This window comes from Desulfobacterales bacterium (assembly GCA_030066985.1).
In the GTDB taxonomy this organism is placed as follows: Bacteria; Desulfobacterota; Desulfobacteria; order Desulfobacterales; family JAHEIW01; genus JAHEIW01.
In genome coordinates this window covers 1-89,625 of sequence record JASJAN010000014.1, presented here as the reverse complement: position 1 = coordinate 89,625, position 89,625 = coordinate 1, and the positions used below count along the sequence as shown (strand labels likewise).

Here is an 89,625-nt window from a genome sequence, read left to right as displayed (position 1 = left end):
AATTTATACGAATTAAGTGCACGCTATTGGGACAAATTGTGTTCATAAACGGACATAAGTTTGAGCAAACGAATTGGCAAAAAGCAGGCAAAAATGAATTGGCACTTTTGTGTTTTAGGTTTTTAAATAAGTCAATTGACAAGAAATTTTAAACGTCATGAATATTTTGACATTGTTGATGGGATGTATGATGTTAATTTGAAATGCAAAATTTAGAAGGAGTTTAATTTTGGAAAGAAGTAATGATTACAAAAAATTGGCCGGCAGTTATTTTAATTTTCTGGCCGAGCGCTTTCCAGTGATGTGCGCCAGTGATGAATTTGATTTTTTGCCTAGAGCTGAAAATGCCGCACGACATTACGACAGACTCGATCATATTGAAGCAGACGCGATTGAAGAATCCATCGCGACGTTAGAAGGTTATCAGCAGCAATTTAAAGAGATGAATGACGAGAGGGGAGATCTCGAGCGTTTCATCGATCTTAAAATGCTGCAGGCCAATGCAGCCGGTATTCTAATCGAACTGGCTACCAAACGTTCTTGGCGGTATAATCCATTGCTGTATTTAAAGATTGGCTTTATCGGCTTGGACCATGCGTTGAATAAGCCAGCTGAAACCTCACAAGAAGTCGCCGATAGATCCTTATCGAGACTCTCATCTATACCGCATATTCTCAAACAGGGTGCCGAAAATATTCGATCAGTGCCGGAAACATACTATCAAGCGTCTTTGCGGATGACGCAAGATTGTAAGCAATACCTGGTCGAAGTTGCAAAGACACTGTCAAGGCGATTTGCCGCTCATCAAAATCGGATATCCAGGTTTATCGATTGTGTCGAAGAAAGCCTAAAAAAATTTCACCAGTTTTTAGCTTCCCATTCTCCCGAGCCCGATCGCCAATTTGCCGTTTCGACTTTAGAGACGACTCTAAGAAAACACTTTTTATCAGCCCATTCGCCTATGGACATCTATGCTATTGCCATTGAAGAATGGCATCAGATTTTAGATCAACTGCAACATCTGCAATCCCAAATAGATGAGACCAAAACCTGGGATCAGCTTTATCATGAATTCGAACCGTATCAAGTCGCTGAATCAGAAATTGTGGCCCTGTATGAAGATGAGATTCAGCGGTTGCGGGATTTTTTCAGTCAAAACGGTTTCAGTGCTGAATTGTTAAATGCCCCCGTCAAGATTAGATACACCCCCACGTATCTAAAGTCCGTTCGGAGCTCGGCTTCTTTTGCAGCTGCATTTAGTCAAGATCCACTGGAAGAGAGCTATTTTTATATTTCGACGAATTTTCCACAACATAACAGTCAAGAAACCGACCAGCATCTGCAAAGGCGTTTGAACCGTGAGTACAAAATGTTGACGGCGCATGAGACCATTCCCGGGCATCATTTTCTGGATTCATTTCGCCGCAAGCTCAGCAATCCCATTCGCCGGCAGATCGAGTCACCTCTGTTTTATGAAGGCTGGGCCTCTTATGCAGAATCAATGCTAGTTGAGTACGATTACTTAAATGATCCTACAGAAAGGCTCGTCAGTTTGAAGCGAGAATTATGGCGGGCGGCACGTTGTCAAATCGATGTGGGATTTACCGTCGGAAAACTTTCCGAACAAGCGGCTATAGATCTGCTGACTACCTGTGGATTTGATCCAGCAGAAGCAGCAAGACAACTGGACCGCTTTCGCTTAAATCCAGGGTATCAATTATGTTATGGCTATGGCAGTCATCAATTCAAACAGTTGAAGCAACAATACGGGCATCTTTCCAAAAGTAGGAATTTCTACCGGTTTCTTTTGGAAGGCGGTGAGCTTCCATTTCATTTGATTGACCGGCGATTCGAAAAACAGCATCAAAGGGAATAAATGTTGGAAGATTTTAAAGGCTTTCATTCAGAGTGGAATCTAGTCAGTCCGGGGGGGTGGGATTATCAGCGTCTGACTCAAATTATTGGCCGTGCAGTTTGGTTGAAACTGAATGCGATTCGCCCCTCTAAGGTGAATTTGGATTTTAATCATCCATTGTTTTACCCTGTGGATGGCTTTGCAATGATGCTGGCTGATGCCCATCGGACTCGCGCAGGACGAAATCCCGGCCTGATTGCCATTGTTGCCGAAAAGGAAACACTGGATGATGTGATAGAAAATCGTAACTTGGCCCGTCGTCTCAATGAAATCGATGGCATTACTGGTCAATTAATGGCTCCCGAAGAGCTTGAAATTAAAAACGGGCGAGTTTGCTGGCAGAATAAACCGGTTTCGATTGTCTTTATGGATTTCAGTACAGACGTCCTGCTGAAAATCCATCGCAAATCCAACTTGGATCCACTTCTCCAGGCAATCAAGGAGCACCGCGTCATCAATCCCCGTGGTATTGAACCGCTAAATGTGAAAAGCGTTTTTGAAGCCATTAGCGGTTATTGGCATGATCAATTTGATCCGGAGATTGTGAGGCGAACGCCCTGGACCCGGCAATTTTTTGAGCGCCGGACCGAGGGGCCCGATGGCAACAAAATCGATGATCTTATCGAATGGACACGGAACAATTGGCGCAAATTGGTGCTTAAACCGGAAACTGGATATTCAGGTAAGGGAGTAAGGGTCGGTCACACGAATGACAGTCTGGATGAAGCCGATGATGCCATTCATCAAGCTTTGTCTAAAGGCAATTATATTGTTCAAGAAAAAATTCCGTTAGCGCTCTGGGCGGAAGAAATGCCGGTACTGGAAGGTGAGAATATTTTTCTTAAACTATTCCAGACCGATTTCCGTTGCATGATCGGGCAAAAGGGCCCGCTGGGGTTTATGGCCCGATACGGCGGCGTTCCAACCAATGTTGGCAGCGGGGGCGGCTTGCAGCCCCTGGCTGTCCTCAGTTCGGATATGAATATCAGAGAAGCGGTCGACCGCATCAATGACTTTATCATGGGCATCAACCCGGCAGATGTCCTGGAAATTCTTGAAGAACAGGATAAACTGAGCATGGGCAGTCATTTTACCTATGTGCTGGGCCCCGTTAAAATCGCTATCAGGCCACGGATCATCAAGCCCATACAGATCAAAGCTTTGAAAACTTATGCCATTAAATTGTGGTTGGATTGTCTTACCCTGGAAAAATTGTGGCTGGCCGGTGAGTTGGCTGATTTGGTTAATCTTGAAGGTAAAGCACTTGAAATGGCTCACCTGCAACCATGGAGTGGGACGCCGGCGATCATCGCATCTGACGGTTTATTCAGTTTCGGGGCTGAACCTCGTCCATCATAGGATCGAAAGTCCAGTCATTTTGCCAAACGAATATATTTTTCTGCAAAAACAATCGTAATCAACCTAAATAATCACGACTTCGATACAATAAGGACTCACTTTTACTCATATCTAAGTGCATCTACCGGGTTCGCCCGCGCGACGCGAATGTAATGATAGCCGGCAGCTAAGAAAGCGATTAACAGTGCCGCTAGTGCTGTAACAAAAAATATCAGGATATTGATAGTTGAACGATAAGCAAAATTTTGGATCCACACGTGGATGAAGGCCAATGCAAGCGGTATCGCTAAAATGGAAGCCAGAAGCATCAGATACAATATCTCTTTGAATAACATTAAAATGATCCTGGTGGCCGATGCACCATGGATTTTTCGAATAGCGACTTCTTTGATTCTGCGGGAAGTGTTAAATGAAGAAAGGCCTATTAGTCCCAGGCATGAAATGACCACGCACATGAATGAAAAAATATTTATGAGCTGATTTTGCTTTCGATCGGCATCATAGAACCGGTCAAATTCTTCATCGAGGAAGGAATACTCAAAAGGGTAGCCGGGGTGTATCTGCTGCCATTTTTCCTGCAGGATCTCCAGGGCCTGTATCACACGATCTGCTTTAACGCGCACAATCATACTACCGCCGATTTTTTGCTGCAAGCTGAACCACATCGGTTCGATTTTATGATGAAGGGAATAAAAATTAAAATTTTTGACGACTCCGACAACGATACCCTTAAATCCGGGTTCATCCGGCAGTCCTCTTGTTAGACGCTTGCCAAGAGGGTTTTCCCACCCCATATATTCAACGAATTTTTCATTAACAATAACTGCATATTTCTTATCAGACGGCCGGTTTTCGTCAAAGTCCCGGCCTTTTAACAGCTCTATCCCCAGCGTTTCGAGAAAATCATAGTTCACCAAAAACCGATAAAAATTGTGTTCTTCCATGCCATTTTTACCCTCAACACTAATCAGGCCTGTCCAGGCCTGGCCGGGTCGGGTATGAGCGGTGGTCACCGCAGCAATATCTGGATAACGACGCAATTCTTTCACTATGGCAGGTATGTTTTCAAATTTTGCATCGTCAGGAAGCTTGATGGAGACCACGTTTTCCTTGTTAAAGCCCATTTGGCGGTTGCGCATGTAATCGATCTGGTCATTCATAAATAGTGCGAAGGCGGCCACAGCGATAGAAATGATAAATTGAAAAGTTACCAGCGACCGGCGGATCAGAGATTCGCTGTTTGTGTATTTGAGTGTGCCAACTAACGTTTTGACCGGCAGAACGGAAGAAAAATAAAGCGCCGGATAAAGACCTGAAAAAAGACCGACAAAAAGCCACAATAACAGAATGCCGTACAGGAAAAAGGGATTGTTCAATAGGGTCAATTTTAAAGAACCATTCAAAACTTGTTTGATAAATGGCGTAAACAAAATCAACTCAACCAAAGCGACTGCAATCAGCAACGCAATCAATGTGGCCATCAGCGATTCCGCCAGCAGTTGAAAAACAAGATGTCGTCTGCCAGCGCCGAGGATTTTTTTTATGCCGATCTCTCTGGCCCTGACAAAGGCCCGGGCGGTTGCCAAATTAATATAATTAATGCAGGCTAAAATCAGGATAAAAATGCCGATCGTGAAAAAAGCATATAAATAAGACTTATTGCCTGTTGGGTAATCAAATCTTAGCTTCGGACCATAGTGGATATCCGCAAGTTTCAGGAAAATTGGATCATAGGTTTGATGGTATCTTTTTTCTTCCTCGGCGATGTATCTCTTGCGGAAAGATTTGAATTTTTCCATGAAATTTTGAAGGGAAAAACCCTCATCAACAAGTAAAAATGTGAAGCAATCCGCTTCCATGAGGGGCAGGTTGTCAAAGTCCACTTTCGGAGCAATGACGGATAAGCTGGACATGGCGACCATGGCATTTAACCGCATGTGTGAGTTGGAAGGCATATCTTCAACCACGCCAGTGACTTCACAATCATATTTATTAACTAACTGAATGATTCTGCCGATCGGAATTTGATCACCAAAATATTTGCGGGCAAGGGTTTCAGTCAATACGAGGTTGCCCGGCTCTTTCAGGCAGGTGGCCGGATCACCGTATATAAACTTAAAAGAAAAAATTCGAAATACACTCGGATCGGCTAAAGCAATATTATCTTCGAAAAAAGCTTTTTCCTGGTATTTGAACAAAACATCGGAATACGGCTTTATCCTGGCATAATCCTTAATTTGCGGATACTCATCCTTTAAGCGCTTACCGATCGACCAGGAAGACTGGGCATATTTTTCAGATTGGTCATCCATGGTGATTTTGATGCCCAATCGATAAATTCGATCTGCATGTTCATGGTACAGATCGTAGGTCAGCTCATTCTGTAAATACACCATGATAATAATGCAGCAAGCAATACCGGTGGACAAACCCAGCGTATTAATGATGCTGTGCAGCTTATCTCTGCGCAGTAGCCTGAGTGCGAAAATGATGAAGTTCGAAAACATAGTTTATAAAGCTATATAGGTTAGCGTGTTTTGTGCTGCGGCTTGATTGTTGTCGGTCTCAGTCTGCTGACTTCTAGCGACCTTGCAGTCTGAAACGCGAAACCTGGTACCTGCAACTCGCAATGCACAATCTGGCACCGTTAACTCACAATCGCTGAGATTGGGCGCATATGTTTGTCATATTGTTCTTTCAAGTTTTCAGTAACGACATGGCCGTCAAACAGATGAATCACTCGATTGGCATAATCCGCATAGACGGATGAGTGTGTGACCATTACGACAGTGGTGCCTTTTTCATTTAAATCGACCAGCAATCTCATGATGTCGTCACCATGGGTGGAATCCAAATTGCCGGTGGGTTCATCCGCCAGGATGATTTTTGGATCAGTGATCAGGGCTCTGGCCACCGCTGCGCGTTGCTGCTGCCCCCCGGATATCTGCTGTGGGAAATGGTTTTTACGGGGAATGAGTTCAAGCTGTTGCAACATCTCATGAACGACCCTTTTGCGCTCTGCTGTAGAGACGCCCAAATACAACAGCGGTAATTCAATGTTTTCAAAAACGGTGAGCTCGTCAATGAGGTTAAAGCTCTGGAAAACGAAACCAATGTTGCCTTTGCGCAGATTGGCCCGTTTTTTTTCGGAATATTTTGAGACTTCTTCACCCATAAAATAATATTCACCGTTTGTGGGATTATCGAGCATCCCAGCGATGTGAAGCAAAGTCGATTTCCCGCAACCCGATGGTCCCATAACGGCCACAAATTCACCTTCCTGCACCTCCAGATTGACGTTGTTCAATGCGGTGGTTTCCACTTCTACCGTGGTGAATATTTTTGTTAGATTTTTTGTCTGAAGCATAATACCTCCCGATTTATTCGATTGGAATGAATACAGTAGTCATATTTGAGCAAGGGATGTGCCAGAATATATACAGGGTGATAAACCTGAAAGGCTAAGTTGGAAATTATTGAATTATTTATAAATCTATTAATTAGGCGCTATGGGAAAGATGTAATTCCGGAAGCCGAATTATTATTTTTAATATTAAGTGTTCGATTTTAGTACATGAGGTGTACGAATACGGACAGTTGTGATATTAGAGAAATGAGAACATACAGGTGTAAGATTTACTCGTCCGATAAATTGAAACTGAAAATACAAAATAATTACAAATAACTACAAACCACAATTATCGCCTGGAGTTATAAAAAATAGGACTTTGATATAGTTGGAATGAATTTAGCACTTAAAGTCACAAGAAACATGTGCTCGCATTTTGGACCTTCAACCATCAACACAGGATAATTTAGATGGCCAAAAATATTGGCAAAATTCTGATCGTAGATGATAATGAAGATTTGCTGCTGGCGGCCCGTTTATTCCTCAAACAACATTTTTCATTGGTCCACACCGAAAAAGATCCAGAAAACATTCCCTCATTAATGAAAAATGAAAATTACGATGTCATTCTGCTGGACATGAACTTCACCATGGACGCCACCAGCGGGGTTGAAGGGTTTATGTGGCTGGACAAGATTTTACAAATAGACCCGTCAGCAGCCGTCATATTGATCACCGCTTTCGGTGACGTTGAGATGGCCGTAAAAGCCGTTAAAGCGGGTGCGATCGATTTTGTGCTCAAACCCTGGCAGAATGAAAAACTGCTGGCCACTTTATCATCCGCTTTAAATCTACGGTTCTCAAAGCTTGAGGTTGATCGATTACGTTCCCAACAACGTCAACTGAGGGCCGATATCGATCAACGCTACCTTGATATGATCGGTGCCAGCACAGTAATGCAACACGTCTTTGCCAACATTGAAAAAGTGGCTGCAACCGACACGAATATATTGATTCTCGGTGAGAATGGCACTGGTAAGGAATTGGTGGCCAGAGCGCTACACCGCCGATCTCAGCGTGCTGATGAGGTATTTATCAGTGTGGATATGGGCGCGATTGCCGAAAGTTTGTTTGAAAGTGAATTGTTCGGGCATATGAAAGGCGCTTTTACCGATGCCAAGGAAGACCGCCCCGGACGCTTTGAGCTGGCTTCCGGAGGGACCTTGTTTCTAGATGAAATCGGAAATCTGTCGATGGCCATGCAGGCCAAATTGTTAAATGTTCTCGAAGCTCGTAAAGTGACCCGATTGGGATCCAATGTTGCCCGGGATATCGATATCCGCCTCATATGCGCAACGAATATGCCCATTTATGATATGGTGGCCAAAAATGAATTCCGACAGGATCTACTGTACCGCATAAACACAGTTGAAATCCAGTTGCCGCCTTTGCGGGATCGAGAGGAAGACATTCCATTGTTGGTCAGTCACTTTTTGGGCAAATTCTCTAACAAATATCAAAAAGGCATCAAAGGCGTTAGCTCGGCCGCATTAAAAAAATTAGAGCGATATCAATGGCCGGGAAATATTCGAGAATTAATCCACACTTTGGAGCGGGCGGTTATACTGGCGGAAAGCCAATTGTTACAACCCTCCGACTTTTTATTTCCCGAAATGGATAAAGAGATTGAAGGGGTTATTTTAGACAACTATAATCTTGAATCGGTTGAAAAAGCCGTGATCCGAAAAGCGCTAAAAAAGCATAGCGGCAACGTCTCCCATGCAGCCAAGGAGCTGGGGTTGACAAGGACGTCGTTGTACAGGCGGATGGAAAAATACGGCCTCTAAAACTGGTTTTAAAACCCATCTAATGCCCGAATGCTAAGTTTCCCCGATAAATCGGGATCACCGTCTATTTTTATGAAGATTAAGGTGTGCGTAAAGCTGACTCAAAATGCTCGAATACTGACGTGTATGCTCCACTTTTGAGTCGGCTTTCGCCTGTCTTCGGGCATGATCTGAGATTTTAAAATCAGCTTTAAATTCAATATTAAAAAAGCGATTTTATGAGACGATTTGAGGCAAATTGTATCATTCGGGTGGTGTTACTGGTAAGCTGCATTTGCCTGCTGGCCTATCTCTTATTCAGAACCGAATTTATTGCCGCGAGTATCTTTATCGGTCTGATGATCGCTTATCAGGTTTATTCTCTGATCCGATATCTCACCAAAACCAACCGTGATTTAAATCGTTTTTTACTCTCTATCAAGCATTCTGACTTCTCACAGTCCTTTGCCACTTCGGTTGAAGGCTCAGGGTTTGAAGAGTTGAATACGGCCTTTAGCGAAGTGACCAAAGAATTTCAGAAAGCAAAAATTGAAAAAGAGGAGCATTTTAGATTTCTGCAAACCATTATCGATCATGTCGGGATTGCTTTGATTGCCTTTAACCCGGATGGCCATGTGGAACTGATCAACAATGCCGCTAAAAAACTGTTAAAAATTCAACGTCTGCACAATATAGACGATCTTGAACAAATCAGCACCGGACTGGCGGGGAAGCTCGGCAATATTTCACCTGGAGATAAGGATCTGGTCAAGTTAAAGCAGGGCGATGATTTGTTGCAGCTCTCCATTTATGCAACCGGATTTATTTTACGGCAGCAACAACTCATTTTAGTGGCCATGCAAAATATCCAGAGTGAGCTTGAAGAAAAGGAAATGATCTCCTGGCAAAACCTGATTCGGGTTCTCACCCATGAGATCATGAACTCCATCACACCGATTGCTTCATTGGCTTCAACTGCCACCGATTTACTGAAAGACGATAAAGAATGCAAAGTGCCTCAAGAGCTCAATGAAGTCATTTCTGATGTGGGTCAAGCGGTTAAGACCATCGAAAAGCGCAGTAAAGGTCTGATCACCTTTATTGATAACTACCGCAAGCTAACCCGCATTCCCCAACCGGATTTTAAGATCGTACAGGTTAGAGATCTTTTTGAACGGGTTGAAAACTTGCTGGGCGATCAAATCGAAAAAAACGCAATCCAGTTTAAGAGCGAGATCGATCCTGAAAGCCTGAGCTTAACGGCAGATCCGACCTTAATTGAGCAAGTTCTCATTAACCTTTGCAAGAATTCCGTTGAAGCTGTACATGGCGTATCGCATCCCAAAATTAAATTAAAGGCCGGTTCAGATGGCCTGGGGAATCCGGTAATAAAAGTCATTGATAACGGCAAAGGTATTGCCGCAGAAGTTGCCGAAAGAATATTCATACCTTTTTTTACCACCAAACCAGAGGGCTCCGGTATCGGTTTAAGCTTATCCCGGCAGATCCTTCGACTGCACAAGGCGACCATTGGTGTTACGTCAGCACCAAATCAGAAGACGGTCTTTAAGTTGCAATTTTGAAACTAACGTGTCCGCTAAAGCGCTGCCCCTAACAGAGAGGATGGGTGTGCCATCATATGTGGTTGGGTATTCAAAAAAGACCGGATTCTAAACCTCGCGTACCAAGTCATGTGCGGTTCATACTTTGTATCGCGCTACTTTTTACGATCATTGCATGCACGACGCAGCGTCGGGTCATCAAAAACGATACCTTAGATGATTGGGACGGCCGTCGAATGCAGTATAAAAATCTGTTTTCACCCAAGTACCGCTTAGGAGAGGAAACAGCGTATGACCGCATTGATTTTTTAAAACCCCACGAGCGAAAACCTTACAAATATCGATTGCTCTCGGACCCCAGAGGCGGTGACATCGACCGTACCCTGGGCTATAATCCATCTGATTACACGGTTGAGCCGGATGTCAATAGACTGAAAAAGCCGACTCACGACGTGCAAATCACCTGGCTGCGGCATGCATCTTTTTTGGTCCAGCTCGGCGGAAAGTACCAGATCCTGATTGATCCCTTCCTCGAAGAGTTTGACGGATTGGCCGGCCGACTCGGAAAATTTAGCGAAATCGGAAAACTATATGCTGAATCGCCGCTTGCCACCGAAGACATTCCATTTTTTGGCGAATCTAACAATTCCATAGTAGACCGGACGCTTGTCGTTGCGATTTCCCATGATCACCTTGACCATTTGAACTTTAATACCCTTAAGAAATTGCCTACAAAAACCATTTATTATGTTCCCCATGGGGTTGAAAATGAATTTCCAAGGCAATATCTTGATGTCGTCGGAATGGATTGGTATACCTGGGATACGATCGGCGATCTGACCCTCCATTTTCTGCCGGCCAATCACGGCTCAGGCCGTTCCATGTATGAACGGAATCAAACTCTGTGGGGGGGCTGGCTTTTTCAATGGCGCGGTTATCGCATTTATTTTGCCGGTGACAGCGGCTACAGCGCTGTTTTTAAAGATATCAAAAACAAGTTGGGTGCGGTTGATATCTGTCTGATGCCAATTGCCTCATGGTACTGGCGGCACAGGCATTTTACCCCCGAGGACGCGATTCAAGCTGCGCAGGATATAGAATGCAAGCTATTCATTCCTTGGGGATGGGGCACCTGGATCATCAGTATGGAACACATTCTGGAGCCCCCGCGTCGCCTGCAATATGCTTGGGACCAGATCGAGCCTCCAAATATGAGGCTGCAGATGCTTAAAATGGGAGAAACTTATTCAATCGGGTTGCTCGATTAGAACCCATGTGTTATCTGTAACAGATTAAAATGATTCGCAATTAAGACCATTCCGATTGTTGGCATTAAATTTACTATGGAATGCATATGACCCGGCTAATAACACTCATCGTCATGTTGATAAATATGGCCTTTATTTGCGGGTGCAGCATCATCATCGGCGCCATAGCGGCTTCCCAAGATGAACCCACTTCTCTTGTCGTGACGATCGAATCAGACCCCCCAGGTGCGGAGATTTATATAAACAAAAAAAAGGTTGGAACCGCTCCAATCAAGGTAACCATTGAAGGATTGGCCAAAGAACACAGAATAGTGTTTATCAAAAACGGTTATCAGACCAGAATTGAAAGGGTATCGATCACTCCTGATCGTCAGTTAGACAAAAAAAACCTATCTGTGATACGCTCCGACGGCACATCCTTTGAGGTTGGAGACCAGACCCTGAATGTCATTCTACAGAAAGAAGAAATCTTTCCCTGATCAAGTGAGCTTATTCAGGAATTAACACCAGATCCAGCCGGCCTTTCTTTGAACCCGATGCGGGATAATGCTGGGTTGTAAGTGTTTTGAAGCCTTTAGCGCTCACACGCATGTGAATATGCGGCGGACGACTGAAGTATGATGGCGGCAGATGGCTTTCAAAAGTGTATTCGCCCGCTGCATTGGGAATGACGGTGGCGCGATAATCATCTTTATAATCCCCCTTCGGACCTGCCATCCACAGTTCAATATATGCCTGCGGGATTGGGGCACAATCCTTTGTCGACATGACCGCGCCACTTAATTCATATCCTTTGCCGACACTTTCCCGTAAGGGTGCTTTGGGTTTATAAAAAGGCCCCAGGGCATCCGGTGGCGTGGGGGCGCATCCGATACTGTATTTTTTTTGCTGGGCAACCATATGGGAATCCTCCGCAAATACGGAATGTATACATAGGATCGGTAGACCTATCACTATAAAAAGCAAAATGAGACTTCTTGCCCGGGCTGATGGGTACCGACACTTACTGGCAGACGATTTTTTCATTTGATTATCCAGTTCTGTGTTTGCTGAATGATATCGATCATTGACCACTCAATAATAATAGTAAGTCGTGTTGCTGAGGATTCAATTGATGACCGCCTGGTATTCTTCCAGGGGCAGGGATAGGGGAGAGTTATCCACAACCGGATGTTTGACATCTGGCATGGCACCGTACAAGTAGCGAATGGATGCTTGTTCGGTAAACGCGTACTGGGTGACAATTCGAATCGTTTGGGAATCATGACGATAAACATTTTGAATGGGCATCGGGTTGTCATTAACAATGATTTCCCATCCGCTGATTCCAGTAACCGGTAAAAAATCATTGCCGCCACGGTGCTGGATGATAATTTCAATCGTGCGCTCATCGAGACGACGGGCATAAATGACTTTTGGGCCCCGATGGTATTTTTCCTGGTCCAGCACGTAAAGGGCTGTTTGCGCCACTCTGTTGCCTAATGCAATATAGGCTTTTGGTTTGAGATGCTGTCGACCGTGGTTTTTTAGATCAAGGGTTGTGGCTGCTAGGTAGCAATCGATAACGTTATCCGCGACCTGTTTTTGTGCATTGCGAATGTCCTGATGAGGTTTATCTTTACCGCCGGGACGCTTGATCATTCCGACCAACAGAAATGGCAAATGCTCGCGGTTGGAGCCGTTGTTAATATCCTCTCTGACCTGATTTTCGATAAAATGGGTGAGGACCTCGACATATTCTTTCTGGGTGACGGTACCCCGGGCGGCGTCGGCTTCACCCTGGATCCAGATGATAAATTCCAAGGCCCCGCCGGCGGCGGATACGGCGCTGACAAAACGGCTATAGATTGAATCCGGCGCCGTGTCGCCCCAATAGCCCGCGCCCCAGTCAGCTTCTTTTCGCAATCCCGAGCCATTGACGGCAAAATCAAGCAACCCGACCGGAATCCCCAGGCGCTCGATGATGCGGTTTCCAAAAGCGATGGCGGCATTTCCTTTTACACCCAAAGGAGACCAATCCCTGTTGTTGTATTTGCGCAGCAGTGAGTGTGCTTTTAAATTTTTGCCAGTGTGAAACCATTCCTTCATATTCGACTGCCCGAGACAACCGATGAGAATTCCGATGCCCCAACGGTGTTGGCCGTTATCAAAAACCGTATGATCACGGCTGCTGCGGACCTGCAGGTTATACCAGCCCCCTTGGGGTACCTTTGTGAGTTGGCCCACAAAAATGCCGTTTTCAGGTGAAGAATCGATAACGGTCCAGGTAACAATCTCTGCGAGCGTATCGCTGCGAACGACTCTGGCCTCAATCGTGTCCAAAACCCCGTTGTAGGTGCCGGAAATGACAATATCGGCACTGTCCCCTTGACGCTGGAAAATGCGTCCTTCAGAAAAATCAGTTAATCTGATCGCAGGCGCGGTTGGAACCGCAACCGGCAGACGCTTGGGTTTCAGATTTTGACCTTCTTTTTCAATAGCACTAATGGTCGTGTCTTCAATTTTGCTTTGAGCAGGCGCTGCGGATGGTTTCACCGAATTTGAATCGCGCTCTTTTTCTTCAGGAATAGGAATTTGATCAGTATGATCATTTTTACTTATGACCATTTGATGGCCGACTTCTGCAGGTAGGTGGGGCTTGTCAATGGTGTTCTTGGCATGCGATTTCGTTTTGGAAATATCAGCGTCCTGCTCGATAGTGGCCTTGCTTTTCTCTGCATCAGGATTTTTTAACTCGGCTTTTGGTTTTGCTGGTATTTCGGTTATCAGAGTTTGGGTTTTTTCGGGCACAACTGGCTGGGGCCGGTCGTTGAAACTGAGTATCTCAGCAGACTGAATCAGCAATACACCGGGTTTGCTGCCCGGTGTGATTTTCAGCGATAACCGTGGCTGAAACGGAAGCGGAAAATACAGTTCAGTGAGCCCTTTTTTTAATGTCTTGTTCGTTACCAGCAGGGGGTGGGTGTTATATTCGATTTTGAGATTATCCGCGTGGGGTGCGCTAACGCGAAGTTTCAATATACGGAATTCATGAGGATCAGATCCCACAATGGGCTCAAGGATCAGACGGGATGCTTCACCCACCGATTTTATCTCGAGACCTTCTGACTGTTTTTTGAAAGAGATCTTCTCCAGCGGTTTGAATGTCTCCAAGTCGACAGGGTCGTATGTCGAAATCCGGATGTGCCCGCCAAATGTTGCAAAGATCCAGTCAACCTCCAGGTGCAGCGATGCCAGCTTGGATTCAGCTTTTTCGAGCACAATTATATCGGCGGTATGCCAATTTTTCACATGTTGTCTGGATGGAAAGCTATCGGCATCAATTGCTGTCAGTTGGCTCAGCATTTGGGACAGATAGGGAACGAGGGTGTTTAAATAACCATCACCGTACACAATCGCGATAGGACCATCAGGTTGTCCTGTAGATGTCAACTGGATGGGCGTATCATTTGAGATTCTCGTATTCAAACCCAGCATCCATTTGGCAAGATCAACCTGTTTTTCTGGATCTTTTTGTGTCAAATCAACACTTCGATTGTCGTCATCGGTTTGTCGGATCTTATCGGCAATGGCTTCAGCCGCAACTTTAGCACCCAGCGTATTCCAGTAGGCACTGGTGGGATCGTAGAGCCAGCGATCACCGGTTTTGGCATTCCGCATGCGTTCGTCTAATCTGATAAAACCGTTTAGCGGATGACGCTTAAAGCTTTCCAGGAGCAGATCATAATGGCTATGACGACATATTTTGTCTGAGGGAATAAAACCCAAAAACTCGGGATAAATCGTTGATTTGTTCGGTGCGACTGCAAACAGAAAATGACGATCTGCGGATGCGAAGATCCGCTCGGTGGCGTGAAGCGATAGGGTCAGTTGTTCGATTAGCGCAGCGTCGTCACACGCCTCTTTTTGAGCATCGACAATAGATTGCCGGCTGTAGAGCCATCCCCGGCTGCCGACGTGCACAGTCGCGGTGTCCGTCATGCCGAATAAATGATAATCCAGCCATCTTTTAGCTAAAATCAGTGGATCGCGTAACGAAAAACTGTCGTTAAAATACTGGTCGAAAGATCGATAGACATCATTTTCGAGCAACGTACGACCATCAAAGCGAGGCGGCTTAAGACCGATACGTTTCACATCGAAATCCAAATCCAGCCGCATCAGCCATGCTGCTGCAGGTGATAGCAGTATTAAAACAAATATGATGGAAAAAAGCTTTTTCATGACGCGATTAAAACCGGTAGTAAATGAAAGGACTGCTGGCGCCGCCGATTATCATTGCGGCGCAATAGGGCAGCAGCAGCAGGATCATGATGACCCCTGCCACAACCGGAACCGGATCTTTCTTTTCTAAAATGGTTTTGATGATCGATACATCGGCGGGCAGGAAAAATACCGACAGCGCCGACAACATGAATAAGATATTGCGATAATTCAATGCCCGATAAAGCTCATAGGAAATGGGCAAATCGCTGAAAGTGAACATCGCGCTTAAAAATTCAATGGCCTGGGACAAATTTTGAGATCGAAACAGCACCCAACCGACCATTACAATTAAAAGGGTGACAAGGCGACGGATAAACCTGTATCGAGCGTGCGATAGGTCGCGCAGACCGCACAGACGTTCAATGACCAGAAATCCCCCGTGGTAAATTCCCCAAAGCAAAAAGGTCCAATTGGCACCATGCCACAGACCGCACAGCAAAAAAACGATGGTCAAATTCAGGCAGGTTCGAGGTGTTCCCTTGCGATTGCCGCCCAGAGGTATATACAGGTAATCTTTGAACCATCGACTAAGGGTGATATGCCAGCGTCTCCAAAAATCAGTAATACTTACGGCGGAGTAGGGGCGATTGAAATTTTCGGGAATGCTAAAACCAAACAGCATTCCCAAACCAATGGCCATATCCGAATAGGCTGAAAAATCGAAATAAATTTGAAGCGTATAGCCCAGTGCGCCCAGCCAGGCGATTTTGGTATCCAGCATTTCCGGTTTAAGGCTAAATACCGCATCCGTGATCTGGCCTAAGGAGTTGGCAATGAGGACTTTTTTGGCCAGTCCCCAGCAAAACCGAATAATGCCGTTATAGAAACTGTCCCATGATTCCTGTCGCCCTTTTAGCTGATCTCTGATCGTGCTGAAACGCACGATTGGTCCGGCAATCAACTGCGGAAACATGGCAATATAGAGCGCAAAGTCCACTAGGTTGCTTAGCGCTGGGCATTTTCCGCGATACACATCGATAATATAACTGATCTTTTGGAAGGTAAAAAAGGAGATGCCAATCGGTAAAGCAACGGCCTGCCATTCAATTGGCGGATGCTGCCATATTCCCAACATGTGGTTGAGTTCTCCCACAAAGAAATTGGCATATTTAAAGTAAGCCAACAGCCCCAAGTTCACCATCAGCGACATACTTAGCCACAGTCGCTTGTGGGCATGCCGGCGTTCAATAAGCTGCCCGAGCACGAAGTCCGCCAGAGTCGACAAGATTAAGATGAGGAGGAAACCGGCGGCGCCGTATAGGTAAAAGAGGTAGCTAAAGCACAACAGTACGGTGTTACGCAGCCGTTTGGGCGCAATCAGTTGTTGCCCGAAATAAACAAGAATGACCGCAGGCAGGAAGCCAAAAAGAAAAATTGTAGTTGAAAATACCATTTATAAATGTACCGAAGGGTTCCGAACCGTTTGCTATGCAAGGCGGCCAATGACACTCGATTGTAGTTTGTCAACGGCTGACTTTATAACAACGGTCTTAGTTGTCGGCTAAATCACCTGACATATGAAATAGTAACCCAAATTGCACGCAGAATCAAAATTGTTTAACAACGTCCGGGGATTTATCTAATGATGGCATCGGAGTGTCAGGGTGGGCTTAGGGAAAAGACATGTTCTGTGCCATCTCGGCCTTTGATCGGAATGCTGCCAAGATCTTGCAATCTGAAATCGTCACCAATCAGTTCAGCCGTTTGGGAGCAGATGACAATTTTATCAGGTACATCTTTGTTGGCGATGCCGGATAAACGAAATGCCAGATTGGTGCAGTCGCCGACCACAGCCAGATCGGCTGAACGCGATCCAAAATGTGACAGTGTCACTTTGCCGGTCGTGATACCCCAACCCATTTCCAGTTCTGCGGCAGCGGCATTTTTGCCGGACAGTTGTGACCGAATGCCATGGATGGCCTGACTTTGTTGTATGGCCGCCTGACAGGCCAAAACAGCCTGCTGGCGCATCGGCTCAACATGATGATCCCAGAAAGCATAAACAGCGTCACCGGCGTAATCCTTAATGGTGCCTTTGTGCGCAACGACAATTTGACTAAACGCTTCAAAGATTTCCTTCATCAGCGCATACACATCTGCTGAAGCTTGGGTTTGGGAAAACGTAGAAAATTCGCGAACATCAGCGACGACGTTGGTCACCACCACCTCAGCGGGTGTTACCACCGTACCTTCGGTCAATATGGCCCTTTCTTGGGTTACGGAGTCAGTCGCGAGGGAATATACCTTTATAGAGACGCCACCCACGCTGATCGTATCTTCATCGGCCAGATCGCTGGTTGCGCCAGCAGCCAGTCGAATACCGTTGACCCAGGTGCCGTTTTTGCTCATGTCTTTGATTTTTAGTGATTTTGCGCGACGAATAATGACGGCATGGTCTCTGGATACCTGGGCATTGCACACCAGTATTCTTTTTTGAGGATCGATACCTTTACAGCTTCGCCCAATAAAAATCCTATCAACGATTTCAAGACGTTGGACCTGCTGGTTTTCGTCAAGCCATTCTAAATAAGGATTTGACATATTTTGGCCTGCTTGGGTGTTGATCTGGGGGCCACTTCAAAAGACGTTAAGGGACAGCGACCAGCACAACGGTAATGTTGTCTAAACCGCCAGCCGCCTTGGCAGTTTCAATCAGGCTATCCGTCTTGTGGTTGATATCAGTATCGGTGCACAGAATTTCCTGAATCTGATCGTCTGCTACCATATCGGTCAAGCCATCTGAACACAGGAGATAAAGGTCGGCAGGATGTATTTTTCCTTTTAGCAGATCAATGGTCATCTCTTCTTTTATGCCGACGGCTCGAAAGATGACATGACGCATGGGATGATTTCTGATGTCTTCTTCAGATATCAAACCCTCTCGAAGTTGTTGTTGGACAAGGGTATGGTCTTCGGTAAGCTGCTCAAGTTCGCCGTTTCTAAGACGATAGGTGCGGCTATCACCGATATGGCCCAGAATAAAATCGTTATCAAAAAATGCCAGAAGTTCTGCAGTGCAACCCATCCCTTTGTGGTCAGGATTTGCAATGATGTGCTCTATCATTTTCTCATTGGCAGTACTGTAGGCTTTTTGTACCCCATACAAAGTGTCTTTTTCAGAGCGGTTGCGATGACCAGAAAAAGTGTCGAGAGCCGCTTGAGCAAAAATTTCACTGGCCACCTCGCCGGCGGCGGCACCGCCCATTCCATCCGCAGCCAGGCAGAAATCTAGCTCGGGGCTCACCAGGAAAACATCTTCATTATTCTGGCGTCGCAATCCAATATCTGTTTTTCCGGTAAATAATTTTTCGGCCATACGGGAGTGCTTCCGACTCTGTTCAGTTTTTAATTAAAATTAACGAGCTCAGCTATTTATATCGGCGATATTCAACGCAATCATTAGAAGGTTTTGAAGTCGTTTATCTGTTGTTAAGAAATTGTTTCATAAAATTGGATAGATCGGAGGTACCATAAGCTGAATTCTGCTGCTTTTTAAAGGATAGCAAATCAGCATGTATCTCCTCAGCACTTTGATACCTTAAGTCCTTTTGTTTTTCCAGACATCCCATTACAATGCGGTTTAATTCTGGTGGGATATCAGATAGAACATTGCTCAAAGGCTCTATGTCCAACACCGGAATCGTGCGAATAGCATCAACTTCATTGGCAAACTCGTAAACCCTTTTGCCGGTAAGCGTTTCATAGAAGACAAGTCCCAGAGCGTAAATATCGGCCTGATGGTCAATGTGTTCACCCAGGGCTTGTTCCGGTGATAAATAAACCAGCTTGCCTTTGACGACACCCGCTTGCGTTAAACTCGGCTCTGATCTGGCCTTTGAGATACCGAAATCACTGATTTTAACCTCTCCCTGATATGATATCAGCAGATTTTGGGGACTGATGTCGCGATGAACGATTTTAAAAGGCTCTCCGGTGGTATCGTCTTTTTTGTTATGGGAATAATCCAGCCCTTTGCATACTTGCGACATGATAAAAACGGCTATTTCCACTGGCAACCCGTGGCCAAATTCTTTGATCACTTCTCCCAGGTTTTTTCCATCAATAAATTCCATGGCAATAAAATACGCGTTTTCTATGTTGCCGTAGTCAAATATCTGGACGACATTGGGATGCTGTAATAGGGCGGCCACGCGGGCTTCCCGGGTGAACATCCTAATAAAATTTTGATTTCCCGCCAGGTGGGGTAAAATGCGTTTGATCGCAACTTTGCGGCGAAAGCCGTCTTCACGTTCATAATCCGCCAGGAACAATTCGGCCATCCCGCCACGGGCAACTTTTTGATGCAGCACGTAGGGGCCAATGCGGTCCATTTTTGCGATATTTTCTTGCATTTTTAGCGCCCGGGCTTTGGCGCTGCGATCCAATACTACCAGAGCCGCGGCCAACAGGATGATGGTCGTCAAAACGGCGGCAAAATAAGTGAAACGCAATTGATTGAGGTCACTATGCAGATGCGCCGTGGAACGCACAATACCCACTTTGCCGATTTCAACATCTGAAAAATTGATGATTTTAAAGAAACCAACAACAGGGGTTTTGTCCGTCAGCTTTCCAGAAACGATCTGGATGCCGTTTTGCGAATCGATAGATGTTTCTTCAAGCAACGGTTCGAATTTTCGATTCATCAATTCTGCATTGGTATGAGCCATTATAATGCCTTTGTGGTCCAAGATAACGGCGAATTTTAAATCTTTAATGTCGGCAAATTCCTTAACGGCAATATTGAGCGATAAAATATCTTTTTCCAGTACGAAAGGCCCGCTTTTTGATTCAAGGCTGTGGGTCTGCGCCATTCCTTGCTGGAAAAATGCTTCGGTTTTGCGTTCAAATGCAAAATGATAAACCAAATAAGCGGCAATATTGACCAGGAGCCAAACCGTCAGACAAATCGCGACCTGTTTGGGGTTGCGTTCAATGAATTTAAGCTGGGATATGCGCTTCATTCCTCTGGCAACCTTGGTAAAAGTGCTTGTTGAAATTTCTTTGACTTTAACCGCTGTCATGGTGGCTAATTCATTAACCAGCATGAAACACCTCCTTGCCGACCGCAGCGTGACACTAAACAGTCAGCTTTTTGATGATTTCGGTGCAGCGTATTATGATTCGGCGTCTGAGCCCGGATAAATCGACCGGATTTTCACGGTGCGGCTCGATCTTTTCAGGATTATCCTCAGCAGCACTTATGTTCGCTGTCGTTGTTTTGGATTCGCTCGTCAAAATTGGATCTATGTTTGAGATTTTGAAAACGGCTGCAGATAGCCGCTTGTGGCTCCCGCACAACGGACAGACAATAGAATTCTCCGTGGTGCCTGTTTCGATTTCAGGTGATGATACGCTGGATGGCAACACTTTCGTCAGCGATGACTTGATCGATGGGTAGCGGAACAGGACAACGATTCCTATCAGCAATAAACCGCTGATGATTGCAATGATGCCAAATATTTTTCGCGTTTGAATTGCATCGGGGGCTGATAAACCGATGAAAATTTCGCCAATTTTTGTGCCGCCGTAGGTAATATCTGAAACAAAATTGATGATTTTGGCAAGGCTGGTAAAGCCCCCTTCCTGAACGGAGACTTTTTCGGTTGAGCGTGTCGTTGTGGTCATGTCCGGCATCAGGTGACCCGTACCGGTAAAGGCCACAACTTTGTTGCGATGATCAACAACCGAGGCATAAAAAACACCCGGTCGACTGGCAGCTTCGGTTAATAATTTGTGGATTGACTGGGAATCTTTTTCCAAAAGCGGCAGGCTGACGAGATTTGCGAACTCATTGGTTAATTCAATGCCGGCGTCTTTGAGGCTGTCCTTGAGATGATTGACCCGCAAGCTTACAATCGAGTACACAATTAGCATGGCCAACCACCAGATGATCACCCCCAGAATCACATAACGCCAATTTAGTCGGTCACTGATTTGCCGGATGGAATCCATTTGGCGTTTCCTCCCCCCCAGATGGCCGCTCGTGCCGTTTTAGCCGTTATGTATAGATTGCGAGGATCATTCATAAAAGGGTGTGCAAGCGCATTGCCCTATTTAAATATTATGGTGCCAAATCATTGTCAAGCAAATTAACTGCTTTAAATTTTTACCATTTGAGCGCGCACGAGGTGCAGGCAACTTCTCTATTTCAACTTTGATGATCAATATGATAATATATTTGACAACCATACAAAAATTGGCCTAATGATCAAGAGCACCTCGCTTTGATATCAGGCAACCGTTCCGTAGACCGAAAGCTGAATAACCGTTAGGATATTGTATACTCAGTTTAGGTCTTGAAAGGTGGCTATGTTTTCTGATGTGATTATTCGATCTCGCAAGGACCGGGGTCATTATCCTTTCCAAGTTCTCATTATTTATGTGCTGGGATTGGTCTTGCTGTTTTTAAGCGCATGTGCGTCCACCCAAACCAAAGCAGACGCATCGCAGCCCCGTCTTTTTCGCTCAGATGACTATGTTATCTACCAGCTAAGGTCGAATCAGTCAGCGTCAGAACTGGCCGCTGAATTTCTGGGCGGTCCACAGCATGGCTGGATCATTGAAGAGGCCAATCCGGATATCCGTTTTCGTCGTGGCAATGCGGTTGTCATTCCTCTAAAGGATCGCAATCGGGCAGGGTTGCGAGCAGATGGGTTTCAAACCATCCCCATTTTGACCTATCACCGTTTCGCTGAGGAATGCAGCTCGCCATTGTGCATGCCGCGCAGCACCTTCGAACGCCAGATGCGTTATCTAAAAGATAACGGGTATCACGTGGTCACGGCTGAAGAACTTTTCGCTTTTCTCGATTATCGGCAAGGGCTCCCTCAAAAATCGGTGCTGATCACGATGGACGATGGCTATCGCTCCGTTTATACTATTGCCTATCCGATCTTACAAAAATACGGGTTTAAAGCGACAATTTTCATTTACACCAGCTTTGTTGGTGTACCCAAAACAGCCATTACTTGGGATCAGCTCAAAGAAATGAAGGCCAACGGGTTTACCATCGGTTCCCACACCATTTTTCACACCGATCTAACCCAACCAAAAGAAGATGAAACAGAGCAAGACCATGTGGCCAGAATCAAAGAAGAGCTATTCGGCTCCAAAAAAATCATCGATCGAAAATTGGGCCAAAATACTTTTTTGCTGGCATACCCTTTTGGTTATTATGATCAACGCGCGATTCAAATCGCCAGGCAAGCAGGCTATAAATATGCCATGTCGGTCAAAAGAGGGGGCAATCCATTTTTTGCCAATCCACTGGCGCTCAGAAGAGATCAAATACTGGAAAAGGACATGGAAACCTTTATATCCAGGCTCAAAACTTTCAATCCTCTTATTCTAAAGTGAGGAAACTATGAAAAAGTCCGCCGGAATTATTAGCGTTTTTCTTCTTATTATTCTGCTGGTCGGGTGCGCATCGATGGGTCGCAAATCCCCTGAGGCACTTGCCAAAGACTATACCGCCAAGGCACAGCAATTTGAAAAACAAGGGGATTTAGTTGAGGCCTTAAAGCAGTATAAGCTTGTGCTGACCGTCGACGCTGACAATCAACTGGCCCAGGAGAAAATTTCAGCCCTTGAACCCCAAATGCTCAAGCTGGCCGATAAACACTATAAAGAGGGATTGAAATATTATAACAGAGGTCAGTATGGACCAGCTCGCAAAGAATTTTTAACTGCCTTGCGCTATAATCCTGAGCACACCCGCGCCAAAACCAGACTGGCGGGTACCAGCAAAGATATGGCGCAGGTTAAACGATATATCGTGCACACCATTCAATCCGACGAGAGTCTCTCAACGCTGGCCGAAAAATATTATGGCGATTACCGTAAGTTTCACTTGATAGCAGATTACAATGAAATGGCGGATCCGACCCGTATTAGAGTTGGTCAAGATATCAAGATTCCGGTTATCGAAGGTATTCCCATAATGGCAGACCCGGGCGAAATTCAGGCAGAAGAGGGGGTGTCTGATGAAGAATTGCCCGGTGATATTATAACGGTCAAACGATATGTCCTTCATACCGTTCAGCCAGAGGAAAGCCTTTCCAAACTGGCCATGCAGTATTACGGGGATTACGGCCAATTTCCGGTGATTGCCCAATTTAATAATTTGGATGATGGCACCAGCGTAAGAGTTGGTCAGGAGTTAAAAATACCTGAGATCGAAGGTGTTCCCTTCCAGGTTGAAGGCAAGACGGTGGAAACTCATACGGCTAAGACCGCTAAAGTTGAGCCGGCAGCTGAAACTCCTGTGCCTGAACCGAAAGAAGAGCAAGTTAGCGTACCGGCAGTATCACCTGAGGATCAGCTGCTCAGCTATCGTGAGCTTGGTATCGAGCTGTATGAGAATAAAGAATATACCGCCGCCATTGCCGAATTTGATAAAGTGTTAAACGTCAACCCTGCCGATCAGACGGCTCGCAATTATATGTCCATGGCGTATCGCGAAAAAGGCCGCCAATCCTTTGAGAAAAAAGCTTACGCCAAAGCCGAGAAGGAGTTTGAGACCGCGTTGATTTACGACCAGAATTGTCCTGATTGTCAGACATACCTCAAGCAAATTCAAGAACAGAGCCGCGAGGGGCTGCGTCAAGACGCCATTGCATTATACGACAAGAAGAAATTCAAAGAGGCGATTGCCAAATTCGAAACAGTGGCCAAAAACAACCCGGACGACAAGAAAGTCCGCGAATACCTGTCAAAAGCACATTTTCAACAAGGTTTGCAGCAATTCGGCAAAGAGGATTATTTGACAGCCCGGAATGAATTCCAAACGGCGCTGCAATATGATCCTGACTGTGACCAGTGCCAGCAAAATATCCAAAAAAGTGAAGATACCTACAAGGAAGTTCATTATGAAAAAGGGCTGGCATACTTTGGGGATCAAAAATTAGCTGAAGCCATTCAGGAGTGGGAAGCGGTTTCCGCCATCGATCCTAACTACAAAGACGTCAACAAGAACCTTACCAAAGCCAAAACGCTTTACGAGCGACTGGAAAGCATCAAGCGCAGCAAAACACAGTAAGATACGCAATATTCAGAAGTCAGAGGTCAGAGGCCAGATGTCAGATGACGGAGATCAGAATAAATAAAACCTAATTATGCGTCCCAGTCATTTTTTTTGTCTTCTGTCCTCTGATACCTGAGACGGTATCTGCAATCTGACTGTTAAGCCAAAAACTGGAGTAAGGGCCACAAAAAACTACTTTTTGAAGACAGGTGCTCGCCGCTCCAAAAAGGCTGAAATGCCCTCTTTGGCCGCATCCGTACAAGCAATCTCACCAAAGCCTTTGTACCCAATTTCAAGGGCCTCATTGAAATTTTCAGCCGCAGCGCTCTCCTGAATCACCTTGACGGTCAACGATACCGCTTCTTTACTTAGCGTCTGTTTACCGGCTTTAGGCTCTGCGGGAATGTTGATGTCCGGGATGTCAACTTTGCCTTCCGGGATGGGGTTGACTTTATCCTGCAGGTCGTTGACAGTCTCCACCGCCGCTGAAATCAGTGACGGAACATCATCTACAATCTGGCTGACCATGTTAATCTCTGCGGCTTCTGCGGCCTTAAGTGGACGACCCAGGCAAATCATGTCATGAAACACCTCGGCGCCCTGCGGCCATTTACGATAGGGCACCACACAACCGCCAATACCCGGTAGAATCCCCAGTGTTATTTCAGGAAACTGAAAAGTGGCATTTTTAGTGGCCACAATATCATGACAGCGAATGGCCACCTCGAGACCACCGCCGAGAGCAAATCCGTTGACCGCGGCCACCACCGGCTTTTTCAATTGATCCATAAATACCTGCACATTGGCGCAATCACGGGCATATTGGGCTGAACGATCGGCATCGCCCAGCATTTCCGGAAATTTACCGATGTCAGCGCCGGCCGAAAAAGCAGCCGTTCCGTATCCAGTGATCACAAAACCTTTGACGGCCGGGTCGTCTTCAAATTCTTTTAGGACAGACAGGATTTCATCGGTCAATTCGTTGTTGAGGGCATTCATGGCCTGGGGACGACGGATGGTAATCACTTTGACCCCGTTAACATCATCGACCAGTACAAAGCGCTTAAAATCCTGATAGGCGGAATAGGCCTGCTGTGGCATCGGAAAACCCGGTCTATCCGACTGAAATTTTTCCATGATGCGCATGACCTCATTTTCCCCCAGATCCCGCATCAAATCCAACGGCCCCTGACGGAATCCCAGTGCCACCTGGCAGCCAAAATTCAGATCTTCCCTGGTTCCAATACCACGGTCGATAATATCAAAAGATTGGGAAAAAAGGATGCCCAGCAGGCGATCCCTGATGCTGGATTTCAGATTTTCGGGCACCTCCACCGGGGTGCCCGGGCGATGGGTGAGCCAGCGGTCCACTGAGGCCAAAATACCGGCCGGCAGGTAATGGGCGCCTTCTTCCATTTGCAGGCTGTTGGTCTCGATAATGATGGGATTGCCGTTGGCCAGGTTGAGCACGAAAAAGGGTCCGGCGAATACAAATTCTTCCGCCACTTTATCAATCTGGCTGGCCGTTGCGCTTTCCAACAAATAGGCGGATTCGTTGCACCAGTTGTCAAATATGCGGTCCAGGACGAAACAGATGGCATTATCGGTGATAATAGGGGCTTTGCCTGTTTTGGCAAAAAACCAGAACAGATAGTCCAGTGTTTCCTGACTGCCTTTTTCCCAAGCGATCACTTCAACCGGAAGACTGCGCCAGGCCGGAGCAAAAAAATGCGTAATGGATGTCCTTTCCGGTTTTTTCATATTCTGAAATATTCTGTCAGCCGGAATCGAGGAGGTGTTTGAGGTGATGATGGTGTCATCACTGACGATATTTTCCACGGTTCCAAATATTTTCTGTTTAAGCGGGATCGCCTCGGTGGCCGCTTCGATGACAAGCTGGCAGTTTTTGATCTGCTGGTAATCGGTTGTATAGACGATATTTTCACGAACGGCAGCTGCAAGCTCGGGCTTCATCTTTTTTTTCTCGATGGCTTTTTCTGTGTATCCCACAATCCTTTTTTCTGCCTGTTGAAGGGGTTTTTCAACCACATCCACTAAATACAGTTTGCAGTCCGGCATTGCACTTTTAAGATAATAGCCGATATCCGGGCCAATGGTTCCGGCACCGATCACCGCAATTTCGGTGGGTAACGGGCTGGCGGGTTCTATTAGTAAAGGGTTTAAGGCCGAGCGATAAAGATTTTTAGCAGCATCCATGGTGGACTTTCCTTTCTTATAATGGTTGAGCCCGTTACCGGTTGGCCCGTTGGCCGGTAAAAAATAGTATTAGGCAATTTCTGATTATTCGAGCTCAACCGGTTAACTTAAATGGTGATCTACTATTTTTAAGATAGCTTTCAAGATCAATATTTATTTTTTTTTTAAGTTTCTTAAAAAAATGAGCATTATAGGCACTTTAAGGATATTCGGAAAATCTGATAAATGCTCTGGATAAATAGCTTGACAGGTTTTTGTATACCGTATACAAAAGTGTGTCAAGCCACTAAATGTGCTCGTTTGCGAAAACATAGCGGCATCAATCATCACCCAAGCGTTTCACTTTTATTCCTGACCATAAGGTCTCAGTTACAGACGGGTTTTAGCGCTCTGCGAGATGATGCACATCCATTTTGCCATTTCATCCATATCCGCCAAACATATTTGTCAAAGACAAAGAAATTAAGTGCTGGGGGGACATATCATGAAAATATTGATTAGTGATAACCTCGGAGAAGCAGGCATTAAAATGTTTGAGTCCGAACCGGGATTTGAGGTGGATGTGAACACTGGTTTAGAACCGGACGCGCTCAAAGAGATCATCGGCGACTATGATGCGCTGGTGATTCGCAGTGCCACAAAGGTGACTGAAGATCTTCTCGGCGCTGCCAAGAATCTTAAAGTTATTGGGCGTGCCGGCATTGGTCTGGACAATGTGGATATCCCGGCCGCCACCAAACGGGGCACGCTGGTGATGAACACCCCGACAGGCAATGTGGTCACCACTGCCGAACATAGCATCGCCATGATGATGGCCTTAACCCGCAATATCCCCTGGGGGACCGCGACGCTCAAAGACGGAAAATGGGAAAAAAAGAAGCTTCAGGGGCGTGAAATATATCATAAAGTACTCGGGATCATCGGGTTTGGTAAAATTGGATCCATTGTGGCAGACCGTGCCCGGGGCTTAAAAATGAATGTGATCGTTCACGATCCGTATATCTCGGCCGAGCTGATTGAAAAAGCCGGTTTTGAGGCTGTCCCCCTTGAAGACTTATACGCGCGGTCCGACTATATTACGGTGCATGTGCCCAAACTCAAAGATACTGTCGGTTTACTTGATAAAAAAGCATTTGATCAAATGAAAGACGGAGTGATGATCATTAACTGCGCCCGCGGCGGCATTGTCTCTGAAGCCGATTTGAACGATGCCCTTAAAGAAGGCAAGGTGGCCGGCGCTGCGCTGGATGTATTTGAGACCGAGCCGCCGGGTGTTTGCCCGCTGTTTGAGATTGAGCGGGTTATTTGCACGCCGCACCTCGGGGCGTCGACCCTGGAAGCCCAGACCAATGTGGCCGTTATGGTGGCCGAACAAATCATCGCCTTTCTCAGGGATGGCACGGTGATCAATGCCGTCAATGTGCCGGCGGTCAGTGGTGATCTGCTCGAAAAATTAAATCCCTATTTAACCCTGGCGGATCGTATGGGCTGTTTGCAGGCCCAACTGTCCCAGGGTGCCATTAAAGAGGTGCTGATCGAATATGCCGGTGATTTTGAAGATCTGGACCTGTCACCGGTTACTACGGCGGTATTAAAGGGCTTAATGACACCCATGATCAAAGACGACGTTAATTTTGTGAATGCAAAACTGCTGGCCAAAGAGCGCGGTATTAAAGTTAAGGAATCCAAAATATCAGAATCTGAGGAGTATATTAACCTGATAACGGTCAGGGCCATATCGGATAAAGATGAGAACCTGGTGGCTGGGACGATTTTTGGCCGTAAAAATCCACGTGTTGTGCACATCAATAATTTCCGACTTGAACTGGAGCCGGTGGATCGGTTCATCTTAATCCACAATCATGATAAACCCGGTGCTATCGGCAGCATCGGGACCTTGCTGGGTGACCACAACATAAATATCAGCCGCATGCGGGTGGGTCAGGAAGCGGGCTCCGACAAAACCATGATTTTTTTGCGCACCGACACGCCCATCCCTGAGGATGTTATCGAAAAAATGAGAGCCTTGCCGCTGATGATCAGCGTGGCGGCGTTTGAGCTGTAGACGGGTGCCCTTCGACTCCGCTCAGGGTGATTCGTTTGCCGAACCACGAGTTGCGGGTTGCTGGAAACAATAGGTTTCAGGTGTCGGGTGTCAGGTTTCAGGCCTTCGGTGGCCTGTCTCGTGCCCTTGCTATTCAGGTGCAGTATCGGGCGCATGTTTTCACTTTTTTCAGATTTTATTCTGATGCTCCCTGACACCTGAACACTGACACCTGACACCTTGGATTTACTGGAAAGAAATCGGCAGCGTAGGGTTTAAAATGAAGACTAAATCGAGTTGAAGCGACATTAACTATTAAAGGAACCGAACAGTGAGCAAAAGAAAACTATTACTGGGTAATGAAGCCATAGCGCGCGGTCTGATTGAAAGCGGATGTGCCATTGCAACGTCATATCCTGGAACGCCGGCCTCGGAGATTCTGGCGGCGGTGGCCTTTTTTCAAAACCAGGAGTCGCTGTCCATGCATACGCAATGGGCTGTCAACGAAAAAATTGCCTTTGAAGTTGCGTATGCCGGCTGCCAAGCGGGTTTGCGAGCGGCAGTCAGTATGAAGCAGGTGGGTTTAAATGTTGCCTCCGACCCGTTGATGAGTGCCGCCTACCTGGGAACCAAGGGTGGATTCGTTCTCATCAGTGCCGATGATCCCGGACCCCATTCTTCACAAACCGAGCAGGACAGCCGGCTGATGGCCATGTTTGCCAAGATCCCGGTGCTGGACCCGGATTCTCCCCGCCAGGCCAAAGATATGATGGGGATGGCATATGCGCTGTCCGAAGCCCATAAGATTCCCGTAATGATTCGGCCAACAACCCGGGTGTGTCATTCCCGGCAGGATATCGCGCTGGGGAAAATTCCGAATATCAATTACGATGTTAAATTTGAAAAGAACCCGGCCCGTTGGGCGGCCACGCCCAAATTTCGCCTGCAACTGCACAAAGAACTCGAAGAGAAGCTGGCCGCGATTGCCAGATACCGGCCCACGGCCCCTAAAAAGCTGAACCGCACCGCCAAATCCAAGCGTGCAATTGTTGCATCCGGGGTGGCGGCAGCCCATACCAAGGATGTCTTAAAGGAACTGAAGATCTGGTCAAAGATTCCTTTTTATCAGGTGATTCAGCCGTTTCCTTTGCATACTAAATTTATTGATCAGATGATCGAAAAATACGAAGAGATCCTGGTCATCGAAGAGACCATGGGGGTCATCGAGATGCAACTGGCAGACCGCTATCGGATCAAAGGCAAGATGTCTGCCACGGTGCCCAAGGTCGGTGAGCTCAGTCCTGAAAAAATCGAGCAGATCGTCAGTGATTTTGTCGGGCTCAAATCCGAGGTCTTCTCGATTCAATCACCGCCCGGACGGCGACCGACCCTGTGCCCGGGGTGCCCGCATCGCGCCAGTTTCTTTGCCATTAAAAAAGCCGCTCCCCGGGGCATCTACACCAGTGATATCGGGTGCTATACCCTGGGGCTCAATATGGGGGCGGTGGATACGGTCCTTTGCATGGGGGCTGCCATCAGTCAGGCCGCCGGGTTTTACCATGCCTACAAGAATGAGAAAAAACGGCCGGATATCGTGGCCACCATCGGTGATTCGACCTTTTTCCACGCGGGGGTTCCGGCCCTAATTGATGCCGTCGTTCAGAAGGTGGGTTTTGTGCTGGTGATTTTAGACAACCGCACCACCGCCATGACCGGCAATCAACCCACGCCGGCCACCGGCCACGGGGCTTGCGGCGAGGAAACAGAGACCGTCGATATTCGCGCGCTGGTTGAGGGTTGCGGCGTTAAATACATCCGCGAGGCCAACCCGTACGAGCTTACAGATTTTATTGCGCTGCTAAAGGATGCCGTCAAATACAGCCGCGCCAAAGGCCCGGCGGTGGTGCTTTCAAAATATCCGTGCGTGCTTCATCGGGCGCGACAGGGCGGTTCCGGTGAGATCATTCCGGTGGAAGTCAGTGATGACTGCGACGGCTGTGGATATTGCATCAAGCATTTTGAATGCCCGGCCCTGATTTATCATGATGAAGATAAAGATGATAAGCATGTCACCATCGACCCGATTCTGTGCACCGAATGCGGTGTGTGCCTGAATGTCTGCCCCAAAGGCGCCTTTGTTCCTAAAAAGTAGGTTTGGCTACCTGCAGTTAGGGATAAAAGAAGGTTGTTTGACGATTGTAAATCTGGAAACAGTTACTCGTTATCTGTTATTTGTTTTTGGAAAGAAGTAATTGTCCTATCAAATATCTTTATCGATCAAAGAATAACCAATAATCATTAACTAATAACAACCGAAAGGTTTGAGATGAGCAAAGCCATCAAACAGCAAATCCTGATCAGCGGTGTTGGGGGGCAGGGGGTATTGTTTATAACCAGCCTGCTGGCCGAAGCTGCCATCAGTAAAGGACTTCCAGTGTTTACTTCTGAAACCCATGGGATGGCGCAGCGCGGCGGTACAGTGGTGTCGCATTTTAAGGTCGGTGATTTTTCAAGCCCTTTAATTCGGCCGTTTCAGGCAGACGGGTTGCTGGTTTTAAAAGACGAAAACATCGCCCAGCATGGTTCATTTTTAAAACCCGGCGGCTGGGCTGCGATCAACAGCAGCAATGATATGAAAATCAATAAAAAGATGGTCACCAGCACCGTGGATGCCGACCGGTTGGCTCAGGAAATCAAAAACCCTAAATCGCTCAATTTGATCGTGCTGGGTCTGGCATTGGCAATGGCCGGTAGGAAAAAACAAAATGGCATCAATCTGTTTTGCTCAATGGCAGACATCAAGAAGGTCTTGAAGAAAAGATTCGGTAGCCGCCAAAAAATACTGGATGCCTCGATTAAGGCGCTGGAAGCGGGGTATAAGGAGTTAAGAAAGTAAATTGGAGTGATGGAGTAATGGAGTGTTGGGAAAAGATATCATCCGATCGTACTTAAACATTACTCCAATACTCCGGTGCTCCAACACTCCAGTGCAATCTAAAAACCAGCTACATGTTGCAGGACGTTTGAACTTTAAAGCTTGCCCAGTACTTCCCTCGAAATAATTATCTTCTCAACCTCTTTTGTGCCTTCATAAATCTCCAACACCTTGGCGGCACGGTAAAAACGCTCGATATCATAGTCGTTAAAATAGCCGTAGCCGCCATGCAATTGCAGAGATTCGTCGACCACTTCAACGGCAACATGGCAGGCGTACATTTTGGCGATGGCGGTCAGCTTGGTGTCCGGTTTACCTTGATCGAGCAGCCAGGCGGATTTGTAGACCATGTTGCGGGCGGTTTCGACCTTGGTGGCCATGTCGGCAATTTTAAACTGAGTGGCTTGAAATGCCCCTAACGGGCGACCAAACTGCTGCCGGCCCTTGACGTGTTTGACTGCCATGTCCAGGGCTCCCTGGGCCAGCCCGACACCGTGGGCGGCCACATAGGCGCGGGAATGATCGAAGAATTTCATCAGCTGGATAAAACCGTTGCCTTCAGCACCGATCAGGTTTTCCTGGGGAACGCGGCAGTTGTTAAAATAAACCGCAGCTGTATCCGATGCCCGCAAACCCATTTTACCGTGCATGGGTTCGGCTTTATAACCTTTGCGATTGGTTTCCACCATAATAATGCTGTGCCGACCGGTTTTGGATTGCGCATCCGGATCGGTCAGACAGTAAGTCAGCATATGAGTCCCCACGGTCCCGTTGCCAATCATTACTTTGCTGCCGTTGATGATATAGTCATCACCGTCTTTGACAGCCGATGTGGTGGCTGCAGCGGTGTCACTGCCGGCATCGGGCTCGGTGATGGCAAAACCCAAAATACCGTCTGCTTTGAAAAGAGGGGGCAGGTATTTCTTTTTTTGCTCTTCGGTTCCAAAGAGCAGCAGCTCCTCGGCGCCGAAAGATATCGAGCACAACTGCTGGGCAATACCCGGATCCACCTTCCAGAATTCTTCGAGCACCAGCGCCTGTTCGAAAAACCCGAGGCCGGGACCACCGTATTCTTCGGGAATGAAAAGACCGATCAGGTCCAATTCGCGGGCTTTTTTTAGAATTTCAGCTGGAATGGTTTCATTGATGTCATGCTCAAGGGCAACGGCTGGAAACTCACCTTTCGCAAATTCCCGGGCCGCTTTTTGAATATACTGTTGTTCTCTGGTCAGATCAAAATCCATTTGTCTTCCTTTCTAATATCGGTACTATATTTTATCCAGTCAGGTTATACAATTTGGTTATCAACCCCAAACTGGAATGATGGAAAATTCGAGTAATGGGATATGAAATTCAGAGGCTCAAAAGAATCCCAACCATCCACTATTCCAATCTTCCAGTATTCCTGCCAGTATTGGTGCCTACGTCTAAAGCCGACATAAAATGTTGTTGCAATCCTGTTGGTTTCAAAGTGGGATGTTACCATGCCGCTTGTTCAGCCGGGGCCGCTCTTTGTTGCGCAACATTCTGAGGGCTTTAATCAGCTGGGGACGTGTTTCCTTGGGTTTGATAACACTGTCCACCAGCATATTGGAAGCCGCATGATAAGGGTTTGAATATTTGTAATCATATTCATCTATGCGCTGCTGCCGGAGGGCCTTTGGATCTTCAGCGGCCTGGATTTCCTTGCGAAAGATTAAATTGACGGCTGCGGTGGTATCCAGGACCACCAGTTGCGCGATGGGCCAGGCCAGCATGAGATCAACGCCCATGCCCACGCAGCACATTCCCATTACCGCGCCACCGTATTCTTTGCGCAAGGCCAGGGTGATTTTGGGTACAGTGGCTTCCGAGTAAGCGTAAAGCATTTTGGCGCCGTGTCGAATAATGCCGGCATGCTCCTGGGTCACACCCGGAAAATATCCGGGAACATCAACGAAATTGATCAAGGGAATATTGAAGGCATCGCAGAAGCGGATGAAGCGCGCGGCTTTGTCGGAGGCGTCCACATCCAGACAACCGGCTTTAAAGCGCGGCTGATTGGCGACGACGCCAACCGTATGACCATCCATGCGGGCAAAGCCGACGATGATATTGAGCGCGTAGCGGCGCAGGACTTCGAAAAAAGAGCCTTGATCCACCACCCGCTCGATGACCTGGTGCATGTCGTATGATTTTTTAAAGTCGGCCGGGACGATTTCTTTGAGTTTTTTATCGATGCGTTCCGGATCGTCGTCGGTTTTTACGACGGGCGGGTCTTCGCTGTTATTGGACGGCAGGTAGCTCAGCACTTTTTTGATGAAAGCGATGCATTCCTCATCGCTTTCAGCCACAAAGTGAGCCGTACCGGTAATTTCGCTATGCACCTTGGCTCCGCCGAGCTCCTCCAGGCTGATGTCTTCACCGGTGACGGATTTTATGATTCCCGGGCCGGTGATCACCATATGGCTTCTGCCTTTGACCATGACGATAAAATCTGTTAACGCCGGCGAGTATACCGCTACCCCTGCAGATGAGCCCATCATGCCGGTGATCTGGGGGATAAGGCCTGAAGCGGCGGTATTGCGGTAAAACATGCCGGCAACCCCTTTGGATGCAAAAAAGCCCTCGTGCAGGCGGCCGCCACCGGAATCGTTCAATGCCACCAGGGGCGCTTTGACTTTGATAGCCTCGTCCATGATGCGACAGATTTTTTGACCGTGAATGGTGCCCACTGATCCGCCCAGCACCGTCACATCCTGGGCATAGGCAAACACCAAACGGCCGTCGATGTTGCCATAACCGGTCACGACACCATCACCGGGTACCTTTTTTTCCTGCATACCAAAATCGATGGATTGGCTTTCAGCCAGTTTGTTGACCTCCATAAAGCTGCCCGGATCAAAGAGCAGGTCCAGACGCTCTCTGGCCGTTAATTTGCCGCGATCATGTTGGCGCTCGATGGATTTTTTGCCACCACCCATTTCAGCCTGTTGCTCTAAAGTCGCCAACCGCTCCAATTCACTTTGGTGTGTTTTGGCTTTCGTCATGGCTGCTGTTCCCTTTTATTGTGTTTGTGTATGTCGACCGGGATGTGATTGATCTTTGTATACTGTATACCAGATCAAGGTGTCAATTATTTCCTTTTGCAAAGAAAACCATCATGAGAGCAGGCAACACTCCCGCATCCGTTGAAAATCGCTGGTTCAAAATGGGTTGATTGTCGGTCAAGCATTCACTATAACCAGTGAGTCTTGCATCGATTTTTGTGATCGATATAGGTATTATCAGAGATTGGAGGTCATCTTTGATCCCTAAGATTCTATTAAAGGAGCAAAAAAAACAAATTTGTGTGCTGGCATTGAATCGGCCGGAAAAGAAAAACTCTCTGTCTCTTGAATTGGTAGAGCAGCTTGGCGCCACCCTGCAGGAAATGGCCGAAGATGACAGTGTGCGTGCGGTTATTTTACGCGGGGCAGGGGATAAGGCATTTTGTTCTGGATTTGATATCGGCGCGCTGCCAACGCAGGCCAAAGGAAATGCAGATCAGCGTCTGGCATCATTGGATCGGGTGGAATCACTGCTGCAATATTTGATTAATTTTCCATACCCGACCATTGCCATGCTCAATGGCTTTGCATTTGGTCTGGGATGCGAACTGGCGGTGTGCTGCGATATTCGCATCGGAGCCGAAGATATTCGCATGGGGATGCCGCCTGCTAAACTGGGCTTGGTATATCCCTGGCACGGTTTGCAGCGATTTATCCAGCGTGTCGGCCTGCAAAGCACCAAAGAAATTTTTTTTACCGGTCGCACTTACAGCGGCAGCCACCTCAAAACACTCGGGCTTGTTGATTATCTGGTTCCGCGGGATCAACTAGAAGCATTCACCTTTGATATGGCCCGGGAAATTGCGGATAATGCACCGCTGGCATTAAAAGGCATCAAAAGGGTCATCAATATATTATTGCAAACCAGCCGTTTGGATGAGGCGTCAGCGGCAGAAGCGCAAGCAATTTTTAAAACTGCTTTGACAAGCCAAGACCTGCAGGAAGGGCAGGTGGCCTTTTTGGAGAAACGCAAGCCGCACTTCAAAGGCAAATAGCAAGCGGTTGGCCCGTTGAGTCCGCCGCCGGCGGATTAAGCCCGTAATAAAAGAAGAGATCTGATTTTGTAACCGGCAAACGGGCTAACGGGTAACGGGCACAACCTATTAATATTTTATGTAACCCATTTGCGTTTTTCGGTTCTAAAATCAAAAAATTATGGGTTTGCGGGCCGAAGGTCCCCGTGAAACGGGGTCTAGCCTGTTGAGCCGGTTTAGCCTGGCAAAGAGGAAACGTTCTGTTTGTTTTAACGGGCAAACTGGACAACCGGTAACGGGCTCAACCAATGTGAAGGAGGTAATGAAGTATGGAGCCAATAAAGTACACCGCAGAAGATCTGTTCGAGTGGGTAACCACAGAAGGTGAAGAATTTTTGCTGCTGGATGTTCGCGTCACGGAACAGTTTGACAACTTTAAGGTCGAAGGGCCTTATCTTGGCGAGATGGTCAATGTTCCTTATGTGGAATTTGTCGAACATGAAGAAGAAAGTGTGGCCCAAGTGCCCCGGGTTGACAAAATCCGGATTGTGTGTGCCAAGGAAGGATCCGCCAAATTTGTCGGTGAAATCCTGATGAATCACGGATTTAAAGATGTCGGCTTTCTGGAAGGCGGCATCAAAAACTGGGGCAATATGCTGGCACCCAAATTAGTGGCTGCTGATGATAGGTACCAGCTTTTTCAGTTCATTCGCCCGGGCAAAGCCTCCTGCAGTTACGGTCTTATCTCCGGGGATGAAATGGTTTTGTTCGACCCCACGCGAAATATCGATTTTTATAATAGCTTTGCCGAACAACACGGCGCTACGATCACCAAAACCTTTGAAACCCATCTACAGGCCGATTACATATCCGGCAGCAAACAGATTGCCTCTGACAGCGGGGCGATTATTTTCGGGCATGAAAACGATTTTAAAGGTGCAGCTTTTCCGTACGAGAAGATCGAAGATGAGGCGATTTATCCCTTCTCAAAAGGCGGTCCTGAAATCAGGGCCCTGCATATGCCTGGCCACACCCCGGGAAGCACATCATATTTAATTGATAATAAGTATCTGATATCAGGCGATACGGTCTTCATCTTATCCATAGGGCGGCCCGACCTGGGGGGTAAAGCCGAAGAATGGTCAAAGCTCTTGTACAATACCCTTAAGACTAAAATCGAAAATTTGGATGATGAGGTCGTCATTTTACCCGGCCACTATATGGACTGGCGTGAAGCCAACCCAAATCAGATATTTTCAGATACCCTGGGCAATATAAAATTCAAAAATGCGGATATATACGGTATCTCCAGCGAAGATGCCTTTATCGGCTTTATTGAAAATAATATGCGAACCCAACCGGAGGTGTATGCTGAGATACGCAAAGTCAACGCCGGAATATTGGAGGTGGATGCCGAGCAACAGGAAATAATGGATCTGGGAAAAAATGAATGTGCCGCCAGTGCAATGAAGGCGACTTGATTACAGGTCAGCGTTACATCACTTCTCGGAAGAGGGCTGTTTAAAATAGAGCGAGTTTAAACAGCCCTCTTGTTTTTGGGGAACTCAACTCAAAAAGCAAATTGAAAGTTTCTAAAGTAAAAATTTAATATTTGAAATTTAAACAATTAATATAATGTTAAATAATTTTATTTTATTATTTTGGCAATATGCTCATTTAAGATTAATTTAATTGCGAATGCAGCGAAAGAAGGCTAAAGTAAAACCTATAATTTTCCGATACAGTTTTCGAGTCCCGTACTGATCAATGGTGGCGTATTTATTGGGTTGCAAAGGATATATGCTGGTATGAAAATATCGGAAACTGATTTTGAAAAATACAATGTCGTCATTCCCAAATTGTTTCAGCTGGTATTAAATCTGTCCGAAGAAAAACAAACGGCTCTGCTGAAATATGCTGAAGACTTGCTCACTGTCGAACGGCGGGCTTATATCCGAAAATCGTGCTCAATCACAGTTAGCTACGCAACTTATGATCGCTATTATACTGACACCATCAAAAACATCAGCCAAAGAGGTGTCTTTATCGAAACCCACCGTCCTTTATTTGTGGGCGAAGAAATCGCAATGTCGTTTTCGATAGCCGGGTTTGACAAGCCGCTTAAAGTGAAGGGCGAAATTGTTCAGGTCAATCGAAGCGGCATCGGGGTTGAATTCAAAGATATAAGCCCTTATATCGAAGAGATGCTGGCCACCCTGATTGACCGTATGAAAGAGGAGCCCTGCGAATAAGATCCTCGTCTAGGACGATATTTTATTCCCTACCATTCACGCATTAATGCTGTCATACCTGGCGCAGATCAATCGTCATAAAACAGACACAAAACGGTAAGTGTTCGAATTCTTTTATTTCTCCCTCAACAAAGCCCATTTTTTTATACCATTGCTTTAATTCTGTTTGCTGGTTGATGATACCGATGCTGATCTTTTCTATATTTAGTTTCCTGGCCTCTTGAAAAACATGTTCCACCAGTTGCTGGCCGTTTCCTTTATGTCTCTCAGAGGGTAAGACCGCCAGGCGTTCCAGGTAGCAAAGACCATGGCCAGCCATTTCGATGGCAGCACATCCCACTGATTTGTGCTCTTTTTCCAGAATGAAATAGCGCACGCCCCTGGAAAAGTCATTTTCAACCCACCCGTCAGTGCAGTTTGAAGGATGTTTGGGGCAGTTTGTCGCTGTCAGCTCGAATCGGTCGGCCACGTCGCGATACGCGTGTCGGATCAGACTGGATAATTCGGACGCATCGCTGGTCTGAGCTTCCCTGATAATCGGATACATTTTTACGTTAATGCTCCCTGAAAGCATCCAATGTAACGCTGATTTGATCCAGATGATCTTCCAGGTGCCGAAGATAGTCGGTCATCAGGTCAAAAAGCGTAACGCTGGTTTTTGGATCAACCTGCCAAACATGTGAAAGGGCGGCAGGGTCAACTAAGCGCATAAGATAGGCCAGTTGTTTGTTAAAATAACGCCACAGCTCCAACAATTGCGTCCAGGGTCGGTCCTGGTAGCCTTGGATTTTAACCCAATGGATGTTGTCCTGTCCGTAGTCGGGAAATATTAGCCGCTCGGTTAACTGCAGACGCACAAACCGCTGGTGATTGTTGGAAGCCGAATCAATCAGATGGCCAATGATTTCTTTGGTAGACCAGGCCTTTGCTGAAGGGCGAAACCTTAGCGCTTCTTCGGGGACATCACACCAGCGTTGAACCGCTGAATCCACGGCCTGCCCGATTTTACTGGCAACTTCATCCAAATTATCCATTTTCTGATTCATCTTTCCGATATCCTTCATTTTTGAGCCCGATCCGTGTCATAGATGCTGATCCAGCCGCGCTGGTTTTCGTAAATCACCTCAAACCATTTGACTTTAAACGTGCCGATAGCAAAAACATCTGTGCTCAGAATGGTAAAAACGCTTCCTTCGGGTATGCGGGTAAGGTGTTGATTGGGACCGCACGCTGGCTGAGGACAGAGCCGGGCTTCAATTCCCGGAGTCACAATGGTCACTGTATCACCCACATTGGTGTCGTCGGCACGGACATTCTTAAGCCAACCAGAACATAAAACGACAAGGATCAATACTGCTTGCGCAAAAATGAAAACAATGCGAACCGACATTCGGTTGGCTGTAAGTGTTCGCGTATCCATCATATTATTTCTCATGGGTTGGTATAAAATTTTTTTTTGCCAAAAGCTCAGCTCAGTGCAGTGCGCGACCGCACCCTAAATAGCGCTTTTGGTTTAGCATTACGCTTACCTGTGCTGCAAACGTTTCGCCGCTCATTGAATCCATGCACGGCTGGCCTTCGATAACAACTGTCAGGTTTTTCCCATCAGAATGGGTCTGGTATGTGGTCTTGCGTTTCTGTTGATCGATCATTGGTTGGGGTGCGGGGAATTCATCACGAGAGCTTCCATAGTCCGCGACAAAAAGGATGGACTCTTGATTTCGAATTTCCAGATACCAGCCGGGCTCATTGCCCACCGCTCGAAAAGAAACGCCGTTGAGCTTGGCATGTTCCCAGATCGCCTTGGCCCTATTATTTTTACAATTTCGATAAGTTGTATTGTTATTTTTAAGTAGCGCCGTATCGTTTTTGATCCAGAAGGTGGTCAACTTATCACTGAATTTCTCACCAGAAGCAGCGGGCACTTGAGGCAAGCTAAGGGTTGTTTGCGGTAAAAACAGCCAAGCTGTTTGATCCTCGATTCTGGCAACAAATGAGAAGGCAGGCTTGCACTCAAACACAAAGGTTTTTGGGTTTTTCGCGTCCGTTCTGGTTGGCTGCGCCTCATCGGTTTTTTGAGGAGGTGCCGCACTGAGGCAGCCCGATAAAAACAACACGATAATAGCGCTTATCTGTTTGTTGAACGAAATAGCGGGCATCGTTTTACCTTATCAAAAACAATTTAATTGCCAGAGCAGCACCCAGCCAACATCCGGAGATGACCACCGCCGGCATAGCGATTTTTGCCCACTGAGGCGGCAACCAGCGCCGCTGCAAAATCAAACCAACCGAGATGATATGCAAGGGTATGGGCAGGCTCAGGCTGAGTCCAACCAGCGTGTGCCACATTTTTCCCTGTGATTGCGGCCAAAACGAAGAAGCTATGGTGTTGTCCGCGGCACCGTAAATGGCCTTGGTCAACAAAAAAAAACCCACAACAATGGCGGCGTTGGCGATACATCTGAAAATCATTTTTTGCATATCGGGTTTTATTTAGGCTTTTCAGTGTCTCAAATCAACCCTTTGTGGGCCAGAAAATTTTATTGCGGCACAAAACACTTCTTGACATTTGTACTTTGTATACCGTATACAAAAACCTGTTGAATCCACACCTTAGGTCTCCGGAGACACCGGGACCATCGGCCTCACAAACACTGACCCCAACTTTGCTAATGGAGAGGACCATGGCTTCTTTCAATGACCTTACCGTGTTATCCCTTGAGCAGGCAACCGTTTTGCCTTATTTAACATATCGTTTGGCACAAGATGGGATGAATGTTATTCGATTGGAACACCCGGTATACGGTGATCCGAATCGGTTCATCGGCGAAAACGTTCTCAATGAAGAACGTATGAATGCCTATTTTTTGTGCATCAATGCCGGCAAAAAGGCGCTGACGTTAAATCTTGCTGAAGACGAGGGCCAAAAAATTTTTCATTCGTTGATCAAAGAACTCCAGGTGGACATTTTTGCCACCAATCAGCTGCCGAAAAACTACCATAAATTGGGTATTGATTATGACAGTCTTAAAGCATTGAAGCCGGATATCATCTGGCTGGGTGTGACCGGTTTTGGACCCGACAGCAATGAAGCGGCTTACGACCCCATATTGCAGGCACGCTCAGGTTTGATGGAACTGACCGGTGAGGCCGAAGGCGACCCCCAGGTTGTGGGTATACCCTTGCCGGACATGGGCACCAGTGAGCACGCTTATGGCTTGCTTATGAAAGCGCTTTACCAACGCCAAGTGACAGGTGAGGGCAGCTGCATCAACATGGCTATGTTTGAATCTTCTGTCTCATGGCTGACGGTACCCATTACCCTGACCGGCAGTTTTGACAAAAATATATCCAGACGGGGTAACACCCACGAATTTTTTGCGCCCGTATCTGTGTATCAGACTCAAAATGGTTTTGTCTATGTCGCCGTCGGCAACGATCGGCAGTGGAAAACCATCGTGTCTCAAGAAATGTTTAAAGCCCTGGATAAGCCGGAATATGAAAAAAATGCCGGCCGCATTAAGGATGTCAAACAACTCAATCAGGCCATAAACGAAATTACGCGCAAGCATACCTCTGAAGAATTGATTGAGCTATTTACCAGCCTTACGGTTCCGATCAGCAAAATAAAAACGGTTGCTGAAGTCATCCAAGATCCCCTGGTTGAAAAACGACTATTAAAAGCCCAGGACCCGGTTAGCGGTAAGCAGATAACACTGGCGCCACCGCCGAATATGACTGCATTTCTCGAAAATTCCGACCGTAAACTGTCGTTTCCGCCGCGATTTGGGGAGCAAAACAGCGCCATATACGGCCAAAAACTGGGCTATTCAGACGACGATCTTGTGCGTCTGAAAGAAAAGGGGATCATCTGATTTAAGAATCAAGGATTTGGCAAACAAGCAACACAAGATCCAAAAATATTAAGGTACGAAAGATGAAGAAAAGGGCAGAATTAAATAACCTTGATCTCGGGCCGCTACAGGCATTTCAGGAGCGCAAATCATTGGGTGAGCATGTTTTTGAAAGCCTGAAGCAAGCAATTGTCAGAGGCAAAATGTCGTCAGGCGAGTGGCTGGTGGAAAGCCATATCGCCGAAACGCTGGGTATCAGCCGCACCCCGGTGCGGGAAGCATTTCACAAGCTCGAGCGCGAAGGGTTCATTGAACGGCAGCCTCGGGGCGGGTTTACGGTCCTGGGTTTAAATCGTGAAGATATCGAGGAGACCTTTGGCATCCGCAGCGTACTCGAAGGTTATGCCGCTCATCTGGCAGCGATCAAGCATGAAGCTGAAGAATTGGAGATGCTGGAACAAAAAATTGCAGAATTTCAAAAAGCCCTGGACTGCAAGAAAATGAATCTGCTGCCGGCCATCAATACCGAATTTCACGATATGCTGTATGGGCTGAGCAAAAGCCCCAAGTTGATCAATATGATTAATGGGCTGCGAGACCAGATATACCGCTACCGGGAGATGATTCTGAAAGAAAGCAAATTCGCATCGACCAGTAATTTGGACCATAAAAAAATGCTGACCTTTATTCGCAAACGTGATGCGGAGGGTGCGGAGCGTTTGGTCAGAGAGCATATACTCAGAGGACAGGAAATGGTGTTGCAGGCCTATGACCGGCAACGATTGGATTAATGCGTGCCCCTTCGATTGGCGCGCACGGGAAACTTTTTTAAAGGGCAATGGATATGACCGCAAAAAAAACAAAGGTACTCATCGGAAAGCCTGGATTGGACGGACATGATCGTGGGGCCAAGGTGACGGCTTTGGCACTAAGAGATGCCGGCATGGAGGTTATTTATACTGGGCTGCATCAGACAGTTGAACAGATTGTCAGAGCAGCCGTGCAGGAAGCGGTTGATGTGGTTGGGTTGAGTATTATGTCCGGCGCGCACCTGCCGATCTGTCAGAAACTTCTGGAGTTGATGAAAGCAGAAGGAATTCAGGATATTCCGGTCGTTGTCGGCGGTGTCATTCCCAAACAGGATATACCCAAATTGAACGACTTGGGTATTGCCGGTGTTTTTCCGGGAGGAACACCTTTTGATCAGATCGTGGGTGGCATAAATCAAGTCATTAAATAAATTTAAAATGCCTAAAATGATCTAAAATGTCTAAAGTTAAAATATGGATCTTATCTGATTATATGTCCTTAAATTCAAGTATCACCAATTTTATATAAGACTTTGATTCCGTTTTTTATTTTAGGCATTTTAGACAATTTAAATTTTAGGCATTTTCTAAGGGAGTTGTTATGGGCGTTGCGAAATACATCAAAAACGAAAAAGATGCGATTAAAGAAGTCGTCTATCAGTCTGGCATTAAAGTAAAACCGGTTTACACCCCAAAAGATCTTGAAGACGTTGGATTTAATTATGACAACGATCTGGGGGATCCCGGTGAATATCCGTTTACCCGTAATTTGCACCCTCAGGGTTACCGGTCCCGGGCGTGGACGACCCGACAATACACCGGTTTTGGTACACCGCAGGAAACCAATGAGCGCTTCAAGCTGATGATCTCCCATGGTCAGACCGGTTTAAACGTTGCCTTTGATTTGCCCACCCAGATGGGATACGACTCGGACGATCCCAAGGCCCTGGGTGAGGTCGGTCGTGTTGGAATGGCCATTGATTCGCTGCGCGATTTTGAAATTGCTTTTGACGGCATACCGCTGGATCGTATCGGTTCAGGGTTGACCATCAATGCCGTGGCTTCCATTATGCTGGCCATGTATCAGGCCACCGCCGAAAAATTCGGCTACCCCAAAGAAAAAATTAGCGCCACACCTCAAAACGATATCCTCAAAGAAATGATCGGCCGGGGCGCCTGGATATTTCCTGTGGAGCAGGCCGTGCGTTTGGTGGGAGACAGCATCGAGTATTCGGTCAAGGAACTGCCGCGCTGTAATCCAGTCAGTATCTGTGGCTATCATATCCGTGAATCGGGTGCCAATCCAGCCCAGGAAATTGCCTGTGCATTTGAAATTGCCAAAGCGTATATTGAAAATGTGCAGTCCCGCGGTCTGGCTGTTGAGGATTTTGTGGGGCGGTTTTCATTTAACCTGAACGTGTTCGGCAATCTATGGGAGCAAATTGCCAAATTTCGGGCTGCCCGCAAGCTCTGGGCCAAGATGCTCAAAGAAGAATACAATGTGCAGGAAAAGAAAAAACTGTTTCTCAGAGGTCTTTTCGGCGGCGGCGGCAGCGGCCTGACCAAAGAGCAACCGGAAAATAATATCATGCGCGGTGCCTTTTACGCCCTGGGTGCTGCGCTCAGTGGTGCCCAGACCACCGCCCTGTGCTCCTTTGATGAGGCCTATACGATACCCACACCCCGGGCAGCTTTACTTTCGCTGAGGACCCTTGAAATTCTGATGGACGAAGTGGGTTTGCGCGATACCGTCGATCCGTTGGCAGGCTCTTATTTTATTGAAACTTTGACCAAACAGATGGAAGAAAAAATTTTAGATGAGATGCAGCAAATACAGGAGGTCGGCGGGATGGTGCACGCGGTGGCCACCGGTTTTATCCAGCGAAAAGTGGCCCAGCAGGCCTACGAGTATGAGAGCGGTATTCAAAAGGGAGAATACATTAAAGTCGGCGTCAACAAATATGCAGAAGGCAGTGAGGATCAAACCGATGTGGATCTGCACGAATACAGTGAGCAGTGGGCCGACACCCAGGTTGCCAGCCTCAAGGAGCTTCGCCGCACCCGAGATAACCGGGAAGTTCAGCGTTTGCTCAAGGAACTGGAAACGGCGGCGCGCAACGGTAAAAATGTGATGCCGTTGCTGGTTGCCTGCTGCCGGGCCTATGCCACCGTCGGAGAGATGGCCGGCGTGTTTCGTGACGTTTTTGGAGAATGGCAGGAACCATCTATATTTTAAAGGAGAAGTTGAGTGGGAAACGGCGCCTATCGACTAGGATGTGACATTGGCGGCACTTTTACTGATTTTGTGTTGGTCGATGATAAAAGCGGTGAGTTTCAGATCAATAAATGCCTGACAACACCTGCAGATCCATCTGATGCAGTGGAAGCGGGTATCCGGGGTTTACTGGAGCGTGTACCGGGATTTATGCCCCATGTTGATGAGATTATCCACGGTACCACCCTGGTAATTAATGCCATCATTGAGCGCAAAGGTGCTAAAACAGCCCTGTTGACCACCCAGGGATTCCGGGACATTTTAGAGCTCGGCCGCGAAATTCGATATGACGCCTATGATATATTTGCCGAATATCCGGAGCCGCTGGTGCCGCGCCCCTACCGCCGGGAGGTTTCCGAGCGCATTACAGCTGACGGCCGCGTTCTGGTAAAGCTCGATCCTGAAGAAGTCAGCGATCTCGTTTCTGAGCTGTGTGATGCCGGCATCGAATCGCTGGCGGTCTGTTTGATTAATTCTTATGAGAATCCGACCCACGAGATTCAGATCAAAGAAATTGTGACCCAAAAAGCGCCTGAATTATCGCTGTCAACTTCTTGCGAGGTGTTGCCGCAGATCCGGGAATATGAGCGAACATGTACCACTGCCACCAATGCCTATGTCAAGCCCATTACAGCAAACTATCTGGCCAAGTTGTCTGCACGATTAGAAGCGCTCGGCTTTAAAGGCAAATTGTTTATCATGCTATCCAGCGGCGGCATTACCTCGGTGGAAACCGCTCGCAAATATCCGGTTAGAATCATAGAATCCGGGCCGACAGCCGCGGTAATTGCCTCGCAGCATTACGGCAAAATGTTTCAGATCAAGGACATGTTTTGTTTTGATATGGGCGGCACCACCGCCAAATCCTGTCTGATTCAAAAAGGACAGGCAGGACTGGTGTCGACATTTGAGGTCGGTCGCGTTCAGCGGTTTAAAAAAGGCAGCGGTTTGCCCATTCAGGTACCGGTGGTAGATTTGATGGAAATCGGCGCCGGCGGCGGCAGCATTGCCCACATGAGCAAAATGGGCCTGCTGCAAGTAGGACCGGAAAGTGCCGGTGCTGATCCCGGACCGGCCTGTTATGCCCGCGGCGGTCAAAACCCAACGGTGACCGATGCCGACCTGGTGCTGGGATATCTGGATCCGAACTATTTTCTGGGTGGTAGCATGCTGCTGGATAAAGCCTTGGCCGAAAAGGCCATCGAAGAAAAAGTGGCCAAACCCCTTGAAACCGGGGTAACCGCAGCTGCGTTTGGTATTCATGACCTGATCAACGAAACCATGGCAGCAGCCGCCAAAACCCATATTGCCGAAAAGGGCGGTAATCCGAATATCGTTACGATTTCGGCTTTCGGCGGCGCCGGACCGGTGCACGCCTATGGTCTGGCAAAAAAGATCGGTGCGCCCCGCATACTGGTGCCACCTCTGGCCGGCGTTGGCTCCGCGCTTGGGTTTTTTACGGCCCCGGTAGCCTTTGATTTGACCCGCAGCCACCGTGAGACCCTCGAGGACGCCGATTTTGAACAAATTGAGCGGTTGTTTAAAAAACTGGAGACCGAAGGTGCCGCCATTCTTGAGCAGGCCGGCAAGAATCAAAAAATTACCTTTGAACGTACCTTGATGATGCGATTCGTAGGGCAGGGTGCTGAAACTGACCTGCACATCGATGCCCGACCTTTTGATCAATGGAATAAAAGCCAGATTCGAGAGCGATTTGATGATGTTTATCAAAAATTATACGGGCGCACATATCCGGACACACCGGTTGAATTTGTAACCTTTAAAGTCCGCGCCAGTTTGCCGGAACGACCCTTTCGGATTCCGGCCTTGCAGCATACGGCGACATCAATTAACGATTGCATCAAAGGCGAACGCAGAGCTTTTTCTTTAACCCAAAAAGAATACATTCCCTTTACGGTTTTTGATCGTTTTAAGCTATTTCCGGGTGCGGCATTCAACGGGCCGGCGATTATCGAAGAAAAGGAATCAACGATTATTGTCGGAGAAGACGCCAAAGCCTCTGTTGATGAACACGGTTTTGTGTGGATCGATTTGGTCGCAGAAGACAGATACCAGAGGTCAGATGTCAGAGGACAGAGGTTGGAAGAAAATAGTTCCAAAACTAAAATGAACTACAATACATTAAAGTTTTAAACGAATAAATTGAACGTAAATTATTGTTATATATACTATAAATATTTTAGGTTGCTTTCAGCTGCAGGCTGATTGGGTTTCCTGGCTTTCATCTGGAAAGCCAGGAAAAATAGAATATCCAGAAAATCCTGTAGATCCTGTCTAAAAGAAGTTATCAGTCATACAGGCAGAATCGTTACAGCCGCAAAGAAATTTAGCGAGGATGGTGTGACAATGCCTTCGAAGTTTGACCCGATTACATTGGAAATTTTGTGGCGCCGGCTCATTTCGATTGTCGATGAAGCCGATGCTTCGGTTGCCCGCACGGCATTCTCAAGCCTGTTGCGCGATGCCCATGATTATACCTGTATGTTTACCGACAGCCGGGGACAAGAACTGGTTCAGGGAACCTTTTGCACACCCGGCCAGGCCGGGGCAATGGCGCTGGGGGTTAAATCCATCATCAATTCAATTCCCCTGGAACAATACCAACCGGGCGATGTTTTTATTGTTAACGATCCCTGGCTGTTGGCGGGTCATCTCAATGATGTCTGCGTCTTGAGCCCCATTTTCTACAAGAAGCGCCCGGTGGCATTTACCGCCTGTGTTTTTCATCATTCAGACATCGGTGGCCGAGTGGCGTCTGATAACCGGCAGGTTTTTGAAGAGGGATTGTTTATCCCTTTAATTAAGTTGTATGATGCCGGTGTGCTGAACGAACCGGTGTTGAATATGATTCGCTGGAATGTTCGCACTCCAGAAGAGGTCACTGGGGATATTCGCTCCCAGGTGGCCGCCAATCATGTGTGCGCCCAAAAAGTTGTCGAGATGCTGGACGATGAAGGCCTGGAGACACTCGATGATCTGGCAGACGAAATCATCGATCGCACTGAAGCCAGCATGCGGGCCGCCATCAGCAAAATCCCGGATGGCGTTTATCCCTATGAAGGCATTATTGAAGGTGCTGGTCAGCGTAAAGATATTGATGTCAAACTGAAAGTCGAAGTCAAGGGCAGCGATATAAATATTGATTTCGGCGGGACATCGCCCCAGGTCGATTGGGGCGGCAATGTGGTTTACAATTTTACCTTTGCCTATGTATTTATGGCGGTTAAAAGCGCTTTTGATCCGGATATCCCCATCAATGAAGGCGCGATCCGCCCGGTTAAGATGACAGCACCGGAGGGCAGTGTGGTCAATTGCAAATTTCCGGCTGCTGTGGCTGCCCGGATGCAAATTGGTCATTTCATGACCGAAATGGTGTTCAAAGCTCTGGCCAAAGCGACCCCTGACAACATTATTGCCGAGAGCGGCGGAACGCCGGCTCAGACCAATATTTTTTACGGCAAACGGCACAACGGAAATTCCTGGCTGACCATGATCATTCGGGGTGGCGGTATGGGCGCCAGCAGTAAAATGGATGGTCACCACTGCGCAATTTTTCCAGCAAATGGCGCCAACACCCCTGTTGAAATCTTTGAAAGCGACACCCCGCTGATGGTCAAAGAGCGCAGTCTGTTATGTGATTCCGGTGGGCCTGGTAAGATGCGGGGCGGTCTGGGCAGAAAATTTGTCATCCGGGTACCAGACGATGAATTGGCGCCCCAAGCGCCAACTTCCATCGCCATTCAGGCCGGTCGATACCGTTATCCGCCCGGTGGCCTCTTTAATGGCGATGCTGCCAACAAAGCCCAATTTATCGTTAACGATAAAGACGGCGACTCCAGCGGGCTGACGTTGTGTGAGTCCGGCGATATGATTCAATTTATCAGTGCCGGTGGCGGGGGGTATGGTGAAGCGCTGGACAGAGATCCGCAGGCAGTCGCCCGGGATGTTCGCAACGAATATGTCAGCGTAGAGCGGGCGCTGGCAGATTACGGTGTAGTCATCGATCCGAAAACGCTTGAAGTTGATGTGGAGAAAACGCAAAAACTCAGAGAGCAGCGCAAGGGCGGTGGATAAAACATATGTAGGGGCGGGGTTTATCCCCGCCCTTATTGAAAATATCCGTTATATCGGGCGGGGATAAACCCCGCCCCTACAAACAATATATAGCTGACGGAGACAGATAATGGCAAAAACCTTCATGCCTTCTTTTAAAGATGCCGAAGCGCTTAAGGAACACCAGCTCAGAGGCCTGCACTGGACTCTTGCGCATGCTTACCGAGGCTCTGAGTTTTATCGCCAACGGCTCGATGATGCCGGCATTCAGCCGGAAAACATCCATTCCCTGGATGACATCCGAAAATTGCCCTTTACGACTGCCGATGATTTGCGCCAGGGGTATCCTTTTCCGCTGCTTTCCGTGCCTGTATCAGAAGTGGTTCGAATACACGCATCATCCGGTACCACCGGCAAACGCAAAATTCTGGCCTATACCCAGAAAGACATCGACGATTGGACGCATTTTTTTGCCCGCTGCTATCAAATGGCCGGGCTGAGCGCAGAAGATCGCGTGCAGATAGCCGTTGGGTACGGGGTATGGACAGCGGGGATCAGTTTTCAGCTGGGATGCGAAAAATTTGGTGCCATGGCGCTTCCGGTGGGTCCCGGAAATGTGGATATGCAATGTCAGTTTCTGGTGGATCTGCAGTCCACTGTCATGTGCTGCACCGCTTCAATGGGCCTGCTGATGGCTGAAGAAGTTAATAGCCGGGGACTGAAAGATAAAATTGCGCTGAAGAAAATGATATTTGGTTCCGAGCGCAGCAGTGATGCCATGCGTGCCCGCATCACAGAATTGTTGGGTCTGGAGGATATGTTTGATATTACCGGCATGACGGAGCTATATGGGCCCGGTACTGGTCTGGATTGTCAGCATCACGAAGGCATTCACTATTGGGCGGACTATTATCTTTTGGAAATCCTGGATCCAAATACACTGAAGCCGGTTGCTCCCGGTGAAATCGGAGAAATGGTTGTTACAACCCTTTGCAAAGAAGCCACGCCACTCATCCGCTATCGCACCCGCGATCTGACACGCCTGATTGATGACCCATGTTCCTGCGGCAGCGTTTTGCCAATGCATGATAGAATCTTGGGGCGTTCAGACGACATGATCATATTTCGCGCAGTTAACATCTATCCCGGTCAAGTCGACGAGGTTCTTTCAACCATACCGGAAGCCAGCTGCGAATACCAGGTGCACCTCGACCGCGGTGAGGATGGCAAAGACTATATGACCGTTCGGCTGGAGTGCTGCGATGGTTTTGAGGCTTCGCGCAAGTCAGAACTTGCCAAAAAGGTTCAAGCTGAGATTAAAAATAAGATTATGGTCAGCTGTGAGGTCGATGTCGTTGAATATTGTTCGCTGCCAAGATCGGAGCGCAAATCTAAGCGGTTTTTTGACAATCGCCTTGATTAGCTTTAGCTAAGGAAATAAGCACTTGTGTTCGGGAATAACAACTGGCCAATATCCAAAAAACCTTTTGTTATCGGTTACTTGTTATTGGAGTGAAAACATCATGATGCGAATAACGAATTACGCTAATAACATATAACGTATAACTATTAACTGCAATTTCAGCTTGCTGAAATTGCAACTAGGAGGGATTTGAAATGCTGCAAAAAGCCTTTATACCTTACGGTGGGTACTACAGCTCACCTTTTTCGCGCTGGCAAGGCACCCTGGCTAATGACAATTCGATTACGCTGGGAGCCGCCACCGCCAAACGCTGGCTCGAACAGAAAAAATGGGATCCCAAAATATTCGATTATACCTATTTGGGTATTTCCGTTCACCAGCCGCATGCATTTTATGGGGGCCCCTGGTCCGCTGCGCTGACCGGTGCTGAAGGCGTGCCTGGTATATATGTGAGCCAGGCCTGTTCGACATCCACCATTGCGGTTTATTTGGCAAGTGTGGGTGTTGAAACCGGTCTTTACCAGACCCCGTTTTGTCTGATGACCGATCGCTGTTCAAATGGTCCGCATGCGGTCTGGCCGAATCCCCTGGGGCCGGGTGGACAGGTCACATCTGAAGATTGGGTCATGGATAATTTTAACAAAGATCCCTGGGCCGGCGAAGCCATGATTAAAACCGCTGAAAACGTAGCTGCTGAAGCCGGGATTACGAGAGAGCAATGCGATGCCGTGGCCTTACGCCGCTATGAGCAATACCAGGATGCACTGGCTGACGACCGCGCTTTTCAAAAACGGTATATGTTTCCAGTGGAAGTCAAGGTTTCCAGAAAGAAAACCATTATGCTTGAAGCCGATGAAGGCGTTATGGAAACCACCGCCGAAGGGTTGGCCAAACTGCGGCCGGTGCTGCCTGACGGCGTGCATACATTTGGCGCCCAGACCCATCCTGCGGACGGCAATTGCGGTATCACCGTTACGACGCAGGACAAGGCCAAAGAACTCAGTGCCGATCCAAACATTGCGGTTCAGGTTGTTTCATATGGATATGCACGCGTGAAAAAGGCTTTTATGGCTGCCGCTGTATTCCCGGCAGTTCAGATGGCACTTGAAAATGCCAACCTCGGAGCCAATGACGTCAGTATTATAAAAACGCACAACCCTTTTGCAGCCAATGATATTCACCTGGCCAACAATTTGGGTGTTGACGTCAACGGCATGAATAATTACGGTTCTTCTCTGATTTTTGGTCATCCACAAGGGCCCACCGGCGGACGCCTGATCATCGAAGGCATCGAAGAAGCGGCCATGAAAGGCGGCGGTTATGTGCTGTTTGCAGGATGTGCCGCCGGCGATACGGCTGCCGCCATTGTGCTCAAGGTTGGATAGGACGCGTTTCGGGTTGCGTGTTGATTTTAATTTATATATTTATATTATTTACAAATTGTTAAAGAGGTTTCTTTATGAAACAGTTTACATATTTAACCCCCAAAACCCTGGATGAAGCCATATCGTTGCATGTGTCGCATGGTGAAAGCGCCAAATATATTGCCGGGGGAACCGATGTGATGGTGAAAGTTAAAGAAGGCAAATTAGCACCGGAGTATCTGATTTCGCTGAAGCATATCATCGGACAAGATCGCCCTTTTTTAAACCAGGAAACTGGCGAGTTGTATATTGGCGCCTTTTGCACCCACGGATCCATTGAAGCATCGCAACTGATACAGCATCACTATCCTATTATTCATGATGCGGTTAAAAATATCGGGTCCGTGCAGATTCGCAACGTGGCCACCATTGGCGGCAATCTGGTGAACGCTGTTCCCTCCGCTGATGGCGCCATTCCCTTGATCGCTCTGGATGCCAAAGCCAACATCTATGGCGCCAAAGGTCAGCGCACGGTTGAGCTCAGACGCTTTTTTCTGGGCCCGGGACAGTGTGATCTAGAAGCCGGTGAAATACTAACTGAGATTGCCATTCCGCCGCCGTTGCCGCGCACTGGCAGTGCTTACATCAAACACGGACGACGCGAAGCCATGGAGCTGCCGATGCTGGGGGTGGGTGTTTTGCTGAGTCTTGAAAAAGATATGCTCACCTGTGCCAAAGCCAGAATTTGCCTGGGTGTGGCGGCCCCAACACCGTTTAGGGCGCTGGAAGCCGAAAAACACTTGAAGGGAAAAACCATGCATGAAAGCACTCTGGCTGAAGCCGGGCGAATTGCTGGTCAGGAATCCAAGGTTCGCGACAGTATCCGCGGTGTGGCCTGGTACCGGCGGGAAATGGTCGGGGTGCTGGTCAAGCGTATGGGGCTCAAAGCGCTTGAACGAGCGAAGGAAAATAAAAAAGAAGTGTGAAGTCGGAATCCGGAATGAAGATAAAAACATTTTTACCACGGAGAACACAGAGAACACTGAGTTTTTATTTTTAATTCCTAAATTTAAGAAATTTCTCTGCGAACTCTGTGGTAAAAAAAATGTTGTGTGTGACAACACTTATTCTAAACGCTAATAACTGAACATTAGGAGAATTTTTTAATGCCAAGGGAAATATCATTTACGTTTAATGGAAATCCGATGAAAATGGTCATCCAAGACCATTGGACGCTATTGCATCTGATTCGAGAAGAGATCGGTTATACCGGCACCAAAGAGGGATGCGGCAGCGGTGAGTGCGGTGCTTGTACGGTCATCATAGATGACCAAGCCGTTAATTCTTGTCTTTACCTGGCTGCTGAAATCGATGGCAAGCAATTAACCACCATTGAAGGATTGGCAGCCGCCGATGGAACCCTGCATCCTATTCAACAATCATTTGTCGAAAAGGGGGGCATCCAGTGCGGATTTTGTTCACCGGGAATGATTCTGTCGGCCAAAGCCCTGTTGGATAAAAGTCCCAACGCTTCCGAAGACGACATCAAGGAAGCAATTGCCGGCAATCTCTGTCGCTGTACCGGCTACGTGCAAATCATCGATTCGATTAAAGCCGTCAGCGGTCACGGAGATGACCAACCGCATGTGGTGGCCTTTAGGTCCGATGAAAGTGAGCGCGGCGAATAAAAACTCATTTTAAAACCCCATCTTTTGCCCGATGGTCCGCCTTGGGCGGATTACAATCCGTTTCAAAATGCTCGCGTACTACCGTGTACGCTCCGCTTTTGAAACGAATTGCGCCGAGCCATCGGACAAAATCTGAGGCTTTAAAACGAGTTTTGTATAATTTCAATCATCGATTAAGTAAGGAGTATAACTGATGCAGAATTTGTGTTCGGTTGGCAAAAGAGTGCCCAAGCTGGATGCGGTCGATAAGGCCACCGGGCGGGTGCAATATATCCAGGATTTAAAGGTGCCGGGAATGCTGTATGGCAAAATTTTGTACAGCAAATATGCCCATGCCAAAATCGTCAAAATTGATACATCCAAAGCCCGGGAGCTGCCCGGTGTTATGGCCGTTTTAACCGGTGACGATATTCCCGATATTCGCATGGGGGTCTATAAGGACAATCGGCCGCTCAAAAAAGAGAAAGTGTGCTCTTTTCGCGATGAAGTGGCGGCCGTGGCAGCCATTTCGCCGGATATCGCCGAAGCGGCGTTAAATCGAATCGAGGTTACTTATGAAGCGCTGCCGGCCATTTTCGATCCGGAAGCGGCCATGCAAGAGGGCGCTCCGTTGATTCATGAGGCCCACAAGACCAATATCTTAAAAATGCCCTGGAAACTGCATTATGGCGATGTGGAAGCTGCCAAGAAGGAAGCGGCCTATACCGTAGAAGACCGCTTCACGACCACCTGGGTGACCCATTGCTGTATGGGCACCAGCGGCGCCATCGCCGAATTTGATCCGGCCAATAACCTGACCATACACACCAATACCCAGATTCCGTCGCTGGCCCAAAAGGATTTTTTGGACGCCCTTAAAGCGATGGGCATCAGTGACCGCAGGGTCCGGGTCGTAAAACCCTGCATTGGCGGCGGGTTCGGCAGTAAACTGGATACCTATGCCTATGAATATGTTGCTATTTTACTGGCTTTCCACACCCGCAGACCGGTGAAGATCGAATTTGACCGTACCGAAGAGTTTATCGCGACATCTACGCGACAACCCACCATTACGCATATCTCTCAAGGTTGCGATCAAAACGGAAAACTTCTTTTCCGTGATATATCCATGATCCTCGACAACGGCGCCTATACTTCCTGGGGAGCGACAACACCCTCGGTGATGATGATGCCGATCAGCACCTTGTATCGGGTGCCCAACGTTCGATATGAAGCCAGATGCGTTTACACCAACAACACCTATGCCCAGGCGATGCGCGGCTACGGAAATCCTCAGGCAACCTATGCCATCGAAAGCACGATCGACATGCTGGCCGAAGCCGCCGGGATTGATCCGGTCGAATTTCGTCGCATCAACGCCAACCAGTCCGGTGATGTATCCACCCAGGGGCTGCGTATTACCACCTGCGGTCTGACCGAATGTATGCAAGCGGTCCAAGAAAAACTGCAATGGGACCAGCCCAAAAAGCCCGGCGAAGGCATTGGGATGGCTTCTTTAATTCATGTGGGCGGTGGCGCACGGGTGTATAAATCAGACGGCTGCGGCACAATGATTAAAATGGATGATTTCGGCAAAATCGATCTGTTCACCGGGGCCACCGATATGGGGCAGGGATCCGATACGGTTGTTGCCCAGATCGTGGCCGAAGAGCTTGGTCTTGAAGTTGACGATATTCATGTGATTCACTCCGATACCGATGTCTGCCCCTGGGATGTGGGATCACATGCCAGCCGAACGACCTTCATCGCCGGAAACGCCGCTTTAGGCGCTGCCCGCAAGCTCAAAGCCCGCATTCTGGAGATGGGAGCCAAATTGCTGGAATCACCATTGGAAAAATTAAGCCTTCAGGGGCGCCATATTGTCCATAAGGATGATCCTGAGAAAAAGATGGCCATTGGCAAAGTTTTACGCAAAGCGCATTTTAGCCACGGCGGGCAAATGTTGATGGCTGAGCATTTCTACGATCCGGCCAATGAGAACATGGGCAAGGACTTCCGCGGCAATATGTCGATGACTTACACCTTCGGCACTCATGGCGTGCGGGTCAAAGTCGATGAGGAAACCGGCAAAGTTAATATTTTGCAGTATGTTGCCGCGCATGACGTTGGCAAGGCGATAAATCCATTGCTGCTTGAAGGTCAGGTGTACGGTGGGGTAATGATGGGTGTGGGATATGCCCTCACCGAGCAGGTTATCTCCGATAAAGGGCAGAATATGAACCCCAATTTTCGCGATTATAAAATATTGACAGCCAAAGATGTGGTGCCTATCGACGCGCCGGTACTTGAGACCTATGATGAAGACGGGCCTTTTGGCGCCAAGGGCATCGGTGAACCCGGCTGTGTGCCCACCGCACCGGCGATTGCCAATGCAATTTACGATGCAGTTGGGGTGCGCATAAACGAGTTGCCGATTACCCCCGAAAAGGTTTTGGCTGCCATCAGGGAAAAGAAAGGTTTAGACCCCTGCGGCCAGGAAATTGGAAGTGATGATGCTGACGCTTGTATTATCGAAGAATAAAAGGTTACGCTATCAATTATTCGTAGCTGGTAAGATGCGCCATTTGAAATGGACATCATTACCCAAACGCAAAAAGGAGGGTATAAAAATGAAAAAGCAGTTACGCGTTGTCGTTGGTTTTATGATGGCATTGTTTATGGTCTTTAGCTTCTTTATGCTGACCTCTGCCCAGGCGGAACCGATCAAGTTAAGTTACGCCCAGTTTGCGCCTGCAAAGACCTTTGTCGGGGTGCAGCTAGAAAGATGGATCGCAGAAGTGGAAAAGCGCACCGGCGGCAAAGTCAAGATCGACGCCTTTCACGGTGGCACGCTGCTGGGAGCCAAAAATATGATGGATGGCGTTATCGCCGGTACGGCTGATATTGGAACGCTTGTCATGGCCTATCAACCGGGCCGTTTTGTGATAACCAATGCGACGAGCTTGCCTTTTGGATTTCCCAATGCGCGTGTGGCCAGCCTGACACTTTGGGATTTATACTCCAAATACCAACCCAAATCTTTTGCAAAAGTGAAGGTTCTGTGCATGTACACCTCCGGTCCTTCCAATATCATGTCCAAGGTGCCAGTCAGATCGTTGGCTGATCTGAACGGTTTGGATTTGAGGGCCTCAGGCGGTGCGGCCAAAACCCTGAAAGCCTGGGGGGCCAACCAGATCGGTATGCCGATGTCCGCGACCCCTGAAGCCTTGCAGAAAGGTGTCGTCAAAGGCCTGTTTTCATCTCTGGAAGTGATGAAAGATTTTAAATTTGCCGAGATTTGCAAATATGTCACCATGACGGATGCGGTCATCTATCCTTTCTCGGTTGTCATGAACCTGGACAAATGGAATTCTTTGCCAAAAGACGTCCAGAAAGTAATGGCAGATATGGCGCGGGAACATGCGGAATGGACCGGCAACTACATGGACAATCACATCATCGAATCCGTCGAATGGTCAAAGAAAACCCAGGGGGTGGAAGTGATCACCCTTTCTAAAGAACAAAAAGCGAAGTGGAACGGTCTGCTTGATCCGATTATGACCGGCTGGATTGCCGATGCCAAAAAGAAAGGTTATCCGGCAGAGGCTATCGTGGCCGATATTAAGGCCTTTATGGAGAAAAATCAATAGATCGGTTGGATATAAATAGCGGATGAAGTAATCCCGTTTTACTGAGTACATGCCGACGAACACCATCAACCCATACATATAGAGGCGGGCTTTAGTGCTCGCCTCAGCGGGGGTGGTGGAGAGAGCGTCCGTATGTTTTGATGAACGTCGCTGTCATGGTACATCAGCCCTTTTTCAGCGAAGGCTGCATGCAAATCATCTAACGATAATTGGATGAACCCATGGGTGTGCTAGAAAAGTTAAGCCGTTTCCTGAATAAAGCACTTTTATGGATAGCAGGCCTGTTTTTAATCGCCATGATTACCATAACAGGCGCCAACATTATTGTACGACTATTCTGGCTTCCCATTCGCGGCACATTTGAACTAATGGGATACTTCGGTGCGGTCGTAACCGCTTTTGCTCTGGCTTATGCCCAAAGCAAAGGCAGTCACATCGCCGTCGATATAGTGGTGTTGCGATTTTCAAAGAAAACCCAAAAAATCCTAAATGCGGTGAATTATTTAATTTGTATGTTTTTCTTTGGAATTGTGACCTGGCAGGTTTTCAAATACGCCACTACCCTCTGGGAAACCGGGGAGGTTACCGAGACACTGCAAATCGTCTACTATCCGTTCACATACGCCGTTGCCCTGGGATGTTTAGTTCTGGCGTTTACGTTTTTTGTGGACTTTCTTAAATCCATATTGGAAATCAGGGGAACGGTCAATGAGCCCTGAACTTGTCGGCATCCTCGGAATTGTCATCCTGCTTTTGATATTGTTCTTTTTGGGGATGCCGGTGGGCTTTGCCATGGCTGTTGTGGGTTTCTGCGGGTTTGCCTATCTGGTATCTTTTAAAGCTGCTTTCGCAATGGTCGGCACGGACGTCTGGGGTACTTTTTCCAAGTACGGTCTAACGGTTATCCCCCTTTTCATCTTGATGGGATATCTGGCGTTTAATTCCGGTATCGCTGAAAAGCTTTACAATACTGCATATAAATGGGTGGGGCACTGGCGTGGTGGTCTGGCGATTGCCACCATTGCCGCAGACGAATTTTTTGCCGCTATTTGCGGATCCAACACTGCTACAGCTGCAACCATGGCGGCCATTGCGCTGCCGCAAATGAAAAAGTACAATTATGATACGCGGTTAAGCACAGGGACGGTTGTTACTGGTGGAACCCTGGGAACTGTCATGCCGCCCAGTGTTTTGCTGATTATTATCGGTTTGCAGACTGAACAATCCATCATAAAGCTTTTTTTGGGCGGTATACTGCCGGCTATCCTCCTGGGATTTTTGTTCGTCCTTACCATTGTGATCTTGTGCAGAATCAATCCCGATTTCGGACCGGCCGGCCCCAAGACGGGTATCAAAGAAAAGTTTAAATCGCTCTCCGGAGTTTTGGAAGCTTTATCCATTTTTGTGCTCGTTATAGGGGGATTGTATGCCGGTATCTTTACCCCCACTGAAGCGGGTGCGGCTGGTGTTTTACTGACATTAATTGTAACGCTTCCCACCCGCAAACTAACCTTAAAGGGTCTGATCAATTCACTCAAAGAAACCCTGAAAATCTCCTGCATGGCGTTTATGCTTGTCACAGGCGCATTGATCTTTGGCCGCTTTTTGGCGATTACACGACTTCCGTTCCTTGTGGCTGATTTTGCGGCTTCATTGCCAATCTCGCCATATGCCATTTTGGCAATTATATTATTGATTTATTTGATTGGTGGCTGTTTTGTGGACGCCCTTGGATTTCTGGTGCTGACCATCCCCATCTTTTTCCCGCTGGGAAAAGCGCTGGGATTTGATCCCATTTGGTTTGCCATCATTATCACCATGGTTACCACTATGGGGGCGATCACTCCGCCGGTGGGTGTTAATATTTTTGTGGTCAAAGCGCTGGCGCCAGAAATAAATTTGGGTACCATATTCATGAGCGCGTCCTTTTTCCTATTGGCGTGTATCGTTTGCACGATCATTTTAATTGTGTTCCCCCAAATTGTATTGATCATACCGAATCTTATGCGCTGATAGGTGTCATCCCATAAATACGGAAGACAGGCGCAGCCGAACCAGTTTATGCCCTGTTAATTGCCACCCCAATTGAGACCAGCTTATTAAAGGAAAAATGTTATGCCATCCGTATCTGAACAATACCCGTTGGATTTGCCGTTCGCTGCTCCACTGGATCGATTTGATCAGAAAAACGAGATGTTCAAAAGATCCATCTGGGATGAGAAAATGAAGCCCCACGGTTTTCGCTTCTATCGCGATATTAAATTCAGGGAGAAAGTCGGCTATCGACAGATGGACTATGCCCTGCAGAATGCCGCCTGGAATTTGGAGTGGGGCTTCGGACTAGGCAACTCACGAAGTAATTCAGGACTCTATTCCTGGGAAGGCGGGAACATAAAAATTAAGCCGTATCTGGATTCCAGCACGCCAATCAAAGAATCGCCTGAAGAGATGAGCCGAATCATCAAAAAGGCCGCTCGTTATTTTGGCGCTGATTTGACTGGAATCTGTCGGGTTCATCCGAATTGGGTTTACTCCCACGAATATAATACAGTTACCCGGGAACATTATCCCATCGAACTTCCCGATGGATGCCATAATGCAATTGTTTTGGGTATTGCTATGGACTATGACAGAATTCGCACATCTCCTACCACGATTCAAGGGGCTGAGGTCGGATTGGGTTACTCGATGATGGCCTTTGTCGCCAATTTATTATCCATATTTATACGCGGTCTTGGCTATCGCGCGATACCCTGCGGCAATGATACCGCTTTGAGTGTTCCGCTTGCCATGGCGGCCGGTCTGGGTGAGCCCGGGCGGCTGGGATTTATCATTAGTGAAAAATTTGGTCCTCGTATTCGACTATGTAAAGTGTTTACGGATCTGCCGCTCAGCTATGACGCTTACAGACCTTTTGGCGTAACAGAGTTCTGCCAAACATGTAAAAAATGCGCCAAGTACTGCCCGAGTCGGGCGATTCCGAACGGTGTAATGACAACTGAAGGTCCTAATATTTCGAACCAATCTGGAACCCACAAGTGGTATGTGGATGCTGAAAAGTGTTTTTCTTTTTGGGCCAAAAACCGCTCAGATTGTGCCAACTGTATCCGTGTGTGTCCATTTAATAAGCCAGCAGGCAAGATCCATGACTTTTCTCGACTTCTCGTTCGAAAAAAAACACCCTCTTTCAACCGGTTTTTGCTCTGGGTCGATGATATTTTAGGCTATGACAAATCGGTTTCGGCGGGAAAGTTCTGGGACTCTGATTGATCAAAAGCCAAAGCGTGATTCGCTGAGTTTTATCCATTTTTTTCGAGTCGTTTTTTTAGCGCCTCAATGTCTTGCTGGGTATCGATATCCCAAAAATACACTGGATCGTCGATTTCAACAGATAATACGTGGTCTGGATTTTTTTCAATAAGCTGGCGCGCACCCATATCACCTTTAACGGCCATTAGCTGGTCGTAAAGGCGGTGACGAAATAGGGTCGGGTTCTTTCTTATGCCGCAGGTGGTGGGAATGCAAATATCTTTATCGGACCCCCATAATTTTTCCAGCAAAGTGTTGATGATTCCGGAATTCAGCATGGGCTGGTCGGCGAGCAAAAACATGACGGCTGCAAAATGATCCTTAACGATTGATAATCCAGCCCGTAATGAAGTGCTCTGTCCTTGTTTAAATTCCGGGTTGATTTCTATCTGGATTTTTGAGTGCTGCAATTGTTGATCAAGGGTCTGCATAATTTTCTGGTGGGAAGCGCCCAGGACCACAACAATTCGGCTGAGTTTTGAATGTATGGCGGCATCCAAGACCCACTCGATCAGATAGCGGTCTTTAAAGCGCACCAGCTGCTTGGGTTGGCCGAATCGTGTCGACGCGCCTGCCGCCAGAATAATTCCGGCTGTTGGTATTTCTTTAATCATGTTATTGTCCAACTTTTACTATAAAAGCCTTTTAGAGGCAGATCAGGTGCGTCTAAGAATATGCCAAAATTATACAGGTTGAGCCGGTTACCCGTTGGCCCGTTTACCGGCTAAAATTGATATAATTTAACGGTATTCTTATTTAACGGGCTAAACCGGCTCATTCCCGTTTCACGAGGACCTTCGGCCGGCAATGGAAAATCTGTTTCTTAATTGTCCTGATTTTTGGACGCGCTGGAGGTTTTCATATGCAAGGCATTTAAGGGCGAGGCTATAGTCGAACTATGCCTCGGCCTTAATAACGCAGCAGATGGAAGCCTCCGGTGCGCCCAGAGGGTGAAAATAAATGAGATAAAATGGATTCTATCCTTTATTTTAGAAAATATTTCTCATTTATTTTCATACAAAACCCAGGTTAAAAGACGAGCGGAATATATCCGGCCTTGATCGAGTCGGAAATCAGGGCGCCCACGTACTCGACGTTAAACCCCAGGTCTTCGAGTTTTGTGCTGGCGCCGGATTTATCGGATAAAAATTTACAGGCAATCGGCGAACTATGATCAAGCAATTCAGTGGCGGCATGGAGGACATCTTGGTCTTCACAAACCAGATTTTCAAAGGGACCGAAAAAAATCACCCGGACATCATCGACCCACTTGTTGAGTTGGGCGTTTTTGGCATATAAAATTCCGGTCAGTGCTTTGTCTTTTTCCGCTGTTGATATAATAACCATGACTTTCGCTGACATGACAACCTCCTTCGATGAGAAAAAACAGAAAGATGCTAACACAGCCCAAGGCGATTTTCTATACAGCATTTAAATTGTGCTTATATTGCTTGATAACCTTTGCAGGGTTTTATAGGAATCTGAAATGACCACTGTTCATGAAAAATACCTGAGCGCAACATCGATCATCGATTCTGATTCAAAGATAATTATTGATTATGCGATGTCAGCCATTGAGGACAATGATCTTTCTCCGCCGCAAAAGGCCATTAAACTGTATTATGCTGTGCGAGATTCGATCTGGTATGATCCCTACATTCCGTTTTACCGGGCTGAACACTACCGCTCCAGCTATGTGTTAAAAACTGGCCGGGCCTTTTGTATTGGCAAAGCCGGTCTGTTGTGCGCCCTGGGTCGGGCCAGTGGCATCCCGGCACGCATCGGGTTTGCCGATGTGCGCAATCATCTCGCCACGCGACAACTGCTTGAGTATCTGGGATCCGATATTTTTGGCTATCACGGATTCACCGAATTTTATCTGGACGGACGCTGGGTCAAGGCGACGCCGGCCTTCAACAAAGAACTGTGCCGCAAAGCCAAGGTGAGTCCGCTGGAATTCAATGGCCGGGAAGATTCCATCTTCCAGCCGTACAATGAAGAAAAAAAAATGTTTATGGAATACATTTCAGATCATGGCACCTTTGCCGACATACCGGTGGATTGTATTCTTGAGTCATGGAAAACACTTTATGGGCCGGAGCGTGTCCGGCAATGGATCGATCATTTTGAGAAGGGCGGCGGAAAAGGCGGCCGCAAATTGGAAGATGAAGATTGGGTCAAATAATAGCGATGGCCTTGCAAATTTACCTTTTGAGGTAAAAGTCAGCACCTTCGACTGAAACCTGACACCCGAAACCTGTTTTGATAGCCAATATGACTGAATCTAAACTAAGATCACGAAACCAAAAATTGAGTGACTTAATAGTGGTGATCAAGGGGGCAGGGGAGATGGCCAGTGCAGTTGCCTGGCGACTGTATCGGTCCCATATGCGCCAGATCCTGATGCTGGAAACCGCTGCGCCTCTGGCTGTCAGGCGTGCGGTGTCATTTTGTGAGGCTGTGGTTGACGGGCAGCAAATTGTCGAAGATGTGACCGCCAAGCGGGCAGATAACATCGATTCAGTGCGCGTTTGCTGGCAGAAAAGTCAACTGGCAGTCAGCGTCGATCCCGACTGGAAATTGCTCGCTGGTATCCAACCCGATGTGGTCATCGATGCCATCCTGGCGAAACATAATCTGGGCACCCGTATGGATGAGGCGCCACTGGTCATCGGGCTGGGTCCCGGGTTTGCTGCCGGTCAGGATGTCCATCTGGTGGTTGAAACGCAGCGGGGCCATCACCTGGGCAGGATTATAACGGCCGGCAGTGCTGAGCCCAATACGGGCATACCGGGTGAGATCAGCGGCTATACCGAAGAAAGGGTTTTGCGAGCTCCCTGTGACGGTGAATTTAAAGCCGCATATTCTATTGGTGATCCCGTCAAAAAAGGAGATCGAATCGGCACCATTGCATCACAAATCGTACGGGCGCAAATCGATGGTGTGCTGCGTGGTTTGATTCGAAGTGCTTCGCATGTGAAGCAGGGGTTAAAAATCGGTGATATCGACCCCCGGGGAGATGCGCATTACTGCCATACGATTTCCGATAAAGCACGGGCCATTTCTGGATCGGTTTTGGAAGCTATCTTAAGGGTCTACAATTAGTGTTCAGGTGTTAGGTGTCAGGCCTTCGGTGGCCAGTTCCGGACCTTTGTTACTTAGCAGCATTTACGGTCGCAATGCTTTCAATATTTTGTGGTTTCAGCAATACATCTACTGATACCTGACACCTGCCTGCGCGGACGTAGCCGCTTCGGCGCGGCGAAGGCCCGACACCTGAAACCATTTATGTGCTGACACCTGAATCCGCCTGCGACGGAACACCTGAAACCTGAATTAGACTTGGAGCACGAAACCCGACAATGACGTCACTACGGCATAGCCTGAGCTTAAACAATGGCGGTGTGATCAGCATCGTGGGCGCCGGCGGCAAAACGGCCCTGATGTTTCGGCTGGCCCGGGAGCTGGCCGCAAAAGGCGACCGGGTGCTGACAACAACCACAACCAAGATTCGCATGCCCATGCAACGGCAATCATCGATCGTGCTGCCATGTGAATCCGTTGATTCTTTTTTAAAACAAGCCCGATTTCTGGTCAGGCGTTGTTGTCATATAACAGCTGGCAGGCGAATTTTGCATTTTCAACACAAACTAAAGGGATTCAAACCGCAGGCCATCGATCGTATCTGGCAGTCCGGTGTGTTTCGCTGGATTATTGTCGAAGCGGACGGGGCAGCTGGAAGACCGCTTAAAGCGCCGGCGGCACACGAACCGGTCATCCCTGACTGTACACACTGGATGATTGCCACAGTGGGATTATCGGTCGTCGGAAAACCATTGAGCCCGGAGTGGGTCTTTCGACCGCAAATCGTCTCCGCTCTAACCGGGCTTAAATCAGATGCTGCTATCGACGTTGCGGCCATTGCGAAATTGTGCCTGGACGAAAACGGGATGATGAAAAACGCGCCCGGGCTGGCCAAGCGTTTTATATTTCTCAATCAGGCAGATTTTCCAGGCAGCCTGGCAGCCGGTAAAAAGATCGCCCAGCTGTTGACATCTTATGCGCGGACATATTTGAACGGGGTGGTCATCGGACAGACCATACATGAACCAATAGTTGAAGAATATTATATAATAAATAGAAATTAATAATAATATAAACTATTTTTAGAAAAAATTGCGGGCAACGATGATCCTATAATGCCAAGTGTGCCCGCTTAAAACGGTTTGAAATGCGCAAAAATATTGAGGCCACCGAACCTGGCCATGCGGGACACAATTCCGCAAATGCCTTTCGCAACACCATTGGTCCAATTCTGATTTTAACTTCGATATTTTTTCTTAATTTTACAGCCCGGATCACGCCGGCACCCCTGGCGCCCCGAATCGAATCAGACCTTAATTTGAGCCATGCTGAAACTGGAACCCTGTTTCTATTCATTTCGATGGGCTATTTTATAACGCTGGTTGGCTCCGGGTTTATATCATCCCGTTTAAATCATAAGCGCACCATTGTTGCTTCCAACACGGCCTTGGGCGTTGCCCTGATCGGAACCGCTTTTTGCAGCGGGCCCTGGACAATGCGACTGGGTTTGTTTTCCGTCGGGATGGCCGCGGGTCTATATTTGCCTTCTGCCATTGCGACGTTGACGTCTTTAATCCCTTCGCAGCACTGGGGTAAAGCCATCGCCATTCATGAGCTGGCTCCCAATCTTAGTTTTATTGCCGCACCATTAATCAGTGAAGCCGTCCTGGTATGGTTTTCCTGGCGAGAGGTCTTTTTAGTATTGGGTGTAATACCATTGATAATGAGCCCGGTTTTCGTTCGCTACAGTCGCGGCGGTGATTTTAAGGGCGAGGCGCCCGGCTTCAGCGCCTTGGGGCAGCTGTTTGGCAATTTATCCTTTTGGTTGATGGTGATATTGTTTAGTTTGGGTGTGATCAGTACGCTGGGCCTTTATACCATGTTACCGCTTTTTCTGGTATCTGAGCATGATATTGATCGCAACGCGGCCAATACCTTGATAGCGTTTTCCAGGGTGCCCAGTGTTCTAATGGCGTTTATTGCCGGCTGGGCAACTGATCGAATGGGACCCCGGCGGACACTGCAAATTGTTTTGCTGATTGCCGGATTAATGACTTTATCTCTGGGCATGGCATCCAGTTCGATTATTCGGGTCCTCGTTTTTACGCAACCCTTAATTGCCGTTTGCTTCTTTCCGGCCGGATTTGCAGCCATGTCTCTGATCGTGCCGTCCAATTTAAGAAATATTGCCGTTTCACTTATAGTTCCCCTGGCCTTTGTGGCCGGCGGTGGTTTGGCGCCGATTTTCATCGGTTTTATTGGCGATGAGCACAGTTTTGCTCTGGGTATTATGATTTGCGGCGGGCTGATCGCCATCGGATCTTTTTTCGCCGGCTGGCTTACATTTCCCGAGCAGTCACAATGAAAGGATGCATCCATGGATCTTGAAATATTTGACCAAATGGAAAAAAAGGATTTGCAAAGCTATATTGAATTTTTGCTGTGGCATTATCGGGTCATTGATGCCTTTTGGTACATCAATGTCAGCGAGCAATATGATGAACCGACGGCAGACCGGTTAAATGAAAAGGTATGGGGCAAAGCAGCGGCGATGGCCGCCAAAGATCTGCAAAAGCGCTTTCATATCAGTGAGCAGGGCCTCGGTGGCTTTGTTAAGGCCCTGAAATATTTTCCCTGGTGTATTATGGTTGGCTATCAAATCACAGAAACTGCTGATGAGGTTGTGCTTCACGTCCCTTCTTGCCCGACCCAAACAGCCAGATTAAAACGAGGCTTGGACGAATATGCCTGTAAAGCCATGCACCGGGAAGAATTCTCACGCTTTGCTTGCGAGATTGACCAACGCATACAGGTTGAATGTCTTTTTGCGCCGCCGGACCCGCATCCGGACGATATGATGTGCAAGTGGCGGTTTACATTAAATAAGTCATGAGGACCCGTCTTCGCTCTGAAGAGCTTCGCCGCGGCAACCTAAGGGCTGAACAGAACAAGGTTGGGTGATTGTAGAATTAAAATTGGGAGCGTAAGATGCCGTTAGCTTTTGAATCCCTTAGCCATGGCACGATTGCATTCGGCTTTTTCAATATCGAATCGGATATGCTGCTGCTGGAAAAGGTCTTTTTGTTTGGTTCTGATTTTTGTGATCATATCTCTGCAATGGCAGAGGAGTCGGATAAAAATGAATATCAATCCAAATGGACGGTATATGTCATAGAAGACCGGGCTAAAATCGGAGACTTAATGGGTGCGATTCACGGGATTCGCTTCACCGGATTCATCGGCGAATTATACCAACGTTATCCTTTCCCGCCGATGCCGGAAGACTTCAAACAAAAAACCAATGGGTATTTGAACCAGGCCATTGTGCGGGATATGATCTGCGCTTATGCCCACCAGTTGCAACTGCCCATTGTGGCAACTCTGCCGACAAAAGAGATCGCCATAGGCGAATATATATTCAGCCATAAAACGTTTCAGGAGCTGATCAAATACGTCTGGCGGGGTGGATATCCCGGCTGGCAGGCTGAAACCCGACCGGATTATGTCGAAGCCATGAAAGCTAAAATCGATAAACAGCCTGATGGCCTGTTTAAGGGCATTCAATTTATATGATTAGCCTGAAATTTCGGTAACCCAAGCTTGCACAAAGACATGCCGAAAAATTAATATAGTCTTTGCGACTTTGCGGCTTTGCGTGAGACACCCTGCTAAATCGCTTTGACATTCTACTCTGTTGATTGTATGAACTGCGCCATAACATTTATCTAAAATACAAGAAACCAAAGAATGAGCATGGACACCTATCACTATCTTAAAGAGGAAATCTTAAAGGTCAATCAAGACATCCAGGCATTAATTTCAAGGGCCAACTCTTTGCCCGGCATGGCGGAATCGCGTTTTGATGATTGGCGCCAGACCTGTCAAAGACTTCCGCAACAGATGTCAGAGGATATGATGCGGGTGGCTGTTGCCGGACCGATTAAATCCGGCAAAAGCACTTTTTTAAATTCAATTCTGCAAGGTGATTATTTAAAAAGAGGCGCCGGCGTGGTCACTTCTATTGTCACCCGGGTTCGCAATGGCGATCAACTCAGTGCGCAACTTTTTTTCAAATCCTGGGATGAAGTGAATGCCGAAATGGAACAGGCCCTGGTTCTTTTTCCGACACTGGAATGGCGCCGAACAGATTTAGGTGTGGATATCCGCAAATCCGAAGAGCGGGAGCAAATTGAAAAGGCCCTCAAATTGTTAAGCGCTGACCAATTAATATCACACGATACCCGCAACATTAATAATGTACTGCTATCCTCATACATCAAAGGATACGAAAGCGTTTACGATCTCATATCTGACAAAAATACAACCCGGCAGTATGACACCAAGACCTTTCCAGAGCATAAAAGCTTTGTGGGTGATGAAAATTTAGCAGTTTATTTAAAAGATGTTCAGCTGCAAATTCCATCAGAAGCATTTGCTGCCAATATCGAAATCGCAGATTGCCAGGGCAGCGACAGTTCAAATCCAATGCACCTGGCGATGATACAGGATTATCTATTGTTGACGCATATGATTGTTTATGTGATCAGCAGCCGCACAGGACTCCGTCAGGCGGACATTCAGTTTTTGTCCATTATCAAAAAAATGGGTATCCTCGACAATATGCTGTTTGTTGTCAACTGCGATTTTAGTGAACACGAATCAATACAAGAGCTTCAAGCCCTTGTAAATAGGGTAAAAGAGGAACTGGCTCTGATCAAACCCGATCCGGAGGTATTTACTTTTTCAGCGCTATTCAATTTATTTTCTTCGCCGAATTTGACGCTCTCTGAAAAAGACCAGCTTCGAATGCAGCAATGGCGGGCAGAGGCCGAATTAACGGAATTTTCAGATCAGGAGACAGTGAAATTCAAATCGACTCTTGATTCAAAACTCGGTAACACGCGCGGTGCGCTTTTGCTAAAAAATCACATCGAACGACTTAGCGTCATTTTATCCGGTATGGAGAATTGGATCGGAATCAATCAGGATATCCTGGAGCGGGATTCAGAAAGTGCTCAGGAACTGATGCAACGGCTACAGGAGCATCAGGCTCGCGTCGATCAAATGAAAACGGTCTTAAAAACCACCATTTCCGGGGCAGTGAGCAAGATCAAAAAGAAGCTCAATGTCGATGTAAACCGTTATTTTGATGTACGTTCGGGAGAGCTCTTTCGTCAAATTACCGGGTTCATAAAAGAGTACAAAGGATTAACCCAGCCCGTCGATGGCAAAGCGGATTTGCCCGGTGTTTCCAAAACCATATACCGGGGCTATCAGGACTTTAAACAATCGCTCAACAAATTTATGACTGAAGATATCAACCCGGAAATTGTGCGTTTCGTGAAAGTAAAGGAAAATGAAATCGGTAAGTATTTCGAAACCATTCTTCAGCCCTATCATGGCGCGCTCTCGGATGCCTATGATGAATATATGCGCATGATGAACAAGCTTGGTGTAGGCCTGAACAATGAAACACAATTAAAAGTTGAATTGCCGAATATCAAGGCTCAACTCGAGCAGTCCGGGCCAACACCACCCAAATTGGTCACTTCGATGCAATACTCGGCCAAAATCAAAACCGCTGCATTGCTGCGCATGGGCGTTTACAGCCTGCAGCAAAATTTAAAAAAATTGTTAAAACAGCCCACCCGCAAACGAGCCGATGTGATACAGCAGGCCCTGAGCGGCGGCACCCGGCAAATGAAAAGAGACACGATGAGGATTGTCGTTGAACAACTCAAGGATTACCGTGAAAACCTCAAATTTGCTTTCCTGTTTAAACTCATCGATAATTTCGCTGATCATCTTGTCGACCTCATGCAGGACCGCTTCCAACTCTTTGTTACCGACCTTGCCGCTGTGAGCGATCGCTTGGACAACACCAAAATTGATAAAGAGCAAACGTTGCAACTGTTAAAGGAAATGAATCAGAATTCTGCGGGTGTAAAAGGAAGTATCGGCCATCTGCGCCGGCGCATCGAACAGGCGAACTGAAATATAAGAACGCGTTCTGATTTGACCCCCAAAACCGATGAAGAGGACATCGACGACAAATCAGAAGCCTTTTTAACTATCAAGCGATTTAAGTCTGGCCAGATTATCTCTGGCAAATTCAATGGATGCATCCAAGGTCAGGGCCATTTCGTAATAGCGAATGGCTTTGGCGGTTTGTCCCATATCGCGATAGTTGGAAGCAATATTGGCGTAGTCTATAGCGGATGATGGATCCAGCTGAATGACTTTTTTGAAATTCTCGATTGCAGCTTCATGTTCTTTTAGCATGAAATGGCAAAATCCCATCAAATTGTATAAATCGGTTCTTTCCGGATCCAATTCGACACCTTTTGCAAGTTCATTGAGCGCTTGGCGGTATTCACCCATGTCTTTCAAGGCCACACCCAGGTATGAATAAATACTGGGAACATCCTGCGGATTGGGCTCCAGGTTTAAGGCTTCTTTAAAACAGTTAAAAGCTGTTTTGGGATCAGTCAATGCCAGGTGGCAGGTGCCGAGATAAAATTTGACATAATATTTACCCGGCAAATCCTGATCGATCTGGGATAATTCGCCGATGGCCTTTTCTGGACTCTGGTTATCGGCAATGTGCTTCGCTGAAAACATCCCGACACTGGTAGCCAATGCCCGTTCTCTGAAATGAGCGCCTGGTATTATTGTGTAAAACGCGGGGATTTGCAGCTCCGAATGCATCGTGTCGATCAATAACACATCCATTCCGATGCGGCTGAGCGCTTCCAGACAGTTTTCGACTTCAACTTTTATATTGTCATTTGATAAATCCGGCAGCTGAGTGATATCTATTTCTTTTCCTGGATTCATGACATAGTCGGCGTCCGCCAGATCGGTAAATTTGGGAAGCCCGCTGGCCACATAGTTGGCAGCGGTATCAAAATCACCCGCCAACTGTGCCACCTCGGTCAGTGCCCGACTGAATGCTTTCTGAGGGTCCGGCGTCGTCCCGGCGGTCCATACGATTTCACTCAGCTCCGGGAATGTGGTCGGATCGTAAGCCAAAATGCCGACACTCGGAATGCCTGTATCAAGGGTAAAATCAGAAACAAACAACTCTACACCAGCCTTGCGATATTTGCCAAGCATTTCAACAACTAGCGGATCAGTGGCTGAATCGGCGCGAATGGCGGGAACTTTTAAACGCTTATGGCTGATGACCGATGAGGTGTGTCTTTCGATAATTTCGCAAATCCCCTGGCTGACCGCTTCTTCAACGCAATTGCCGGCAGAAGGGCCGTTGAATTCATTGATGGCAAAAAACCAATCAAAAGGGACTAAGGTTTCCTCATTGCGGCTTAAGTTATAGGCCCAGGTCCATTTAAGGGGTAAATTTTCAAATATTTTTTGGGTGACCTGCAGATCATCTGACTCATCATGAACCGATTTAGCGATCATTTCAAAAGGAATAACCCGATCTTTTATCTGGCCATATTTTTCAACAAAAAAATTGCTGGGTTTTTTGACAAAACTGAAAAAACTGAATCTTTCAGCCAATTCCATTACTGCACTGGCTTCCGATTGGCTGGGTGTTCCACCTTTGCCCATTTGTTTTTTGGTGCCGATGATCTCATGAGCATCTTGACCACAGAGGCTAAAATAAATCGGTATATCCAGACGACCATTATCAATTCGGATGGTTCGTTTGAGAATATCCAAGTTGATTTTCTTGAGTTTGCCTTTAAATCGCTGCACCGTATCTTCCGGAGACATTATTTTATCCTGGTCAAAGGTAAAACCTTTGTAAGCGTCTTTTAACTCAACGGTAAACTTTGTGTTTTTCATTTTATTGACGATCAATTCGGGTTTTAGATTGACCGTTTTAAATCATTCTGATATGAAAACGGTCCGTTGTGGGGATGTAGCTCAGATGGGAGAGCGCGGCGTTCGCAATGCCGAGGTCAGGGGTTCGATCCCCCTCATCTCCACTTTTTCCTTAACCAACTTCTCGATTATATCGCTTCAATCAGGCTCAGGCTTCAACCCAAATCGGTCTATAAAATCATCCGCACAAAGGCGGTTGACCCATGAGCCTTCATTTAGCCACCTATTGATTTTTGCATGCTGCCGCTTTCGATTAATTTAGGTTTCAAATTGCCCGTGATACAATAAGCGCTTTAGATGGTAAGACCGAAATCAGGGGATCATTCAAGATACGGTCCCGCTCTAAAGCGCTACGGTGTGGTATCAAATTATCGAAGTTAAGGCAATCCCTTTTTTTGCAAGAATTGCAATAAATCAATCCACCCATCCGTTGTTTTAACACCATTTGTCTATGCTTAATTTAGTGCAAATGCATCAAGTTGTTAATTGCGAAAACGGTATTAAGTTTCACTTTACTTTGACGTTTCAGCATAAGGAGTGACAGCATTAATTTTAAACGAACAGCACGTATGAATAAACGGTATTTCTTTTTAAGCGCATTACATATTTATTTTTTTGTTACCGTGCCAAAAATCAGCAGAAAGGACAATCACCATGAGATTGATTATTGCAAATTTTGATAGTTGTAACCGTATGTTATGGCTGATCACAAGCGTATTGATGCTACTTTCGATTTTATTCCTGAATTCGGCCGTGATGGCGGCCGATGAAAAAAAGATTGATTTTGATAAAATCGACGCCGAAGCAGATGCGGCTATTGAACGTCTTTATAAATTAGACGGTGGCAAGGCGTTTGCCGAAAAGGCAGAGGCTTTACTGATTATGCCAAATGTCGGAAAAGGCGCTCTTATTGTTGGCATAGAACATGGAAAGGGAGTGCTCCGCATTGACGACAAGACCGTGGATTACTACAGCATGTCGGCCGGATCATTGGGTCTGCAAATCGGAGGAGAAGCAAAGGATATTATAATTGCATTTTTGACATCTGAGGCACTGGAACAATTCCGTGCCAGCAAAAACTGGGAGGCTGGTGTGGACGGAAACATTGCCATGATTAAAGCCGGCGATGGCGGTACGGCAAGCAATTTCACCACTAAAGAACCAATCACGGCAATCGTGTTTGACGTGAAAGGGCTATTTTTTGACTTTTCGTTGAAGGGCGGAAAATTTTCAAAACTTGATAAATATAAATAATAGGATTCGACCATCGGTTTGCGGTCTAAGTGTCTTTAGCGCCTGTTGCATTCCCGTTAAACGATGGTTACTTTTATTTAGGAATGTGAGGGGAGGCTACATTTAACTTACTGTTGTCCTCTCATTCAAGGGTAGCTCACGTACAACTCTGGGCTGCCCTTTTGATTTTCATATGGGCCTTTTGTTGGCGCATCATTCTTACCCTGATGTTCAGCTAAAGCTTGAAACCCTTCTATCTTGTATTTGCGATGTTTGATAATTCTTGATACGGCTTAACTTGGCATCATATTTAAAAGGTTCCGGTATTGTTTGTTAGATGTTATTATTAATATTTTGTAACTTTTATCCATGCAACGGATCTTAACATATGGTTTCCTGAACTCTATATTCAGGTTGCCTCAGAGTAAGTACGTCATAGTGCTTCATTCTGACCTCCTTTCACGGGTGGTTCATCTCGATGAGCCACCCTTTTTGTTTTTGGATGGGGTCGCTGCAACGGGGGATGATGTGGCATAATTGACACACGTCGTGGGTACACTTAAATTGATATAAACGATTGCATTTCTTAAAAAAATTGATTATGATCCTGCTGAGCAATGGGTGCTGCCGAATGATAGGCCAATTTTGTGCTATTTGTCAGCCGCTGAAGGGGTGATGGTCCGATATCATAATCTCTGGCATTAATTGATCAATCACAGGGGATAAAAAATGATGGAAGCGAAAACCGAGGTTGAACGCAAAACCAAAGAAACGGCCATTCGAATCGGCCTAAAATTAGATGGTAGCGGCCAATCAGAAATTTCAACCGGTATCCCTTTTTTTGATCATATGCTTGTTTTGTTGACCGTGCATGGTTTTTTTGATCTGGCGGTCAAGGCCAAAGGCGATCTGGAAGTTGATTTCCATCATACGGTTGAAGATGTCGGCCTTGTTCTGGGTCAGGCATTTGATCAAGCCTTGGGTAACCGCAAGGGTATCAAGCGTTTCGGTCATGCGGTCACGCCTATGGATGATGCCCTTACGGCTGTAACCGTTGATCTTTCCAAACGTCCCTATTTGGCTTACCATGTGCCCACATTTCAGCCTTCCGGGTCTGCTTTTAACGTCTCGCTGGCAAAGGAGTTTTTCAAGGCATTTGCAACCCGCGGTGGACTCAATCTGCACATTAATGTTTCCTATGGAGAAAATGAGCATCACATTATTGAATCCATGTTCAAGGCCCTGGGCAGAGCCCTGGATCAAGCGGCTTCGACCGATGCCCGCATCGTAAATGTTCGATCCTCAAAAGGAACACTATAACCTGCCAAACGAGTGTTTGGTATTTCGTATTGTCTACGCTAATCGCTTATTATTTCACGATAACCGTTTTACCAAACACAAAACCTAAAATACTATAAAACTCGGTGAAATGATAATAATACCAGCTGTTGATATCAAGGATGGCAAATGTGTGCGGCTGTTGCAGGGCCGTATGGACGACGATACCGTATATTCGGATGACCCCGAAGCCATGGCGGCAAAATGGGAGCGACTTGGCGCTGAGCGTATCCACGTTATAGACCTGGATGGTGCTTTTTTAAAAAACCCTCAAAATGTTGAAAGTATTCGAAAAATAGCTGGTTCTGTACAGGTGCCGATACAACTCGGGGGTGGTATTCGCAATGAAAAAACCGTCGATATGTATCTGGAGATGGGGATCAAATACGTTATTATCGGTACTGAGGCCATAAAAAATCCCACTTTTGTTCGTAACATTTGTCAAGCATATCCCGGGCAGGTCATTGTGGGGATTGACGCGCGTGAGGGCAAGGTGGCAATAGACGGCTGGACTCAAACAACCCAAGTAGAAGCGGTTGATTTGGCAAGAAAGTTTGAAGACTGCGGGGTTGCGGCCATTAATTTTACCGATATTGCCCGCGATGGAATGCAGACCGGCCCCAATTTGGCAGCTACGAAACAGTTGGCGGAAGCCATATCGATCCCCGTGGTGGCCTCTGGTGGAGTATCATCGATTCAGGATATCAAAGATTTGTTACCACTTGAAACAAGCGGTGTCATCGGAGTAATTGTTGGTAAAGCGCTTTACAGCGGCGCTTTGGAATTGAAATCAGCACTTGAACTGACAAATTCGCCGTCTGTTGCTGCTGAATGAAACAGAAAAAATGTAAAAAATTCTTGACAAATAAGCCATATCATATTATTTTTCGCGGTTAACAATTTCTTATACTGGGGGGCCATAAGTCTTCAAACTTATGGCAAAATTTTAGGGCAATTCAAATTAGCAAACCGGGTAAATGCGACATTTGAAACGCTTCATTTCATCTAAGATCCTTCCGAGTATTTATATCTTCCCTGTTCCATTAAAAATGGAGGTTGCTGTTTTTGGCAATTTTTATCCCTGAAGATAAGATAATAGACATTAAAAATGCGGCTGATATTGTCGATGTGGTATCAGAAGTCGTCCATTTAAAGAAGACAGGGAGAAATTTTGTCGGCTTGTGTCCGTTTCACTCTGAAAAAACACCTTCATTTACGGTCAGCCCGGAAAAACAAATATTTTATTGCTTCGGTTGTGGAGCAGGTGGAAACGTATTCAGCTTTTTGATGAAAAATGATGGACTTGCTTTTCCCGAGGCAGCCCGTTTGCTGGCTCGACGCTATAGCATTGATCTGCCCACAAAGCATCTGACGCCCCAACAAAAAAAGCGTATGGGCGAACGCGAAAGCCTGCTGAAAATCAATCGTCAGGCAATGGATTATTATCATCAAATGTTGTGTCGCAGCCCTAAGGGGCAAAGGGCAATGGCCTATTTAAAAAACAGGGGGCTGTCGACGGATACTATCGATCGATTTCATCTCGGATATGCGCCCAAAGGTTGGAGCAATATAATTGATTTTTTTGCTAAAAGCGGTTTGCCATTGGCAAGAGTTGAACGATCCGGTCTGATTTTGCCAAAAAAGGACAAACGCGGTTATTATGATCGTTTTCGGGACCGTATCGTATTCCCGATTATTGATGTAAATAAAAATGTTGTCGGTTTCGGTGGCAGGGTGATGGATGATGCATTACCCAAATATCTTAATTCACCCGAAACACCGGTTTACAGCAAAAGCCGATCTTTGTATGGGTTGGTTCTGGCAAAAAATATGAGCCGTACAACTGATACCATCTATATCGTAGAAGGATATCTTGATTTACTCACGCTGTATCAACACGGAATAGAAAATGCGGTTGCAACACTTGGCACCGCGTTGACAGTCGATCATGTTCGAATGTTAAGTCGCTATGTTTCCCGACTGGTTTTGGTTTACGACTCGGATGAAGCGGGTATTCGATCAGCCAGACGATGTATCGATATTTTTTGGAAGGAGCATGTGGATTTTAGCCGGGGGGATGTATTTCGCGAGGACAAAGCAGACACCCAGATCCTTGTTTTGCCGGACGGGCATGACCCGGATTCTTTTTTAAAAGAAAAGGGGGCAAAAGCGTTTCAAAACGCAGCTGCCCATGCGCCCGGTATTGTATCATTTTTAATTGAGCAATCCATTGATAAGCATGGACGCTCTACCGAAGGCAAAATCCGTGTTGTTGCCGACCTGAAAGGGTCTTTAGCTGCCATAAATGATAATGTTGCCAGATCATTATATGTAAAACAGCTTGCTGAGCGTATTGGTATTGAAGAAGATATCATTTTAGCGGAGATACGGACAGGCACTGCCCCAAAGGATATCAACGGCAGTGGCAAACATGCTGCCGCAAGGCAATCCGAAGGCAGTCGACTGGAACGCCAAATTATTGCCATGATGCTCCAATTTCCGGACATATTGCCGGAAATCAGAAAGCATGACGTCATTGAGTACATTGAAAATCCGCAGTTACGGTCCATCGGCACCACGATATTGCAACATCAGATATCTTCGGATGAGCAAATAGCGGAACTGTTCATTGGAAAATCTGAACAAGAAAGGCTGATATCCGCTTTGGCAATGATCGAGGAAGCGTGGGAAATAAATGGCTGCCTGAAGCTGATCTCACAATTTGTTAAGAACGGTCAAAAACGTCGCGATCACCAGCTTATTGATCAAATAAAGGCTGCGGAGAAAAATAACGATCAAGAAGCGCTGGCAAAATTGCTCAAACAAAAGCAGAAACTGGCCATGCGCAGTCAAAAGCAATATCTGGCCTAAAAATAGATCATTATCTGACCGATGGGCCTTGACTATGCCCATTTAACATATAGATTTTATAATGCTTAATACAAAAATAACCCTTACGGCCCCAAACCGCTCCAAAACCCCAGAAACAGCGGGGCCGAATGGTAGAAATTTTCCGGAGGGCAAGATTTTATGGCAAGAAAATCTGCTACAAAAAAGGGAAACGTAAAAAAAGCCGCAAAACGGACAACTCCCAAAAAAGCTGCCAGTAAACCCGGTCGCGGCAAGCGCGCTGCCCAAAAAGCGCCGGCACGAAAAAGTGCTGCCAAAACAGCTAAGGCCAAAAAGGCGACCGCACGGGCCAAAGCAGCTGGGACTCGATCCAAAGCTACAAAAACCCGGGCCAAAGCAGCAGGGGCTAGACCCAAAGCAACAAAAACCAAGGGCAAAGCAGTGGCAGGTAAAGCCAGAAAAACCACCACGAAACCCAAAGCAGCGCCGACTCGGGCCAAAGCCGTCAAACCCAAAAGCAAAGCCGCGGCTCCCAAAGCCAAAACAGCTGCTCGCAAATCCAAAACCACTGCGACCCGCGCCAAGGCCACACGGCCTAAACGCAAAGCAGCTGCGCCCAGAAAAAAAGCAGCTACGCCCAAAGCCAAAACAGCGGTGCGCAGGGCCAAAAAAGCAACGCCAAAAACTAAAAGAGCGGCTCCTAAAACCAAAGCAGCTGCCCGCAAAACAAAAGCTGCGGTAATCAGGACCAAACCCAAAGCACCGAAGGCCAAAACCGCTGCCGCCAAAACCAAACTCACAGCATCCAAGCAAAAAGCGGCAACCAAGAAGGCCATCAAGCAATTGTTGACCAAAGGCAAGAAACAAGGCTTTTTAAGTTACGACGAAATTAACGAACTCTTGCCAGCCGAATTGCTTTCTCCCGAACAGATCGATGAAACCCTTATTATGTTCGATGAGAACGAAATCGAGGTGGTTGATGAGAAAACTAAAAATAAGCTGATTTCAAAGAAAAAGAAAAAAGAAAAAAAACCGGTCAGCCAAACAATCAGAGATTCTGATTTTGGAACCGTTACCGATCCGGTTAAAATGTATCTTCGAGAAATGGGCCTTGTGACACTGTTGAGTCGAGAAGGAGAAGTCGAGATTGCAAAGAAGATCGAGGCTGGAGAACAAGAAGTGCTGCATGCCCTACTTGAAACGATTATCGGAGTAGAAAGCATCATCAGTCTCGGTGATGAAATTGCCGAAGGCAATATGCGCCCTAAAAACGTTCTTAGAGATATCGATGAAGGCGATACCTATGTTGATGAAATGGCGCAAACGGAAAAGTTTTTGAAAACCATCAACAGCATCCGAAAGCTTCATGAAGAAAACAAAAAAAATCGCGAAAAATTATTTGGCAATAAAATAAACTTAGATGAAAAGAAAAAGCTTAAACAAAATATCGGAGAGCGAATCGATAAAATATTTGAACTTCTAAAAGACTGGCGTCTTGAGGCGAATGTTATCGATGAGATTGAAGCATACATCCGCGCGCAAATTTTGTGGTTTGATGAAATGAATAAAATGCTCAGCAAGGGGGCCAGCATTGTTGAAACATCCGTCACAGATTTAAAAGCACACTTAAACACCAAGACAAAATTTGTCAAATGGGCAACCCCGAGGTGTGATCTGCCTAAAGAACAATTGGGTATGCTACACAAAGAGCTCAAAAAAATCACAGAAAATGTTGCCGAACGCGAATACGAATTAAAAGCCTATAACCGCTCGCTAAAACGTGTGATGTCAGCTGTTGAAGAGGGTCGTTTCAGAGCAAAATTGGCCAAGAGTGAATTGACCAAGGCCAATTTGCGACTGGTTGTCAGCATTGCCAAAAAGTATACCAACCGCGGACTGCAGTTTTTGGATCTGATTCAGGAAGGAAACATCGGACTAATGAAAGCGGTGGACAAGTTTGAATATCGTCGGGGTTATAAATTTAGTACCTATGCCACCTGGTGGATTCGGCAAGCCATTACCCGCGCCATCGCGGATCAGGCAAGAACGATACGGATCCCGGTCCATATGATCGAGACCATCAACAAGCTTATTCGAACATCTCGCTATTTGGTGCAGGAGCAGGGTCGGGAGCCCACCCCCGAAGAAATCGCCGAAAAAATGGAAATTCCTTTGGAAAAAGTCCGCAAGGTGTTAAAAATCGCACGTGAACCAATTTCACTTGAAACACCGATCGGCGAGGAGGAGGATAGCCATCTAGGGGATTTTATAGAAGATAAAAAATTCATGCTGCCATCGGATGCTGCGGTAAATATGAATCTGGCAGAGCAAACGCGAAAGGTACTGGCTACGTTGACACCGCGTGAGGAAAAGGTTTTGCGCATGCGTTTTGGAATTGGTGAAAGAGCTGACCATACGCTTGAAGAGGTTGGTCAGGATTTCGCAGTTACTCGCGAGAGAATACGACAAATAGAAGCCAAAGCGTTGCGAAAATTGCGTCACCCCACGCGCAGTCGTAAGTTGAAAAATTTTATCGAAAGCTGAACTTGACAAACCATACCCTTATCGTTAGATAACGCTATTTCTGCAGGGCCCATAGCTCAGTTGGCAGAGCCACCGGCTCATAACCGGTAGGTCCCTGGTTCGATCCCAGGTGGGCCCATACCTAATTTGCAAATATGCTACACTCAGAAAAAAACGTTGGCTCTGTAACCCATCAAACAAATCATTTGTCTTTGGGCAGGTTAAAACGATTTGTTTTGCTTACCAAACCGCGAAGATGGCGACCGCGGTTGGTTGACGTTTTCTCCGAATGGCGTGGGACGTAAAAACCACGCCATTTTTATTTTCAATTTTAGAAAAAGGAATGAGATGGAAGCCACTGTTGCGCAAATCATTCATATCATGGACCGCCTGATTCCACCCTGGCTGGCAGAGGAATGGGATAACGTCGGTCTTCAGATCGGCAATCCTCAGCTACCTGTGAAACGAATCTGGATTGCGTTGGATGCGGGTTTGGAAGTCATTAGTGCGGCATGTAAAAAGAATGTAGACTTATTAATTACACATCACCCCTTGATTTTCAAACCGCTGAAATCTATTGATTTCGCTACACCGGGTGGCTCCATTATTCAGATGGCGGCCCAACATCAACTGGCGATCTTCTCAGCGCATACCAATTTTGATATTGTCAGTGATGGCGTCAATGACATCCTGGCCAATCGACTGGGGCTCAAAAAGTTGGAAATACTTCAAGCGGTCAAAGTGGCGGCCGCGATGCAAAATGAAATGCGCTCAGCCGCTGACGAAGCTACAGCTTTCGGAATCGGACGAACGGGATTTCTTAGTAAGCGCATGACCTTAAAGGCTTTAATTTCAATGATCAAAAAGAAACTGAAACTTGATTTTGTAAAAGTGGCTGGAGATCTGAATATGAAAGTTTCACGTGTTGCGATCTGCAGCGGCAGTGGATCAAGTCTGATGGCAGCCTTTTTAGCTTCAGAAGCCGAGGTCTACATCAGTGGTGATATTCACTATCATAATGCTCGTGATGCCGAGAGCGCTCAGCGAGCGATTATTGATATCGGGCACTTTGCATCAGAGCATCTAATGGTCGAAGCTCTTGACGAGCGACTGACTCAGCTGCTTTCCGAAGAGGGAATTAGCGCTGAGGTTACGGCTTGCGCCATGGAGAAAGATCCGTTTAGCTTAGTATAAGATAGTACAGGGTGATAGGACAGCACACTTTCTTTTCGCAATTGACGTGCAAGCTTCAATTTTAGAAAGGGTTCAAGCAGGAAAAAGAGATGTCAAATATTACAAAAAATGAAATCAAGAATCTAGTCAATCTGCAACAGATCGAACTTGAAATCCACAACCTTGAAGCCAATTTAAGCAATGTCGATCAACGCATAGCTGATCTCGATAAAGAGCTGCTTGATTTCAAAAATGTCATCGAGGAACAACAAGCGGTCATTGAAGAATTGAATCAAAAATACCGCAGCTATGAATCAGATGTGCGCTTGAATCTTGACAGCATCAAAAAAAGTGAGGCCAAACTCAGTTCTGTTAAAACCAACAAAGAGTATCAATCATCGTTAAAGGAAATTGATGATATAAAAGATAAAAATTCAGCCATAGAAGATGATATGATCGAAATTTTAGACCGCATCGAAGAAGCGGAAAATTTACTTAAGGCGAAAATGAAAGAATATGATGAACTTCAGGCCCAGCTTAATCGTGAAAAAGATATCATTGTTAAAAAGACCCAACAAGATAAACAGCATATCGAAAACCTCGATACAGAATTGAAAACCCTAACCACAAATATTGATGCCGCATTGCTGAGGACGTATCAGCAGGTAAAATCGAATCAAAGCAATGCAGTGGGCATTGTCGCTGTTATCGATGCTGTTTGCCAGGGGTGTCATATGAATATCCCGCCGCAGATGTACAATGAACTGCAGCGCGGTGACCATTTGACAAAATGTCCAATTTGTCAGAGACTGATTTACTGGAAAAATATCGATAAACGGTCAGAGTAGGCCAAACGATCGCTGGATTGTGAGCAATCCGGAGGAAAGTCCGAACACCGTAGGGCAGGGTGCTCCATAACGTGGAGTCGCGGTAACGCGAAGGAAAGTGCAACAGAAAGTATACCGCCTGGAATCAAGCGGTAACGTTTGGTTCCGGGTAAGGGTGAAACGGTGCGGTAAGAGCGCACCAGTTTCCCGGGCGACCGGGAAAGCTTGGCAAACCCCACCCGGTGCAAGACCAAATAGGGGAGCGTTTGAGGGTTGCCCGCCCAAGCTTCCGGGTAGGTCGCAAGAGGTGTCGGGCAACCGGCACCCTCAGATGAATGATCGTTACCCGGCAGGGGTAACCCGATCCGGGAACAGAATTCGGCTTATGGACTGCTCTGACCGTTATGTTTTATAACAGGTTTATAAATGCAATAGATTGAGGCCAACAGTACTGGTGTTGGCATTCTTTGTTATGGACCTCTTCTTAAAAAGGAATAACCCTTATCAATGAAAAAAACAGCGTCGGCAGTTGAGGAGTCTTTTGCTGAAAAGGTGCGCATTTTTTCCAATGATTATTTGAAATGCTGCCACTACATTACAGGTGTTGACCGCCTCACGACAGCTTTTACGCAGAAGCTTTATTCGACGCTCATCTCAACTTCAATGCTGCTGGAAGATTTTCTCGATTTCCACGGCGCTAAAAACAACGAGAACTGGTACTTTTACCGGGAACTGTCTGCGGCTGTTCGTCACATCAGTTTGGCCGCTAATTTTCAAAAACACATTTCCAATCGACTCGTGTTTTATGACCTGGCAGATGTCGGCGAATTCCCTGGACAGGGTGATACAACGCTTGATTTTTTAAACAGCGCTTTAATGAAAATGGCTCCGGTCATAATGAAGGAAGCCCAAAGACTGCAGATCCCGATACCAAAAGAGAGATATATAGCTGCTGATTTTCCAAGTGTCGTTACCCAGCAAATGCTTGACTATGATATCGATGATAAGGACAAGGATCAGCAGAAAAAAAATATCGTTAAAATCTCAAGTGAGTTTCTCAATATTGCCAAGAGTTTTGATCAGCTCAAATTTTATGATCCTTATCCTTATAAAGAAATTTTGACCCTTGTACCCGAAAGGGTCAATGAGGTTGAGATCAGGCGTTACGAAATGCTGGTGCACAATCTGCAATCTTCTTTCGACACCTATGTTATCCACGGAGGATTCAGATTCGGCAATCGTGAACTCAAACAGCTGCGGGGATATTTTTCAGTCGTTTTGCATCTTCTCCAAATGATCGGTCGTCTGCTTCATTTTTACGAACGACATCTGTATGAGGCTGGCTACAAAAGGATTTACAAAAAAGTTCAGGTGAGACTGTCCAAACTGGTGAATCCCAGAACACTGCTGGATCGGACGATAAACTACGGCCTGTACTATGCCTGCCATTTTCTAACCAGCGGAATTGATTTGGCCCAGAAAATACTCAATGTCAATATTGAGCGCTCATCGATTAAAGTTGGCGTTCCGGTTAAACTAGGGTTTCACAGTCGACCCTGTTTGCTGGTCGCTAAAATTGTGCAACATTACGGCGGGCAGGTGGAGCTGTGTGTTGGATCGGATCGGTTTGATGCCAGCAGCGTCCTGGATCTTCAGTGGGCGGGTGGTAAGATTCAAAAGGAAAAACTTGATCAGGTCATTTTCGAAGGGGATGTGCGCACCTTAACGGATATCGAAATTCTTGCCAGCGTAAATTACGGTGAAGATACCATGGGCAAGGGCGTGCCGCTGCCAGAAGCATTAAGTTATTTAAAATAATGGGTTGAGCCCGTTGCCCGCTTGTCCGCCTACGGTGGGTTAACCCCTTACCCGGTTTATGATCGCACCTATTCAGCCTTTCTAACGGGTTTAACCGGCTAAACGGGTAACCGGCAAACCTGATTAAGCTGCTTAAACAGATTATATCAACAAACAGAACCGAAAGCTCCAAATCGTATAATGAATGCAACAGTTTATGCAATAATTGTCGCCGCGGGGAAGGGCTTACGCATGCAAGACAGCATGCGCAAACAGTACATGGTTCTGGCCGGTAAGCCCATCTTGGCCCACACTCTGACGGCATTCAACCGCTGTGAGGGCATCGATCAAATCATTTTGGCGGTGCCTGCCGAAGATATCGAATTCTGTCGCCAAGAAATATTATCCGATGCCCAATTGGTAAAAAGGACGCACCTTGTCAGCGGTGGAGAACGAAGACAGGATTCGGTGTACAACGGCCTCAAAGCGATCAAAAACGATGATGGCATTGTTTTAATTCATGATGGGGTGCGACCCTTTGTGCGCCAGCAACATCTGCTGGCCTGTATTGAAGGTGCTCACGAAAAAGGCGCCTGTATTCTGGGTCTGCCGGCATTCGATACGGTTAAACAGGTCAATTCCAAAAATGAAATCGTCAGGACCCGGCAGCGCGATACCCTATGGTTGGCGCAAACCCCACAGGCCTTTGAATTGAAAATGATCAAAAAGGCCCATGCAACTGCCGCACAGGACGGCTTCAGCGGTACCGATGACGCCTCCCTTGTGGAGCGCATGGGCGTAAAGGTTAGCATCATACCCGGCAGTCGCAGCAATATAAAGATCACCCATCCAGATGATCTGAAGCTCGCCCGCACTTTGCTGCAAAAAGGCATATTCGATGATTAACCCGTGCCTTTATTTTTGAGGGAATAGCGACTCCATTTGGGCGATGACTTCGTGGGGTGTCTGAACGGTAAACAGCTCGCCGGCATTCAGATAGCGTTGAAACATTTCCTGAACTTTAAAATTCAACAGAATCACCGGTCGGCCGCTTTTAAGCGCCAGGGCAATCTCCGAAATGGTACCGGTGCCGCCGGCGCAGGCGACGACGACGTGGCTCGATAGCACATTAATGCAGTTGCGTGCGTTGCCCATTCCCGTCAAAATGGGAATTTGAATAAACGGTGAGGCCCCCCGGGTGGTTTCATCGGGTAAAATGCCGACGGTCACACCGCCGTTTTCTCTGGCGCCTTTGGCAGAGGCTGCCATGACGCCGGCATCGCGGCCTCCATTTAAAAGAATCCATCCCCGGGCAGCAATCAAGCTTCCTAGCTGATAGGCGCTTTGACCTGTCTCGTGATCGACACTGCCGCCTCCCATAACACCGACAATTAACGGATTTTACATCGCAAACCTCCTGTCTCAACAACGGTTAAACCCGGTTGACACATGCATTTGATAGACTTAACATATTATTTCCATTATTTTGATAAAACACTATCTTAAGTGTTTCAACGCAAAAAGGAAGGACAGAAGATGCAAGATACCTCTCAAATGGATCCCAGACAAAGCGAGATGGCCAGTCAGGCCTATCTGCAGCAGCTGAAAGCAACATTTGATCAGTTGCCCAATGACATACCGTTGTACCTGTTCACCGCCAAGGGGCATGAAGATGTTTTTACGCATGCCAACCGCGAGGTGATACGCGCCTTCCGGCAGCTGACCGACAAAATCACCCTGCGCGAGCATGATATGGATCACGAGCTGGCCAAAAAATGGAATGTGACCCACTCCCCTACGCTGGTGATCGCGCCGGAAAAATTTGCCATCCATTGGCTCGGGGCGCCCATGGGTGAAGAGGCCCGCACCTTTTTGGAGATATTGATTCTTATTGGTCTGGGACAGAGCCAGCTGAGCGATCAAGCCTTAAAAGTTTTAAATAAAATTGATGCGGACAGACATATCAAAATTTTTGTCAGCCCAACCTGCCCGTACTGCCCCCAGCAGGCCATTAACGCGGTCAAGGCTGCAATTGAGATGCCGGATAAGATTTCTGTGGAGATTATCGATATCCAGAGCGAACCGGAGCTGGCCGATCAGTATTCGGCTCAGAGTGTTCCCCAGGCATATGCCAACGATGTTTTGATCGGTCAGGGCGCTCAACCGGAAGAAGTGTTTATCCTGTCGCTGGAAAAATTAGAGGCTCAGACCATATTTATCCCCGACAGTGATGCCGAGCTGGTTGAAACCGATTTGTTAATAGTCGGCGGCGGGCCGGCCGGATTGACTGCCGGTATTTATGCGGTTCGCAGTGGTTTGCGCACGGCCATTGTCGAGCGCGACGCGCTCGGCGGGCAGGTCGCCACCACCCCTATTGTTGAAAACTACCCCGGTTTTACGTCGGTGGGCGGCAAATCACTGGTGGATATCATGGTCAGCCATGCCCTGCAATATGTTCAGATTTTTCAGGGAGAAGCGGTGGTGGAAATAAAGTCCGGTCCGCCATTTAGCGTCAAAACCAACCGTCGGCAATTTAATACCAAAACGGTTCTATTGGCCACCGGAGCCAGTCATCGGCATTTGAACATTCGCGGCGAAAAGCGCTTGGCCGGCAGGGGGGTCAGCTATTGCAGTACCTGCGACGGGCCGCTGTTTAAAAACAAAAAGGTAGTCATGGTGGGCGGCGGCAACAGTGCTGTGACTGAAGCCTTGCACCTTTTCCACATGGGTATCGATGTTACCCTGATCCATCGGCGTGACAAGCTGCGCGCACAGGAATTTTTGGCCCAACAATTATTTGACAACAATATCCCTGTGCTGTGGGACACCGAGGTCAAAGAAATTCGCGGCGAAGAGCGGGTCAGCGAAGTGCTGCTGGTCAACAACAAAACCGATGAAAAAACCGAATTTAAAACCGACGGCGTCTTTATCGCCATCGGCTATGAGCCGGCGGTGGAACTGGCCGAAACGTTTGGTCTCAAAATAAATGAGGACGGCTATATCCAGCAGGACGGCAAACACCGCACCTCTATTCCGGGCATATATTCAGCCGGAGACGTGGAAGGCGGTTACAAGCAGATCGTCACCGCATCAGGTCAGGGCGCTGAAGCCGCCATGACCATTTTTGAAGATCTGATTAATCCGTATTGGCTGGATGGGAAACAGAATTAAGAGGTGACGGTAAAATACACGGGATGAGCGTTGACCGTAGCATTGCTCACCTTTAAATTTCAATATTTAGAATTATGGATTAGCATATTGATGACTAAAACAAGGCAGGGTCCAAACGATCCTGCCTTGTTTGTTTCTTCATCCAGTTAAGCCAAGGCAATTTGTTTGACATCAAACGGGATTGTGAATATTGTTTTTTGGCTTGCGAAAGTCCCCCTCAACAAACCTACCACGCACAAGCATTGCCTTATCAACGCTCGGAGGAGAGATATGCAGCACAATCTTACAAAAATCAGCTTTCTAGTGACGTTCATTTCAATTGGGCTACTGCTAGTATTGGCGGAAATTCAGGCCCAACAAAGTACACCTGCCACAGTAGCGACCGCTACATCCAAAAGCCTAACCATCGATGCGCTCAAAAACCGGCGGGCAGCCATTGACAAAATGACAGATATCGATGCGACGCTTAAGGCCGAAAGCCTTAAGTTTCTTGATAATGCGATGGCGGATCTTAAATTGGCCGACGGATTTAACACCAAAGCACAGAACCTGTCTCAGCAGATAAAGACAGCCCCCGGACGCTTGAAAATTTTACGCCAAGAGTTGAGAAAGCCGCTCCCAACCATTGAACAGATAAAAAATAAAGCGCAGCAAATGGACACTGCGGCTCTTGAACAAAAGCGCAACCTGGAGGAAGCCGATCTGGCCAAAGAGAAAGGCAAGCTGCAAGAATTGAACGACCGTTTAACAGCCGAAAAAAATACCATCAATCAAGCATCTGAAAAAATGGTGGATGCTACCAGGCGTCTCAATGAGCTTCAGGCAGATCTGACGACTCTAAACGATGTTGCCGAAGACGATATTGGCAACTATACCAGAATGCTCAGCCTTCGGTCTGAGCGTGAAAAATTAAGAGCCGAGAGCGAATTTAACGAGCTGCGAAAGCAAAGCCACAATTTGCTGGTCGAGCTGTTTGGTATGGAAATCGACGTCGCCCAGAAAGCAGTGCAAAGCCGCTCGACACTGTTGAGCGTATGGCAGGCCGAAGTTCAACAACGTCGTCAGCAGGAAGCCGCTCAGTCGCGACAAGATGCTCAGGATGCCATGGGCCTGACACAAACGCTGCCCAAAATGATCCAGGATCAGTTTGATCTCAATATTGAGCTGAGTACTGAGTTGGAAGAGATCACCCGGGAAGAGGCCACTCTTATCCAAAGGTATGAAGATTATCAAGCCCGCTTAAATGCGCTGGAAACCGATCTTGCTACAATTAAAAAAAGATTTGAGTTGACCCAGCTCAGCGAGACCATGGGACTGGCGATGCGCAAAAAACGTTTAAACCTGCCTTCAGCCGATCTGTATATTGCGGATGTTGAGGCCCGTGAGAGCAGAATGAGTGAAATCAGTGAAAAACTGATTGACTTGGATGAAATGTTGCGTGAATTTTCATCCCCCACAGCGCTGGTTCAACGTCTGGTGGGTTCGGTCAGTTTTCTTTCGGATGTTGATCGCCAATCCTTTGATCTGAAAATTCAGGAATTGATCGCCAATCGCGTCGAGATCCTCGAAAAATTGAAATCCGGCTACAATCGGATCTTCAGGCTTTTGCAGGATATTGAGTTTACCACCCAGACCATCGTTGTCACCACTAAAAATTTTGGTGAATTTCTCGACCGCCATCTGCTCTGGATTCGCAGCTCCAAATCATTAAGCCCAAATGATCTGCTTAATGTAAAAAATGCTATCGGGTGGTTTTTTGGGCCCGATGGCTGGCGTCAAAACTGGCAGGATTTAAGGCGTTCGCTGCAGCGTCACTGGTTTTTATGGTCGATCGGAATCATCATCGCGCTGGTTCTGGTGTTGGCCAGGCAGCGGGAAGTCGGAAAAATAAGCGAAATTAACGCAAGTGTGCAGCAGCACCCTTTACAGGATTCGATCTCCCTGACGCTCAAAGTACTATGGCTGACCGTGCTGCTGGCCACTGTCTGGCCTTTCATCATGGCGTTTCCGGCATTCGTGATAACCAAACTGGCGCAAACCCAGCCCCATACCCGAGGGGCGGCCGGCGGTCTGTTAGAGGCCGCGAAATCATTGTTTGTCTTGGGATTGGCCTACCATATTTGTCGCAAAGATGGTCTGGCCCAGGTGCACTTTCGCTGGAATGAGTCTGTTCGCAAAACCCTAAGACAGAATTTGAATTGGTCTATTCCGATCATCGTCGGGTTTAGCTTTATTGTAGCTGGTATGGCGGAGATTCCGGAAATTGAATCTGGAGATGTGCTTGCCAAAATTGCTCTGGTTTTCATATCTGCTGCCACAGCCATATTTTTTGCCCGGATTCTACGCTTCAAGGGGGGGATCACCTCGCTGCTGATTCAGAAATATCCCAAAAACTGGCTGACCCGATTGCGTTATGTCTGGTATCCGTTGATGATTGCTGTACCGGTGGTGACGATTTATCTTGCCGTTCAGGGATACTATTACTCTGCGCTTGAAATACATCATCTCATACGTCTAACCGCTGCTCTGGCCTTTGGTCTGGTTGTTTTCAACGCACTGGTGCTCAGGCTGCTGATGCTGACCCGACGGCAAATTGCACTGAAAAAAGCGCGCTTGGCTCAACAGCTGCTAAAGGAAAAATCTTCAGGCCAAGATTCTGATTCCACGACTGCAACGACCGACGCTGAACCGTCACCGTTAATGCAATCCACCATCGACATGGGTACGATTGATGATCAAACCCGGGCGTTAATCAAAACAGTCATTTTCATTCTGGCTGTTGCGGGCCTTTGGAACATCTGGGCACCGGTTTTCCCGGCGCTGGGAATTTTACAAAATGTTACTCTCTGGAGCTACACCACTGTAATTGACGGCGTCAGCCAGCTGCAGGCAATTACATTGGCCGACGTTGTTGTTGGTGTCATTATCATTACGATCACGATAATCGCTGTTCGCAATCTGCCGGGGTTGCTGGAAATGATTCTGTTGAACCGACTGCCTCTGGATCCAGGTGCCCGCTATGCCTACGCTGCGATCAGTCGCTACACGCTAACCGCTGTAGGCGCGGTGATTGCTTTAAACACTCTGGGCATTCGCTGGTCAAGCCTGCAGTGGCTGGTGGCGGCCCTGGGTGTGGGCATCGGTTTTGGGCTGCAGGAGATTATCGCCAATTTTATCTGCGGCCTGATTATCCTGTTTGAGCGCCCAATCCGGGTTGGTGATATTGTTACCGTGGGCACCACCGATGGGGTCGTGACCAAAATTCGCATCCG

At 47.1% G+C, this 89,625-nt stretch carries 68 protein-coding genes, 2 tRNA genes and 1 other RNA gene; 50 read left to right on the top strand and 21 right to left on the bottom strand.

Translation table 11 applies throughout. The features are described 5' to 3' along the window. The first annotated feature begins 229 nt into the window (after positions 1-229). Positions 230-1,876, top strand: coding sequence for a DUF885 family protein (locus QNJ26_08725; GenBank protein MDJ0985614.1), 1,647 nt, complete (start codon positions 230-232; stop codon positions 1,874-1,876). Continuing rightward, positions 1,877-3,274, top strand: coding sequence for a hypothetical protein (locus QNJ26_08720; protein ID MDJ0985613.1), 1,398 nt, complete (start codon positions 1,877-1,879; stop codon positions 3,272-3,274). 101 nt (positions 3,275-3,375) lie between these two features. Here QNJ26_08720 and QNJ26_08715 read toward each other — a convergent pair whose 3' ends face one another. After that, positions 3,376-5,781, bottom strand: a complete 2,406-nt coding sequence (locus QNJ26_08715; protein MDJ0985612.1) for an ABC transporter permease — start codon at positions 5,779-5,781, stop codon at positions 3,376-3,378. A gap of 140 nt (positions 5,782-5,921) precedes the next feature. Further along, complete coding sequence (locus QNJ26_08710; protein ID MDJ0985611.1) at positions 5,922-6,641, bottom strand: ABC transporter ATP-binding protein; 720 nt, start codon at positions 6,639-6,641, stop codon at positions 5,922-5,924. 452 nt (positions 6,642-7,093) lie between these two features. Here QNJ26_08710 and QNJ26_08705 point away from each other — a divergent pair, with 452 nt between their 5' ends. The 4 genes from QNJ26_08705 to QNJ26_08690 all read left to right on the top strand — a co-directional run bounded on the left by QNJ26_08705 (position 7,094) and on the right by QNJ26_08690 (position 11,758). Then, positions 7,094-8,470, top strand: coding sequence for a sigma-54 dependent transcriptional regulator (locus QNJ26_08705; protein MDJ0985610.1), 1,377 nt, complete (start codon positions 7,094-7,096; stop codon positions 8,468-8,470). A gap of 218 nt (positions 8,471-8,688) precedes the next feature. Next, positions 8,689-10,032 carry an ATP-binding protein gene (locus tag QNJ26_08700; GenBank protein MDJ0985609.1) on the top strand — a complete coding sequence of 448 codons (1,344 nt, stop codon included), beginning with the start codon at positions 8,689-8,691 and terminating at the stop codon, positions 10,030-10,032. A 215-nt stretch (positions 10,033-10,247) separates the two neighbouring features. Beyond that, entirely contained in the window at positions 10,248-11,279 is a 1,032-nt protein-coding gene (locus QNJ26_08695) for an MBL fold metallo-hydrolase (protein MDJ0985608.1), read from the top strand. Positions 11,280-11,365: 86 nt separating this feature from the next. Beyond that, positions 11,366-11,758: a PEGA domain-containing protein gene (locus tag QNJ26_08690; GenBank protein MDJ0985607.1), complete on the top strand. Its 393-nt coding sequence runs from the start codon at positions 11,366-11,368 to the stop codon at positions 11,756-11,758. A gap of 10 nt (positions 11,759-11,768) precedes the next feature. On the opposite strand, the gene QNJ26_08685 is transcribed toward QNJ26_08690, so the two are convergent. The 7 genes from QNJ26_08685 to QNJ26_08655 form a co-directional block, all read right to left on the bottom strand. Further along, complete coding sequence (locus tag QNJ26_08685) at positions 11,769-12,179, bottom strand: hypothetical protein (GenBank protein ID MDJ0985606.1); 411 nt, start codon at positions 12,177-12,179, stop codon at positions 11,769-11,771. A 207-nt stretch (positions 12,180-12,386) separates the two neighbouring features. Next, positions 12,387-15,503: a sialate O-acetylesterase gene (locus QNJ26_08680; protein ID MDJ0985605.1), complete on the bottom strand. Its 3,117-nt coding sequence runs from the start codon at positions 15,501-15,503 to the stop codon at positions 12,387-12,389. A 7-nt stretch (positions 15,504-15,510) separates the two neighbouring features. Then, on the bottom strand, positions 15,511-16,938 hold the full coding sequence (locus tag QNJ26_08675; protein MDJ0985604.1) for an MBOAT family protein: 1,428 nt from the start codon (positions 16,936-16,938) through the stop codon (positions 15,511-15,513). 206 nt (positions 16,939-17,144) lie between these two features. After that, the gene (locus QNJ26_08670) at positions 17,145-18,086 is read right to left on the bottom strand and encodes an adenylate/guanylate cyclase domain-containing protein (GenBank protein ID MDJ0985603.1); all 942 of its coding nucleotides are present in this window, start codon (positions 18,084-18,086) and stop codon (positions 17,145-17,147) included. A 46-nt stretch (positions 18,087-18,132) separates the two neighbouring features. After that, the gene (locus QNJ26_08665) at positions 18,133-18,861 is read right to left on the bottom strand and encodes a Stp1/IreP family PP2C-type Ser/Thr phosphatase (protein MDJ0985602.1); all 729 of its coding nucleotides are present in this window, start codon (positions 18,859-18,861) and stop codon (positions 18,133-18,135) included. Positions 18,862-18,964: 103 nt separating this feature from the next. After that, complete coding sequence (locus tag QNJ26_08660) at positions 18,965-20,593, bottom strand: serine/threonine-protein kinase (GenBank protein ID MDJ0985601.1); 1,629 nt, start codon at positions 20,591-20,593, stop codon at positions 18,965-18,967. A 31-nt stretch (positions 20,594-20,624) separates the two neighbouring features. Continuing rightward, positions 20,625-21,500, bottom strand: a complete 876-nt coding sequence (locus QNJ26_08655) for a hypothetical protein (GenBank protein ID MDJ0985600.1) — start codon at positions 21,498-21,500, stop codon at positions 20,625-20,627. Between the two features lie 357 nt (positions 21,501-21,857). Here QNJ26_08655 and QNJ26_08650 point away from each other — a divergent pair, with 357 nt between their 5' ends. Then, a complete protein-coding gene (locus QNJ26_08650) occupies positions 21,858-22,904 on the top strand; it encodes a polysaccharide deacetylase family protein (protein ID MDJ0985599.1) in 1,047 nt (348 codons plus the stop codon). A 7-nt stretch (positions 22,905-22,911) separates the two neighbouring features. Further along, on the top strand, positions 22,912-24,585 hold the full coding sequence (locus QNJ26_08645) for a tetratricopeptide repeat protein (protein ID MDJ0985598.1): 1,674 nt from the start codon (positions 22,912-22,914) through the stop codon (positions 24,583-24,585). Between the two features lie 177 nt (positions 24,586-24,762). On the opposite strand, the gene QNJ26_08640 is transcribed toward QNJ26_08645, so the two are convergent. Next, a complete protein-coding gene (locus QNJ26_08640; GenBank protein ID MDJ0985597.1) occupies positions 24,763-26,787 on the bottom strand; it encodes a 3-hydroxyacyl-CoA dehydrogenase/enoyl-CoA hydratase family protein in 2,025 nt (674 codons plus the stop codon). A 484-nt stretch (positions 26,788-27,271) separates the two neighbouring features. On the opposite strand from QNJ26_08640, the gene serA reads away from it, so the two are divergent. From serA to QNJ26_08625, 3 genes are all read left to right on the top strand, one after another. Then, positions 27,272-28,852 (top strand): phosphoglycerate dehydrogenase, encoded by a 1,581-nt coding sequence (gene serA, locus QNJ26_08635; protein ID MDJ0985596.1) that lies wholly within the window; start codon positions 27,272-27,274, stop codon positions 28,850-28,852. Positions 28,853-29,162: 310 nt separating this feature from the next. After that, entirely contained in the window at positions 29,163-30,983 is a 1,821-nt protein-coding gene (locus QNJ26_08630; protein MDJ0985595.1) for a thiamine pyrophosphate-dependent enzyme, read from the top strand. Between the two features lie 174 nt (positions 30,984-31,157). Beyond that, complete coding sequence (locus tag QNJ26_08625) at positions 31,158-31,727, top strand: 2-oxoacid:acceptor oxidoreductase family protein (protein MDJ0985594.1); 570 nt, start codon at positions 31,158-31,160, stop codon at positions 31,725-31,727. A 134-nt stretch (positions 31,728-31,861) separates the two neighbouring features. On the opposite strand, the gene QNJ26_08620 is transcribed toward QNJ26_08625, so the two are convergent. Both QNJ26_08620 and QNJ26_08615 read right to left on the bottom strand, forming a co-directional pair. Next, positions 31,862-33,010 carry an acyl-CoA dehydrogenase family protein gene (locus tag QNJ26_08620; GenBank protein MDJ0985593.1) on the bottom strand — a complete coding sequence of 383 codons (1,149 nt, stop codon included), beginning with the start codon at positions 33,008-33,010 and terminating at the stop codon, positions 31,862-31,864. A gap of 222 nt (positions 33,011-33,232) precedes the next feature. After that, complete coding sequence (locus QNJ26_08615; GenBank protein MDJ0985592.1) at positions 33,233-34,795, bottom strand: acyl-CoA carboxylase subunit beta; 1,563 nt, start codon at positions 34,793-34,795, stop codon at positions 33,233-33,235. A 257-nt stretch (positions 34,796-35,052) separates the two neighbouring features. Here QNJ26_08615 and QNJ26_08610 point away from each other — a divergent pair, with 257 nt between their 5' ends. From QNJ26_08610 to QNJ26_08600, 3 genes are all read left to right on the top strand, one after another. Further along, a complete protein-coding gene (locus QNJ26_08610; protein MDJ0985591.1) occupies positions 35,053-35,850 on the top strand; it encodes an enoyl-CoA hydratase-related protein in 798 nt (265 codons plus the stop codon). A 308-nt stretch (positions 35,851-36,158) separates the two neighbouring features. Next, positions 36,159-37,310, top strand: coding sequence for an MBL fold metallo-hydrolase (locus tag QNJ26_08605; protein ID MDJ0985590.1), 1,152 nt, complete (start codon positions 36,159-36,161; stop codon positions 37,308-37,310). A gap of 327 nt (positions 37,311-37,637) precedes the next feature. After that, on the top strand, positions 37,638-38,081 hold the full coding sequence (locus QNJ26_08600) for a PilZ domain-containing protein (protein MDJ0985589.1): 444 nt from the start codon (positions 37,638-37,640) through the stop codon (positions 38,079-38,081). Between the two features lie 52 nt (positions 38,082-38,133). Here the strand turns inward: QNJ26_08600 and QNJ26_08595 are convergent, their stop codons facing one another. Genes QNJ26_08595 through QNJ26_08575 form a run of 5 tightly spaced genes read right to left on the bottom strand, consistent with a single transcriptional unit; the run spans position 38,134 to position 40,562 of the window. After that, on the bottom strand, positions 38,134-38,628 hold the full coding sequence (locus QNJ26_08595) for a GNAT family N-acetyltransferase (GenBank protein MDJ0985588.1): 495 nt from the start codon (positions 38,626-38,628) through the stop codon (positions 38,134-38,136). A 7-nt stretch (positions 38,629-38,635) separates the two neighbouring features. Continuing rightward, on the bottom strand, positions 38,636-39,127 hold the full coding sequence (locus QNJ26_08590) for a DinB family protein (GenBank protein MDJ0985587.1): 492 nt from the start codon (positions 39,125-39,127) through the stop codon (positions 38,636-38,638). A gap of 14 nt (positions 39,128-39,141) precedes the next feature. Beyond that, the gene (locus QNJ26_08585; protein MDJ0985586.1) at positions 39,142-39,504 is read right to left on the bottom strand and encodes a hypothetical protein; all 363 of its coding nucleotides are present in this window, start codon (positions 39,502-39,504) and stop codon (positions 39,142-39,144) included. Between the two features lie 49 nt (positions 39,505-39,553). Next, positions 39,554-40,240 carry an MliC family protein gene (locus QNJ26_08580; protein ID MDJ0985585.1) on the bottom strand — a complete coding sequence of 229 codons (687 nt, stop codon included), beginning with the start codon at positions 40,238-40,240 and terminating at the stop codon, positions 39,554-39,556. Positions 40,241-40,244: 4 nt separating this feature from the next. Further along, positions 40,245-40,562: a hypothetical protein gene (locus tag QNJ26_08575; protein ID MDJ0985584.1), complete on the bottom strand. Its 318-nt coding sequence runs from the start codon at positions 40,560-40,562 to the stop codon at positions 40,245-40,247. Positions 40,563-40,765: 203 nt separating this feature from the next. Here QNJ26_08575 and QNJ26_08570 point away from each other — a divergent pair, with 203 nt between their 5' ends. The 15 genes from QNJ26_08570 (at position 40,766) to QNJ26_08500 (ending at position 60,467) form a co-directional block, all read left to right on the top strand. Continuing rightward, positions 40,766-41,956 carry a CoA transferase gene (locus QNJ26_08570; protein ID MDJ0985583.1) on the top strand — a complete coding sequence of 397 codons (1,191 nt, stop codon included), beginning with the start codon at positions 40,766-40,768 and terminating at the stop codon, positions 41,954-41,956. 62 nt (positions 41,957-42,018) lie between these two features. Further along, the gene (locus tag QNJ26_08565) at positions 42,019-42,726 is read left to right on the top strand and encodes a GntR family transcriptional regulator (GenBank protein ID MDJ0985582.1); all 708 of its coding nucleotides are present in this window, start codon (positions 42,019-42,021) and stop codon (positions 42,724-42,726) included. Positions 42,727-42,779: 53 nt separating this feature from the next. Continuing rightward, positions 42,780-43,175 (top strand): cobalamin B12-binding domain-containing protein, encoded by a 396-nt coding sequence (locus QNJ26_08560; GenBank protein ID MDJ0985581.1) that lies wholly within the window; start codon positions 42,780-42,782, stop codon positions 43,173-43,175. Positions 43,176-43,345: 170 nt separating this feature from the next. After that, positions 43,346-44,980 carry a methylmalonyl-CoA mutase family protein gene (locus QNJ26_08555; protein ID MDJ0985580.1) on the top strand — a complete coding sequence of 545 codons (1,635 nt, stop codon included), beginning with the start codon at positions 43,346-43,348 and terminating at the stop codon, positions 44,978-44,980. 12 nt (positions 44,981-44,992) lie between these two features. Then, positions 44,993-47,173: a hydantoinase/oxoprolinase family protein gene (locus QNJ26_08550; protein MDJ0985579.1), complete on the top strand. Its 2,181-nt coding sequence runs from the start codon at positions 44,993-44,995 to the stop codon at positions 47,171-47,173. 213 nt (positions 47,174-47,386) lie between these two features. Next, complete coding sequence (locus QNJ26_08545; protein ID MDJ0985578.1) at positions 47,387-49,114, top strand: hydantoinase B/oxoprolinase family protein; 1,728 nt, start codon at positions 47,387-47,389, stop codon at positions 49,112-49,114. Between the two features lie 109 nt (positions 49,115-49,223). Then, the gene (locus tag QNJ26_08540) at positions 49,224-50,516 is read left to right on the top strand and encodes a phenylacetate--CoA ligase (GenBank protein MDJ0985577.1); all 1,293 of its coding nucleotides are present in this window, start codon (positions 49,224-49,226) and stop codon (positions 50,514-50,516) included. 194 nt (positions 50,517-50,710) lie between these two features. Continuing rightward, positions 50,711-51,901, top strand: a complete 1,191-nt coding sequence (locus tag QNJ26_08535) for a thiolase family protein (GenBank protein MDJ0985576.1) — start codon at positions 50,711-50,713, stop codon at positions 51,899-51,901. A gap of 74 nt (positions 51,902-51,975) precedes the next feature. Continuing rightward, positions 51,976-52,866, top strand: a complete 891-nt coding sequence (locus QNJ26_08530) for an FAD binding domain-containing protein (protein ID MDJ0985575.1) — start codon at positions 51,976-51,978, stop codon at positions 52,864-52,866. 180 nt (positions 52,867-53,046) lie between these two features. Further along, positions 53,047-53,568 carry a (2Fe-2S)-binding protein gene (locus tag QNJ26_08525; protein MDJ0985574.1) on the top strand — a complete coding sequence of 174 codons (522 nt, stop codon included), beginning with the start codon at positions 53,047-53,049 and terminating at the stop codon, positions 53,566-53,568. Between the two features lie 193 nt (positions 53,569-53,761). Beyond that, entirely contained in the window at positions 53,762-56,089 is a 2,328-nt protein-coding gene (locus tag QNJ26_08520) for a xanthine dehydrogenase family protein molybdopterin-binding subunit (protein ID MDJ0985573.1), read from the top strand. A gap of 88 nt (positions 56,090-56,177) precedes the next feature. After that, positions 56,178-57,197, top strand: coding sequence for a TRAP transporter substrate-binding protein (locus tag QNJ26_08515; protein ID MDJ0985572.1), 1,020 nt, complete (start codon positions 56,178-56,180; stop codon positions 57,195-57,197). Positions 57,198-57,418: 221 nt separating this feature from the next. Further along, on the top strand, positions 57,419-57,916 hold the full coding sequence (locus QNJ26_08510) for a TRAP transporter small permease subunit (GenBank protein ID MDJ0985571.1): 498 nt from the start codon (positions 57,419-57,421) through the stop codon (positions 57,914-57,916). Next, positions 57,906-59,210: a TRAP transporter large permease gene (locus QNJ26_08505; protein MDJ0985570.1), complete on the top strand. Its 1,305-nt coding sequence runs from the start codon at positions 57,906-57,908 to the stop codon at positions 59,208-59,210. Before QNJ26_08510 ends, QNJ26_08505 begins: the two co-directional genes overlap by 11 nt. Before the next feature lie 102 nt (positions 59,211-59,312). Continuing rightward, positions 59,313-60,467 (top strand): reductive dehalogenase, encoded by a 1,155-nt coding sequence (locus tag QNJ26_08500; protein ID MDJ0985569.1) that lies wholly within the window; start codon positions 59,313-59,315, stop codon positions 60,465-60,467. 29 nt (positions 60,468-60,496) lie between these two features. Here the strand turns inward: QNJ26_08500 and QNJ26_08495 are convergent, their stop codons facing one another. Both QNJ26_08495 and QNJ26_08490 read right to left on the bottom strand, forming a co-directional pair. Further along, positions 60,497-61,120 (bottom strand): nucleotidyltransferase family protein, encoded by a 624-nt coding sequence (locus QNJ26_08495; protein MDJ0985568.1) that lies wholly within the window; start codon positions 61,118-61,120, stop codon positions 60,497-60,499. A 415-nt stretch (positions 61,121-61,535) separates the two neighbouring features. Further along, positions 61,536-61,868, bottom strand: coding sequence for a hypothetical protein (locus QNJ26_08490; protein ID MDJ0985567.1), 333 nt, complete (start codon positions 61,866-61,868; stop codon positions 61,536-61,538). A gap of 124 nt (positions 61,869-61,992) precedes the next feature. On the opposite strand from QNJ26_08490, the gene QNJ26_08485 reads away from it, so the two are divergent. The 7 genes from QNJ26_08485 to QNJ26_08455 all read left to right on the top strand — a co-directional run bounded on the left by QNJ26_08485 (position 61,993) and on the right by QNJ26_08455 (position 69,584). Then, positions 61,993-62,691: a transglutaminase-like domain-containing protein gene (locus tag QNJ26_08485; protein ID MDJ0985566.1), complete on the top strand. Its 699-nt coding sequence runs from the start codon at positions 61,993-61,995 to the stop codon at positions 62,689-62,691. Positions 62,692-62,816: 125 nt separating this feature from the next. After that, positions 62,817-63,611 carry a selenium-dependent molybdenum cofactor biosynthesis protein YqeB gene (gene yqeB, locus QNJ26_08480; GenBank protein ID MDJ0985565.1) on the top strand — a complete coding sequence of 265 codons (795 nt, stop codon included), beginning with the start codon at positions 62,817-62,819 and terminating at the stop codon, positions 63,609-63,611. A 257-nt stretch (positions 63,612-63,868) separates the two neighbouring features. Next, positions 63,869-64,654: a selenium cofactor biosynthesis protein YqeC gene (gene yqeC, locus QNJ26_08475; protein MDJ0985564.1), complete on the top strand. Its 786-nt coding sequence runs from the start codon at positions 63,869-63,871 to the stop codon at positions 64,652-64,654. An 83-nt stretch (positions 64,655-64,737) separates the two neighbouring features. Continuing rightward, complete coding sequence (locus tag QNJ26_08470; GenBank protein ID MDJ0985563.1) at positions 64,738-65,955, top strand: MFS transporter; 1,218 nt, start codon at positions 64,738-64,740, stop codon at positions 65,953-65,955. A gap of 12 nt (positions 65,956-65,967) precedes the next feature. After that, positions 65,968-66,483: a DUF6125 family protein gene (locus QNJ26_08465; protein MDJ0985562.1), complete on the top strand. Its 516-nt coding sequence runs from the start codon at positions 65,968-65,970 to the stop codon at positions 66,481-66,483. Between the two features lie 95 nt (positions 66,484-66,578). After that, complete coding sequence (locus QNJ26_08460; protein ID MDJ0985561.1) at positions 66,579-67,163, top strand: hypothetical protein; 585 nt, start codon at positions 66,579-66,581, stop codon at positions 67,161-67,163. A gap of 174 nt (positions 67,164-67,337) precedes the next feature. Further along, entirely contained in the window at positions 67,338-69,584 is a 2,247-nt protein-coding gene (locus tag QNJ26_08455; protein ID MDJ0985560.1) for a dynamin family protein, read from the top strand. Between the two features lie 72 nt (positions 69,585-69,656). Here QNJ26_08455 and QNJ26_08450 read toward each other — a convergent pair whose 3' ends face one another. After that, positions 69,657-71,402 carry a YcaO-like family protein gene (locus tag QNJ26_08450; GenBank protein MDJ0985559.1) on the bottom strand — a complete coding sequence of 582 codons (1,746 nt, stop codon included), beginning with the start codon at positions 71,400-71,402 and terminating at the stop codon, positions 69,657-69,659. Positions 71,403-71,472: 70 nt separating this feature from the next. Between QNJ26_08450 and QNJ26_08445 the strand changes: the two genes are divergently transcribed. From QNJ26_08445 to ispD, 12 genes are all read left to right on the top strand, one after another. Then, positions 71,473-71,545 (top strand) — tRNA-Ala (locus QNJ26_08445). A 550-nt stretch (positions 71,546-72,095) separates the two neighbouring features. Further along, positions 72,096-72,695, top strand: coding sequence for a lipid-binding SYLF domain-containing protein (locus QNJ26_08440; GenBank protein ID MDJ0985558.1), 600 nt, complete (start codon positions 72,096-72,098; stop codon positions 72,693-72,695). Between the two features lie 711 nt (positions 72,696-73,406). Continuing rightward, positions 73,407-73,994, top strand: a complete 588-nt coding sequence (hisB, locus tag QNJ26_08435) for an imidazoleglycerol-phosphate dehydratase HisB (protein ID MDJ0985557.1) — start codon at positions 73,407-73,409, stop codon at positions 73,992-73,994. Positions 73,995-74,103: 109 nt separating this feature from the next. Then, positions 74,104-74,847, top strand: a complete 744-nt coding sequence (gene hisA, locus QNJ26_08430; GenBank protein MDJ0985556.1) for a 1-(5-phosphoribosyl)-5-[(5-phosphoribosylamino)methylideneamino]imidazole-4-carboxamide isomerase — start codon at positions 74,104-74,106, stop codon at positions 74,845-74,847. 230 nt (positions 74,848-75,077) lie between these two features. After that, positions 75,078-76,883: a DNA primase gene (dnaG, locus tag QNJ26_08425; protein MDJ0985555.1), complete on the top strand. Its 1,806-nt coding sequence runs from the start codon at positions 75,078-75,080 to the stop codon at positions 76,881-76,883. Between the two features lie 159 nt (positions 76,884-77,042). Then, complete coding sequence (gene rpoD, locus QNJ26_08420) at positions 77,043-79,406, top strand: RNA polymerase sigma factor RpoD (GenBank protein MDJ0985554.1); 2,364 nt, start codon at positions 77,043-77,045, stop codon at positions 79,404-79,406. Positions 79,407-79,451: 45 nt separating this feature from the next. Further along, a tRNA-Ile gene (locus QNJ26_08415) sits at positions 79,452-79,524 on the top strand. Positions 79,525-79,733: 209 nt separating this feature from the next. Beyond that, a complete protein-coding gene (locus tag QNJ26_08410; GenBank protein MDJ0985553.1) occupies positions 79,734-80,579 on the top strand; it encodes a Nif3-like dinuclear metal center hexameric protein in 846 nt (281 codons plus the stop codon). An 89-nt stretch (positions 80,580-80,668) separates the two neighbouring features. Continuing rightward, positions 80,669-81,406 (top strand): C4-type zinc ribbon domain-containing protein, encoded by a 738-nt coding sequence (locus tag QNJ26_08405; protein ID MDJ0985552.1) that lies wholly within the window; start codon positions 80,669-80,671, stop codon positions 81,404-81,406. After that, an RNA gene (gene rnpB, locus QNJ26_08400) (RNase P RNA component class A) lies at positions 81,400-81,786 on the top strand. The genes QNJ26_08405 and rnpB overlap by 7 nt, the downstream gene beginning before the upstream one ends. Positions 81,787-81,892: 106 nt before the next feature. After that, positions 81,893-83,203, top strand: a complete 1,311-nt coding sequence (locus QNJ26_08395) for an HPr family phosphocarrier protein (protein MDJ0985551.1) — start codon at positions 81,893-81,895, stop codon at positions 83,201-83,203. 180 nt (positions 83,204-83,383) lie between these two features. Next, complete coding sequence (gene ispD, locus QNJ26_08390; protein MDJ0985550.1) at positions 83,384-84,088, top strand: 2-C-methyl-D-erythritol 4-phosphate cytidylyltransferase; 705 nt, start codon at positions 83,384-83,386, stop codon at positions 84,086-84,088. A 9-nt stretch (positions 84,089-84,097) separates the two neighbouring features. On the opposite strand, the gene QNJ26_08385 is transcribed toward ispD, so the two are convergent. Then, on the bottom strand, positions 84,098-84,574 hold the full coding sequence (locus tag QNJ26_08385) for a TIGR00725 family protein (GenBank protein MDJ0985549.1): 477 nt from the start codon (positions 84,572-84,574) through the stop codon (positions 84,098-84,100). A 144-nt stretch (positions 84,575-84,718) separates the two neighbouring features. Here QNJ26_08385 and QNJ26_08380 point away from each other — a divergent pair, with 144 nt between their 5' ends. After that, positions 84,719-86,353: an FAD-dependent oxidoreductase gene (locus QNJ26_08380; GenBank protein MDJ0985548.1), complete on the top strand. Its 1,635-nt coding sequence runs from the start codon at positions 84,719-84,721 to the stop codon at positions 86,351-86,353. Positions 86,354-86,623: 270 nt separating this feature from the next. Continuing rightward, on the top strand, positions 86,624-89,625 hold a 3,002-nt coding region (locus QNJ26_08375), incomplete at its 3' end, for a mechanosensitive ion channel (GenBank protein ID MDJ0985547.1).

Coding starts and splice junctions, on each gene's coding strand:
- QNJ26_08545 (MDJ0985578.1), top strand. CDS start 47,387: ATGCCTTCGAAGTTTGACCCGATTACATTGGAAATTTTGTGGCGCCGG.
- QNJ26_08645 (MDJ0985598.1), top strand. CDS start 22,912: ATGAAAAAGTCCGCCGGAATTATTAGCGTTTTTCTTCTTATTATTCTG.
- QNJ26_08720 (MDJ0985613.1), top strand. CDS start 1,877: ATGTTGGAAGATTTTAAAGGCTTTCATTCAGAGTGGAATCTAGTCAGT.
- QNJ26_08625 (MDJ0985594.1), top strand. CDS start 31,158: ATGAGCAAAGCCATCAAACAGCAAATCCTGATCAGCGGTGTTGGGGGG.
- QNJ26_08485 (MDJ0985566.1), top strand. CDS start 61,993: ATGACCACTGTTCATGAAAAATACCTGAGCGCAACATCGATCATCGAT.
- QNJ26_08575 (MDJ0985584.1), bottom strand. CDS start 40,562: ATGCAAAAAATGATTTTCAGATGTATCGCCAACGCCGCCATTGTTGTG.
- QNJ26_08535 (MDJ0985576.1), top strand. CDS start 50,711: ATGCTGCAAAAAGCCTTTATACCTTACGGTGGGTACTACAGCTCACCT.
- QNJ26_08590 (MDJ0985587.1), bottom strand. CDS start 39,127: ATGAATCAGAAAATGGATAATTTGGATGAAGTTGCCAGTAAAATCGGG.
- yqeC (MDJ0985564.1), top strand. CDS start 63,869: ATGACGTCACTACGGCATAGCCTGAGCTTAAACAATGGCGGTGTGATC.
- QNJ26_08410 (MDJ0985553.1), top strand. CDS start 79,734: ATGGAAGCCACTGTTGCGCAAATCATTCATATCATGGACCGCCTGATT.
- QNJ26_08670 (MDJ0985603.1), bottom strand. CDS start 18,086: ATGTCAAATCCTTATTTAGAATGGCTTGACGAAAACCAGCAGGTCCAA.
- QNJ26_08705 (MDJ0985610.1), top strand. CDS start 7,094: ATGGCCAAAAATATTGGCAAAATTCTGATCGTAGATGATAATGAAGAT.
- QNJ26_08700 (MDJ0985609.1), top strand. CDS start 8,689: ATGAGACGATTTGAGGCAAATTGTATCATTCGGGTGGTGTTACTGGTA.
- QNJ26_08490 (MDJ0985567.1), bottom strand. CDS start 61,868: ATGTCAGCGAAAGTCATGGTTATTATATCAACAGCGGAAAAAGACAAA.
- rpoD (MDJ0985554.1), top strand. CDS start 77,043: ATGGCAAGAAAATCTGCTACAAAAAAGGGAAACGTAAAAAAAGCCGCA.
- ispD (MDJ0985550.1), top strand. CDS start 83,384: ATGAATGCAACAGTTTATGCAATAATTGTCGCCGCGGGGAAGGGCTTA.
- QNJ26_08605 (MDJ0985590.1), top strand. CDS start 36,159: ATGGAGCCAATAAAGTACACCGCAGAAGATCTGTTCGAGTGGGTAACC.
- QNJ26_08595 (MDJ0985588.1), bottom strand. CDS start 38,628: ATGTATCCGATTATCAGGGAAGCTCAGACCAGCGATGCGTCCGAATTA.
- QNJ26_08515 (MDJ0985572.1), top strand. CDS start 56,178: ATGAAAAAGCAGTTACGCGTTGTCGTTGGTTTTATGATGGCATTGTTT.
- QNJ26_08405 (MDJ0985552.1), top strand. CDS start 80,669: ATGTCAAATATTACAAAAAATGAAATCAAGAATCTAGTCAATCTGCAA.
- QNJ26_08650 (MDJ0985599.1), top strand. CDS start 21,858: ATGTTTTCTGATGTGATTATTCGATCTCGCAAGGACCGGGGTCATTAT.
- QNJ26_08465 (MDJ0985562.1), top strand. CDS start 65,968: ATGGATCTTGAAATATTTGACCAAATGGAAAAAAAGGATTTGCAAAGC.
- QNJ26_08470 (MDJ0985563.1), top strand. CDS start 64,738: ATGCGCAAAAATATTGAGGCCACCGAACCTGGCCATGCGGGACACAAT.
- QNJ26_08460 (MDJ0985561.1), top strand. CDS start 66,579: ATGCCGTTAGCTTTTGAATCCCTTAGCCATGGCACGATTGCATTCGGC.
- QNJ26_08640 (MDJ0985597.1), bottom strand. CDS start 26,787: ATGGATGCTGCTAAAAATCTTTATCGCTCGGCCTTAAACCCTTTACTA.
- QNJ26_08570 (MDJ0985583.1), top strand. CDS start 40,766: ATGGCTTCTTTCAATGACCTTACCGTGTTATCCCTTGAGCAGGCAACC.
- QNJ26_08450 (MDJ0985559.1), bottom strand. CDS start 71,402: ATGAAAAACACAAAGTTTACCGTTGAGTTAAAAGACGCTTACAAAGGT.
- QNJ26_08600 (MDJ0985589.1), top strand. CDS start 37,638: ATGAAAATATCGGAAACTGATTTTGAAAAATACAATGTCGTCATTCCC.
- hisA (MDJ0985556.1), top strand. CDS start 74,104: ATGATAATAATACCAGCTGTTGATATCAAGGATGGCAAATGTGTGCGG.
- QNJ26_08585 (MDJ0985586.1), bottom strand. CDS start 39,504: ATGATGGATACGCGAACACTTACAGCCAACCGAATGTCGGTTCGCATT.
- QNJ26_08580 (MDJ0985585.1), bottom strand. CDS start 40,240: ATGCCCGCTATTTCGTTCAACAAACAGATAAGCGCTATTATCGTGTTG.
- QNJ26_08495 (MDJ0985568.1), bottom strand. CDS start 61,120: ATGATTAAAGAAATACCAACAGCCGGAATTATTCTGGCGGCAGGCGCG.
- QNJ26_08555 (MDJ0985580.1), top strand. CDS start 43,346: ATGGGCGTTGCGAAATACATCAAAAACGAAAAAGATGCGATTAAAGAA.
- QNJ26_08685 (MDJ0985606.1), bottom strand. CDS start 12,179: ATGGTTGCCCAGCAAAAAAAATACAGTATCGGATGCGCCCCCACGCCA.
- QNJ26_08530 (MDJ0985575.1), top strand. CDS start 51,976: ATGAAACAGTTTACATATTTAACCCCCAAAACCCTGGATGAAGCCATA.
- QNJ26_08690 (MDJ0985607.1), top strand. CDS start 11,366: ATGACCCGGCTAATAACACTCATCGTCATGTTGATAAATATGGCCTTT.
- serA (MDJ0985596.1), top strand. CDS start 27,272: ATGAAAATATTGATTAGTGATAACCTCGGAGAAGCAGGCATTAAAATG.
- QNJ26_08615 (MDJ0985592.1), bottom strand. CDS start 34,795: ATGACGAAAGCCAAAACACACCAAAGTGAATTGGAGCGGTTGGCGACT.
- QNJ26_08565 (MDJ0985582.1), top strand. CDS start 42,019: ATGAAGAAAAGGGCAGAATTAAATAACCTTGATCTCGGGCCGCTACAG.
- QNJ26_08380 (MDJ0985548.1), top strand. CDS start 84,719: ATGCAAGATACCTCTCAAATGGATCCCAGACAAAGCGAGATGGCCAGT.
- QNJ26_08665 (MDJ0985602.1), bottom strand. CDS start 18,861: ATGGCCGAAAAATTATTTACCGGAAAAACAGATATTGGATTGCGACGC.
- QNJ26_08655 (MDJ0985600.1), bottom strand. CDS start 21,500: ATGGATTCCATCCGGCAAATCAGTGACCGACTAAATTGGCGTTATGTG.
- hisB (MDJ0985557.1), top strand. CDS start 73,407: ATGGAAGCGAAAACCGAGGTTGAACGCAAAACCAAAGAAACGGCCATT.
- QNJ26_08455 (MDJ0985560.1), top strand. CDS start 67,338: ATGAGCATGGACACCTATCACTATCTTAAAGAGGAAATCTTAAAGGTC.
- QNJ26_08715 (MDJ0985612.1), bottom strand. CDS start 5,781: ATGTTTTCGAACTTCATCATTTTCGCACTCAGGCTACTGCGCAGAGAT.
- QNJ26_08680 (MDJ0985605.1), bottom strand. CDS start 15,503: ATGAAAAAGCTTTTTTCCATCATATTTGTTTTAATACTGCTATCACCT.
- QNJ26_08620 (MDJ0985593.1), bottom strand. CDS start 33,010: ATGGATTTTGATCTGACCAGAGAACAACAGTATATTCAAAAAGCGGCC.
- QNJ26_08440 (MDJ0985558.1), top strand. CDS start 72,096: ATGAGATTGATTATTGCAAATTTTGATAGTTGTAACCGTATGTTATGG.
- QNJ26_08540 (MDJ0985577.1), top strand. CDS start 49,224: ATGGCAAAAACCTTCATGCCTTCTTTTAAAGATGCCGAAGCGCTTAAG.
- QNJ26_08560 (MDJ0985581.1), top strand. CDS start 42,780: ATGACCGCAAAAAAAACAAAGGTACTCATCGGAAAGCCTGGATTGGAC.
- QNJ26_08520 (MDJ0985573.1), top strand. CDS start 53,762: ATGCAGAATTTGTGTTCGGTTGGCAAAAGAGTGCCCAAGCTGGATGCG.
- QNJ26_08710 (MDJ0985611.1), bottom strand. CDS start 6,641: ATGCTTCAGACAAAAAATCTAACAAAAATATTCACCACGGTAGAAGTG.
- QNJ26_08500 (MDJ0985569.1), top strand. CDS start 59,313: ATGCCATCCGTATCTGAACAATACCCGTTGGATTTGCCGTTCGCTGCT.
- QNJ26_08660 (MDJ0985601.1), bottom strand. CDS start 20,593: ATGCTGGTTAATGAATTAGCCACCATGACAGCGGTTAAAGTCAAAGAA.
- QNJ26_08695 (MDJ0985608.1), top strand. CDS start 10,248: ATGCAGTATAAAAATCTGTTTTCACCCAAGTACCGCTTAGGAGAGGAA.
- QNJ26_08525 (MDJ0985574.1), top strand. CDS start 53,047: ATGCCAAGGGAAATATCATTTACGTTTAATGGAAATCCGATGAAAATG.
- QNJ26_08675 (MDJ0985604.1), bottom strand. CDS start 16,938: ATGGTATTTTCAACTACAATTTTTCTTTTTGGCTTCCTGCCTGCGGTC.
- QNJ26_08395 (MDJ0985551.1), top strand. CDS start 81,893: ATGAAAAAAACAGCGTCGGCAGTTGAGGAGTCTTTTGCTGAAAAGGTG.
- QNJ26_08510 (MDJ0985571.1), top strand. CDS start 57,419: ATGGGTGTGCTAGAAAAGTTAAGCCGTTTCCTGAATAAAGCACTTTTA.
- QNJ26_08505 (MDJ0985570.1), top strand. CDS start 57,906: ATGAGCCCTGAACTTGTCGGCATCCTCGGAATTGTCATCCTGCTTTTG.